The sequence below is a fragment of the Aeromonas sp. S19(2024) genome (genome assembly GCF_041402625.1).
GTDB lineage: Bacteria > Pseudomonadota > Gammaproteobacteria > Enterobacterales > Aeromonadaceae > Aeromonas > Aeromonas caviae.
In genome coordinates this window covers 229783-345125 of the sequence record NZ_JBGLQU010000002.1, presented here as the reverse complement: position 1 = coordinate 345125, position 115343 = coordinate 229783, and the positions used below count along the sequence as shown (strand labels likewise).

97 protein-coding genes, 2 tRNA genes, 2 pseudogenes and 1 other annotated feature (1 of these 102 running past the window's edge) are annotated in these 115343 nt (G+C 62.6%); of the genes and pseudogenes, 55 read left to right on the top strand and 46 right to left on the bottom strand.

Annotation, left to right across the window (positions count from 1 at the left end):
• Positions 1-141 precede the first annotated feature (141 nt).
• A complete protein-coding gene (locus tag ACB037_RS05925; protein ID WP_039039228.1) occupies positions 142-519 on the top strand; it encodes a hypothetical protein in 378 nt (125 codons plus the stop codon).
• A 181-nt stretch (positions 520-700) separates the two neighbouring features.
• The gene (locus ACB037_RS05920) at positions 701-1429 is read left to right on the top strand and encodes an MgtC/SapB family protein (protein WP_371175029.1); all 729 of its coding nucleotides are present in this window, start codon (positions 701-703) and stop codon (positions 1427-1429) included.
• A 78-nt stretch (positions 1430-1507) separates the two neighbouring features.
• On the opposite strand, the gene ACB037_RS05915 is transcribed toward ACB037_RS05920, so the two are convergent.
• The 8 genes from ACB037_RS05915 to grpE all read right to left on the bottom strand — a co-directional run bounded on the left by ACB037_RS05915 (position 1508) and on the right by grpE (position 12274).
• Positions 1508-2518: a substrate-binding domain-containing protein gene (locus ACB037_RS05915; RefSeq protein ID WP_043154725.1), complete on the bottom strand. Its 1011-nt coding sequence runs from the start codon at positions 2516-2518 to the stop codon at positions 1508-1510.
• Positions 2519-2545: 27 nt separating this feature from the next.
• Positions 2546-3961, bottom strand: coding sequence for a glycoside hydrolase family 32 protein (locus ACB037_RS05910; protein ID WP_371175028.1), 1416 nt, complete (start codon positions 3959-3961; stop codon positions 2546-2548).
• The gene (locus ACB037_RS05905) at positions 3961-5325 is read right to left on the bottom strand and encodes a sucrose-specific PTS transporter subunit IIBC (protein ID WP_139736989.1); all 1365 of its coding nucleotides are present in this window, start codon (positions 5323-5325) and stop codon (positions 3961-3963) included. The genes ACB037_RS05910 and ACB037_RS05905 overlap by 1 nt, the downstream gene beginning before the upstream one ends.
• A gap of 83 nt (positions 5326-5408) precedes the next feature.
• Complete coding sequence (locus ACB037_RS05900) at positions 5409-6368, bottom strand: aminoimidazole riboside kinase (protein WP_371175115.1); 960 nt, start codon at positions 6366-6368, stop codon at positions 5409-5411.
• A 111-nt stretch (positions 6369-6479) separates the two neighbouring features.
• A complete protein-coding gene (locus ACB037_RS05895; protein ID WP_103261433.1) occupies positions 6480-7970 on the bottom strand; it encodes a carbohydrate porin in 1491 nt (496 codons plus the stop codon).
• Between the two features lie 265 nt (positions 7971-8235).
• Positions 8236-9372 carry a molecular chaperone DnaJ gene (gene dnaJ, locus ACB037_RS05890; RefSeq protein ID WP_010673647.1) on the bottom strand — a complete coding sequence of 379 codons (1137 nt, stop codon included), beginning with the start codon at positions 9370-9372 and terminating at the stop codon, positions 8236-8238.
• 114 nt (positions 9373-9486) lie between these two features.
• Positions 9487-11415: a molecular chaperone DnaK gene (gene dnaK / locus ACB037_RS05885; protein ID WP_010673646.1), complete on the bottom strand. Its 1929-nt coding sequence runs from the start codon at positions 11413-11415 to the stop codon at positions 9487-9489.
• A gap of 283 nt (positions 11416-11698) precedes the next feature.
• The gene (gene grpE, locus ACB037_RS05880) at positions 11699-12274 is read right to left on the bottom strand and encodes a nucleotide exchange factor GrpE (protein WP_029314044.1); all 576 of its coding nucleotides are present in this window, start codon (positions 12272-12274) and stop codon (positions 11699-11701) included.
• A gap of 263 nt (positions 12275-12537) precedes the next feature.
• Here grpE and nadK point away from each other — a divergent pair, with 263 nt between their 5' ends.
• On the top strand, positions 12538-13422 hold the full coding sequence (gene nadK, locus ACB037_RS05875) for an NAD(+) kinase (RefSeq protein ID WP_010673644.1): 885 nt from the start codon (positions 12538-12540) through the stop codon (positions 13420-13422).
• A gap of 24 nt (positions 13423-13446) precedes the next feature.
• Here the strand turns inward: nadK and ACB037_RS05870 are convergent, their stop codons facing one another.
• Positions 13447-14604: a GGDEF domain-containing protein gene (locus ACB037_RS05870; protein WP_069785327.1), complete on the bottom strand. Its 1158-nt coding sequence runs from the start codon at positions 14602-14604 to the stop codon at positions 13447-13449.
• 305 nt (positions 14605-14909) lie between these two features.
• Between ACB037_RS05870 and recN the strand changes: the two genes are divergently transcribed.
• The 7 genes from recN (at position 14910) to ACB037_RS05835 (ending at position 24524) form a co-directional block, all read left to right on the top strand.
• Positions 14910-16574 carry a DNA repair protein RecN gene (gene recN, locus ACB037_RS05865; RefSeq protein ID WP_041213253.1) on the top strand — a complete coding sequence of 555 codons (1665 nt, stop codon included), beginning with the start codon at positions 14910-14912 and terminating at the stop codon, positions 16572-16574.
• Positions 16575-17045: 471 nt separating this feature from the next.
• Positions 17046-17486 carry a universal stress protein gene (locus tag ACB037_RS05860; protein WP_371175027.1) on the top strand — a complete coding sequence of 147 codons (441 nt, stop codon included), beginning with the start codon at positions 17046-17048 and terminating at the stop codon, positions 17484-17486.
• Positions 17487-17679: 193 nt separating this feature from the next.
• Positions 17680-18843, top strand: a complete 1164-nt coding sequence (locus tag ACB037_RS05855) for an efflux RND transporter periplasmic adaptor subunit (protein WP_216986813.1) — start codon at positions 17680-17682, stop codon at positions 18841-18843.
• A complete protein-coding gene (locus ACB037_RS05850) occupies positions 18840-20858 on the top strand; it encodes a MacB family efflux pump subunit (protein WP_371175026.1) in 2019 nt (672 codons plus the stop codon). The genes ACB037_RS05855 and ACB037_RS05850 overlap by 4 nt, the downstream gene beginning before the upstream one ends.
• Positions 20855-22228, top strand: a complete 1374-nt coding sequence (locus tag ACB037_RS05845; protein WP_371175025.1) for an efflux transporter outer membrane subunit — start codon at positions 20855-20857, stop codon at positions 22226-22228. Before ACB037_RS05850 ends, ACB037_RS05845 begins: the two co-directional genes overlap by 4 nt.
• Before the next feature lie 132 nt (positions 22229-22360).
• Complete coding sequence (locus ACB037_RS05840) at positions 22361-23167, top strand: siderophore-interacting protein (RefSeq protein WP_371175024.1); 807 nt, start codon at positions 22361-22363, stop codon at positions 23165-23167.
• A 250-nt stretch (positions 23168-23417) separates the two neighbouring features.
• A complete protein-coding gene (locus tag ACB037_RS05835; RefSeq protein WP_371175023.1) occupies positions 23418-24524 on the top strand; it encodes a 3-deoxy-7-phosphoheptulonate synthase in 1107 nt (368 codons plus the stop codon).
• Between the two features lie 470 nt (positions 24525-24994).
• Here the strand turns inward: ACB037_RS05835 and ACB037_RS05830 are convergent, their stop codons facing one another.
• Together ACB037_RS05830 and dsdC are read right to left on the bottom strand one after the other, a co-directional pair.
• On the bottom strand, positions 24995-25402 hold the full coding sequence (locus ACB037_RS05830; protein ID WP_010673634.1) for an H-NS family nucleoid-associated regulatory protein: 408 nt from the start codon (positions 25400-25402) through the stop codon (positions 24995-24997).
• 349 nt (positions 25403-25751) lie between these two features.
• The gene (dsdC, locus tag ACB037_RS05825) at positions 25752-26696 is read right to left on the bottom strand and encodes a DNA-binding transcriptional regulator DsdC (protein WP_113736083.1); all 945 of its coding nucleotides are present in this window, start codon (positions 26694-26696) and stop codon (positions 25752-25754) included.
• 217 nt (positions 26697-26913) lie between these two features.
• Here dsdC and dsdA point away from each other — a divergent pair, with 217 nt between their 5' ends.
• Entirely contained in the window at positions 26914-28245 is a 1332-nt protein-coding gene (gene dsdA / locus ACB037_RS05820) for a D-serine ammonia-lyase (RefSeq protein WP_371175022.1), read from the top strand.
• 339 nt (positions 28246-28584) lie between these two features.
• Positions 28585-28761, top strand: coding sequence for a hypothetical protein (locus ACB037_RS05815; protein ID WP_080944224.1), 177 nt, complete (start codon positions 28585-28587; stop codon positions 28759-28761).
• A gap of 66 nt (positions 28762-28827) precedes the next feature.
• On the opposite strand, the gene icd is transcribed toward ACB037_RS05815, so the two are convergent.
• Positions 28828-30081, bottom strand: a complete 1254-nt coding sequence (gene icd, locus ACB037_RS05810; protein ID WP_010673630.1) for an NADP-dependent isocitrate dehydrogenase — start codon at positions 30079-30081, stop codon at positions 28828-28830.
• Between the two features lie 410 nt (positions 30082-30491).
• On the opposite strand from icd, the gene ACB037_RS05805 reads away from it, so the two are divergent.
• Entirely contained in the window at positions 30492-31583 is a 1092-nt protein-coding gene (locus tag ACB037_RS05805; protein WP_042864175.1) for an alpha/beta hydrolase, read from the top strand.
• 84 nt (positions 31584-31667) lie between these two features.
• On the opposite strand, the gene ACB037_RS05800 is transcribed toward ACB037_RS05805, so the two are convergent.
• On the bottom strand, positions 31668-31817 hold the full coding sequence (locus ACB037_RS05800; protein WP_010673628.1) for a hypothetical protein: 150 nt from the start codon (positions 31815-31817) through the stop codon (positions 31668-31670).
• A gap of 558 nt (positions 31818-32375) precedes the next feature.
• Between ACB037_RS05800 and ACB037_RS05795 the strand changes: the two genes are divergently transcribed.
• The 15 genes from ACB037_RS05795 (at position 32376) to ACB037_RS05725 (ending at position 49723) form a co-directional block, all read left to right on the top strand.
• Positions 32376-32669 carry a hypothetical protein gene (locus tag ACB037_RS05795; protein ID WP_053288271.1) on the top strand — a complete coding sequence of 98 codons (294 nt, stop codon included), beginning with the start codon at positions 32376-32378 and terminating at the stop codon, positions 32667-32669.
• 246 nt (positions 32670-32915) lie between these two features.
• Positions 32916-35036, top strand: a complete 2121-nt coding sequence (locus tag ACB037_RS05790; protein WP_371175021.1) for a hypothetical protein — start codon at positions 32916-32918, stop codon at positions 35034-35036.
• Between the two features lie 3 nt (positions 35037-35039).
• Positions 35040-35801, top strand: a complete 762-nt coding sequence (locus tag ACB037_RS05785; RefSeq protein WP_371175020.1) for a DUF3142 domain-containing protein — start codon at positions 35040-35042, stop codon at positions 35799-35801.
• 7 nt (positions 35802-35808) lie between these two features.
• Positions 35809-36003 carry a hypothetical protein gene (locus ACB037_RS05780; protein ID WP_052688017.1) on the top strand — a complete coding sequence of 65 codons (195 nt, stop codon included), beginning with the start codon at positions 35809-35811 and terminating at the stop codon, positions 36001-36003.
• Positions 36000-36467, top strand: a complete 468-nt coding sequence (locus ACB037_RS05775) for a GNAT family N-acetyltransferase (RefSeq protein ID WP_371175019.1) — start codon at positions 36000-36002, stop codon at positions 36465-36467. The genes ACB037_RS05780 and ACB037_RS05775 overlap by 4 nt, the downstream gene beginning before the upstream one ends.
• A gap of 83 nt (positions 36468-36550) precedes the next feature.
• Positions 36551-37459: a pseudouridine synthase gene (locus tag ACB037_RS05770; RefSeq protein ID WP_371175018.1), complete on the top strand. Its 909-nt coding sequence runs from the start codon at positions 36551-36553 to the stop codon at positions 37457-37459.
• 64 nt (positions 37460-37523) lie between these two features.
• The gene (locus tag ACB037_RS05765; RefSeq protein WP_039039255.1) at positions 37524-37991 is read left to right on the top strand and encodes an NUDIX hydrolase; all 468 of its coding nucleotides are present in this window, start codon (positions 37524-37526) and stop codon (positions 37989-37991) included.
• A gap of 158 nt (positions 37992-38149) precedes the next feature.
• Entirely contained in the window at positions 38150-39256 is a 1107-nt protein-coding gene (mnmA, locus tag ACB037_RS05760) for a tRNA 2-thiouridine(34) synthase MnmA (RefSeq protein WP_342040334.1), read from the top strand.
• 103 nt (positions 39257-39359) lie between these two features.
• Positions 39360-39971, top strand: a complete 612-nt coding sequence (gene hflD / locus ACB037_RS05755; RefSeq protein ID WP_010673618.1) for a high frequency lysogenization protein HflD — start codon at positions 39360-39362, stop codon at positions 39969-39971.
• A gap of 30 nt (positions 39972-40001) precedes the next feature.
• Positions 40002-41372 (top strand): adenylosuccinate lyase, encoded by a 1371-nt coding sequence (purB, locus tag ACB037_RS05750; protein ID WP_041214787.1) that lies wholly within the window; start codon positions 40002-40004, stop codon positions 41370-41372.
• A 152-nt stretch (positions 41373-41524) separates the two neighbouring features.
• The gene (locus ACB037_RS05745; protein ID WP_371175017.1) at positions 41525-42655 is read left to right on the top strand and encodes a JmjC domain-containing protein; all 1131 of its coding nucleotides are present in this window, start codon (positions 41525-41527) and stop codon (positions 42653-42655) included.
• Positions 42656-43058: 403 nt separating this feature from the next.
• Entirely contained in the window at positions 43059-44471 is a 1413-nt protein-coding gene (pykF, locus tag ACB037_RS05740; RefSeq protein ID WP_010673615.1) for a pyruvate kinase PykF, read from the top strand.
• A gap of 149 nt (positions 44472-44620) precedes the next feature.
• Complete coding sequence (gene mscK, locus ACB037_RS05735; protein ID WP_052815748.1) at positions 44621-47938, top strand: mechanosensitive channel MscK; 3318 nt, start codon at positions 44621-44623, stop codon at positions 47936-47938.
• A 120-nt stretch (positions 47939-48058) separates the two neighbouring features.
• Positions 48059-48667, top strand: a complete 609-nt coding sequence (locus tag ACB037_RS05730) for a LysE family translocator (protein ID WP_264787533.1) — start codon at positions 48059-48061, stop codon at positions 48665-48667.
• Between the two features lie 57 nt (positions 48668-48724).
• Positions 48725-49723, top strand: a complete 999-nt coding sequence (locus ACB037_RS05725) for a beta-propeller fold lactonase family protein (RefSeq protein ID WP_371175016.1) — start codon at positions 48725-48727, stop codon at positions 49721-49723.
• Positions 49724-49786: 63 nt separating this feature from the next.
• Here ACB037_RS05725 and ACB037_RS05720 read toward each other — a convergent pair whose 3' ends face one another.
• Entirely contained in the window at positions 49787-50527 is a 741-nt protein-coding gene (locus tag ACB037_RS05720) for a dienelactone hydrolase family protein (RefSeq protein ID WP_042864182.1), read from the bottom strand.
• Between the two features lie 145 nt (positions 50528-50672).
• The gene (locus tag ACB037_RS05715) at positions 50673-51911 is read right to left on the bottom strand and encodes a uracil-xanthine permease family protein (protein WP_371175015.1); all 1239 of its coding nucleotides are present in this window, start codon (positions 51909-51911) and stop codon (positions 50673-50675) included.
• A 317-nt stretch (positions 51912-52228) separates the two neighbouring features.
• On the opposite strand from ACB037_RS05715, the gene ACB037_RS05710 reads away from it, so the two are divergent.
• Positions 52229-53467, top strand: coding sequence for a hypothetical protein (locus ACB037_RS05710; protein WP_371175014.1), 1239 nt, complete (start codon positions 52229-52231; stop codon positions 53465-53467).
• 118 nt (positions 53468-53585) lie between these two features.
• On the opposite strand, the gene ACB037_RS05705 is transcribed toward ACB037_RS05710, so the two are convergent.
• Entirely contained in the window at positions 53586-55295 is a 1710-nt protein-coding gene (locus ACB037_RS05705; RefSeq protein ID WP_371175013.1) for an NAD-dependent malic enzyme, read from the bottom strand.
• Positions 55296-55516: 221 nt separating this feature from the next.
• On the opposite strand from ACB037_RS05705, the gene mobA reads away from it, so the two are divergent.
• The 3 genes and pseudogenes from mobA to ACB037_RS05690 all read left to right on the top strand — a co-directional run bounded on the left by mobA (position 55517) and on the right by ACB037_RS05690 (position 58022).
• A complete protein-coding gene (gene mobA, locus ACB037_RS05700) occupies positions 55517-56131 on the top strand; it encodes a molybdenum cofactor guanylyltransferase MobA (protein WP_069651654.1) in 615 nt (204 codons plus the stop codon).
• A pseudogene (gene mobB, locus ACB037_RS05695) lies at positions 56128-56643 on the top strand (molybdopterin-guanine dinucleotide biosynthesis protein B); the annotation flags it as partial. The gene mobA and the pseudogene mobB, both read left to right, overlap by 4 nt.
• Before the next feature lie 299 nt (positions 56644-56942).
• Positions 56943-58022 (top strand): FUSC family protein, encoded by a 1080-nt coding sequence (locus ACB037_RS05690; RefSeq protein WP_323909338.1) that lies wholly within the window; start codon positions 56943-56945, stop codon positions 58020-58022.
• 69 nt (positions 58023-58091) lie between these two features.
• Here the strand turns inward: ACB037_RS05690 and ACB037_RS05685 are convergent, their stop codons facing one another.
• From ACB037_RS05685 to ACB037_RS05650, 8 genes are all read right to left on the bottom strand, one after another.
• Entirely contained in the window at positions 58092-59465 is a 1374-nt protein-coding gene (locus tag ACB037_RS05685) for an HD-GYP domain-containing protein (RefSeq protein WP_139737440.1), read from the bottom strand.
• An 84-nt stretch (positions 59466-59549) separates the two neighbouring features.
• Entirely contained in the window at positions 59550-60107 is a 558-nt protein-coding gene (locus tag ACB037_RS05680; protein ID WP_371175012.1) for a DUF3332 domain-containing protein, read from the bottom strand.
• A 144-nt stretch (positions 60108-60251) separates the two neighbouring features.
• A complete protein-coding gene (locus ACB037_RS05675) occupies positions 60252-61547 on the bottom strand; it encodes a PAS domain-containing methyl-accepting chemotaxis protein (protein ID WP_128297429.1) in 1296 nt (431 codons plus the stop codon).
• 200 nt (positions 61548-61747) lie between these two features.
• Positions 61748-62212 carry a GNAT family N-acetyltransferase gene (locus ACB037_RS05670; protein ID WP_180906966.1) on the bottom strand — a complete coding sequence of 155 codons (465 nt, stop codon included), beginning with the start codon at positions 62210-62212 and terminating at the stop codon, positions 61748-61750.
• Positions 62213-62272: 60 nt separating this feature from the next.
• Positions 62273-62728 carry a DoxX family protein gene (locus ACB037_RS05665; protein ID WP_041213281.1) on the bottom strand — a complete coding sequence of 152 codons (456 nt, stop codon included), beginning with the start codon at positions 62726-62728 and terminating at the stop codon, positions 62273-62275.
• Complete coding sequence (locus ACB037_RS05660; protein ID WP_043156460.1) at positions 62725-63477, bottom strand: DNA-binding domain-containing protein; 753 nt, start codon at positions 63475-63477, stop codon at positions 62725-62727. The genes ACB037_RS05665 and ACB037_RS05660 overlap by 4 nt, the downstream gene beginning before the upstream one ends.
• Complete coding sequence (locus tag ACB037_RS05655; protein WP_043156463.1) at positions 63470-64312, bottom strand: DUF692 domain-containing protein; 843 nt, start codon at positions 64310-64312, stop codon at positions 63470-63472. Before ACB037_RS05655 ends, ACB037_RS05660 begins: the two co-directional genes overlap by 8 nt.
• A 59-nt stretch (positions 64313-64371) precedes the next feature.
• On the bottom strand, positions 64372-64635 hold the full coding sequence (locus ACB037_RS05650) for a DUF2282 domain-containing protein (RefSeq protein ID WP_010673595.1): 264 nt from the start codon (positions 64633-64635) through the stop codon (positions 64372-64374).
• A gap of 298 nt (positions 64636-64933) precedes the next feature.
• Between ACB037_RS05650 and ACB037_RS05645 the strand changes: the two genes are divergently transcribed.
• Positions 64934-66958 (top strand): BCCT family transporter, encoded by a 2025-nt coding sequence (locus ACB037_RS05645; RefSeq protein WP_371175011.1) that lies wholly within the window; start codon positions 64934-64936, stop codon positions 66956-66958.
• 160 nt (positions 66959-67118) lie between these two features.
• Here ACB037_RS05645 and ACB037_RS05640 read toward each other — a convergent pair whose 3' ends face one another.
• Positions 67119-67457, bottom strand: a complete 339-nt coding sequence (locus ACB037_RS05640; protein ID WP_371175114.1) for a hypothetical protein — start codon at positions 67455-67457, stop codon at positions 67119-67121.
• A gap of 533 nt (positions 67458-67990) precedes the next feature.
• On the opposite strand from ACB037_RS05640, the gene ACB037_RS05635 reads away from it, so the two are divergent.
• Positions 67991-70462 (top strand): TIR domain-containing protein, encoded by a 2472-nt coding sequence (locus ACB037_RS05635; RefSeq protein ID WP_371175010.1) that lies wholly within the window; start codon positions 67991-67993, stop codon positions 70460-70462.
• 94 nt (positions 70463-70556) lie between these two features.
• On the opposite strand, the pseudogene ACB037_RS05630 reads toward ACB037_RS05635, so the two are convergent.
• The 6 genes and pseudogenes from ACB037_RS05630 to ACB037_RS05605 all read right to left on the bottom strand — a co-directional run.
• Positions 70557-70739 (bottom strand): annotated as a pseudogene (locus ACB037_RS05630) (ABC transporter ATP-binding protein); the annotation flags it as partial.
• Positions 70736-71137 (bottom strand): DUF4440 domain-containing protein, encoded by a 402-nt coding sequence (locus tag ACB037_RS05625; protein WP_371175009.1) that lies wholly within the window; start codon positions 71135-71137, stop codon positions 70736-70738. The pseudogene ACB037_RS05630 and the gene ACB037_RS05625, both read right to left, overlap by 4 nt.
• A 125-nt stretch (positions 71138-71262) precedes the next feature.
• A complete protein-coding gene (gene thrC / locus ACB037_RS05620) occupies positions 71263-72537 on the bottom strand; it encodes a threonine synthase (protein ID WP_039039359.1) in 1275 nt (424 codons plus the stop codon).
• Positions 72534-73514 (bottom strand): homoserine kinase, encoded by a 981-nt coding sequence (thrB, locus tag ACB037_RS05615; protein ID WP_010673589.1) that lies wholly within the window; start codon positions 73512-73514, stop codon positions 72534-72536. The genes thrC and thrB overlap by 4 nt, the downstream gene beginning before the upstream one ends.
• A 13-nt stretch (positions 73515-73527) precedes the next feature.
• Positions 73528-75987: a bifunctional aspartate kinase/homoserine dehydrogenase I gene (thrA, locus tag ACB037_RS05610; protein WP_346199469.1), complete on the bottom strand. Its 2460-nt coding sequence runs from the start codon at positions 75985-75987 to the stop codon at positions 73528-73530.
• Between the two features lie 57 nt (positions 75988-76044).
• Positions 76045-76179, bottom strand: a sequence feature (Thr leader region).
• A 68-nt stretch (positions 76180-76247) separates the two neighbouring features.
• Complete coding sequence (locus ACB037_RS05605; protein WP_371175008.1) at positions 76248-76955, bottom strand: tRNA/rRNA methyltransferase; 708 nt, start codon at positions 76953-76955, stop codon at positions 76248-76250.
• A gap of 195 nt (positions 76956-77150) precedes the next feature.
• On the opposite strand from ACB037_RS05605, the gene aceK reads away from it, so the two are divergent.
• Positions 77151-78878, top strand: a complete 1728-nt coding sequence (gene aceK / locus ACB037_RS05600) for a bifunctional isocitrate dehydrogenase kinase/phosphatase (RefSeq protein ID WP_104454506.1) — start codon at positions 77151-77153, stop codon at positions 78876-78878.
• Positions 78879-78980: 102 nt separating this feature from the next.
• Here the strand turns inward: aceK and ACB037_RS05595 are convergent, their stop codons facing one another.
• The gene (locus ACB037_RS05595) at positions 78981-79370 is read right to left on the bottom strand and encodes an META domain-containing protein (protein WP_371175007.1); all 390 of its coding nucleotides are present in this window, start codon (positions 79368-79370) and stop codon (positions 78981-78983) included.
• A gap of 166 nt (positions 79371-79536) precedes the next feature.
• Here ACB037_RS05595 and ACB037_RS05590 point away from each other — a divergent pair, with 166 nt between their 5' ends.
• Positions 79537-80013: a hypothetical protein gene (locus ACB037_RS05590; RefSeq protein WP_039039355.1), complete on the top strand. Its 477-nt coding sequence runs from the start codon at positions 79537-79539 to the stop codon at positions 80011-80013.
• 3 nt (positions 80014-80016) lie between these two features.
• On the opposite strand, the gene ACB037_RS05585 is transcribed toward ACB037_RS05590, so the two are convergent.
• Positions 80017-80496, bottom strand: coding sequence for a putative 4-hydroxy-4-methyl-2-oxoglutarate aldolase (locus tag ACB037_RS05585; protein ID WP_039039382.1), 480 nt, complete (start codon positions 80494-80496; stop codon positions 80017-80019).
• Positions 80497-80603: 107 nt separating this feature from the next.
• Positions 80604-81002: a DUF3293 domain-containing protein gene (locus tag ACB037_RS05580; RefSeq protein ID WP_371175006.1), complete on the bottom strand. Its 399-nt coding sequence runs from the start codon at positions 81000-81002 to the stop codon at positions 80604-80606.
• A 385-nt stretch (positions 81003-81387) separates the two neighbouring features.
• Between ACB037_RS05580 and arcA the strand changes: the two genes are divergently transcribed.
• The gene (gene arcA, locus ACB037_RS05575) at positions 81388-82107 is read left to right on the top strand and encodes a two-component system response regulator ArcA (RefSeq protein ID WP_010673581.1); all 720 of its coding nucleotides are present in this window, start codon (positions 81388-81390) and stop codon (positions 82105-82107) included.
• 147 nt (positions 82108-82254) lie between these two features.
• On the opposite strand, the gene ACB037_RS05570 is transcribed toward arcA, so the two are convergent.
• Positions 82255-82329, bottom strand: a tRNA-Gly gene (locus ACB037_RS05570).
• A gap of 94 nt (positions 82330-82423) precedes the next feature.
• Positions 82424-82497 (bottom strand) — tRNA-Gly (locus ACB037_RS05565).
• A 201-nt stretch (positions 82498-82698) separates the two neighbouring features.
• On the opposite strand from ACB037_RS05565, the gene cydD reads away from it, so the two are divergent.
• The 4 genes from cydD (at position 82699) to ACB037_RS05545 (ending at position 87086) form a co-directional block, all read left to right on the top strand.
• Positions 82699-84474: a cysteine/glutathione ABC transporter permease/ATP-binding protein CydD gene (gene cydD / locus ACB037_RS05560; RefSeq protein WP_104451711.1), complete on the top strand. Its 1776-nt coding sequence runs from the start codon at positions 82699-82701 to the stop codon at positions 84472-84474.
• A complete protein-coding gene (gene cydC / locus ACB037_RS05555; protein ID WP_371175005.1) occupies positions 84467-86212 on the top strand; it encodes a cysteine/glutathione ABC transporter ATP-binding protein/permease CydC in 1746 nt (581 codons plus the stop codon). The genes cydD and cydC overlap by 8 nt, the downstream gene beginning before the upstream one ends.
• A gap of 107 nt (positions 86213-86319) precedes the next feature.
• The gene (gene rcsF / locus ACB037_RS05550) at positions 86320-86691 is read left to right on the top strand and encodes an Rcs stress response system protein RcsF (RefSeq protein WP_010673578.1); all 372 of its coding nucleotides are present in this window, start codon (positions 86320-86322) and stop codon (positions 86689-86691) included.
• An 8-nt stretch (positions 86692-86699) separates the two neighbouring features.
• Positions 86700-87086, top strand: a complete 387-nt coding sequence (locus ACB037_RS05545; RefSeq protein WP_309563439.1) for a DUF488 family protein — start codon at positions 86700-86702, stop codon at positions 87084-87086.
• A 70-nt stretch (positions 87087-87156) separates the two neighbouring features.
• Here ACB037_RS05545 and ACB037_RS05540 read toward each other — a convergent pair whose 3' ends face one another.
• Positions 87157-88152: an NAD-dependent epimerase/dehydratase family protein gene (locus tag ACB037_RS05540; protein WP_371175004.1), complete on the bottom strand. Its 996-nt coding sequence runs from the start codon at positions 88150-88152 to the stop codon at positions 87157-87159.
• A gap of 296 nt (positions 88153-88448) precedes the next feature.
• Between ACB037_RS05540 and tsaA the strand changes: the two genes are divergently transcribed.
• A complete protein-coding gene (gene tsaA / locus ACB037_RS05535; RefSeq protein WP_371175003.1) occupies positions 88449-89153 on the top strand; it encodes a tRNA (N6-threonylcarbamoyladenosine(37)-N6)-methyltransferase TrmO in 705 nt (234 codons plus the stop codon).
• Positions 89154-89223: 70 nt separating this feature from the next.
• Here the strand turns inward: tsaA and ACB037_RS05530 are convergent, their stop codons facing one another.
• Genes ACB037_RS05530 through ACB037_RS05520 form a run of 3 tightly spaced genes read right to left on the bottom strand, consistent with a single transcriptional unit; the run spans position 89224 to position 92410 of the window.
• Entirely contained in the window at positions 89224-90345 is a 1122-nt protein-coding gene (locus tag ACB037_RS05530; RefSeq protein ID WP_039039348.1) for a beta-ketoacyl-ACP synthase III, read from the bottom strand.
• Positions 90346-90400: 55 nt separating this feature from the next.
• Complete coding sequence (locus ACB037_RS05525; RefSeq protein WP_043155833.1) at positions 90401-91564, bottom strand: VWA domain-containing protein; 1164 nt, start codon at positions 91562-91564, stop codon at positions 90401-90403.
• A gap of 3 nt (positions 91565-91567) precedes the next feature.
• Positions 91568-92410, bottom strand: coding sequence for a MoxR family ATPase (locus ACB037_RS05520; protein WP_151028674.1), 843 nt, complete (start codon positions 92408-92410; stop codon positions 91568-91570).
• Positions 92411-92573: 163 nt separating this feature from the next.
• Between ACB037_RS05520 and cysK the strand changes: the two genes are divergently transcribed.
• The 5 genes from cysK to ACB037_RS05495 all read left to right on the top strand — a co-directional run bounded on the left by cysK (position 92574) and on the right by ACB037_RS05495 (position 97368).
• Positions 92574-93542, top strand: a complete 969-nt coding sequence (gene cysK / locus ACB037_RS05515; RefSeq protein WP_010673571.1) for a cysteine synthase A — start codon at positions 92574-92576, stop codon at positions 93540-93542.
• A gap of 443 nt (positions 93543-93985) precedes the next feature.
• Positions 93986-94243 (top strand): HPr family phosphocarrier protein, encoded by a 258-nt coding sequence (locus tag ACB037_RS05510; RefSeq protein ID WP_005303128.1) that lies wholly within the window; start codon positions 93986-93988, stop codon positions 94241-94243.
• A 44-nt stretch (positions 94244-94287) separates the two neighbouring features.
• The gene (ptsI, locus tag ACB037_RS05505; RefSeq protein WP_041213301.1) at positions 94288-96015 is read left to right on the top strand and encodes a phosphoenolpyruvate-protein phosphotransferase PtsI; all 1728 of its coding nucleotides are present in this window, start codon (positions 94288-94290) and stop codon (positions 96013-96015) included.
• A gap of 43 nt (positions 96016-96058) precedes the next feature.
• Positions 96059-96568 carry a PTS glucose transporter subunit IIA gene (gene crr / locus ACB037_RS05500; RefSeq protein ID WP_010673569.1) on the top strand — a complete coding sequence of 170 codons (510 nt, stop codon included), beginning with the start codon at positions 96059-96061 and terminating at the stop codon, positions 96566-96568.
• Between the two features lie 254 nt (positions 96569-96822).
• On the top strand, positions 96823-97368 hold the full coding sequence (locus tag ACB037_RS05495; RefSeq protein ID WP_236274372.1) for a cytochrome b: 546 nt from the start codon (positions 96823-96825) through the stop codon (positions 97366-97368).
• 81 nt (positions 97369-97449) lie between these two features.
• Here the strand turns inward: ACB037_RS05495 and ACB037_RS05490 are convergent, their stop codons facing one another.
• The 3 genes from ACB037_RS05490 to ACB037_RS05480 form a co-directional block, all read right to left on the bottom strand.
• The gene (locus ACB037_RS05490; protein ID WP_371175002.1) at positions 97450-101205 is read right to left on the bottom strand and encodes an AAA family ATPase; all 3756 of its coding nucleotides are present in this window, start codon (positions 101203-101205) and stop codon (positions 97450-97452) included.
• A complete protein-coding gene (locus ACB037_RS05485; protein WP_371175001.1) occupies positions 101202-102428 on the bottom strand; it encodes an exonuclease SbcCD subunit D C-terminal domain-containing protein in 1227 nt (408 codons plus the stop codon). Before ACB037_RS05485 ends, ACB037_RS05490 begins: the two co-directional genes overlap by 4 nt.
• 111 nt (positions 102429-102539) lie before the next feature.
• The gene (locus ACB037_RS05480) at positions 102540-102968 is read right to left on the bottom strand and encodes a GNAT family N-acetyltransferase (RefSeq protein ID WP_010673565.1); all 429 of its coding nucleotides are present in this window, start codon (positions 102966-102968) and stop codon (positions 102540-102542) included.
• Between the two features lie 179 nt (positions 102969-103147).
• Between ACB037_RS05480 and rdgC the strand changes: the two genes are divergently transcribed.
• The gene (rdgC, locus tag ACB037_RS05475; RefSeq protein WP_010673564.1) at positions 103148-104059 is read left to right on the top strand and encodes a recombination-associated protein RdgC; all 912 of its coding nucleotides are present in this window, start codon (positions 103148-103150) and stop codon (positions 104057-104059) included.
• Between the two features lie 153 nt (positions 104060-104212).
• Here the strand turns inward: rdgC and ACB037_RS05470 are convergent, their stop codons facing one another.
• Positions 104213-104830, bottom strand: coding sequence for a GDSL-type esterase/lipase family protein (locus tag ACB037_RS05470; protein ID WP_371175000.1), 618 nt, complete (start codon positions 104828-104830; stop codon positions 104213-104215).
• Between the two features lie 112 nt (positions 104831-104942).
• On the opposite strand from ACB037_RS05470, the gene ggt reads away from it, so the two are divergent.
• Complete coding sequence (gene ggt / locus ACB037_RS05465) at positions 104943-106724, top strand: gamma-glutamyltransferase (protein ID WP_143237860.1); 1782 nt, start codon at positions 104943-104945, stop codon at positions 106722-106724.
• 374 nt (positions 106725-107098) lie between these two features.
• Entirely contained in the window at positions 107099-108730 is a 1632-nt protein-coding gene (gene ybaL, locus ACB037_RS05460; protein ID WP_043155825.1) for a YbaL family putative K(+) efflux transporter, read from the top strand.
• 98 nt (positions 108731-108828) lie between these two features.
• Here ybaL and ACB037_RS05455 read toward each other — a convergent pair whose 3' ends face one another.
• Positions 108829-110130 (bottom strand): sigma 54-interacting transcriptional regulator, encoded by a 1302-nt coding sequence (locus ACB037_RS05455; RefSeq protein ID WP_371174999.1) that lies wholly within the window; start codon positions 110128-110130, stop codon positions 108829-108831.
• Positions 110131-110476: 346 nt separating this feature from the next.
• Here ACB037_RS05455 and ACB037_RS05450 point away from each other — a divergent pair, with 346 nt between their 5' ends.
• The 5 genes from ACB037_RS05450 to ACB037_RS05430 all read left to right on the top strand — a co-directional run bounded on the left by ACB037_RS05450 (position 110477) and on the right by ACB037_RS05430 (position 114862).
• The gene (locus ACB037_RS05450; RefSeq protein WP_234888028.1) at positions 110477-111055 is read left to right on the top strand and encodes a hypothetical protein; all 579 of its coding nucleotides are present in this window, start codon (positions 110477-110479) and stop codon (positions 111053-111055) included.
• A gap of 187 nt (positions 111056-111242) precedes the next feature.
• Positions 111243-112202, top strand: coding sequence for a hypothetical protein (locus ACB037_RS05445; protein ID WP_081331937.1), 960 nt, complete (start codon positions 111243-111245; stop codon positions 112200-112202).
• A 52-nt stretch (positions 112203-112254) separates the two neighbouring features.
• Positions 112255-112932, top strand: coding sequence for a C39 family peptidase (locus ACB037_RS05440; protein ID WP_371174998.1), 678 nt, complete (start codon positions 112255-112257; stop codon positions 112930-112932).
• Positions 112933-112939: 7 nt separating this feature from the next.
• Positions 112940-113599, top strand: a complete 660-nt coding sequence (locus ACB037_RS05435; RefSeq protein WP_010673556.1) for a hypothetical protein — start codon at positions 112940-112942, stop codon at positions 113597-113599.
• Positions 113600-113662: 63 nt separating this feature from the next.
• Positions 113663-114862: a transporter gene (locus ACB037_RS05430; protein WP_041213311.1), complete on the top strand. Its 1200-nt coding sequence runs from the start codon at positions 113663-113665 to the stop codon at positions 114860-114862.
• Between the two features lie 100 nt (positions 114863-114962).
• Here ACB037_RS05430 and ACB037_RS05425 read toward each other — a convergent pair whose 3' ends face one another.
• Positions 114963-115343, bottom strand: the final stretch of a protein-coding gene (locus tag ACB037_RS05425; protein ID WP_045523899.1) for an FAD-binding oxidoreductase. The gene runs 897 nt beyond the window's last position; 381 of the gene's 1278 nt are visible here — the last part of the coding sequence; the start codon falls outside the window, past its right edge; it ends in the stop codon at positions 114963-114965.

Sequence of the window (115343 nt, the reverse complement as noted above, 5' to 3'; positions counted from 1 at the left end):
AGGTTATTCTCTGCCGCGACTCGCCACCCTGCGAGAAGTGGATCCCTCTTTTCCCCGCTTTTCACACTTGACGTCAGGTGACGCGGACTCATCCCCCGACACCTTGCCTGCATAGTTTCTGCTTCCCAAAAGGAGGCTGCTATGCGCTTGATTTCAAACAACCCTGTCGCTGACAAATCCCCTTCCCTGCTGAGCAGACTGGGACGGGGCCTGCGACCACTCTGGCAACGTGGCAGACGGCGTCAGCACCTCTATCGGCTGCACATCCGCTGCGAAGACAGAGCCGACATGGAGCAGGTGCTGGCCGCGGTGAGCCACACCCTGCAACCGGCCGGACTCAGTCCTCTGCAGTCCATGCAGCCCGGGCGCGGTGAAGGCCGCGTGCTGGTGCTGAGCCTCTACTGCACGCCGCCCCAGCGCCGCTATCTGGTGCAGTTCATCCACCAGGTCGGGGCTGTCCACCCGGTACGCTGGGAACTGCGCCCCCGCGCCGGGGACGACGCCACCACCAGCCATTGACCCTCGAATGAGGCGGGTCCTTCCCGGGCAACCGTGAAGGGCCTGTACCCTGTTCTGCGCCATCCCGCTCCGTCAGGAGGCGGGTCGCGCCCTTGCATTCACCACGATGTCGACCTTGCCCCCCGTCTCTCACGCAACCCGGGGGCGAAGGCTGGTCGGCATCCCCAGAAGGAGACCCTTCATGAGAATGTGGCAACAACTCGATTTTCTCGCCCTGCTCGACACCCTGTCCAGCCTGCTGCTCGCCTTCGTGCTGGGCTGCCTGGTCGGCCTGGAGCGCCAGTACCGCCAGCGCACCGCCGGCCTTCGCACCAACGTGCTGGTCGCCGTGGGGGCGGCCCTGTTCGTCAACCTGGCCCAGCGCATCTATGACCTGCATGGCGGCAGTTACGGGGTCGTCCACGTGGTGGCCTACATCGTCTCCGGCATCGGTTTTCTCGGCGCTGGCGTCATCATGCGGGAATCCGGCAACATCCGGGGCATCAACACAGCGGCCACCCTGTGGGGTGTGGCTGCGGTCGGGGCCGCCTGCGGCGCCGGGTTCGCCCTGGAGGCCATCCTCGGCGCCCTCTTCGTGCTGGCCGCCAACACTCTGCTGCGCCCCCTGGTCAACCAGATAAACCGTGACCCGGTGGACAACATGGACACCGAAGTGACCTATCACGTGACCGCTCTCATCGGCCGCGCTCACCAGAAGGAGGTGCTGCCCTGGCTCGAGCAGATGCTGGAGCAGGCCCACTACCCCCTGAGCGAGCTCGACATCACCCCCTTCGGCGATCAGGATCTCGAGATCTCGGCGGTGCTGCTCGCCACCGCCATCGATGGCACCAAGCTCGATGCCCTGATGAACACGCTCGGGGAGCACCCTCACATCAAGCAGATCTTCTGGCGGGCCAGCATCACCGATTGACGCCCTCATACCAGACGCAGCACAAAAAGCCCCGCCGGATCCGGCGGGGCTTTTTCACAGGAAAGGGAAGCCGTGTGCCTAACGGCGGCTGCGCCAGCGCACCCTGGGGTTGATGACCTGGGCGGTCTGGGCTGGGGGATTGCCCGCGATGAGTTGCTGCATCATCTCGAAGGCGGCCCGGGCCAGGGCCGGGCAATCCTGGGCCACGGAATCGATGCGCATGGGGATGCAGTCGAGCAGATCGTGATCGTCGAACGTACACAGGCGCATGCCGGTCTCCATCAGTTCCGCCTCGTTGAGGTAGCGCAGCACCCCCTCCAGCAGGGTGAAAGAGGCGGTAAAAAGCCCCTTCGGCGGCGCCCCGAGTTCGTCCACCAGCTCAGACATCAGCTGATAACCCGAGCTCGGCTGGTAGTCACGGTGGCGGACCCGGTCTGAAGTGGCCTCCAGCCCGGCCCGGTGCAATCCGAGCTCGTAACCCGCCAGCCGGTGGCGGCTGGGGGAGAGATCCAGCAGACCTCCGAAGTAGTAGATCTCCTCCCCGCAATCCTGGGTCATGTCCTGCACCAGCTCGGCGGTGGCCTTGCAGGCGTCCGAGATCACCATGGGCAGGCGCGACTCACCGATGTGGCGGTCGAGCTGCACCACCGGCAAGCGGTCGTGGATGCGGGCATAGATGTCGTCACTGTGGCCGCTGGAGGCGACGATGAGGCCATCCACCTGACGGCTGATGAGGTTGTCCACCACCCGCTGCTCCAGGGTGGGATCATCCTCGGAGCAGGCGATGAGCAGCTGGATCCCCGCCTCCCGACAGCGGGCCTCCAGGGCACGGGCGATGCTGGCGAAGCCGAAGTTGGTGAGGTCGGGGATGACCAGCCCCCAAGTGTAGCTGCGCACCTCCCGCAGGGAGCGGGCGTGGATGCTCGGCTGATAGTGGCACTCGTCCGCCACCGCCTGGATCCGCTTGCGGGTATCGTCGGCGATGCGGTATTCCGCACTCTTGCCGTTGAGCACCAGACTGGCGGTGGCCTTGGAGACCCCCGCAAGCGTGGCTATCTGGGCAATCGTGATCCGTTTCTTCTTCTCCACCTGACCTCCCGGCACACTGAGACCGGGCTATTGTACTAGGCAGGTCGCCAGCGGCCAGTGATCGAGGCAAATTTTGCTGCCATCACCGTCACAACGTGCGGAAAGTACTGGGTTTTCGCCGGGGAAGTAACGGGTCGACAAGCTCTGGCGCCCGCCATCGACGAAGCACTCCAGGCTGGAGCGGTCACACAAGACGGTGATCTTGCCCCCAAGCCAGGGGGCGCTTCGCTCCTCCCACTCCCCGCTCTGCCAGTTCTGGCGCCGCAGGACAAGACGCCCCGGCTGCCACACCAGCTCGACCACGGCCCCGAACCCGAGGCGCCCTTCACCGCACAGCGCCAGATCGAGCCAGGCCGAGTCGATGGCCAGGGCAGGCAGCTCGCCCGGCGCCCCCTCGAAGCGGGTCTGCTCCCCTTTCAGGGCGCCCAGCTCAGCCACCGGCCGCTGGCAGAGCCACTCATCCTGCCAGAACAGCTCCCGCGGGCAGCTCATCTGGTGGATCCAGCCGTGCTCGAGAGTGGGCTGGCTCATCTCGTTCTCCTCCGGCAAGCCCAGCCAGCCGAACAGCAGGCGCCGCCCCTGGCTGTCCTGGGTAGTCTGGGGGGCATAGAACTCGAATCCCCTGTCCAGCTCGTGGAAAGCCCCGTGGGCGAAGTGCATCCCGTCGAAGTCACCCGCCAGCCAGCCGCACTGGTAGAGGTTGCGATAATCCTCTCCCTGCGGGGCAATCCCCTGCGGGCAGCTGATCAGCACATGGCGATCTCCCAGGGGGAAGAGGTCCGGACACTCCCACATGTAGCCAAACTCCCCGAGACCGCCGCGCCCGCTGCCGGCGATGGGGCCCACCAGCGTCCAGGCATCCAGGGTATCACCGCGATAGAGCAGCACCTCACCCCGATCGTCCAGGGTGCGGGCCCCCAGCACCATCAGCCACTGCCGACCGTCGTGCCACACCTTGGGGTCGCGCACATGGCCGCTGTAGCCTGCGGGCAGGTCCAGCACGGGTCCCAGCTTGGCAAAGCCCCCCTCACCGTCGGCGCGGGCCAGACACTGGTAGGCGGTGCGGCTGCCGTCCGGGTATTTGACGTTGCCGGTGTAGATAAGGGTCAGACTCCCCTGCTCGTCGCTCACCGCCGAGCCCGAATAGCAGCCGTGGCTCTCATAGGCCTCGGTGGGCAGCAGCGCCACCGGCTCGTGCTGCCAGTGCAGCAGATCGGTGGAGGTGACATGCCCCCAGCCCTTGTTGCGGTGCTCGCAACCGAGCGGGTTCCACTGGTAGAAAAGATGGTAGCGCCCGTCGTGCTCGATGAAGCCGTTGGGATCGTTGAGCAGCCCCACCGGGGCTGCCAGATGCCAGCGGGGCCGATGGGAATCGGCCGCCGCCTTGAGCTGTCCGGCCAGCAGGGACCGGACAACCTGGTTCAGGAGATGGCTTTCCTTCATCACTCCACCTTGTACTTGAGCAGGTAGGAGGCGGCGAAAGCGGCGCCAAAGGCGATCACCAGACCGATGACGTAGTGGATGAGGCTCATGGGCTGGACGATGGCCATGCCCGGGATACCGGTCAGGCCCACCGCCGTCATGCCGACCTTGGCCGCCACCACGTAGGCGCCGCCGCAGGCCCCGCCGAACAGACCGGCCAAGAAGGGCTTGATGTAGCGCAGGTTGACCCCGAAGATCGCCGCCTCGGTGATGCCGAGCAGGCAGGACATGGCCGCCGGCACCGTGATGGCCTTGATCTTCACATCGCGGGTCTTGAAGTAGACCGCGAGGCAAGCCCCACCCTGGGCCACGTTGGCCATGGCCCAGATGGGCAGCAGGAAGTTGACGCCGATGGCAGGGTTGGCCAGCAGCCCCGCCTCGATGGCGTGGAAGCTGTGGTGGATGCCGGTGATGACGATAAGGGAATAAGTCCCGCCAAACACCAGACCCGCCAGCCAGCCTGCCTGCTCATAGAGGGCGCTCAGACCGAACGAGATGCCGTCCCCCAGCACCCGCCCGGCGGGGCCGATGAAAAGCAGCGCCACGAAGCCGGTGATGATGACGGTCAAAAACGGGGTGAGGATGAGATCCAGGGCGTCAGGGATGCGCTTGCGCAGCTGCTTCTCCAGGTGGGACATGAACCAGACCGCCAGGAGCACCGGGAAGACAGTGCCCTGATAGCCTATCATGGCGACATCCAGGCCGAAGAAGTCCATGGTCTTGAAGCCCCCGGCAACGCCCCAGGCGTTGGTCAGGGCCGGGTGGGTAAGAATGCCGCCCAGCGTCGCCCCGAGGTACGGATTGCCGCCAAATTCCCGCGCCGCCGTAAAACCGATGAGGATCGGCAGGATGATGAAGGCTGCCGAGCTGAACATGTCGAGCATGACGAACAGGGCGCTGTCGGCGTTGACCCAGCCGTAGGTGCGCACCATGCCGAGCAGCCCCATCAGCAGGCCGGAGGCGACGATGGCCGGAATGATGGGCACGAAGATGTTGGAGAGGGTCCGCGCCAGACGCTGGGCCACGTTGAGCTTGGCCGTCGCCATGTCGGTCAGCTCCGCCTTGCTGGCGGTGCCGGTCCCGGTCAGGGTGACGAACTCCGCATAGACCTTGTTGACCAGGCCGGTGCCGAAAATGACCTGGATCTGGCCGGCGTTGCTGAAGCACCCCTTGACCCCCTCCAGCTTGTCGATGGCGGCCTTGTTCACCTTGCTGTCGTCCGCCAGCACCAGCCGCAGCCGGGTGGCGCAGTGGGCGGCGCTGACGATGTTCTCCCTGCCCCCGAGCAGGGGCACCAGATCCTGGGCTATCGCACTGATATTCATATTCTTCCTCTTATGACCCGCCACGCTGGCGGGCCCTTGTCACATGAGAGTAGGGGCTGTCGAGCCGGGCTTCTAGCCGCAGATCAACAGCCGTCTGCGCCTGATCGCAAAAATTCATCCAGCCGGGTGCGGGTGGGCAGTGCCGTCATCGCCCCCTTGGCGGTGGTGGCGAGCGCGCCGCAGCCGTGGGCCTGAGCCAGAATGGCGGGCAGCTCGGCCAGCGTCGGCTGCGAGGTCCGTTCGGCCAAGGCCGCCAGCAGCCCGGCGACGAAGGCATCCCCCGCCCCCGTGGTATCGAGTGGCGTCACCTTGGGCCCCACCCACTCCAGCAACTCGCCACCCAGACGGGCCACCACGCCCCCCGCTCCCCGGGTCACCAGCACCAGTGCCGGGCCTGAAAGAGTGGCAAGCCCCGCCGCCAGATCGTCCAGACCGCTCAGCAGTTGCAGCTCCTCCACCGAGAGCTTGACCACGTCTGCAAGGGCCATGGCCTCGCGCACCACGGGCAGCATCTCGGCAGGGTTGCCCCACACCTCTGGCCTCAGGTTGGGGTCGAAGCAGACCCGCCCCCCGACGGCACGGATGGTCGCCATGGCTTGCAGACAACTGCTGCGCACCGGCTCGTTGGCGAGCGCAATGGAGCAGGTCAGCAGCCACTGCCCGGCCTGGAAGACCGGCAGATCGGCATGGCTCAGGAACTGATCGGCACTGGGGCGCACCATGAAGGTGAAGCTGCGCTCCCCCGCCTCATCGAGATCCACCAGTACCGTGCTGGTGCGATGGGCCGGATCCAGGATCAGGTGGCGAATGTCGACCCCCTCCCTGGCCAGGGTCTCCCCCATGAAGCGGCCGAAGGGATCCGCGCCGACCCGGCCAATGAAAGCCGACTCCCCGCCGAGCCGAGCAACGCCCACCGCCACGTTGGCCGGTGCGCCACCCGGACACTTGAGGTAGTGCTGCTCCCCTTCCGGGATCAAGTCCACTACCGCATCCCCCATTACCCACACACGATTCGTCACCTTGTTGCTACTCCACTGCTGCACAGGATTTGCCGGGGTCAGCCCCGGGTTCTGGGTCCGCATTATCAGCTAAACCGTTTTAGCTAACCAACAGATCCCGGGGCCGCCTGCCATTTTTGTGATCGGGATAACGAACTAGAACCAGGTTTCCATCTGCACGCCAAAGTTCCACTCGCCCCCGGCGGTGAAGTTGCTCTGGCCCATGGCATCGGAGCTGGCGTAGTTGTCGAGCTCGGAGGACCAGTCCATCCAGGTGGCGAACACCCGAAGCTCGGGCCGCTCGAAGAAGCCGGCGGTCTGCGCCTTGAAGGTCGGCGCGAAGGTGAGCTTGGTGAAATCGCCGCTCACCGCCTGACGACCCTTGTAGCCCTTGGGATCGAGGTCCATGTACTGCCAGGTCGCCTCGTAGACCAGCTCGACGTTCTGGCTCAGCACCTGGGCCAGGCGGCCATTGAGGGTCACCCAGCGGTACTCGTCCCCTTTCACGTAACGATCCTGGCTGTGCTCGGCCAGCAGGGCCGGGGCCACACGCCAGCGGGGCGCAAGATCGGTGGCGCCAAACACGGCGACCCGCACCGCATCGGCATCCGGCAGCAGCTCGCTGTCGGAGCCCAGCCCCTTGAGCTCGGCACCCAGACCGTGGCCATACAGCACCGCCGCCTTGGAGAAACCGGGGTTGATGCCAAAGAAGCTGTCGGCGTGGTAGGCCACCAGGGTGTGGGCCCCCTTGTTCGCCGCTTCGCTGCCCGTGCCGCCGTCGTTGATGCGCGCCTCGTTATCCTTGGCGGAGAGGCCGTTCAGCATCCACTGCCAGTTGCCAACGCGGTTGTTCATGGTGAGGATGTAGCTCTCGATGTCGGAGAGACCGCTCGCGCTGATGTCGCCGTAGTCGCGCCCGTAGAGGGAGAAGTTCGCCTTCCAGCTGTCGGCCAGCTGCACGTCGTAGACGCCGCCGCCGGTACCGGCCAGGAAGACCACGTCCGAGTCGAGCCAGTGGATGTCGAAGTTGTCCCGGTCAAAGCGCTTGCCCGCCCAGAGCACCGAGTGCTGGAAAGGACCGCTGAAGCTCGCCAGATCGCCGATTTCGGCAAACACCTGGCGGGTATTGAGGCTGGAATCGCTGGCGGTCCAGTCGTTGCTGGTCTCCACCCCGTCCGCCAGCATCAGCTTGTAGCGGGCCCAGCTGCCATCGTCGAAGGTCTGGGTCTTCAGCAGGTTGGCCTCCATGTAGGTGTCATCCTCGTTGCCAAGGCGACCCACGGCGCCGCCCACCGAGCCGGCCGGGGTGATGTAGGGGCCGCCGCGGCCACCATTGCCGTTGCCGTTCACCAGCAGGCCCGAGCGGGCATAGCCGTGGAACTCGAAGCCCTGGGCCCCGGCGGTCTGCTTGTCCACCTTCTCGCTCTGGGCCTTGGCCACCACGGCCGTCTCGCGGGCTTCGTTTGCCTTGCTCTGGGCCTCATCGGCCCGCGCTTCGGCAGCGGTGGCGCGCGCCTCGGCTGCCTGCACCCGCGCCTCCAGCGCCGCCAGACGAGCCTCGATACCACCATCCGCCGCCCACAGCGGGCTGCTCATTCCCAATCCCAGCGCCACGGCCAGCGCCAACTTGCTCTTGAACATCGTCATCGTCCTCACCTGTCTTCTGTCGCCCGTCCGGGCTCTGTTGTTGTTGACGAGCCGAGGATAGCTAAACCGCTTTAGCTGACTCAATATGCCAGCTAAACCGTTTCAGCAGGAGTGTGAGCGGGATAACATTTGTACAGGAGGAATTGGTGGAAGTTGTGAGGAGGATCCCTCATCGGGATCCACTCAATAAGGGGGGATCCAGGCCAGATGGCGGGCAAAAAAAAAGCCGGCACATCCGTGCCGGCTTGGGTAACGCGGGTCGCGTTTATTTGGTCAGGTCGTCGAAGAAGCGTTTCACCCCTTCGAAGAAGCCTTCGGATTTCGGCTTGTGAGTCTTGGCAGCGGCGCCGCTGAAGGAGTCGTCCAGCTGGCGCAGCAGATCTTTCTGGGTCTCGGTCAGCTTGACCGGAGTCTCGATCACCACCTTGCACATCAGATCCCCCACCTGGCCGGAGCGCACGGACTTGACGCCCTTGCCCCGCAGGCGGAACAGCTTGCCGGTCTGGGTCTCCGGGGTCACCTTGAGCTTGACCCGGCCATCCAGGGTCGGCACTTCAATCTCGCCGCCGAGCGCTGCGGTGGTGAAGCTGATGGGCACTTCGCAGTAGAGGTCGTTGCCGTCACGGACGAAGATCTCGTGCTCGCGCACGTGAACCTGTACGTACAGATCCCCCGCCGATGCGCCGGTTTCCCCCGCTTCCCCTTCGCCGGAGAGACGGATGCGATCCCCGGTATCGACCCCGGCCGGGATCTTGACCGACAGGGTCTTGGTCTTCTGGTAGCGCCCTTCCCCATGGCACTTGCGGCACGGATCCTTGATGATCTTGCCGCGACCGTGACAGTGGGGGCAGGGCTGCTGCACCGCGAAGAAGCCCTGGCGCATCTGCACCTGGCCGGAGCCGTGGCAGGTGGGGCAGGTCTGGGCCTGGCTGCCGGTATGGGCACCGGAGCCGTTGCACACTTCGCAGTGGACCTGGGTCGGGATCTTGATCTCCTTGGAGACCCCACGCACCGCCTCTTCCAGCGTCAGCTCCATGTTGTAGCGCAGATCGGCGCCACGGGCTGGGCCGCGACGACCGCCCCCGCGACCACCGAAGATGTCGCCAAACACGTCGCCGAAGATGTCGCCGAAATCGGCACCACCGCCAAAGCCGCCGTGGCCGCCACCCTGGCTCGGATCCACCCCGGCATGACCGTACTGGTCATAACGGGCACGCAGGTTCTCGTCGGTCAGGACCTCGTAGGCTTCCTTGACCTCTTTGAACTTCTCTTCAGCCCCGGCATCACCCTGGTTGCGATCCGGGTGATACTTCATGGCCAGACGCTTGTACGCCTTCTTGATCTCGCGCTCGTCGGCACCTTTCGACACCCCGAGCACTTCGTAGAAATCGCGCTTCGACATACTCATCCTGTTGCTATATCAGCAGTTACGCAGACGGGCGTTGGTTACCCAACGCCCGTGAATTCATGGACTCAAGTCGATGGGCGAAGCGGACTTCGCCCATCCGGGTCGGGCTTACTTCTTGTCGTCTTTCACTTCTTCGAACTCGGCGTCGACCACGTCGTCGTCAGCCTTGGCAGAAGAGGAGGACTGACCGGCGTCAGCACCGGCGGCGCCTTGCGCCTGAGCCTGCTGCTGGGCAATTTCCATCAGCTTCTGGGACGCTTCCAGCAGCGCTTGCTGCTTGGCTTCGATGGCAGCCTTGTCGTCACCCTTGATGGCGGATTCCAGCTCGCTCAGGGCAGTCTCGATCTTGGTCTTCTCGTCGGCAGGCAGGGCTTCACCGGCTTCGGTGACCTGCTTGCGCACGGAGTGGACCAGACCGTCAGCCTGGTTGCGGGCCTGCACCAGCTCTTCGAACTTCTTGTCCTCGGCCGCGTTGGCTTCGGCTTCGCGTACCATGCGTTCGATCTCGTCATCAGACAGACCGGAAGAGGCCTGGATGGTGATCTTCTGCTCCTTGTTGGTCTCCTTGTCTTTCGCGGAGACGTGCAGGATGCCGTTGGCGTCGATGTCGAAGGTCACTTCGATCTGCGGCAGACCACGCGGTGCCGGACGGATGCCTTCCAGGTTGAACTGGCCCAGGGACTTGTTGTCGCTGGCGCGCTTGCGCTCACCCTGCAGCACGTGAATGGTCACGGCAGACTGGTTGTCTTCGGCGGTGGAGAACACCTGGGACTTCTTGGTCGGAATGGTGGTGTTCTTCTCGATGAGCGCGGTCATCACGCTGCCCATGGTTTCGATCCCCAGGGAGAGCGGGGTCACGTCCAGCAGCAGTACGTCGGTCTTGTCACCGGACAGTACGGCACCCTGGATGGCAGCACCCATGGCCACGGCTTCGTCCGGGTTGACGTCTTTGCGCGGCTCTTTGCCGAAGAAGTCGGCCACGGTCTTCTGAACCAGCGGCATACGGGTCTGACCGCCCACCAGGATGACGTCGTCGATCTCGCCAACCGCCAGACCGGAGTCTTTCAGGGCGACACGAACCGGCTCCAGGGAGTCTTTCACCATGTCTTCCACCAGGGATTCCAGCTTGGCGCGGGTCACCTTGATGTTCATGTGCTTCGGACCGGTGGCATCCGCTGTGATGTACGGCAGGTTCACGTCGGTCTGCTGGGCAGAAGAGAGCTCGATCTTGGCTTTTTCGGCGGCATCTTTCAGACGCTGCAGAGCCAGCTGGTCGTTGCGCAGGTCGATGCCCTGCTCGCGCTTGAACTCGTCAACCAAGTAGTTGATGACGCGGTTGTCGAAGTCTTCACCACCCAGGTGGGTGTTACCGTTGGTTGCCAGCACTTCGAAAGTGGTTTCCCCTTCGACTTCGTCGATCTCGATGATGGAGATATCGAAGGTACCGCCACCCAGGTCGTATACGGCAACCTTGCGCTCACCCTTGACCTTGTTGACGCCGTAGGCGAAAGCCGCGGCAGTCGGTTCGTTGATGATGCGTTTTACATCCAGACCGGCGATGCGACCGGCATCCTTGGTGGCCTGACGCTGGGCGTCGTTGAAGTAGGCCGGTACGGTGATGACGGCTTCGGTCACCGGCTCGCCCAGGTAGTCCTCGGCGGTCTTCTTCATCTTTTTCAGCACTTCGGCAGAGATCTGCGGCGGTGCCATCTTCTTGCCTTTCACTTCAACCCAGGCGTCACCGTTGTCGGCCTTGGCGATGGCGTACGGCATGATTTTCAGGTCACGTTGTACTTCGTCATCTTCGAAACGACGGCCGATCAGACGCTTGATGGCGAACAGCGTGTTCTTCGGGTTGGTGATGGCTTGGCGCTTGGCCGGCTGACCAACCAGGATTTCGCCGTCATCGGCATAGGCAATGATGGACGGAGTAGTACGGTCGCCTTCCGCGTTCTCGATCACGCGAGCATGGTCGCCATCCAGAATAGCGACGCAGGAGTTGGTAGTACCCAGGTCAATACCGATGATTTTACCCATTTGACGAATCTCCAAATACTTTGAATAAACTGGCGAGGGGCTCGCCTTGATACGTTAACGGCTAGGTGGGGCCTGCCACTGTGGCTTTCAAGCTCCCGGCATCAAATTTTTTGTGCCGCCGTGGCCTTGCAACCTATATGGGGTCTCAAGTCGGCGCTTCAAGTCCGGCCCTGAAAAAACCTGCATACAGGCCACCTGACAGCCAAATGACGCCAGACACGTCTTTTGGCGCCACATCCAACAAAAAGCCCGCCAAGCGGCGGGCTTGGTGAGAACAGCGCGATCAGTCAGCGGACTTGGAGACCATCACCATGGCCGGGCGGATGACGCGGCCATTGAGCTCGTAGCCCTTCTGCATCACGGCGATCACGGTGTTCGGCGCCACGTCGGCACTGGGCACCATGCTCATGGCCTGGTGGGCATTGGGGTCGAACGGCTGGTTGGTCGGGTCCAGCGCCACCAGGCCGAACTTGGCCACGCCGCTCTGCATGGATTTCAGGGTCAGCTCGACCCCTTCAATCATCGGCTTGAGGGTGTCGTTTTCCTTGTCCGCCAGCTCGATGGCGCGCTCCAGGTTGTCCAGCACCGGCAAGAGCTCTGCGGCGAACTTCTCCAGTGCAAACTTGTGGGCTTTCTCCACGTCCTGAGCGGCACGGCGACGCAGGTTCTCCATCTCGGCGACGGCGCGGATGGCGCGCTCGCGCTCTTCCAGGGAAGCCTGCTGGGCCGCCTCCAGCTGGGCCTCCAGCTCGGCGATGCGGGCCTGCTCGGCTGTCACTTCACTGTCTACATCGGTCGGCTCGACTGGCTGGGCTTCCACTTGCTCCATCGCTTCAACCTTTTGTTCTTCGTGGCTCATGACATCTCCAATATTCAGGGGTTGCGTGTGAGGGTGGCTGGCGTTCAGACAAGCGACACGCGCCAGCAGACCCTGTGTTGGCGCTATTATGGGGACACAGCCCCGGCTTTCAAGGGGAAAAGGGCAGATCGGGCACAATGGCGCCCATCCGCGTGCCAGGCAGCCCCTTTTCGGGGTCGATTGCACCAACCGCCACGGAGGCAGACAAATCCCCGGCAAAGCGCGGTATACTCCCCCCAAGACTCTCCCAGACCCGATAACCTATGGATTCTCCGTTCAAAACCGTTGCCCTCATCGGCAAGCCCCATCACGAGGGGGCCAACCAGACCCTGACCGGCCTGTATCAGTACCTGACCAGCCGTGGCTTTCGCGTGCTGCTGGAGAGCCGGGTGGCCCATACCCTGGGGCTGCTCGGGGAGAACGTGATGGATCTGGTGCAGCTCGGCGAGCAGGCGGATCTCGCCATCGTCGTCGGCGGTGACGGCAACATGCTGGGGGCCGCCCGGGTGCTGTCACGGTTCGATGTGGCGGTGATCGGGGTGAACCGGGGCAACCTCGGCTTCCTGACCGATCTCTCGCCCCAGGATTATCTGCTGCCCCTGGAGCAGGTGCTCTCGGGTCACTTCAAGAGCGAGCATCGCTTCCTGCTGGAGGCCGCCGTCTATCGCCACGGGGAGCGCAAGTCGAGCAACCTCGCGGTCAACGAGGCGGTGCTTCACCCGGGCAAGATCGCCCACATGATCGAGTTCGAGGTCTACATCGACGGCAGCTTCATGTACAGCCAGCGCTCGGACGGCATCATTGTGGCGACACCCACCGGCTCCACCGCCTACTCCCTGTCGGCAGGGGGCGCCATTCTCACCCCCAAACTCAACGCCATCACGCTGGTGCCCATGTTCCCGCATACCCTGAGCAGCCGCCCCATCGTGCTGGATGCGGACAGCGAAGTGCGGCTGCTGGTCTCGCCGGACAACCAGGACGACGCCATGCAGGTGAGCTGCGACGGCCAGGTCACCCTGGCGGTCCACCCGGGAGACGAGATCCTCATCAAGAAGAGCAGCCACAAGCTTCATCTGGTGCATCCGCTGGATTACAGCTACTTCCACGTGCTGCGCAACAAGCTCGGTTGGGGCAGCAAGCTCTTCTAGCCAGGCACCACCGGTGGCGAGGGTCTACCCCTCGCTGCTTTCGACCAGCCGAGGCAGTGCCGGCTCGAATGCCAGATGCACCCCGTTTCGCCCCGCTTCCTTCACCCGGTACATGGCAGCATCGGCTTTGGTCAGCATCAGTGCCAGGTCAGCCTCGGCACTGGCGCACACGACCCCCATGCTCACCGTGACCCCCTCGCACGGCAGGCAGGCCCCCTGCCGGGAGCCCGTCTCTATCTGGCGGCGGATCCGGTCACAGATGTCGTGGGCCATCTGGCCGCTCACGCCTCCCATGATGATGGCGAACTCCTCGCCACCGATGCGCCCCACCAGATCATCCTTGCGTACCTCGGCCACCAGCACCCCGGCCACATAGCGAATGACCTCATCCCCGCAGCCGTGACCAAACTGGTCGTTGACCCGCTTGAAGTGATCGATGTCCAGGACCACCACGCAGCGCGTCTGGCCAGGCGTAGCCCCCTCTCCCTGCCTGAAGAGGCCGCGCCGATTAAGCACCCCGGTGAGGGGATCCCGCTCCGAGAGCGCCAGCAATGCCTCCTCCGTCTCCACATAGGCCACCAGAGGCAGCAGCAACACCGAGCCGATGGTCAGCACCATGTGCATGAAGAAGATGAGATCGAGCCAACCTCCGCCCCCCATCCGCCCTTCGACTCCCAGCAAGAGCAGCCCCCCCTGGCTCAGCAGGATGGTGAAATGCAGCAGGTAAATGAGCGCCACCGCATGGAGCACCCGCTTCTGTTGCCGGCCGAGAGAGACGATGAGGCAGGCGCACCACAGGTACAACATCGACTCCATCAGAGCCAGCACAATGCGCACGGGGGCGAGGCTGGACAACCCCAGATAGAGCAGCAGCAACACCGCCACGCCTCCCCCCACGGCACGGGGATGCCATGCGCGCTCGTAAAGCGCACAAAAACCGGCGAGCAACAGCAGGATGCTCATGAGCGAGACCAGGCCGCCGACCCGGATGCCCAGCGCCGGATGGCCGCCCAACACCCCCAGACTGAGCAGCAGGATGGAGAGGGAGAAGAGAAAAGCGGAGAGGGACCAGTACAGAAAGTTGCCTCGACCCGGCTTCAGGGAGTGGATGAACAGCATGATCAGCCCCGACATCAGGTTGATTGCCAGGGAGATCAGCAGCAGGGTCGGGGTATGGATCATCGTGACGCATCCTTGCGAAGAGGTCTGTGCACAGCCCAGGCTCAACCAGGACTGTTTCGAGTGTGTCTCAACCAGCTACTCACCACAAGAGAGCCCCTCAAGGTGGCTTCTCGCATCGCCTCAGCCCATGCCAGGTACGCAGGTTGATTTGCAGGCCATCTGATCGGCGTCACACCCATGCCGCGGCCTTGACATCCTTGCCCTCCCCCTGTTTCGCAAAAATCCTCCCTGCCCACTTTACTGTATATAAGACCAGTATATACTGGATGCATACACAGTAATGTTGACCCATACAGGATGAGACCATGCTGACCCAGCTGACCGTCAACAACTTCGCCATCGTCAAGTTTCTCGAGCTCGATCTGCAACCGGGGATGACCTGCATCACCGGGGAGACCGGGGCGGGCAAATCCATCGCCATCGATGCTCTGGGGCTGTGCCTGGGGGAGCGCGCCGAAGCCAGCATGGTGCGCCCGGGCAGCGACAAGACCGAGGTGAGTGCCCGCTTCCTGCTGGAGGGTAATCCTGCCGCCCGGGCCTGGCTCGCCACCAACGAGCTTGAAAATGACGGTGAGTGCATCGTCCGGCGGGTACTGTCTGCCGAGGGGCGCTCTCGCAGCTATATCAACGGGGTTCCCGTCCCCCTCGCCCAGCTCAGGAACCTGGGTCAACTGCTGGTCAATGTCCACGGTCAGCACGCTCACCAGATGCTGCTCAAACCCGATTACCAGCTCGCCCTGCTGGACGGCTACGCCGGTCATCATCTGCTCCTCGACGATGTTCGCCGTCACTACCAGCAGTGGCGCCAGTTGCAAAACGAGCTCAACCGGCTCAAGGCCGAGCAGCAGCAGCGGGAAGCCCGCCGTCAACTCATCGAATACCAGGTGCAGGAGCTGGATGAATTTGCCCTTCAGCCGGGAGAGTTTGAAGAGATTGAAGAGGAGCATCAGCGGCTCGCCAATGGCACCGAGCTGATGCAGGAGTGCGGGTATTGCCTCGATCTGCTCTATGACAATGAAGAGACCACCATCGCCGGTCTGCTGCAGACGGCCGTGGACAGGGCCGAGACCCTGGTCGGCATGGACAGCCGGCTTGGCAACGTGCTCGGCATGCTCAACGAAGCGCTGATCGGCGTACAGGAGAGCCACAGCGAGCTGCGCAGCTATCTCGACCGGCTGGAACTGGATCCAGAGCGCTTCAACGAGCTGGAGAGCCGCCTCTCCAAGGCCATCAACCTGGCACGCAAGCACCATGTCAAACCGGCGGAGCTGGCCCACTACCATCAGGAGCTGGCCGCCGATCTGGCCCGCCTCAACTCCGACGAAGAACGCCTCGAGGGGATGGAGGACGAGCTGGCCTCGGCCCGCCAGGCCTTCGTGCAGGCCGCCGAGGCCCTGAGCCAGAGCCGCCAGCGCTATGCCGAGGAGCTGGGCGCGAAGGTAAGCGCCAGCATGCACGAACTGGCGATGCCCGATGGCCGCTTCGCCATCGAGGTGCGACCCGATGCCCAGAGCAGCCTCTCGCCCCTTGGCATCGATCGGGTGGAGTTCATGGTCACCACCAACCCGGGTCAGCCCATCCAACCCCTTGGCAAGGTTGCTTCCGGCGGCGAGCTGTCGCGTATCAGCCTCGCCATCGTGGTGATCAGTGCTCGCAAGATCTCCACCCCGACCCTTATCTTCGACGAAGTGGATGTGGGGATCAGCGGCCCGACCGCCGCCGTGGTGGGCCGCCTGTTGCGCCAGCTCGGCGAATCCACCCAGGTGATGGTGGTCACCCACCTGCCCCAGGTGGCAGGCAAGGGTCACCAGCACATGGTGGTGAGCAAACACACCGACGGCAAGACAACGGAAACCCAGATGCAGGCGCTCACCCCGGGCGCCCGGCTCAACGAACTGGCCCGCCTGCTGGGGGGCGATCAGATCACCGACAACACCCTGGCCAATGCCCGTGAGTTGCTCGCAAGCTGACCACGGGGCGGGCGGGACATCCTCCCGTCCATGTCGGCCCTTTCAGATTGACCGAGTCATCATCGCGGTGGCCAGTTGAAGCCTCTTGCCGACGGCGCCGGCCTGGTTGACCGATGCCGTGAGCCGCAAGAAAGAACGAGGGGCTGCCCTGGCTAATCCGCGGCACATGTCTTGATGCTCAGTCTGAGCCTGTCAGCCTGGTCATCACCAAGTCGGGTTTCCATCGCCATGGTCAGGACGCCACTCATCTTCGTTGCACTCATTCACATATTGAACGGACCCACTCCTTCATTTTCCATTCAACTCAGTCTGTTATGATGATGTAAACGGACTCGGTACCTTCAGTTGCCATCGACAGAAGGTGACGCTTGATGCAAACACACCGGGTTCGTTTGAGCTGACATTTCGCGGGAAGGGAGGATGGGAGCGCGCTTCCGCCGTCTGACCCGCACCTGCCAAGGAGAACTGCTTATGAGCCCGACCAATATTGTGCTGTTGCTGGAAGGCAAGGATTACGAGCAGGAGACACTGGCCAAGGCGAGCCGTCTGGCACAAGGGCTGGGCGCCAACCTGACCTTGTTGCACCTGACCCACAGCAGCAAGACCCGTCGCAATAGTCTGTCCCTGTCACAAGAGGAGCGCAGCGCCCAGGGCACCCTGGATGCCAAGGCGATCATCAGTGAACTCATCACCCAGCTGTCTCATCCGGTGGATTACCAGTGCCTAGTGGTGGATGACGTGGTGCCGGATCTCCAGCGCTGGCTGACCGCCCACCCCGCCGATCTCTTGCTTGTTGGCAGCCGTCATCACTGGATGGAGGGCTCGCTGGCCCGTCTGCTCCTCTACAAACTGCCCCTCGATATCCAGATCTGCCACGAGCCTCACGCCGCCTTGCTCAAAGCCGTCAGTTGATGCCACAAGACCCGCTCCCTGAGCGGGTCTTCTTGTTTCTGACGCCCGCCGTCATCCTCCCCCAGCTTGACCTCCTCCACTGCGTCAACGCCAGAACCACACGATTTCTTACACATTGCTCGCTTCTTTTTGAGGGCCATTTGCTGCACGATATGGCCCTTGCACGCCTTCGCTCGTTTCGTTCAGGTGATAAATGAAAGCTCTTCGAAAACCCGGCAAGCTCGCCCTGCTCGCCCTTGTGCTGATCCCTCTCGTCACCTGGCTGGCCTGGCCAGGCAACACACCTGACCCGGTACTGACCGCAACGGTAACCCGCCAGGATGTGGAGCAGACGGTGCTCGCCAGTGGCGTACTGCAGGCAATCGAGCAGGTGGATGTGGGGGCCCAGGTCTCGGGTCAGGTCACCTATCTCGCGGTGGAAGCGGGTCAACAGGTCAAACAAGGAGAGCTGCTGGCGGAGATCGATCCCCTGATCGCCCAGAACAACCTCAAGACCGCCGAAGCTGAGCTGGCCAGCCGCCGCGCCCAGCTCAAGATCAAGCAGGCACAGCTCAAACAGAACGAGCTTGCCTGGCGCCGCCAGCAGCAGATGTTTCGGCAGGAAGCGAGCTCTCGTGCGGATCTGGAGAGCGCCGAAGCCCAGCTTGCCGTCACCCGGGCCGAGCTGCAAAGCGCCCAGGCCGACATCGACAACGCCATCATCAAGGTGGAGCGCGCCAAGACGGAGCTCGGCTACAACCGCATTCAGGCCCCCATGGATGGTACCGTCGTCTCCATCGTCACCCGGCAGGGGCAGACCCTGGCCGCCAGCCAGACGGTACCGACCCTGCTCAAGCTCGCCAATCTCGACACCATGACGGTCAAGGCCCAGATCTCCGAAGCGGACGTCACCCGTGTCAAGGCGGGCATGCCGGTCTATTTCACCCTGATAGGGGATCCGGATACTCGCTACCACGGTACCCTGCGCACGGTCGAGCTGGCCCCCACCAACATCAATGAGCAGACGGCCAGCACCACAGCCACCAGCAATGCGGCCATCTACTACTATGCCCTGTTCGATGTGCCCAACCCCGGCCATCAGTTGAGGGTCGCCATGACGACCCAGGTCACCATCGTGCTCGGCGAGCGCAAGCAGGTACTGGCCATTCCCCAGACCGCCCTCGGCAAGAAGACTGGCGACAACGAGTACGAGGTCAGCCTGCTCAAGGAGGGGGACCAGAGAGAGACCCGCCGCATCAAGACCGGCATGAAGGATGACATCAAGATTGAGGTGGTGAGCGGCCTGACCGAGCATGAGAAGGTGATCCTGGAGCAGGGCAAGCCGGCCCTGCACGATGAAGGGGAGATGGAGCCGTGAGCGAGCCCCTGATCCGTCTCAAGGGCATCGAGCGGCGCTACCAGAGCGGAGAGCACGAAGTGACCGTGCTGCACCCGCTGGATCTCGCCATCGATGCCGGGGAGATGGTGGCCATCGTCGGCGCCTCCGGCTCCGGCAAATCGACCCTGATGAACCTGCTGGGCTGCCTCGATCGCCCGAGCGGCGGCCAGTATCTGTTTCGCGGCCAGGACACCGCGACCCTGGATGCCCTCTCCCTGGCACGGCTGCGCTGCCACCACTTCGGCTTCATCTTCCAGCGCTATCACCTGCTGCCCCATCTGGATGCGGCCGCCAACGTGGAGATCCCCGCCATCTATGCCGGCACTGCCCGCCTTGATCGCCAGGCCCGTGCCCGCACCTTGCTGACCCGCCTGGGACTGCAGGATCGCAGCCACCACAGACCAGGCCAGCTCTCCGGCGGTCAGCAGCAGCGGGTCAGTATTGCCCGGGCGCTCGCCAACGGCGGCGAGGTGATCCTGGCGGACGAACCCACCGGCGCTCTCGACAGCCAAAGCGGCAAGGAGGTGATGGCCATCCTCAAGGAGCTGCACGCCCAGGGCCACACCATCATTCTGGTGACCCACGACATGGCGGTGGCAAGCCATGCGGATCGCATCATCACCCTGCGTGACGGGCGGGTGGTGGAGGACAGCAGCCATCGGGCGGCCGATGACAACGCAGCCTCCCCATCCGGGACGCCGGCCCACCCGCAGCCAGGTGATGGCAGCCAGCTGGCTCCTCCCCCTGTCGGGCAAGATGCACAGGGAACAGGCGCCGCCGTCCGCACCGCAAGCCGGGGCTGGGATCGCTACCGGGAGGCGGGGCGCATGGCCCTGCACGCCATGCTGGCCCATCGCATGCGCACCTTCCTCACCATGCTCGGCATCATCATCGGCATCGCCGCCGTGGTCAGCGTGGTGGCGCTGGGTCAGGGGGCGCGCGCCAAGGTGATCGACGACATCAACGCCATGGGCACCAACACCATCGACATCTTCCCCGGCAAGGACTGGGGAGACGAGAAGGCCGCCAGCATCCAGACCCTGAACGAGCGGGATCTCGACGCGCTGCTCGGCCAGCCCTATCTGGAGGGGGCCAGCCCCCAGATAGCGACGTCGGGCCAGCTTCGCTATCGCAACAAGACCAGCAGCGGCAGCGTGATCGGGGTCGGCAACGACTTTTTCCGGGTCAAGGGGATGACGCTCACCCAGGGGCGCCTGCTTGATGAGCGGGACATTCGAAACCGGACGGCAGTCGCCGTGGTGGATGGCAAGACCATAGAGAGCCTGCTCGGCAAGGTGGACCCGGTCGGCCAGGTGGTGCTGGTCGGCACCCTGCCGGTGCGCATCGTGGGGGTGGTCACCCAGGAGACCGGCTTTGGCCGCAGCAGCCAGTCGGTCAATGTCTGGCTCCCCTACAGCGCCGTCATGAGCCGTCTCCTCTCCCAGCAGCACTTCACCCAGATCACCATCCGGGTCAAAGACGGCGTCCAGCCCGCCCTGGCCGAGCAGGCGGCAGTCGCCCTGCTCACCCAGCGCCACGGCGTGAAGGACTTCTTCACCTTCAGCAGCGACAGCATCGTCAAATCGGTGGAGAAGACCACCGCCACCCTGACACTGCTGGTCTCCGCCATCGCGGTGATCTCCCTCATCGTCGGCGGCGTCGGAGTGATGAACATCATGCTGGTCTCGGTGGTGGAGCGCACCCGGGAGATAGGGATCCGCATCGCCGTCGGCGCCCGCCAGTCCGACATACTGCAACAGTTCCTCATCGAGGCGGTGATGGTCAGCCTGCTGGGGGGGCTGCTCGGTATCGGCCTCGCCCTGCTCATCGGCGCTCTCTTCTCCCTGCTCGTGGAAAGCTTCCAGATGCGCTTCTCGCTCTTCTCCATCCTGATGGCCTTCGGGTGCTCCTCCCTCATCGGGATCCTGTTTGGTTACCTGCCCGCCCGCAATGCGGCCAGGCTCGATCCGGTGGAGGCACTGGCGAGGGAATGACGATGCACAACCTATCAAGGCTCGGGCTAAGCCTGATGCTCACCGCCAGCCTCGGTGCCTGCAGCCAGCAGAGCACCTATCACAGACCCGATCTCGACGTGGCGCCAGCATGGCAGCAGGAGAGCCGGGGTCTCACCGCGCAGCAGGCTGGCCCCTGGTGGCAGGGATTCCAGGATCCTGCGCTCGATCGCCTGGTCGAGGCGGTGCTGGCCGCCAACCCGGATATGCGGGTGGCCGGGCTCAAGCTCAAGAATGCCCTGCTCGGCGCCGATCTGGCTGACACCAACCTCACCCCCTCGGTCAGCGCCAATCTCGGGGCCAGCGGCACCAAGAACATGAAAGATGGCAGCGCCAGCAGCAACCTGGGCCCTTCCCTCAACCTCAGCTACGAGGTGGATCTCTGGGGCAGACTGGCCGCGGCAAGGGATCAGGCAAGCTGGGAAGCACAGGCCAGCGAACAGGATCTGGCCGCCACCCGGTTGCTGCTCATCGGCAAGACCCTGGAGCAATACTGGCAACTGGCCTACCTCGGTTCAGCCATTACCCTGGGCACCCAGCAACTGGCCAATCTGGAGCGCATTGAACGCCTGACCCGCGCCAAATACGAGGCGGGCGCCGTGACCCGACTCGATCTGGTACAGGCCAGCCAGCAGAAGGCGGGCAAACAGGCGGAGCTCGCCACCCTCACCCAGAAGCGGGCACAGGCGGGCAATGCTCTTCGCCTGCTGCTGGGCCGCAGCAGCGGGCCGCTCGCTGACGCTCCCGACGCCCTGATCATGGGCCCGATCCCGTCCGTGGCGGCAGGCATCCCCGCCGATGTACTGGCCCGGCGGCCCGATGTGCGCGCCGCCGAACTCAGGCTGCGCAAGACCCTTGCGAGGGGAGACGAGATCCGCACCGGCTTTTATCCCACCCTGAGTCTGACCGGCGGTGCCAGCACCACCTCGGATACCCTGACCCAGGTGCTGCAAAATCCGGTCGGCGCCCTGGGCGCCACGCTGGCGCTCCCTTTCCTCGAGTACAACAAGACCCGGCTCTCCATCGCCAGCGCCGACATCGACTACCAGATTGCCGAAACCGAGTTTCGCAAGCAGCTCTATACCGCGCTGCTGGAAGTGGAGGATGGCCTGGCCGCCCGTCAGCAAGGGGATCAGCGGCTGCGCTATCTGGAGCAGCAGAGGGCCTATGCCCGGGAGGCCGAGAGGCTGGCAGGCGCCCGTTTCCTGGCCGGAGCCACCGGGGTGCAACCCTGGCTGGATGAGCAGAACCGCCTGTGGGATGCCGAGCTCGCTCTGCTGGCACAGCAGCAGGCCCAGCTCAACAACATGGCAGGCATCTATCGGGCACTGGGGGGAAGCGATCGAACCTGATCCAGGCAGAGAGTGTGGTATCGCGATGGACGTCCAGAGGAGGTCAATCGCGACCCATTCTGCCCACAAACCAATTGATAATAGTTTTCATTTCATCAAGAATGGGCGCCATCATCAGCCAGGAGTATGCCCATGTCTCAACCCGCCCCGGCCAATCGCCCCCGCCTGCTCACCGTCAAGCATGTTCAGGATGTGAGCCCGCACCTGCGCCGAATCTGCCTGACCAGCCCCGAGCTTGTGGACTACCCCTTCAGCTGTGGCGGTGCTCATGTCAAGATCATGCTGCCCCGACCGGGTCAGCGCGAGATAGTGTTGCCCACCCCCACCGACAAGGGGCCTCGCTGGCTCGATCCCGCCCAGAAACCCGTCATTCGCACCTTCACCATACGCGCGTTTCGCCGGGAGGCGCTGGAGCTCGACATCGACTTCGCCCTGCACGGCGAGGCCGGCCCCGCCAGTCGTTTCGCCCTGCACGCCAAACCGGGTGACAGGCTCGCCATCTCGGGTCCGGGCGGTCCCGACCCCATGCTGCAAATGGCCGAGCACTATTACATGGCGGGGGATCTCACCGCCCTGCCCGCCATCAGCGCCATGGTGGAGGTGATGCCGTCCCATGCCCGCGGCCATATCGCCCTGCTGGTCCCCCATCAGGACGACGTGCAGGATCTGTCGCTGCCGGCCGGCGTCGACCTGCGCTGGTTCGTGGGCAACCCGGAACAGGCAGCGACCCTGGTGGCGTATTTCACCGCCCAGCCCATGGTCGCCGAGGGGAGCTATTTCTGGTTTGGCGGGGAAGAGAGTCTGGTCGTGCCGCTGCGCCGCCACGTCAGACGCACCCTGGATGCCGAGCGCCAGCGGGTCTACGCAGTTCCCTACTGGCGCAGCGGCAAGGATGAAGACGCCTACCACCAGGACAGGCACGCCGTGATGGACAGCTGACCCCCTCTTTATCTTGTGACTGGCGGGCTTCTTCCCTCGGGGAGCGGCCTGCTTTTGCTGCGGTTCCCCCGCCATCGTTCCCTCTCCCCCCATCTTCGCCTGGCGATTTCATTGCGCTTGCATTTGAGACAAACACCAAGATAATGACAATCATTCTCAACAACGGCGATGAGCCGTGAACCTGTCTGCTCCCAACAGGATGGCGCATACGGGTTCCCCATCGCACACATGCACAGCAAGGTAACTCCAGATGGCAGTTTTGAATTCGGTCATGCGCGCCTTCGCCATAGAGGCGCTCCCCACCCCTGCCGAGCTGCTGGCGCAGCACCCCTGTCCGGCCGACATGGCCCGGCACATCGACAGCCAGCGCCATCAGGCACGCCGGATCCTGGCAGGTGAAGACGATCGCCTGCTGGTCGTGATTGGCCCCTGCTCCATCCATGATCCCGTCGCGGCCCTGGACTATGCCGGACGGCTGGCACGACTCGCCACCGCCTATGAAGACCGCCTTCAGATAGTCATGCGCGCCTATTTTGAAAAGCCGCGCACCACGGTGGGCTGGAAGGGGCTGGTCTTCGATCCGCACCTGGACGGCAGCAACGACATCAATCGGGGATTGCATCTGGCACGCCAGGTGCTGCTCGACATCAATGGACTGGGGCTCGCCACCGCCACCGAATTCCTCGACACCACCAGCTTTCTCTATCTCGCCGATCTCGTCAGCTGGGGCGCCATCGGGGCACGCACCACGGAGTCTCAGGTCCACCGGCAATTGGCCTCCGCACTGCCCTGCCCCGTGGGATTCAAGAACGGTACGGACGGCAATATCCGGGTCGCCATCGATGCCATCCAGGCCAGTACCGCCTCCCATCTCTTCACCGCCCCCGGCAGCCAGGGCGGCATGGTAGTGATCAAGAGCGAAGGCAATCCCGACGGCCATATCATTCTGCGTGGCGGCACCCTGCCCAACTACCACCAGAGCGATGTGGCGGAGGCAGCAGACCGCCTCACCCGCCAGGGACTCCCCCCTCGCCTGATGGTGGATTGCAGCCATGGCAACAGCCAGAAGCTGCACACGAACCAGCTGAAGGTCGCCAAAGAGCTCTGTCGCCAGCTGAGCGAAGGGAGCCAAGCCATCGCCGCCGTCATGGTCGAGAGCTTCTTGCTGGGAGGAAACCAGAAACCGGCTCCTCTGGGTGAGCTGCAATACGGCCTGTCAGTGACCGATGCCTGCCTCTGCTGGGAAGAGAGTGAACACCTGCTTGCCATGCTGGCAGAGGCGGTCAAGGCCCGTCGCCGCACCCGGAGAAAATACGCACACGCCGTTCAGTCTGAACTCGGTCAACCTGTCATCTAGCATTCGGTTTATTTGTTTGCCACCAATCGGTGTCTGCCTCATCCGCACATTGTCCGGCATCGTGCGGATATATCGCAGAAGAGCGGTGTCAAACAGACCATAAATAGAGGGGATAAATTAATAGGCGGTGGGCGTCATGCATCAGCATGAAAAAGAGACGGGCCGCTCAGGCGTACTGATGAGGATCCACCGCCGCTATTTCATTCTGTCACAGCAGGTATCCATGTTCGTTTCTCACAAGGGACGAAGAAACACGGGCTGTATGAGTCCTCAGTGCGTATAAGTGGCGAGGTGGCGTGGAAGATGATGCGCCACCTTTATTGGGCACATGATGGTTATGGCTATTCCAGACGAGGCTCTCCAATTAACCGGAGTAACCTGCGCAATTGGGTTTTACTGCGACATCATCTGAACCCTGAAAATAATAATGCCGCCCTGCAGGCGGCATTATCGAGAATCGGATCCGGCGATCAGATCAGGAAATCGTTCAGATCCTTGCCCAGCGCAACTTGCTCGGCGATGGCCTTGGGCATACGACCCTGACCGGTCCAGGTCTTCTCCTGACCGTCTTCCTGGTATTTGTATTTCGCAGGACGGGGAGCACGCTTGCTCTTGGTGGTGCCCGCCGCAGCCGGAGCCGCCACGCTGCCGATCAGCTCACGGGGATCGATACCAGCCTGTTGCAGCATTTCGGTGAATTCATTCAGTTTGCGCTGACGCTCTTCCTGTTCGGCGCGTTCCTGTTCAACGGACTCGGCACGCTCGTTATATACCAGGTCAAACTTTTCTTTCGCTTCTTGCAGTTGCTCAAACGGCAGTTCACGAATGGCAGCGCGCAAGCTGCGAATGTTCAGCAGAACCTTCAGAAACTCGTTCATTACTTCCTCACAGAATTATTTTTGTATGTCACAGGGATAACACGATTTGAGAATAGCATGCCCATTGGATAACAACATAATGTTTTTATACCATCCGGCAGCGCTCTGACACCATATGGACATTATTCACCGTGGTTAATTCCCTGCCTGATACTTATTGGGAATACCCTCACGGACTTTATTTTCTATTTTCCCCGGTTAATCTCTGGTTCACCTCATCCGTTGCACACGCTGTTATCTCTTACCCGCTTTGATCTGCGCCAGGTCATTTAGCAGCAGTGTCGGCCCTTATTGTACAAATAGTGCGCTCCTGGCCATGACCTTCGCGGACAATAAACCAGGTCCCGTTTCAGGATGCCCCTTGCGCCTGATCCTGTATCCAGCGGATGAATGCCTGGATCTTGGGACACTGGCGATGAGGGAGGGTCGCCAGGTAATAACGCGGCTCGCAGCGCACCGCCATATCCGGGAAGGGCATCACCAGCGCTCCGCTCGCCAGCGCCTGGCTTGCCAGTTGCCTGCGCCCCATGGCGACACCGGCGTGGTGGGTGGCGGCAAGGATCGCCAGATCCGCTCGATCAAATCCCATGTGTGACGCGCAGGCCTCCAGGGAGAGATGCCAGTGGCTCCCCCAGGTGCGCCACTCGTCGCTGTCGGTGTCCAGGCCCCAGGCCTGCCTGTCATGGAGCAGGCGGCACTGCTGCAGATTCCCCACCTCCCCCATCAGACCGTGGTCGCTGGCGTATTGCGGGCTGCACACCGGCACCATGAATTCATCCATCAGGGGGTGAATGGCCAGGCCCGTCGGGGTTCTGGCGTCGAAGTTGAGGGTCAGATCGATGCCGTAGCCGTGCAGGTTTATGTGCTCGTTGCCCGTCAGCAGGTTGAGCTCTATGTGAGGATGCAGACGGGAAAAATCGGCGAGCCTTGGCACCAGCCAGCACTGGGCGATGGAGGGGCGCGAGTGCAGCGTCAGGGAGCCCGACAGCGCCTGCTCCCTGATTTCCAGCACCTCCTGATTGATGAACTCCAGGGAGGAGGTGAGCGCCCAGAAAATGCGCTGCCCCTCCGTGGTCAAGGCCACCTTGCGGTGAAAGCGCTGGAACAGCAAAAACCCGAGCGCCTCTTCCAAGGCCGAGATGCGGTGGCTCACCGCGCTTGGGCTCAAGGAAAGCTCGTCGGCGGCGAGCGCAAAGGAGCCGTGGCGGGCCGCCGCCTCGAAGGTGTGGAGCCTGGCGAGCTGATGGCTGCTGAGCAGCTTGCTCCTCACCCCTGGGTGCTCATCGCGTTGCATGGTTGGGCCTCCCTCTCTTTTATCTGGCGGATGATACCAGAAGGGCGAGGTTTGCATTCACCAGGAAGACTCAAGTCACCCGTATTCGAAGACACTTCAGGGTAGGTGACCATTTGCATCAACTGGGCTCATCCAAGCCACGCGTTTTATCATTTGTCACGGCAACACTGGCGCCGTTCAATGGGATGATTCCGTCACCACTCCACGCGAGGCTTTCATGACACACACCGACATTGCCGGGCTCATCACCCGCTTTCCCCTGCTCGAACCGCTGATCGCCCTCACCCCTGTGACCTGGTTCAATCCGGGTGCCACCTCCCTCGCGGAAGGATTGCCCCATGTGGGGCTCACCCGGCACGATGTGGCCACCGCCTCCGCCCGGCTCGCCCGCTTCGCCCCCTACCTGTGCGAGGCCTTCCCCGAAACCCGCGCCAGCCACGGCATCATCGAGTCCGGGATCGCCGCCATCCCGACCCTGCAGGGGACCCTCGATGCGCGCTACGGTGTCGAACTCACCGGCAGGTTGCTGCTCAAACAAGACAGCCATCTGCCCATCTCCGGCTCCATCAAGGCGCGCGGCGGCATCCACGAGGTGCTGGCCCATGCCGAACATCTGGCCATCCAGGCTGGGCTGCTGCGCGAGACGGATGACTATCGCACGCTATTTTCGGACGAGTTCCGCCACTTCTTCGGCCAGTACAGCATCGCGGTGGGGTCGACCGGCAACCTCGGCCTCTCCATCGGCATCATGAGCGCCCGCCTCGGCTTTCGCGTCACCGTCCACATGTCCGCCGATGCGCGGGAGTGGAAGAAGCGCAAGTTGCGCGAACATGGCGCCATCGTGGTGGAATATGCCGACGATTACGGGGTGGCGGTGGAGCAGGGACGCAAGGAAGCCGCGCGCGATCCCAACTGCTTCTTCATCGATGACGAGCACTCCCGCACCCTGTTCCTCGGCTATGCGGTGGCGGGCGAGCGGGTGAAAAAGCAGTTCGACGAGATGGGCATCAGGGTGGACGCCGACCATCCGCTCTTCGTCTACCTGCCTTGCGGCGTCGGCGGTGGCCCCGGCGGGGTGGCCTTTGGTCTCAAGCTGGCGTTTGGGGACAACGTGCACTGCTTCTTCGCCGAACCTACCCACTCCCCCTGCATGCTGCTCGGGGTCCACACCGGGTTGCACGATGCCATTGCGGTGCAAGACCTTGGCATCGACAACCTCACCGCCGCCGACGGCCTCGCGGTGGGACGCGCCTCCGGTTTTGTCGGCCGTGCCATGGAACGCCTGCTTGCGGGCTTCTACACCCTGAGCGATCAGGAGATGTACGACCTGCTGGGGCTCCTGGCCCGGGATGAAGAGATCCGGCTCGAGCCCTCGGCACTGGCGGGCATGGCAGGCCCCTGGCGAGTGGCCACCAACCTTGAGTGGCAGAGTGGGCAGGGACTGGATGCTGCCAAGATGGCCGGGGCCACCCACCTGGTGTGGGCCACCGGCGGCGGCATGGTGCCCGCCGAGGAGATGGAAAAATACCTGGCCTGCGCCCGGATCTGATCTTTTTTTCGCCCCCGTGACCCGCCGACCTGGCGGGTTTTTCTGCTGCGAGATCAGCAAGATGGCACCTCAGTCCTCGCCACCATGACACAGACGGCCAGACTGCTGGACAGCCTGATTTGTCATCCAGCCCCACTGACTGGTTATTTTGTGATACGATAGAGACCGTTTTTTGACATCTGCGCCCCGTTGTCCCCTTTTTCCGGTGAGATAACCACCGGTTCCGGCGACCAACACCTGCCGGGCGCAGCACAACATGTGCCCAGTTCGAATCGCTCCTGCGCGACCTTGACGCCAGGAGCACTCCCCTCTGGGCACCTTAGATAAGGAGATCGGGCGATGAAACAATATCAAAGCTGGTTGGGACAATATCTGATGAGCCGCCGTGACGGAGACCACGCCATGGCATCCGAGCTCGCCAACTCCATCTGCGAATTCTGGCAGGCCCGTGGAGATGAGGCCGAGACCAGCAAATGGCAGCAGATCTACGAGCAGCACGTGGAAAAAACCACCTGACGACCTGCTCTCCTCCATAAAAAAACCGGCGCTCATGGCGCCGGTTTTGCATTTCAACGACCCGGATCACATCTGGTCGATCATGTCCTGGGCGAACTGGGAGCAGGAACGCAGGGTGGCTCCTTCCATCAGACGCTCGAAGTCATAGGTGACGGTCTTGTTGGCGATGGCCGCTTCCATCCCCTTGACGATGAGGTCAGCCGCCTCGGTCCAGCCCAGGTGGCGCAGCATCATCTCGGCAGAGAGGATGAGGGAGCCCGGGTTGACCTTGTCCTGGCCAGCGTATTTCGGCGCGGTGCCGTGGGTGGCTTCGAACAGGGCAACGCCATCGCCGATGTTGGCGCCCGGCGCGATGCCGATGCCGCCGACCTGGGCCGCCAGCGCGTCGGAGATGTAGTCGCCGTTGAGGTTCATACAGGCAATGACGTCATACTCGGCCGGACGCAGCAGGATCTGTTGCAGGAAGGCATCGGCGATGACGTCCTTGACGACGATGGTCTTGCCGGTCTTCGGGTTCTTGAAGGAGCACCAGGGGCCGCCGTCGATGAGCTGGGCATCGTACTCTTTCTGGGCCAGGGCATAGCCCCAATCCTTGAAGGCACCCTCGGTGAACTTCATGATGTTGCCCTTGTGCACCAGGGTCACGGAGTCGCGATCGTTGTCGATGGCGTACTCGATGGCGGCACGGACCAGACGCTCGGTACCGGCCTTGGACATGGGCTTGATGCCGATGCCGCAGGACTCGGGGAAGCGAATTTTCTTCACGCCCATCTCGTTTTGCAGGAAAGCAATCACCTTCTTGGCTTCATCGCTGTCCGCCTTCCACTCGATGCCAGCGTAGATGTCTTCGGCGTTCTCGCGGAAGATCACCATGTCGGTCAGCTCGGGGTGCTTGACCGGGCTCGGGGTCCCTTCGTAGTAACGGACCGGGCGCAGGCAGACGTAGAGATCCAGCTCCTGGCGCAGGGCCACGTTGAGGGAGCGAATACCGCCGCCGACCGGGGTGGTCAGCGGGCCCTTGATGGCCACGCAGTATTCACGAATGAAATCCAGGGTTTCGGCCGGCAGCCAGGCACCTTCGCCATAGACATGAGTCGATTTCTCGCCGGTATAGATCTCCATCCAGGCGATCTTGCGCTCGCCTTTGTAGGCTTTCTCGACCGCAGCATTCACCACATTCAACATGGCCGGGGTCACGTCCACACCGATACCATCCCCTTCGATAAACGGAATGATGGGATTGTGGGGAACCTGCAGCTTGCCGCTGGCATCGACTGTGATTTTCTGGCCCTGGGTCGGGATAACTACTTTGCTTTCCATCGGCATCTCCTAACTTCCGTTTGTTATCAATCTGATCGTTGCGCGCGGCCATCTTAAGCCCATCCATTTGCATAATCAAATAGCGGGCGTGCATGTCAGACCATAGTCGGGGAGTGGATCACAGTGCGCCTGAGGATCCCCTCCTCCCTCGCTGCCCTCTGGTCCTGACGAGGCGCAGGCCCCGTCCATCCGGGCCTCTTCCTCTAGTGATGACAGCGTCTTCCTGCCCTCGCCGCCCCGAAGGCGCCACTCCCCCAAATCCCGTTCGCCTTTACATCGTCGTAACCCCTTTGGCGAGGCAAGGCGCGCCGGGGGACAGGCAGCCGGATCCGGACTAGGCTCTTTGCCAGTGATCGGGGCGCCCGGGGCGTGGCCGATCATGAAGAGAGCACGACAACAAGGAGAACACCATGTTTATCGTCACCAACCGGATGGTCAACGAGCAGGGCAAGACCCCCAGCGAGATCTTTGGCGAAAAACCCGCAGAGGGCCCCAACGAACTGCGCCTCGCCGAGGCCCGGCGTCAGGGCAAGCAGTGGCAGCTGGACCTGCTGCCGGATCAGATCACCGCCGAGATGGCCGCCAGCGTCGGCCTTGACCCCGACCTCCCCCACCCGGCCAGCGCCTATGTGGCGCGCAAGCTGCTGGAGCGCTGCGCCGGGACCGGCAGCACGGCCAAGCAGAAGCTCAAGACCGGCAAACACCTGCTGCTGTTCGTACACGGCTTCAACAACGATCTTGACGATGTGCTGGAGCGGGCCGCGGGGCTCGAGGCCCGGTACGGCGTCGAGGTGCTCTGCTTCAGCTGGCCCGCCAATGGCGGCGGCGCCCGGGGCGTGCTGAGCTACAAGAGCGACAAGCGCGATGCCCTGGCCTCGGCCGGTGCCCTTGACCGGGTGCTGGAGAAGATGAAGGGGCTGCTCGACGAGTTCAACGGCCAGTATGTGACGCAACTGGAAGAGAAAGCCCAGAAGAAGTTCGCCGACAACGGCGAGGCCTGGGATCGCTACTTCGCCAAGGAGGTGAACAAGCGCTGCCCCTTCACCATCAACCTGCTGCTGCACAGCATGGGCAACTACCTGTTCAAGCACCTGCTGGGCAGCACCACCTACCACGCCAACCAGCTGCTGTTCGACAACATCATCATGGCCGCCGCCGACACCAACAACGAGCTTCACGCCCAGTGGGTCGATCGCATCCAGTGTCGCAACCGCCTCTACATCACCATCAATGAGCGCGATGGTGCCCTGATGGCATCGCGCATGAAGATGGGGGAGCAGCAAAAGGCGAGGCTCGGCCACTACACCCGGCGGCTGGACGCCAGAACGGCCACCTACGTGGACGTGACCAATCAGCCCCATGTGGGGGACTCTCACGCCTACTTCGAAGGGGATGCCCTCGCCAACGAGAAGGTGCTGCGCTTCTTCCACACCGTCTTCAACGGCGGCACCGGCGAGCGCGCGGAGCTGTTCGATGCGGCCCAGAACCTCTATCGCCTCTAGCCACTGCGCAAAAAAACCACCGCCCCGAACAGGGCGGTGGTTTTTCATTATGCGCTCACTCGGTGGCCACAAGGCCGCCAGGGGCTAGTGTTCTGCCGCTTCCGGCTGGGGCGCTTCGCTGCGCTCCCGTTGCAGTTCATCGACCCTGGCCTGCCATCTGTCCTGGGCCTGTTTTTGCCCCTGGGACTCGAACTCCTGGCGCATGGTGTCGATTTTTTGGTCAAGTTTTTCCATCAGGATGTCTCCTTACATCTCGGGTTACACACTGGCTGACGGCACTGTTTGGCCAACCTGCTCACCCGATTGGACACCAGGTTTTCCCCAATTGTCCAACAAAATAAACGATTGATTATGCAAAAACCAATCTAGAAAATGGGTTAAAGATCCTTATGAAGCCCCATCAACCCCCCTGAAAACGCCTGATAAAAACACTACTTTTACTATTTATATCAATATATTGACATTTATCATTCGCTCAATGACGCCCTTGAGATCGGCATGACGAGTGTATGCACATTTTTTTTCACAAAAACTCCCCGATCTCCAGGTTTTGCGACCGGAAAGTCCCCCTTGTCCATCCAAAAATGCGATGGGTTATGACACAACCCATCTCTTTAATGGATAGATAATCCCCAACCCCGGCCCTGCGGCTTGCCAACCCGACCACCAGCAGGTTCGCTTGTTACCCATCCGGGCATATCCCGCCCCACTCCCGCCCCGATAAAATGAAGCCGCACCACGCCTGCTGAGCGGGTTGTTGCCGCCCTCATCCCCTCTCGTCGGAGTCATGACATGGATCTCTTCTGGTGGTTTGCCCTGCCCGTCGCCGCAGGCACCTTCTATGGGTGCTATTTCTGGAACCAGCGCCATGCCCAGCCCGACTGGCTGCGCCTGCCCACCCGCGCCGACTACCTGCACCAGCATCCCGAGTGCGCCACCGACGATGAACATGGGGCGCGCTGCTGCGCCTGCGGCTCCGACAAGGTGCTGGGCCACCCCCAGACCGGCTGGCCTGATCATCGCTTTCGCCACACCTGCCTCGCCTGCGGCAAGGCGCTCTTTCGCACCGAAGAGCCCCCTATATAAGCATCCACATTCGCCCTTTTTGTATGGCGATGTATGGCGATGGCAGATGCTGACACCCGCGAAGCAGCAAAGAGCACATGCTCGGGACAGGGAGACGGCGCAGGCGTCCTGACAGAGAGAGCGCCGATCAGGTCAGAATTGGTTGTCGTTTGTGACCCTCTTTCGTACTATTGCCCGCCACTGCGAACCCCCTTTTCCGGCCCGGGCGTCACGCACGGCGCGGGCCCACAAACGGATAGCGATCCCATGACATCTCTGACCCACTGCTCGGTGCTGGCGATGACGCTGGTTGCACTGCCCGCCCTCGCCTCCGGTGACGGTGACGGGTGCGGCTTCTGGCTCACCGACTGCCCTCTCCCCACCTATCCACTCTATCTCAACGAGAACGACACCCGGGGCAACCTGCTGATGCTGCTGGGGGATGCCCAGCATCACCCCCTGCCCTTCACCCTGCCGGCAGATCCGCTGAACGAGCGCAGCCAGCCGCTGTTCTACCTCACCCGCCTCCCCCAGCCGGAGGAGGTGGAGGACCCGGCGCTGCGCGAGCAGCTCGGCAGCCGGCTGGCCGCCTACGACCCGTCCCTCCCACCGCTGCTCGAGCACTACGCGGGCCACGACTCCCTCTACGGCCACGCCATCTCCAACTCCCTCTCCTCGGTCAGCGCGTTTCTGGACGCCCTCGAGCAGAGCGAGGTGCCCGACCCGGAGCGCGCGTCGCTGCTGCGAAGCCGTCTGCTGATCCTGGGGCAGCAGGAGAGCCCGGCCCCCGCTACCGAAATGAGCGGTGCTGCCCTGGAGTGGCAGGGGTATCTGCAGTCCGCCCGGCACTTCTACGAGAGCCGCTTCGAGGAGGCCCGCGCAGGCTTTGCCGCCTTGCAGCAGGCCAAGGCCCCCTGGGTGGCCGAAAGCGCGACCTACATGGTGATGCGCACGGAGATCAACCTCGCGATGAAGGAGGCGAAGGACGAATACGGCGATCAGGACGTGACCAGGAGCGACAAGGAGGCCCTTCGCCGCGCCATGGCCCAGGGTCAGGCCTATCTGGCGGCCTACCCGCAAGGGCGCTACGCCAGCTCGACCAGAGGACTGTTCAGACGCATCCAGTGGATGGCCGGTGATCTCGGCGCCCTGCGGGATGCCTATGACGAGGCCATGGCAACCCGCCAGCCCTTGCCGGCGCTGGAGGCCCTGGTCAACGAGATCGATCTCACCCTGCTCAGTGGCGATGCCTATCGCCATCAGGCGGCCTATCAGGACTCGGCCCAGCCGGCGCTGCTGTTCGTCAATGCCCTGCGGGGTCTCAGACCGACCTATGAGCAGCCGCGGGACTGGCAAGATGCCCAGCTGGACGACGCCATCGCGCACCTGCAAAAAACCGGTCACCAGGCGCAGGCGGCCTATCTCAAGGCCTACGCCCTCTTTTTGGACAAGCAGTTCGAGCAGGTGCTGGCCCTGCCCTCTCCGGGGCAGGAGGACGCCACCCTGGCATTCAGCCACCAGATGCTGCGCATCTGGGCCTGGCAGGGCATGAAGGCCTTCGACAAGGCCGAGCAGGCCCTGATGGCGCTGGTGGCCTCCCCCCTGGGTCAGGCCCAGCAGGCGTTCGTGGAGAACGTGCTGGCGGATCACTGGGTGCGCACCGGCAACACGGCCGCCATCTTCCAGCCGGGCAGCCCCATCACCCAGCTGCGCATCCGCGCGGCCGTGCTCAAGCAGGAGGCCGAACCCGCCCTGTTGCGCCAGCAAGCCAGTCAGGGCCCGAGCGCGGCGGAGCGGCAGATTGCGCTCCATACCCTGCTGGTGCGGGATCTCATCGCCAACGACCCGGCCACCTTCTTGCAGGATGTGGCCCTCATCCCCGCCGATTACAAGGAGGCGACCCCTCCCGCCGACGCGCCCTGGGAGCCCGTGCCCAACGGGGATGTGCGCCTCTCGGCGTTCCAGTGGGGTGGAGAGGGGACGCCCCAGGGCTACCACTGCCGGGATCTGGCCCAGACCCTTGGCACTCTGGTGCAGCGCCCCGACGATGGTCATGCCCTCAACTGCTTCGGGGAGTACCTGCGCAGCCGGGATCCCCATATCGACCTGTGGCAGGATCGCGAGATGATCTGGGGGCTGGCGCAAGACGAGCGTCCCACGTTCCCGAGTCGCCTCGCCCTCTATCAGGCCGTGATGGCCAACCCCAAGGCGGAGCCCGAAGACAAGAGCTATGCCCTCTATCGCGCCATCCAGTGCTATGCCCCCTCCGGCTACAACAGCTGCGACAGCCAGGAGATCCCCAAACGCACCCGGCAGGCCTGGTTCAACACCCTCAAGCAGCGCTATGGCAACTCGGTGTGGGCCAGATCCCTCAAATACTACTGGTGAGCCATGAGCAGACCCCCTGAACGCGCCCTGCTGGCGCTGCTGCTGACGGCCCTGGCCACCCCCCTTGAGGCCAGTGTCGATGCCAGCGCCTATCACGGGTTCTGGCTCTGGTCCGCCACCCGCCACCAGCCGGTACTGGAACAGGCCAGCACCCTCTATCTGCATCAGGGGGAGATCCTGGACAGGCCCGGCGGCTCCCGCTTCGTCAAGCTGGGGCGGGTTCCCTCCCCCCTCAAGGCCGGGCAGGTCTGGCTGGTGGTGCGTGTCAACGCCCTCCCCCTCTCCCCCGCCCACGAGCAGGTGCTGGTGCGCCTCTACGAGGGGTGGCGCGCGGCCGGGGCCAGGGTGGCGGGCATCCAGATCGACTTCGATGCGGCGACCCGCCAGCTCGATCACTATGGCAACGCCCTGCAACAACTGCGGCGTGCCCTGCCTCCCGGGTGCAAGCTCAGCGTGACGGGGCTGCTCGACTGGGCGAAAACGGGGGACGTGGCAGAGCTCAATCGCCTGCCCGTGGACGAGCTGGTGATCCAGACCTATCAGGGCACGCGCACGGTGCCGGGCTATCAGGCCTATCTGCCCGCCATGGCGCACCTGACCATCCCGTTCAAGGTAGGGCTGGTGCAGGATGGGGAGTGGGATCCCGCCTGGCAGACAACACTGGCCGCCTCCCCCCATTACCGGGGCGAGGTGGTCTTCCTGCTCAACCGCCCGGCGCCGATCCCGGGGACCAGTCCCCCTGTTCCCCGGCATGACGCCCACTGAGACGCGGGTGAACCCCATCGGGACACAGGGGCAAGGGCGTGCCCACGGCAAGCAGCAGTGGCAGACCCTGATCCGGCTGGTGGCATCCACACCGGGCGAGATGCCGTGCGAGAGGAACGCCGTCCGGGCCACCACATCGGTCAAGCCCGCCATCGTGCTGCGCGGCGCGCGGCGTCACAAACAGGGAGAGAAACAAGGATGACGTTTGTCGAGATGAACCCCGCCCACCTGCCGCTGGCCCTGCTGCTGGAGGCCGATCCCGCCGCGTCGCGCATCGCCGCCTACCTGCCCGGGGCCTGGGGCTTTGCCGCCCTGGCGGACAACGAGGTCGTGGGGGCCTGCGTGGCGGGCCTGGTGGGGGAGCAAACCGCCGAGATCTTCAACATCGCCGTTGCCCCCAACCGCCAGCAGCAGGGCATCGGCTCCGGCCTGCTGCGCTTCGTGCTGGAGAACCTGGCCGGGAAGGGGATAGGCCGCGTCGAGCTCGGTACCGGCAGCTTCGGCCACCAGCTCACCTATTACCAGCGCCACGGCTTTCGCGTCCATGCCGTCGTGAAGGATCACTTCCTCATCCACTATCCCGAGCCCCTGATGGAGCACGGCATCCAGCACAAGGACATGCTGCGTCTCTCCCTCGCACTGACGCCGGACACCGCCACCCCCTGACCAGAGAGGGTGAGCCCCGCTCTCCCCCTGATGGCTGCCCCCTGTGGTACACTCCGCCATCCCCTGTTTTTGGTAGGCATGCGATGAAATCAGCCCGTCCCCGTCTCTCCCTCTCTGCCCGCCCTGACGCAGGCCGCACGGCCAGCGGGCCCACCACGGTGCGCCCATCCCAACGCCGGGAGGCCCGGCACGCAGGGAGAGTCAACGAGCGCAAACCGGCCCCCGCCCCGGCGGATCGCAAGCTGCTGCTCCTGAACAAGCCCTACATGGTGCTCTGCCAGTTCACCGACGAGGCGGGCCGCGAGACCCTCAAGGATTACATCAAAGAGCCCGGCATCTATGCCGCGGGCAGGCTGGATCGAGACAGCGAAGGGCTCTTGCTGCTCACCAACGATGGCAAGCTGCAGGCACGCCTCACCCAGCCGGGAGAGAAGACCCCCAAGACCTACTGGGTGCAGGTGGAAGGAGTGCCGAGCGAGGAGCAACTGGCCGCCCTTCGCGCCGGTGTGGAACTCAACGACGGCATGACCCTGCCCGCCGGGGCGCGCATCATGGATGACCCTGCCGTGTGGCCACGCAATCCGCCCATACGCGAGCGCAGGGAGATCCCCACCTGCTGGCTCGAGATAACAATCGTGGAGGGGCGCAACCGCCAGGTGCGGCGCATGACCGCCCACATCGGCCACCCCACCTTGCGCCTCATCCGCTACGCCATCGGGGAGTGGACCCTCGATGGTCTGGCGCCGGGAGAGAGCCGCGCCCTGCCCGCCCCCGAGCTGGCAACCGCGCCACGACCAGCCGCCACGCAAGGCAAACCACGGGCATCCGCCGCAGCCGGGGGCACTGGCCGCAGCGCCCCCCGCACCGCCCGGCCAACAGATCAGGAGCCACCCCAGGGGCGGGAGCGCCGCGGGGCAGACCCGCGCCCCGGCAATCGCAGCGGCGGGCGCACCACCGCCCGCCGTCCGGCTCGCACCAAGCCCTCTGAATGAAGGCGACAGCGGATCTGCATCGAGCGCCCCTGCCGGGGCACAGCCAACAAGACAAGGAGTCCTTATGAGCGATCACCCACCGCTGCCCACCCGCCTCACCGTGGCCGCCCTGGTGCACTGGCAGGGGCGTTTCTTGCTGGTGGAAGAGGAGATTGCGGGCCAGCGCCGCTTCAACCAGCCCGCCGGCCACGTGGAGCCGGGAGAAGATCTCATCCAGGCGGCCTGCCGCGAGCTGAAGGAGGAGACCGGACTCACCGCCGCGCCCACCGGCTGGCTCGGGGTCTACCTCTTCAAACCGGCGGACAGCGAGGCCACCTTTGTGCGCACCGCCGTCATCTTCGACCTTGAAAAGTCGCCCGGTCAGCACCATCCAGAGGATCCCGACGGTGACGTACTGGCCTGTCACTGGCTCAGCCTGGAGGAGATTGCCGAGTGCAAGCCCGCCCTGCGAAGCCCCCTGGTGTGGCAGTGTATCCAGGACTATCTGGCAGGCACCCGCCTGCCGCTGTCGGCACTCAAGGCCTTCATCTAAGCGCCATTTGACGCTCTTTTTGACGCGATGGGGCCGAGACAAGAAAAACGATTTCCTGCCACCGGGCTCCCAAGGGGAACGGCGGCAGGGAGATGTGACCGGGGGCGCAAAACTCTGGTAGAATACGCCCCGTTTAAACGAACTGGTAACTTCGACTAATGACAGACAACAGCCAAATCAAGGTGATCGTCGGCATGTCCGGCGGCGTGGATTCTTCCGTCTCGGCCTACCTGCTCCAGCAGCAGGGCTATCAGGTCGAAGGCTTGTTCATGAAGAACTGGGAAGAAGACGACACGGACGAGTACTGCTCTGCCGCCCAGGATTTGGCTGATGCCAAGGCCGTCTGCGACAAGCTGGGGATGAAACTCCACACCATCAACTTCGCCGCCGAATACTGGGACAACGTGTTCGAGCACTTCCTGGAAGAGTACAAGGCGGGTCGCACCCCGAACCCGGACATCCTGTGCAACAAGGAGATCAAGTTCAAGGCGTTCCTGGAATTCGCCGCCGAAGAGCTGGGGGCCACCTACATCGCCACCGGCCACTATGTGCGCCGTGACGACAGCACCGGCCGCCCTCGCCTGCTGCGCGGTCTGGATACCAACAAGGATCAGAGCTACTTCCTCTATACCCTGAGCGAAGCCCAGGTGGGTCAGAGCCTGTTCCCGGTCGGGGATCTGGAAAAACCCGAGGTGCGCCGCATCGCCGAGCAGCTGGATCTCATCACCGCCAAGAAGAAAGACTCCACCGGCATCTGCTTCATCGGCGAGCGCAAGTTCAAGGACTTCCTGGCCAAGTTCCTGCCCGCCCAACCCGGTAAAATCGAGACCGTGGATGGCAAGGTGATCGGCGAGCATCAGGGGCTGATGTACCACACCCTGGGCCAGCGCAAGGGGCTCGGTATCGGTGGTCGCAAAGATGCCACCGAAGAGGCCTGGTACGTGGTGGACAAAGAGGTGGAGCGCAACACCCTCGTGGTGGCACAAGGGGAACACCCCCGTCTCTACTCCGACGGCCTGGTCGCGAGCCAGCTGCACTGGGTGGATCGCACCCCCATTCGCGCGCCGCGCCGCTGCACCGTCAAGACCCGCTATCGTCAGGAAGACATCCCCTGCCTGATCCAGCCCATCGACGATGAGACCATCCGGGTCATCTTCGACGAGAAGCAGGCTGCGGTGACCCCGGGCCAGTCCGCCGTCTTCTACGACGGGGAAGTGTGTCTGGGCGGCGGCATCATAGAACAGCGTTTCAGCCATCCGGTTTGAGCCAATAGCAGAAGGCAGCCTACGTGAGCGATACATTCCAAGGCCGGATCATGACCTGCTGCGGGCATCTGCCAGTGAATGAACAGAACAGGGCCATGAAGATATGAGCGACAAATTCCAAGACAGAACCATGGCCTTCGCAGGCATCTGCCAGGCCGCCTATCTGGTGCAGAAAGTGGCCCGTGACGGCTCCTGCGACGAAGCCTCCCTGCGCGAGAGCCTGCAAAGCATTCTGGTCACCAACCCCACGCAGCCGCTGGAAGTGTTCGGCAGCCACCTGGCCATTCGCGACGGCTATCGCGCCCTGGTGGAACAGCTGGGGGCAGACGGCAGCCAGAAGAATGCCGAGCTGACCCGCTACGTGGTGAGCCTGATCGCGCTGGAGCGCAAGCTCGCCAAGCGCAAGGACATCCTCAACATGCTGGGGGAGCGGATCAGCCAGATCGGCCGCCAGCAACAGCATTTCGATCTGCTCGACGAGCAGATCCTGGCCAACATGGCGAGCATCTACAGCGACCTTATCAGCCCCATCGGGCCGCGCATCCAGGTGGCGGGCACCCCGCTCTTCCTGCAGCAGCCCCTGGTGCAGCACAAGGTGCGCGCCCTGCTGCTCGCAGGCATCCGCGCCGTGGTGCTGTGGCGCCAGCTCGGCGGCAGCCGTACCCAGATCATCTTCGCCCGCAAGAAGATGGTGGAACTGGCCAAACGATTTTAACCCCCACACCAATCATCAGGAGTTCACCCCATGGAGCTGTCCGCGCTGACTGCCGTTTCCCCGATTGACGGTCGTTATGGCGACAAGGCCGATGCCCTGCGCCCTATCTTCTCCGAATTCGGTCTGCTGCGTTTTCGCGTCGAAGTCGAGGTGCGCTGGTTGCAAAAACTGGCCAGCCACGCCGGGATCCCGGAAGTCCCTGCCCTGAGCGAGGCAGCCAATGCCGTGCTTGACGGCATCGTCAGCAACTTCAACGAGCAGGATGCCGCCCGCATCAAACAGATCGAGCGCACCACCAACCATGATGTGAAAGCGGTGGAGTACTTCCTGAAAGAGAAGGTGGAAGTGAACCCGGAGCTGGCCGCCGTCAGCGAATTCATTCACTTCGCCTGCACCTCGGAAGACATCAACAACAACTCCCACGGCCTGATGCTGAAGACCGCCCGGGAAGAGGTGATCAAGCCTTATTGCGAAAAGCTCATCGGTGAGATCAAGCGCCTGGCCGTCGAGTACCGCGACATGCCGCTGCTCTCCCGTACCCACGGTCAGCCGGCGACCCCGAGCACCATGGGCAAGGAGATGGCCAACGTCGCCTACCGTCTGGAGCGCCAGCTCAAGCAGATCATGGCGGTGGAGCTGCTGGGCAAGATCAACGGTGCCGTGGGCAACTACAACGCTCACATCAGCGCCTACCCGGATGTGGACTGGCACCAGTTCTCCGAGGAGTTCGTCACCTCCCTGGGCCTGACCTGGAACCCCTACACCACCCAGATCGAGCCCCACGACTACATCGCCGAGCTGTTCGACGCCCTGGCCCGCTTCAACACCATCCTGATCGACTTTGACCGTGACGTCTGGGGTTACATCTCCCTGGGTCACTTCAAGCAGCGCACCATCGCCGGCGAAATCGGCTCCTCCACCATGCCCCACAAGGTCAACCCCATCGACTTCGAGAACTCCGAAGGCAACCTGGGTCTGGCCAACGCCGTGTTCCAGCACCTGGCGAGCAAACTGCCCATCTCCCGCTGGCAGCGTGATCTCACCGACTCGACCGTGCTGCGCAACCTGGGTGTGGCGGTGGGTTACTCCCTGATTGCCTATCAGGCGACCCTGAAGGGCATCTCCAAGCTGGAAGCCAACGCGGACGCCATGGCCGCCGATCTGGACGCCAACTGGGAAGTGCTGGCGGAACCCATCCAGACCGTGATGCGCCGCTACGGCATCGAGAAGCCCTACGAGAAGCTCAAAGAGCTGACCCGTGGTCGCCGCGTCGACGCCGAAGGGATGCGCACCTTCATCGACACCCTGGAGTTGCCGGAAGCGGTCAAGGTCGAGCTGAAGAAGCTGACCCCGGCCAACTACATCGGCGACGCCCAGCGTCTGGTCGATCTGCTGAAATAAGTGATGTAACCGAACCGGCGGGGGCTCTGTCATGACGGCAGGGCCCCCGTTGATTTTGGCCCATTTGATATGATCACCCTCTATCGGGCCATTTCAGAGCCCTTGCCCAAGCCCGCCTTGGGCAAGCCCTCTCACAAGATACGAGAAGCACCATGTACCAACTCAATCTGGATATCGCTCACTTCCTCGAGCACTACTGGCAGAAGCGCCCGCTCCTCATCAAGGGCGGTTTCACCGACTTTCAGGATCCCATCAGCCCGGACGAACTGGCGGGTCTGGCCATGGAGGAGGTGATCGAATCGCGCCTGGTCACCCGCTTCAACAACAAGTGGGAGGCGGCCCACGGCCCCTTCGAATCCTACGATCACCTGGGGGAAGAGAACTGGACCGTGCTGGTGCAGGCGTGCAACCACTGGGTACCCGAGGTGCACGAGCTGGCGGTGCCCTTCCAGTTCATCCCGGGCTGGCGCTTTGACGATGTGATGGTGAGCTTCTCCACCCCTCACGGCGGTGTCGGCCCCCACATCGACAACTACGACGTCTTCATCACCCAGGGTCAGGGCAAGCGTCACTGGCGGGTCGGCGATGCCAAGCCCTTGAACGAGTTCGCCGCCCACGCGGCCCTGCTGCACTGCGAGCCGTTCGAGGCGATCATCGACGTCATCATGGAGCCGGGCGACATCCTCTACATCCCGCCCGGATTCCCCCACGAGGGCTACGCCATCGAGCCCTCCCTGAACTTCTCGGTGGGTTTCCGCGCACCGGACGCCAAGGCCCTTGTCTCCTCCTTTGCCGATCACCTGATCGACAACGAGATCCGCACCGAACGTTACGGCGACCCGGACCTCCAGCCCCGCGCCCGCCACGGGGAAATCCAGCCCCATGAGCTGCACCGCCTGCGGGAGCTGATGCAACAGGCCCTCGACGACGAGACCCTGTTCAAGGAGTGGTTCGGCACCATGATCTCCGAGGCCAAGCACGATCTGGACGTCAATCCGGTGGAGCCGGACTACAGCGCCGACGAGGTGGCCGACCTGCTGAGTCAGGGGGAGCCCGCCATCAAGGTGCCGGGGTTGCGCAGCGTCTGGTTCAGCGGCGAGAGCCGCACCTGCTACATCGACGGCGAAGCCTGGACCCTGCCGAGCGAGGATCCGGCCGCCATCGTGCTCCTGTGCGACAAGGACATCATCACCCAGGACGCGCTGGTGGAACTGGCCGATCAGGCGGGCTTCCTGCAACTGCTGACCCGGCTGGTCAACCGCGGCTACTGGTTCTTCGGCTGATCCAGAGGGCTGCCGCCCCTCCCGGCGTGCCGGGAGGGGCGGCGTTTTTTCCGCTGTAGGCCTACCGGCTCCTGCCTTGCGTTGCTTCGCCCTGACGCCGCGGGAGGGAGTGACTACACTGGATGACGGCCAACGGCATCGGACCGGATCGCCGCCGTAATGGGGCCCTGTTGTTTGTCATTTAACAACATGGGATCGGGCAGGATGCGGGGCCAGAAATGGGAACCAAATGGCCTCAGTTGCGGAAAATCAATTATTTTAGCCCCTAAAATGAGCTGTGAGCGAAAACGTTATCTTTCAAATTGAGGCCGTTTTCGCTCAAAACGTTGTTTCTGGATCATAAAAAGTATCCAAAAACTGGTGTATATTGCACGGCGGAAATTCCTTAACCATGAAGACTGACATGAAAAAGACCAAAATCGTCTGCACCATCGGTCCCAAGACCGAATCCAAAGAAATGCTGGGCAAGATGCTGGATGCCGGCATGAACGTCATGCGCCTGAACTTCTCCCACGGCGACTACGCCGAACACGGTGGTCGCATCAGCAACCTGCGCGCTGTCATGGCCGAAACCGGCAAGCACGCAGCCATCCTGCTGGACACCAAGGGTCCGGAAATCCGCACCATCAAGCTCGAAGGCGGCAACGACGTCTCCCTGGTCGCCGGCCAGACCTTCACCTTCACCACCGACCAGACCGTGGTGGGCAACAAAGACAAAGTCGCCGTCACCTATGCCGGCTTTGCCAGCGACCTGCGCGTCGGCAACCGCATCCTGGTTGACGACGGCCTGATTGGCCTGGACGTCATCGAAATCACCGAGCGCGAAGTGATCTGTAAAGTGCTCAACAACGGTGACCTGGGCGAGAACAAGGGTATCAACCTGCCGGGCGTCTCCATCAAGCTGCCGGCCCTGGCCGAGAAAGATAAGCGCGACCTCATCTTCGGTTGCGAGCAAGGTGTTGATTTCGTTGCTGCCTCCTTCATTCGCAAGAAAGAAGACGTGCTGGAAATCCGTGAGCACCTGAAAGCCCACGGCGGCGAGAACATCCAGATCATCTCCAAGATCGAAAACCAGGAAGGCCTGGACAACTTCGACGAGATCCTGGCTGTCTCCGACGGCATCATGGTTGCCCGTGGCGACATGGGTGTCGAGATCCCGGTAGAAGAAGTGATCTTCGCCCAGAAGATGATCATCGAGAAGTGCAACAAAGCCCGCAAAGTGGTCATCACCGCGACCCAGATGCTGGACTCCATGATCAAGAACCCGCGTCCGACCCGCGCCGAAGCTGGCGACGTGGCCAACGCCATCCTGGACGGTACCGACGCAGTCATGCTGTCCGGTGAGTCCGCCAAGGGCAAGTACCCGCTGGAAGCCGTGACCATCATGGCCACCATCTGCGAGCGTACCGATGCCGTGATGCCGTCCAACCTGTCTGCTGCCAACGACAGCAACAAGCTGCGCATCACCGAAGCGGTCTGCAAAGGCGCGGTAGAGACCTCCGAGAAGCTGGACGCCCCGCTGATCGTGGTTGCCACCGAAGGCGGCAAGTCTGCCAAGGCCATCCGCAAGTACTTCCCGAAAGCCTGGATCCTGGCCATCACCACCAACAAGAAGACCGCTGCCCAGCTGGTGCTGACCAAGGGTGTGGTTGCTCACGTGGTTGACTCCATCGCCTCCACCGACGACTTCTATCGCATCGGCAAAGAAGCCGCGCTGGAAATCGGCATGGGCGTGAAGGGTGACGTGGTTGTCATGGTCTCCGGTGCCCTGGTACCGAGCGGTACCACCAACACCGCTTCCGTTCACGTACTGTAATCAGTCCTGAACCGATGAAAGCGGCGCCTGCGGGCGCCGTTTTTTTTTATCTCTCCCCCTGCTGCCCCTCTTGCGCCGGTGCTAGAATCCACGCGGATTTTACCCTGGTGGAAAATCCCCCGAACATCGCATAATCACCCGGACGCTTTATGCTCTCAACACGCTTCAAAAGAGCCTCGGCCACCCTGCTGCCGCTGCTCTGTTTACTCATCACCTTCTGGACCCCGAGCACCCTGGCGCAGGATCTGCCCCAGCGCGCCACCGTGCAGCGGGCGCTCGACGCCCTCGGCAAATCGGACACCCCCACGGCCAGCCAGCAGGCGGACCAGAAGTTCCTGACTGACACCCTCTCCCTCCTCGACAGCATCGACAAGGAGAAGAGCAAGGCCAAAACCCAGAGCGAACGCCTGCGCACCCTGCCGGCAGAGCTCAAGGAGATCGGCGCCAAGCTCGACGCCCTGACCCAGGGCAAGAGCCCGGAGCAGCTCAAGAGCGAATACGCCACCATGAGCCTGGCGGAGCTCGATGCCCGCCAACCCGAGATCATGGCCAACATGCAGGCGGCCCAGGAGGCCCTTGGCACCATCGGCAGCCAGATCACCAACCTGCAGACCCTGCCGGAGCGGGCCCAGGCCAGCATGAGCCGCGCCTATCAGCGCAGCCAGGAGATCCGCACCCGCCTCAACGCCGGGGACGGGGTGAGCAGCGCCGAGAAAATGAAGCTTAATGCCGAGCTGGCCCTGCTGGATCTGCAACTGGCCAACCTGCAAAAGGAGCTGGACAACCGCACCAGCATGCAGGATCTGGTGGTCAAGCAACGGGACTACCAGAGTGCCCGTCTCGCCAGTGAAGAGCAGAAACTGCAGGCATTGCAGGAGCAGAGCAGCGCCAAGCGCCTGGGGGACACCGAGAAGACCGCCGAAGAGACCGGCGAACTGGTGGCCGCCGAAGACAACCCCCTGGTGCAAAAAGAGCAGGAGCTCAACTACCAGCTCAGCCAGCAACTCATCAGCTCCACCAACAGCCTCAACACCCTGGCCCAGAAGAACCTGCAGGCGAAGAGCATGCTGGAGCGCGGCACCCAGACCGAGCGCAACCTCAACGAACAGGTGCAGATGCTCAAGGGCAACCTGCTGCTCTCGCGCATCCTCTATCAGCTCTACCAGCAACTGGAAGCGGCCCCCTCCACCCTGGTGAAGAACCTGGAGGAGCAGATCGCCGACCTGCACCTGGCCCAGTTCGAACTGAGCCAGCAGCGTGACCAGCTGTTCCAGAAGAACCAGTATCTGGACAACCTCATCGCCAGCAGCGGCGAGACGGTGAGCGACGAAGACAGGGCCAGCCTTGCCAAGCTCATCGACACCCGCATCGGCCTGCTGGATCAGCTCAACCGCCAGATGGATGCCCAGCTCACCAACGCCATCAGCCTGCAACTGACCCAGCAGCAGCTGACCCGGGTCTATGCCTCCATCGAGTTCACCCTGCAACAGCACATCTTCTGGGTGAGCAGCAACAAGCCCATCGACGCCAAGTGGTTCATCACCTGGCCGGCCCAGGCCTTCAAGCAGGCCTCCGACTGGGTGCTGAAACCGGACTGGAGCGGCTGGGGCGACATGCTGCTGGCGGTCTCTCTGCTGGCACTGCCCCTGCTGCTGGTGGGGGGCCTGCTGCTGTGGAAGCGCGGCACCCTGCTCGAGCGCCAGAAGAAGATCGTCAAGGATCTGGGACGTTTTCGTCAGGACAGCCAGTGGCACACCCCCCGTGCCCTGTTGTTCACCGTGCTGCAACGCCTGCCGGGCACCCTCTTCATCCTGGCCGCCGGCCTGCTGCTCGCCTATTGCGGTCTGCTGAGCCCGAAACTCATCTTCCAGATCACCCTGAACCTGGCCCTCGGCTACCTGGTGTTCAGCGTCTACCTGTCGGTGATGCGACCGGGGGGCATCGGCGAGACCCACTTCCGCATGCCACGGGACGAGCTGCAGGCCAAGCGCAACAGCATGCGCTACCTCTGGCTGCCCCTGCTGCCCCTCATCATGCTGTCGACCAAGGCGGTGGTGGAACCCTCCTCCCTTGGCAACGACGTCATCGGCCAGGGCATGACCATGCTGCTGCTGGGGCTGACCGCCTACCTGGTGCTGCCCATCTCCCGCGCCCGCATCAAGGGCGAGGCGAGCATGTTGCAGACCCTGACCGCCGTCGCCCTGGCGCTGGCGCCGGTGGCCCTGATGGTGCTGGCAGCCCTCGGCTACTACTACACGGCCCTGAAACTCACCGGCAGGCTCATCGAGTCCTTCTACCTCATCATCATCTGGGGTCTGGTCTATCGCACCGCCCTGCGCGGTCTTGAGCTGGCGGCCCGCCGTCTGGCCTATCGCCGCGCGGTCGCCAAGCGGGAACACAAGACCCAGGAGGATGCGGAAGGGGGCGAAGCCATCGAAGAGCAGCCCATGGATCTGGAAGAGGTCAGCCAGCAGTCCCTGCGTCTGACCCGCATCATGCTGCTGCTGGTGTTCGGCGTCGCCTTCTACTGGCTCTGGTCTGATCTGGTGGCGGTCTTCACCTACCTCGACAGCGTGGTGCTGTGGCACAAGAGCGAGGGGACCGGGGCCAACGCCGTGCTCTATCCCATCAGCCTGAGCGACGTGCTGACCGGCCTGTTCGTGTTTGGTGCGGCTCTGTCGCTGGCCCGCAACCTGCCGGGCCTGCTGGAGGTGCTGGTGCTCTCCAAGCTGCGTCTTGCCCAGGGCACGGCCTATGCCTTCACCACCATGCTCAACTACGCCCTGATCGGGGTGGGCAGCCTGACGGCGCTGGCCATGCTCGGGGTCCAGTGGGAGAAGCTGCAGTGGCTGGCCGCCGGTCTCTCGGTCGGTATCGGTTTCGGCATGCAGCAGATCGTCTCCAACTTCATCTCAGGCATCATCATCCTGTTCGAGCGCCCGGTGCGGATCGGCGACACCGTCACCATCGGCACCATCTCGGGCACGGTCAACAAGATCAGGATCCGCTCCACCACCCTCACCGACTTCGACCGCAAGGAGGTGATCATCCCGAACCAGCAGCTGATGATAGAGCGGCTCATCAACTGGTCCCTGTCCGACACCGTCACCCGGGTCATCGCCCGGGTCGGAGTGGCCTATGGCTCGGATCTGGATCTGACCCGCAAGCTGTTGATGCAGGCCGCCATGGAGAACAGCCGGGTGCTGAAAGACCCGGCCCCCATCGTCTACTTCCTCACCTTCGGACCCAGCACCCTGGATCACGAGCTGCGCTTCTTCGTGAGCGAGCTGGGGGATCGCAACCCGGCCATCGACGAGCTGAACCGCCGCATCGACGTGCTGTTCCGCGAGCATGGCATCGAGATCGCGTTCAACCAGATGGACGTCTACATCAAGAACATGCAGGGAGACGAACAGAAGGTGGAATCCCGCCCGGCGCTGCCGCCGGCGGGGAACCAGCCCGTCTGATCCCGCCCGCTTCACAGGCCCCGTCACGGGGCCTGTTTTTTTCTGCCCGCCCCCCGCCTTGGAAAGCACAGATCGCCCCCAATATAGGGAAGACAACGGACTGTCTGCACGAGGAACCCAATGGACTCGCTCTACGCCGTGGTGCTCTTTGCCATCTCGGCATCGGTCACCCCCGGCCCCAACAACATCATGGTGATGAGCGCCGGCGCCAGCGTCGGGATACGCAAGAGCCTGCCCCTGCTCATGGGGATCTGCGTCGGCTTCACCCTGATGCTGTTGCTGGTGGGGCTGGGCTTTGGCCAGCTCTTTACCCGCTTCCCCGAACTCCACTTGTTCATCAAGTGCGCGGGCACCCTCTATCTGCTCTATCTTGCCTGGCTCATCGCCCGTCCGACGGACGGGATGGCTGACAGCAACGGGACCCGCCCGTTCGGCTTTTTCAAGGGTGCCCTGTTCCAGTGGGTCAATGCCAAGGCCTGGGTGGTCGCCACCGGCGCCATCGCCGCCTTCACCAGCGCGGGGAGCGACCCCTTTGAGCAGCACCTCGTCATCGCCCTGACCTTCTTCATCGTCTCTTTCCCCTGCGTCGGACTCTGGCTCCTGTGCGGTTCCCTGCTCAAGCGCTGGCTGGCAAACGATCTTGCCCGTCGCCGCTTCAACCAGGTAATGGCAGCCCTGCTGGTACTGTCAGTGGTGCCCGTCATTCGCGAGATCCTGATCCCCGCCTGAGAGGCCGGGACTCCCCTTTCCCTTGACCCGACGGATGGCCGTCGCAAAGGAGATGCAATGCAACAAGTGGTCTATGTGGCCAACCCGGTGAGCGGGTTGATCCATGTGTTTCGCCTCGAAGCAGGCACCCTCGCCCCGCTGCAGGAAGTGCAGACCGGCGGCGAGGTGCAGCCCCTGGTCATCAGCCCGGACCGGCGCTGGCTCCATGCAGGGGTGCGCCCCGATTGTCGGGTGCTGAGCTTCCCCATCACCGCCGATGGGCGGCTCGGGGCCCCGACCTCGGCGCCGCTGCTCGGCAGCGCCTCCCACACCTGCACCGATGGGAGCGGCCGCCTCTTCTTTGCCGCCTCCTACGCCTTCAACCACGTCACCGTCTCCCGCCAGGATCAGGCGGGGCGGATGCAGCCCCCTCACCAGCGTCTCGACCACCTGATGGCGGCCCACTCGGTCACCTGGCTTGCGGGGCAAAACGGGGAGCAGGAGCTGCTGGTGGCCTGCCTGAAGGAGGACAGGGTGCGCCGCTTTGCCCTGGTGGACGAGAAGCTGGTTCCCCATCCCTTGGGGGACATTCACACCGCCCCCGGCGCCGGGCCCCGCCATCTGGCCCTGCACCCGGACAACGGCGATCTCTATTGCCTCAACGAACTCGATGCCACCCTCAATCGCTACCACAGGGAGGCGGACGGACAGATAGTGGCGCGCGAGAGCCTGGACATGCTGCCCCCAGGCTATGAAGGGGAGCGCTGGGGCGCCGACCTGCACCTGACCCCGGATGGACGTTTTCTCTACACCAGCGAACGGGCCAGCAGCCTGCTCACCCTGTTCGGCGTCTCCCCCCAAGATGGCGCCCTCACCCCCCTCGGCCACTTCCCGACCGAGGCCTGTCCTCGGGGCTTTGCCATCGACCACAGCGGCCACTGGCTCATCGCGACCGGGCAGCAATCCCACGAGGTGGCGCTGCATGCCATCGACCCCGAAAGCGGTCTGCTCACCCCGGGCCCACGGAGCGAGGTGGGCAAGGGGGCCATGTGGGTGAGGGTGCTCGCCCTCCCCTGAGATGGCGAAAAACGGGCATAAAAAAAGCCATGGCACTGCCATGGCCTGCGTGAACCGGCCCCCTCAGGAGCCGGTCACCTCCTTCAGGAAACCGGTGAAACGCTGCCAGGACTTGGCATCGGCATCGGCGCGGTAGTTGTCCGAGCCAAAGACGCTGAACGCGTGGGGAGCACCGCTGTAGCTGGTCGCCTCGTGCTTCACCCCGGCGCTCTCCAGCTCGGCCACCAGCGCCGCAAACTGACCCAGAGAGACCGCCTCGTCGGCGCTGCCGTGCTGGACAAGCAACTCTCCCTTCACCTCTTTGTAGTCCTGCCCGGCCGGGGTCTCCAGCCCGCCGTGTACGCTCACCACCCCCTTGAGATCCGCCCCGCTGCGGGCCAGCTCCAGCACGGCGGCGCCGCCGAAGCAGTAACCGAGGGCCACCGCATTGTCGAGCCGCCCCCCCTGCCTGCCCGCCTCCGCCAATCCCCCTTGCAGCAGGGTGCGCATCCTGGTCCTGTCCTGATAAAGGGCCCCGGTGAGGCGCTTCTTGTCTTCCACCGTGCTCGGCCTGACCCCGGCACCGAACAAATCTACGGCAAAGACACTGTAGCCTAGGGCCACCAGCATCTCGGCCCGCTTGATCTCGTAACCGTTGAGCCCGTCCCAGTCGTGCACCAGCACCACCAGAGGGGCCTGCTTGTCGGCACCCGCCAGGTAATAGCCCTCGAACGGCTTACCTTCGACCTCGTAGCGCACCGCACCGGCCTCGGCCGCGCCGCTCCCCATCAGCCCCAGCAGGGCCAGGATCCATGCCCTCTTCATCCTTTCGTCCTCTCCCGTCAATGGTGCTCCTGAGTGTAGCCGCTTGACATGGGGAGGCCGGGTTCAGTGGTAGGCAGGCAAAAAAAGAGAGGCCACCCAAAGGTGGCCTCTTTTTCATCAACTCAACGTACAGCAAGCCAGGCGCTTAATCCTTGGCGCTCTCCATGGCACCCGTTTCGGAGTGCTGGGGCAGGATGAGGTTCAGCAGGATCGCCGCCACCGAGGCCAGCCCCACGCCCGCCAGGGCGAAGTCACCGATCTTCATCTCCAGGGCGCCGACACCCACGGTCAGGGTCACCGCCACGATGGCGATGTTGCGGGACAGCCCCAGATCCACCTTGGACTCCACCAGGGTCTTGAGACCGATGGCGGCGATGGATCCGAACAGCAGCAGCATGATGCCGCCCATCACCGGCATGGGGATGGAGGTGAGCAGGGCGTTGAACTTGCCGAAGAAGGCCAGAATGATGGCGAACACCGCGGCCCAGGTCATGGTGACCGGGTTGAAGTTGCGGGTGATCATCACGGCGCCGGTCACTTCCGCATAGGTGGTGACGGGGGGACCACCGATGAAACCGGCGAAGCAGACGCCGATGCCGTCACCGGCCAGGGTGCGGTGCAGGCCGGGATCCTTGGTGTAGTCCTTGCCAGTCACGCCGCCGATGGCCAGCACGCCGCCGATGTGCTCGATGCAGGGGGCGATGGCCACCGGCAGCATGAAGAGGGCCGCGGCCCAGTTGATCTCCGGGGTCTCGAAGTGGGGCAGCGCCAGCCAGGGGGCGTTGACGATGCCGTCGAAACTCACCTGGCCCATCAGCACGGCAGAGACATAACCGGCGATGACACCGCACAGGATGGGGATGAGCTTGATCCAGCCCTTGCAGAACACGGCGGCAATCAGGGTGACCGCCAGCGAGATCCCCGCCAGGGTCAGCGCCGTGGTGGCAGGCACCACCTGCTCACCGCCGGCACGGCCCATGGCCATGTTGCAGGCTACCTGGGCCACCGACAGGCCGATCACCATGATGACGGGACCGATGACCACGGGGGGCAGCAGCTTGTGCACGAAGCCCATGCCACGAGCGCGGATGATGGCCGCCAGGATGAAATACATGAAGCCCGCGGCAAACAGACCGAACATGGTGGAGGGCAGGCCCCAGGTCTGGGTGGCATAGATGATGGGGGCGATGAAGGCGAAGCTGGAGCCGAGGAAGATCGGCACCTGACGACGGGTGCAGAGCTGGAACAGAAGGGTGCCTACACCGGCGCCAAGCAGGGCCATGGAGGGGTTCAGACCGGTGAGCAGGGGCACCAGCACCATGGCACCGAAGGCGACAAACAGAATTTGCAGCCCGGCGACGCTTTGCTTGACCAAGGAAAACATGGGTATCCTTAATTTTTTGATAACTGACAGGGATATTTGACACTTTTCAGTCATCACAAGACGTTTTCAAGGCAGCCAACGGACCAAACGGCGTCATTTGTTGCCTTTTACTGCTTGGGGAGGGCATGAAACTGGCTTTTTAGGCGGGATTCGCTGCTACAAGCATCGAGGAAGCGATTTTACGCACTTTTATGGCCAACGCCAATCGTTTTTCCGGCGAGTTGACATGACAAGGCTTTCAACTGGTCGACGCAGATACCACCCCAACCCCCTCTCTATACTCGAAGGCGTGACCCCACACCGACAAGGAGTTCCCCATGTCACTGCCCTCGTTCAAACCCAGCCAGCGCCGACTGCTGCTGGGTTCGGCCATCGCCCTGGCCTTGTTCGCCACCCCGCTGAGCTATGACTTCGACCACCACCAGTGGCAGGCAAACCAGGCCCATGCCAAGTCCTGCTTCATCGCCGGTACCCGCATCCTGATGGCCGATGGCTGCGAACGCCCCATCGAGACCCTGCGGATCGGCGATCGGGTGCGGGACAGGCACGGGCAGAGCAACCGCATCCAGGCCATCGAGCGGGTGGCGCTGGGGGGGCGCAGGCTCTACGGGCTCAATCATCTGCCCCCCTTCTTTACCGCCGAGCACCCCTTCCTCACCACCCGGGGCTGGGCGGCCATCGCACCGGCCATGACCCGCACCGAAAACCCGGCCCTCGCCGTGCTGCCGCTCTTTACCGGCATGCACCTGCTGGGTTGGTCAGAGGGGGGCAGCGCGGGCAACCTGGCGCTGGCGCCGCACCCTGTCGAACTGCCGGTGGCCTCCCTCTTCTGGGTTGATGCCCCGCCCGCCACGGCGCTGTTCAACCTGATCCTAGATGGCAGCCACAGCTATGTGGCCAATGGGCTGATCGTGCACAACAAAGGGGGGGATGGCGGCGGCAACAGTGGTAGCGGAGGCGGCAACAGCGGCGGTGGGGGCAGCAACAGCGGCGGCGGAGGCAGCAACAGCGGCGGCGGTAGCAACAGCGGAGGCAGCAACAGCGGCGGTGGGGGCAATAGTAGCCACAGTGGAAACAATAGCGGAAATGGAGGCGATAGTAGCCATAACGGAAACAATGGCGGGGACGACAGCGGCCACGGCGGCGATGACCGTGGTCAGGGCGAACATGCCGGTGGTGACCAGCACGCTGGCGGCGATCGCCACGGCGGTGGCGACAAACATGCAGGCGGGGAGCGTCATGCCGGTGGCCGGGTGGACGACAACGGTGTGGACGCCGTCGATGCCAATGGCAACAAGCTTCGAGGCGATGGCAGCGTGGACGACAACGGCGTGGACGACAACGGCGTGGACGCCGTCGATGCCAATGGCAACAAGCTTCGAGGCGATGGCAGCGTGGATGACAACGGCGTGGACGCCGTCGACGCCAATGGCAACAAGCTTCGAGGCGATGGCAGCGTGGATGACAACGGTGTGGACGCCGTCAACGCCAATGGCAACAAGCTTCGGGGCGATGGCAGCGTCGATGACCGCCTGGTGCCCCCGCCCGCTCAATAGGTGGCAGCGTCCTGCCCCGCACACACAGCAGGGCGGAAAAAAGAGAGGGTGGCCTGGGCCACCCTCTCTTGTTTATGCGGCATCGTCATGCCCGCGACACATGCGGGCAGGACGCACCTCAGACCCGGCGATAGGGCAGGTAGACCGGCTCCCACATATGGCTCAGGATGTGCTCTTGCAGATCCTGACCGATGAGCGGATGGGAGGGATCCCGGCGCACGATATCCTTGAGCACCGCGGTCGCCACGTGCACCGAGATGTTGCGCAGCTCGCTGATCCTCGGGAAGACGGTGCCCCGGGCGAGATCCGCCTCGCTCACGCACTCCGCGAGCGCAAAGGCGGCGGTGGTGAAGATGTCCGGGCTTATTTCGCGGATCTGGCTGACGATGGCCGCCAGCCCCACGCCGGGGAAGATGAAGACGTTGTTGCCCTGACCGATGCGATAATCCTGCCCCTCATGGTGCACATCCTTGAACGGGCTGCCGGTGGCGACGATGGCGCGCCCCTGGCTCCAGCGGAAGATGTCTTCCGGCAGGGCCTCGCAGTTGGCGGTGGGGTTGGAGAGGGGGAACACCATGGGGCGCTCGCAGTGGGTCAGCATCAGCTGGATGTGCTCCTCCTGGAAGGCGCCACCGGCGCCGCTGGTGCCGAGCAGCACTGTGATGGGCACGTGGCGCAGCACCTCGGTCAGCCCCGCCTTGCCCTGCAGATCCCACTGGGCCAGCAAGAGGCCCGGCTTGGCGTAGCGGCGCTTGTACTCATCCAGCCCCTCGCGGTTGTCACACACCAGCCCCTGGGTATCCAGGATGTAGATGCGATCCCGCGCCGCCTGCGGGTCAAGCCCCTCGCGGATCATCCCCGCGCAGATCTGATCCGCCACCCCGACCCCGCCAGCCCCGGCCCCGTAGACCAGGTAGTGCTGCTGGCCCAGGGTTTCCCCCTTGGATTTGACGGCCCCTATGATGCCCGCCAGCACCACGGCCCCGGTACCCTGGATGTCGTCGTTGAACGACGGCAGCGCCTGCTGATAGCGGGCCAGGTTGTTGAAGGCGTTGGACTTGCTGAAGTCCTCCCACTGCAACACGGCGTTGGGGAAGTGGCGCTTGACCCCTGCCACGAACTTGTCGATGAAGTCGTCGTACTCCTTGCCGCGAATGCGCCTGTGGGGCTGACCCAGGTACATGGGGTCATCCAGCAGCGCCTGGTTGTCGGTGCCCACGTCCAGCGCGATGGGCAGGCAGCAGGCGGGGTGGATGCCCGCCCCCAGGGTATAGAGGGCGAGCTTGCCGATGGGAATGCCCATGCCCCCCACCCCCTGATCGCCGATGCCGAGGATCCCCTGGCTGTCGGTCACGACGATGATGCGCACCGCCTTGGCATCCATGTGGCGGGCGAGAGAGCCCATGTCATCGACGTTCTTCGGGGTGATGTAGAGGCCGCGCGGCTTCTGGAAGCGGTGGCTGAACTCCTGGCACGCCTTGCCCACGGTCGGGGTGTAGATGTAGGGAGTCATCTCCTCCACGTGGCGGGACAGGAGGGCGTAGAACAGGGTTTCGTTGCGATCCTGCAGGGCTCGCAGGTTCTGGTACTTCTCGATGTCGCTGCAGGCGCTCAGGAAGGCCTCATAGACCCGCTCCAGCTGGGCTTCGAAGGTCTGCACCTGAGGCGGCAAGAGGCCATCGAGCTCAAAATCGGCCCGCTCCTGTTCGGTGAAGGCGGTACCCTTGTTGAGGTTGCGATCGTTGAGCAGATTGGTGCCCGTCAGCGCAACGGGGCGAAAATCGTGACCCTGTGCATCTTTCCACAGCAGATATTGTCCGGTAGCCATAGTCATTCTCTTTGATTTACATGAAGTTGCCATCAGGCAGGAGAGCAAGACTCAGAATGCTGGGGATCATATGACGTTTGCCGATCCGGTTTTGTGAGCTTGGACAAACCCTGCGGCCAAAGGCGCCTTTGCCGGGGCAGCCGAAGGTTGCTCACGCGCCCGCCTTGGCGCAAGATCCCGACACGCCCCTGTGGGCATCCCTTTGCGAGCAACGGAGCACCATGACCCCTTCCTCTTCCCCCGCTTTTCTCGTCAGCGGCGTCATCCTCGCGGGCGGTCGCGCCACCCGCATGGGGGGCGATGACAAGGGCTGGGTGCCCCTCGCGGGCACTCCCCTGATCGAACACGTGCTGACCCGCCTGCGCCCCCAGGTGAACGAGGTGCTGATCAACGCCAACCGCAGCCAGGCTCGCTACCGGCAGCTTGCCCCCGTCATCGGAGATGCGCAGGCCGACTTCCAGGGGCCGCTGGCCGGCATGCTGGCGGGGCTGACGGCGGCCCGTCACGACTGGGTGCTGTTCGTCCCCTGTGACGGCCCCGCCCTGCCCCTTGATCTGATGACCCGCTTTCGCGCCGCCATCACCCCGGACACCGATCTGGTGGTGGCCCACGACGGGGAGCACCTCCAGCCCGTGGTCGCCCTGCTGCGCCGCGCCCTGCGCCCCTCCCTGAGCCAGGCGCTGGCGGACGGGGAGCGCAAGACCGGGGCCTGGTTTGCCCGCCACAGAATGGCGGTAGTGCCCTTTGCCGATCTGCCCGACGCCTTCGTCAACCTCAACAGCCCGGCCGAACTCGCCGCCTGGGAGGCGAGGCTGCGGGAAGGGGGCGCGCCATGAGCCCCCTGCCCCTGCTCGGCTTCGTCGCCTGGAGCGGCACCGGCAAGACCACCCTGCTGGAGCGCCTCATCCCGCGCCTGGTGGCACGCGGTCTGCGCCTCGGGGTGCTCAAGCACACCCATCACGCCTTTGACATGGACCAGCCCGGCAAGGACAGCCACCGCCTGCGCCAGGCGGGCGCCACCCAGGTGATGGCGGCCTCCGACCGGCGCCACGCCCTGATCCGGGAGACCCCGGAGGGGGAGCCCCCCTTCGAGGCGCTGCTGGCCCGCTTCGATGCGAGCGCCCTGGATCTGCTGTTGGTCGAGGGGTTCAAGCACAGGCGCTTTCCCAAGGTGGAGCTGTATCGCGCCGCCATCGGCCGGCCCCTGCTCTTCCCCGATGATCCTGACATCGTCGCCCTCGTGAGCGACGCCCCCCAGGCCACGACCCTGCCCCGGTTCCCCTTCGAGGATCTGGAGGCCATCGCCGACTTCATCTGCGCCCGGTTGCCCACGCACGAACCCCGTCAGGCCCCGCCGCCCCTTCGCCTCTGCGCCCGGCTGCTGGCGGCCCTGCCCCCATCGGCAGAGCAGGGCGTTGTGCCCGGCTTGCTCAGTCAGGACGAGGCGGGCACCCTGCTGGTGCGCCCGGTGGATGGGGGCCACGACAGTGCCAACTGCCGCATCGAACGGGCGCCGGGTAACGTGGCCCTTCCCCCCGGCGAGCGGGTCATGGTGCGCCTGTATGAACCGGGGAAACGACGCAGGTCAAGGCGAATCCCGTCCCTCTTGCTATCCTCACCACCCTGACCCGAGATAAGAGAACGCCCTTGCGCCTCAATGCCCCGCTCTCCCGCTTCGATCTGCTCATCTATGGCCGCTACCGCCTGGTCCACGGCCTGCGCATCGCCCTGGCCTTCACCCTCACCTTCCTGCTGACCCGGGAGCTCAAGCTGCCGGAGAGCACCTGGCCCCTCATCACCCTGGTGGTGGTGATGGGCCCCATCTCGTTCTGGGGCAACGTGCTGTCGCGCGCCCTGCAACGGGTGGTGGGCACCGTCTTTGGCGCCGCCTGCGGGGTGGTGGCCCTCTATCTGGAGCTCTACTCCCTGCCCCTGATGCTGGCCTGGTGCTGCGCCATCATGTTCCTGTGCGGCTACCTGGCGCTCGGCAAGCGCCCCTATGTGGGGCTGCTCATCGGCATCACCCTGGGGGTCATCGTCGGCGGGGTGCCCGGGGACATCGAGACCGCGCTCTGGCGCAGCGGCGACGTCATCCTGGGGTCGGTGCTGGCCCTGCTGTTTTGCAGCATCTACCCCCAGCGGGCCTATACCCACTGGCGTCTGCAGATGCACGACACCCTGCAGCAGGCCGGGCGGCTCTACCACACCCACCTCTCCCCCAACGTGCTGGAGCGCCCCAAGCTCACCCGAAGCCATGCCCGCCTGCTCGCCAAGATAGTCAGCCTGCGCCCCCTGCTGGCCCCGGCGGTCAAGGAGACCCGCCTTGGCAGCCCGCTGTTCGAGGCGACCCAGACCACCCTTCGCAACAGCGTCTGCACCCTGGAGATGCTGGCCAACACCTATTGGCGGGATCGCCAGAGCCACTTCCTGATGCAGAGCCACCCGGGGCTTCGCGCCTGCCAGCAGGCGACGGAGTCAGTGCTCACCGAACTCGCCCTCATGCTCAAGAGCGGTGATACCATGGCGGCCGACCAGGCCATCGGCCGCCTGCAAGAGGCCGCCGCCCGGCTCGATGGGGAAGCAAGCCAGGCGCCAGGCCAGGGACACGACCCCACCCTTGGCGGCTACCTCTGGCTCAATCTCCATCTCATCGAGCAGCTCGCCCACCTCCATCGCCTGCTGGGGCTGGTGCTGCAACCCTATGCCAAGCCCTCGGCCCGCCCCTGATCACGCCGCCTGCAACCACCCACAAAAAAGCCCCGCCGATGCGGGGCTTGCTTGTCTCGGGCTCGCGCCTTAACTTGCACGAGCCAGGGGCTGCTCCGGAGTGAGGTAGAGGGAGAAGTCCTCTATCCCCGCCTTCAGGGCGGCAAAGCAGTCGGGGTCGATGGCCGTGCCCAGGTTTTCCGCCATCATCTCCAGGGCCCGCGGCACCGGGATGGCATCCCGATAGGGGCGCTTGGCGGTGATGGCATCGAAGATGTCGGCGGTGGTGATGATGCGCGTCTCCAGGGTGATCGCCTCCCCCTTGAGCCCCTTGGGGTAGCCCTTGCCGTCGAGTCGCTCATGGTGGGCGCCAGCCACCTGGGCCAGCTCCTCGAAGGCGCCGATGCGGCTCAGGATCTCCTCGGTGTAGGCGGCATGCATCTGCACCGCCGCCCACTCCTGCTCGTCAAGCTTGCCCGGCTTGTCGAGGATGGCGTTGCTCACCCCGAGCTTGCCCACATCGTGAAGCAGGGCACCCCGCTTGAGCCAGCGTCGCCGCGCCTCGGACATCCCCATCTGGGCGGCGAGGATGTCGGTATAGAGCGCCACCCTGCCGCTGTGCCCCGCGGTATAGGGGCTCTTGGAGTCCACCACCTGGCCGAAGGCCGCCGCTATCTCGTCCAGATAATCCTCATCCAGCGCCACTTCCCCCTGCCCCGCCGGGTGGGCGAAGACCCGCTCCGCCAACGCGGGATCCGCCAGTCCTTGCCAGAAGGCGTCGTCGGCCAGCGCCTCGAAGGCCTTGACCAGGGCGGGATCAAACCAGTTGCCGCTGCGCTCGCGCAGCTCCCTCATCGCCGCGTCCGGCCCGGCGGCGGCGTGAAACACGTCAACCACCTGACAGAGCAGGGCGATGCGAGAGAAGAGCGGGATGGCCTCTCCCGCCAGTTGTTGCGGCCGCCCTTTGCCGCTCCAGTGCTCATCCAGAGAGAGGATCCCCTGGGCCACCTCGTCGCTGAAACGCAACTGGCGGGCGATGTCCGCCCCCCGGTGGCAGCGGGTCAGGATCAGCTCGTTGGCTATCTGATCCCCGTTGCGAAAGATGTGGAACAGGCTGCGAAAACGGCCCAGCAGATCCGCCTGCAAGCCGGTGTGGCCCAGCACGAAGTTGACCACCTCGGAGAGGGAGCCATCCACCAGCTTGAAATCGCGCTTGAAGTGAAGATCGTCGGTGAGATAGAGCTCGCAGATGCGGGCGGCATTGCTGCTGCACCCCAGATCCTTGAGCAACAGGGTGTAGTAGAGGTCGTGGCGCTGCCGGGCATCCAGTCCCAGTTGCTCCCCCAGACGAGAGCCTATCCAGCAGCAGCGGATGCAGTGGCCTCTCGGCTGCCCTTCCGTCATGTCCAGGGCATGGCTGAGAGAACCAATCAGCTCTGCCAAACGCAATCCATTTACCGTCATAGCCCACTCCCTCTACATCGGGGCGTACTTGCCCGCAGGCATGTATAGCATTTGTCGGGAGTAAAGGATCAGGGGTGCGACAAATTATACCTGCCCCGCTCCCCGACTTGCCGCCGCATCGCGCTGCTCGCGGCTCAGGGTCGAGACCAGTCTGTCGTCCAGATAGAGATCCAGTCGCTCCCCGCGCATCTCTCCCCGCATCAGGCTGCGCTGACCGTCGATGTAGTGGATCTCCATCTGGGCGGTGCGCTCGTCCGGGTAGCTCACCTGTACCTCGCGCACCCCTTGGGGCAGCAGGGCCAGCGGCACCTGGTTGAGGGCAGGATCCAGGTGCTGGTTCACCTTGATGATCGCATCGCTCTTCTGATCCACCAGGGCGGGCGACTTGCCGGTAATGGGGTTCTTGCCGGACCAGAATTCGATGGTGTTGAACACGAAGAGATCCGCCGTGGCCGCCAGGCCATAGACGGGGGAGAGCAGCACGAAGACACCGGCACGACCGTAGCGGTTGTCCACCACGCTGAGGTTGCCCTTGGTCACCATGGAGGAGAGGCCCATCTGGCCCATGCAACCACCGAGCCCCAGGCTCGCCCCCACTCCCAGCAGCAGGGCCAGTGCCCTGCCTCTCTGTCGTACTGCCATTGTTGTCTACCTGCTCAATAAAAAGGAGGCGGCAGCCTAAACAAGGGGGCCGGGCGGCACAATGACGAAGGGGGGCGTCATACAGCCAGGGTTCAGCCTGGCCGTCCGATCGCTCACTCTGTTGGCAATCTTGCGGTCAGCCCCTCAGATGGAGAGGGCCGACACCGTCTGGGAGACCCTGTCCGCCTCCTGGTGGATCTCGCTCATCAGCTTGTCCACTCCGGCGATCTGCTGCTTGCCGAGTTCGGCGCTGCCCGCCACCCCGGCCATGTCGTCGGTCACCCTGGCGGTCAGCTCGCGGTTCTTCTGCACCACCCTGGCGATCTCGTCGGTAGAGAGCGACGTGCGGGCGGCCAGCTGGCGCACCTCGTCCGCCACCACCGCAAACCCGCGCCCCTGCTCACCCGCCCGCGCCGCCTCGATGGCGGCGTTCAGGGCCAGCAGATTGGTCTGATCGGCGATGGCGCTGATGGTCGAGACGATGGCCTCGATGCTTCTGGACTGCTCGTTGAGCTGGCCGATGAGGGCGATGGCCTCATCCACCTGGGAGGCGATGAGGGAAGAGGTCTGCACCACGGCGCGCAGCAAGCCCGCCCCCTCCTCTGCGCTGTGCAGGGTCTCCTGGGCGGTGCTGTGGGCCAGGCGGGCGGCCTCCCGGGTCGCGTGGTTCTGCTCGATGCGCGCGGTGATGTCGCTGGCGAACTTCACCACCCGCACCACCTTGCCGCTACCATCCCGGATGGGGTTGTAGGTCGCCTCCAGCCAGACGGCCTGCCCCCGGCTGTTGTGGCGCATGAAGAGGCCGGATTTGAACTGACCCCGGGCCAGTTCTTCCCAGAAACGGGGCTGCTCGCGCAGAAAGGCCTCGTCACAGAAGATCCTGTGGTGCCTGCCCGCGATCTCACTCAGGGTGTAACCCATGACGCTCAGGAAGTTGGCATTGGCATGGATAATGTCGCCGTTCGGGGTGAACTCGATCATGGCCCGGGAGCGGTCCAGTGCCTCGGTCAGCGCCTCGAGCCGCCCAAGCCGCTGGTGCTGTTCGGTGACGTCGCTGGCAATCTTGAGTACCCGAGTCACCCGGCCCTGGTGCTTCACCGGGAAATAGGTCGCCTCCAGCCAGCGCGTCTCCCCCTGCCGGTTCACGCGCTCGAAGGTGCCTGACTGCACCTCTCCCTGGGCCAGGCGGCGCCAGAACTGGCGATAGTCACCGGACTCCCCCCAGGCCCTCGGACAGAGCTGGCTGTGGGGCTGCCCAATCAGTTCGGCGGCACCATATCCCATCAGGGCCAGGAAAGGAGTGCTCGCCTCCTGGATGATCCCCTCCGGGCTGAAGATGACGGTGGCGGCGCCCGCCTTGATCGCCTCTATGATGCCCTGCTCCTCGTCGAGCCGGGTCTGGCATGCCTGCAACTGCGCTTTGAGCTTCTGATTGAACATGACACTTCTTCCTCGTTGACCATCCCCATGGGCACCACGGCCTCACCCACAGAGGGTATCGGCACCGCCAGCGCCGACATAAGTGGTCGGACGACAGAAACGAATGGGGCGCGCAGTGTATAGAAAAGCGGCGATGCCGCCAAGGGCTCCCAATACGCAGCCCTTGTGAAAGAGGATCAGCCCGGCGGTGAAAAAGGCGGCTAACGAGCGGGAACGCACTCGAGGCAGGCGGGATTGCCGGCAAAGCCGAACCGTTCGTAGATAGCGCGCCCATCACTGCTGGCATGGAGCCACAGCTTGCCCAGTTGCTGCTCGCGGGCATACTCCACCATGGCCACCAGCAGGGCGTTCGCCATTCCCCGTCTGCGCCAGGCCGGCCGGGTGTAGATGTTGAGCAGGTACCCTTCCCGCCCCGCCAGATTGCCCGGGTAGGGCGGGCGCACGAAGAGTGCCAGGGTGGCGCACGCCACCACCTCGCCCTCCTCCTCCACCACCCAGCTACGGGCGCTGCCCTCTTCCTGCGCCTGAATGAAGTAGGCCTGCGTCGCCTCCATGAGGACCGGATCCTCATCGGGCCGGGCAAGTTCCCCCACCTCGCAAAAGAGCGCCATGCGCAGTGTCGTCAGGGCAGGAATATCGGCCGCCAGGGCCTCGCGTACCTTCATCTCTTCTCCTTTACATTCCTTTCCCGCCCGTCAGTCAGGCAGGGCTCGTGTGCGGCCACCTTACGCCGGAGGCGAGCGACGGGCAAGGCGCCAGCTGTCGAGCCCCAGGGGGCCCGCCCCCCACACGGCCAGGGTCAGCAGCATCCAGCCCCACAACTGGTGATCGTGAAAGCCTCCCGCCCAGAGGGCTGGGTAGGAGATGACCGCCATGGCGTTGAAGCCAAACAGCAGCAAGGCGACCGGACGGGTGAAGAGGCCCGCCAGCAGGAAGAGGGGCAGCAACAGCTCGGTCGCCGTGCCCGCATAGGCCGCCCACTGCCAGGGCAGCAGGGGCACCTGATATTCGAACTCGAACAGATAGAGGGTGCTGTCCCAGGCCGTTAACTTGAGCCAGCCGGATCGCAGAAAAATGGTGGCGACCCAGAGCCTGGCAAGCAGCAACAGGCCACCGCTGCACCAGGGCAAGATGCGTTCAACAAGGGGGCCAAGGGGCCTGGCAAGGGTTTGCGTTGTCATGGGGCAAGCTCCAGATCGACCAGCAGGTCGAGGGTGATGAGGGGGGCCAGGTGTTCGGCCATGGCGGGATCATGAGCCAGCAGGCTGGCCAGCGGCCTGCCCTGCAGGCAGCCTTGCAGCAGACGCCAGGCGGCGGCATCCAGGGGAATGGGGTCGACCCGGTATCCGGGGCGTTTCTTGAGTGCCAGGGAGCAGACAGCATCCAGTTCCCTGACCGTCTCACCGCCGTGCAGGGCCATCTGCCAGAGCGCCAGCACCGGATGGGGGCTCTCCAGGAGCTGCAGATCGCAGGCAGGATGCAGCACCAGCCGCTCCCAGTGCTCAGGGGTCATGGCGGCAAGCCGCTCGGCGGGCCAGCGCCGCGTCTCTGGCGCAAGCAGCGAGACCCGCTCCAGCCCCCACTCGAAGCGGGCCAGATCCCCGAGCCAGGGCAACGCGGCCGTGGTGGGCAAGCGTACCAACCAGTCGCCAAAGCCCTCCCCGTAGTCCATGACGCTCCCCTCCTCCAGAGGAGCCGCCAGCACGAACCCTCGTGCCGCCGCCTCAAAGAAGGTCTCGCCAACCATGGCGCGTACCGCGGGGTAGCTGCTGGCGAGCACCTCGGTGAGGCCGAGGATGAAGTTGTTGCGATAGATCTGCAACAGGGCGTCGGGGGCAAAGCGTCCCGGCTGGATGTGCCCGAGGATGGCATCATCCTGGCCGAGCAGACCGCTCGCAAAAGCGCGTTGCAGGGAAGCAAGCTCAGACATGGGCGGCCTCCCTGGATGTTTGCTGCGCCGCGCTCAGGATCTCGCTGGCACGCTGCGCCTCTCCCAGCAGCACCGGCAACGGGGGGATCGCCAGATCCCATTCAATCAGGGTGGGGATGGCGCGCTGCTGGCAAACCTGCTCGTAGAGCGCCCAGACGGGCTCGGCCACCGGGGTGCTGTGGGTGTCGATATAGAGGGGCCCCTGAGACAGGTGCTTCTCGGTAAAACCGGCCAGGTGAATTTCGCCGACCGTGTCGAGGTCGATAGTCGCCAGATAGTCGTCCACCTCCAGGCCGTGATTGACCGCGCTCACATGGAGGTTGTTGAGATCGAGCAGGACGCCGCAGCCACTGCGCCCAGCCAGCTCGGCCAGAAACTCGGCCTCCCCCATCTCCCCCGCCAGTTGCAGGTAGGAGGAGGGATTCTCGACAAGCAGTTGTCTGCCCAGTGTCTGCTGCACCCGATCTATCTTGTCGCTCATGTGCAAAAGAGCGGCCCGGGTGTAGGGCATGGGCAGCAGATCGTTGAAATAGCGCCCGCCGATGCTGCCCCAGCTCAGGTGCTCCGACACCCGCACCGGCGAGATGGCCGCCACCAGGGCTGCCAGCTGGCGCAGGTGCCCGGCATCGAGAGGATCGGCGGAGCCCAGCGACATGCCGACTCCGTGCAGGCTCACGGGGTAGTGCCTCGCAAGCTCCGCCAGCACCTCGAAGCCCTGGCTGTGGCGCTCGAAGTAGTTTTCGCTGTGTACCTCAAGCCAGCCCACTCCGGGCAGGGTGTGGCGGATCTCGTCGTAGTGCGGGGGGCGTAAACCGATACCGATCAAGGGGTTCATGGCTGGGCTCTCAATAGATAGGGCCATGATGTGGCGGGCGCCACACCATGGCATGCGGCTTACTTGGGTTGCAGGGACCCGCCAGCGAGCTTCTCGCACAGCCCCTTGGGCACCACCACGAAGGCATCCCCCTGGGCATCCATCTTGGCGGTGCCGGCGCAGGATCCGCCCTTGGTGGCGCAATCGTTCTTGCCCGCCTTGACCACGCCGTAGCACTTCTCCTTGTCATCCGCAGCCATGGCCGGCGCGGCGATGAACTGGGCACCCAGGGCCAGCAGACCCGTCATGGCAGAGGCGATGGCAGTACTTTTTTTCACGTTCATGTCTCTATTCCTTGTTGTCGAGAGTGATGTCTCCGGCGCATCTCATCCGGCTACGTTCAATAGAACCGGACGAGGGGGGAAAAGATTTCCCAAAAAACGGCACTAACTCGCTATTAACAAACAAGAAAGCAGTAACCATCTGATTTAAAGACATAAAATACGATTAAAAAAACAGGGCGACGAGTGCCTCCCCCATGGTGTTCATGGCCGTTGACCCCGTCACTCGCCGTCCACCCCTTGTCTGCTTTGCACCCGAGGGGCCTATAGTGTCTTGAGTCCTTCCACCCAAAGGTGTCCCATGAACGCTCCCCGTCCCCCCAGATGCACCCTGTCGCTGCCCATCTTCATCCCGGGTCTGCTCTTTATCCTGGCGCTGCTGGCCATCTGCTCCCTGGCCCCGGAGGCCGCCGCCCGCTTCTTTGGCAGCGGCCAGAGCTGGATAGCCCAGCACTTCAGCTGGTTCTATGTGCTGGTGGTCGGCATGTTCCTGATCCTGCTGCTGGTGATCGCCTTCAGCCACTTTGGCAACATTCGCCTCGGGCCGGACGATGCCCGCCCGGAGTTCAGCTTCACCTCCTGGCTCGCCATGCTGTTCGCCGCCGGCATGGGGATAGGGCTCATGTATTTCGGGGTGGGCGAGCCCATGAGTCACTTCGTCTCCCCGCCCCAGGCGACGCCCCTGACCCAGGTGGCCGCCCGCGAGGCCATGGTCACCACCTTCTTCCACTGGGGCTTTCACGCCTGGGCCATCTACGCCATCGTCGGCCTGGTGCTGGCCTACTTCGGCTTTCGCTACAACCTGCCCCTGACCATCCGCTCCGGCCTCTATCCCATCGTCAAGGAGAAGATCCACGGGCCGCTCGGCCACGCGGTGGACGTCTTCGCCCTGGTGGGCACCATCTTCGGCATCGCCACCACCCTGGGCTATGGCGTGATGCAACTCTCGGCGGGGATCACCCGCCTCACCGGCATGGACACCTCGGGGGAGCTGTTTCGCTTCGGCCTCATCGGGGTCGTTATCACCCTCGCCGGCATCTCGGCGGTCACCGGTCTCGACAAGGGGGTGAAGCGCCTCTCCGAGCTCAACCTCTTTCTCGCCATCGTGCTCCTGCTGTTCGTGCTGGTGGCCGGCCCCACCCAGTACCTGCTGGGAGCCCTCTCGGAGAACATTGGCAACTATGTCTCCTCTATAAGCCAGCTCACCTTCCGCACCTTCACCTACAGCGAGACCCGCCAGGCGGGCTGGTTCGGCAACTGGACCCTGCTCTACTGGGCCTGGTGGATCTCCTGGTCCCCCTTCGTCGGCCTCTTCATCGCCCGCATCTCCCGCGGACGCACCCTGCGCGAATTCATCCTCGGCGTCCTGTTCGTGCCCACCGCCTTCAACCTGCTCTGGATGACGGTGTTCGGCAACGCCGCCATCTGGGCCAGCCAGCATGAGGGGGGCACAAGCCTCATCGACTCGGTCGGCAACATCGACACCCTGCTATTCAACTTCTTTGACCTCTTGCCGGGAGCGGACATCACCTCGGCACTCGCGGTGATCCTCATCAGCGTCTTCTTCGTCACCTCCGCCGACTCGGGAGCCTTCGTCATCGACAACATCGCTACCCAGGGCAAGGAGGGCTCACCGATCTGGCAGCGCCTGTTCTGGGCTCTGCTGCTCGGGGTCACCGCGGGTACCCTGATGAGCACAGGGGGGCTGGCGGCACTCCAGTCCATGACCCTCATCGCCGCCCTGCCGTTTGCCTTCATCATGGTGCTGCTCTGCCTCGGACTCTGCCGCGGCCTTGTCGCAGACAAGGAGCACTCGGCCAGGCGCCTCTCCCCCGCCACTGACTTCTGGAACGGCAAGCAGTGGCGCACCCGGATGGATCACCTGCTGCGCCCCTCCACCGAGCAGGAGGCCCGCGCCTTTGTGGACAAGGTCGCCCTGCCCGCCCTGACGGCCCTGAGTCAGGAGTTCGCTGCCCGGGGCATCACCAGCCGGGTCGAAGAGGATGGGCCGGATCAGTGCCATCTGCTGGTGCCCCAGCAGGGTCGCCGGGACTTCTGCTACGGGGTGCGCATCGAGGCCCGCCCCGCCCCCGCCTTCAACCCCCTGGAGGCAGCCCACAACCACGATCCCGAGGCCCGCATCTTCGAGCCCATCACCTATTTTGCCGATGGCCGTGCCGGTTACGACATCCAGTACCTGACCCGGGACGAGCTGAGTGCCGACGTCTTGCGCCAGTACGAGCGCTATCTGGTGCTGAGCCAGGACGAGGGGCAGGATCTGCTGAGCAGCGCCCCCGAACATACCCAGCCAACCCAGGGAGAGTGATGACCAGGCAGGGATCAAGTCAGCTCCCCGCCCAGAGCTTATCGCAGGGCACACTGGCGGCGAGGGCTGTCCCCACCACCCATCACAACAGAGAAAGGGGCCCCAGGGCCCCTTTCTCGTCACTGCCTCAACCTGCGTTGATTTCAGAGCCTCAACCGGCTCAGGCGGTTTTCACGCACTTCTGGATAAAGCTGTTCTTGGCCGCCCCGGCGAGCTTCTTGTCCGTCGCCGCCTTCTCGCACTGGGTCGCCTTGTCGGCGGCTGCGTCCGTCTTCAGGCACTTTTGCACGAAGCTGTTCTTGGCCGCGCCAGCCAGCTTCTTGTCGGCGGCTGCTTTCTCGCACTGGCTTGCCTTGGCACTGGCAGAGGCATCTTTGACGCACTTGCCCACAAAGCTGGTCTTGGCGGCGCCCGCCAGCTTCTTCACCGCCGCCTGGGCCTCGCACTCTTGCTGCGCGCCAGAGGTCGCGCTCCGGGCTACCCCCATTCCCATGCCCATGACCGTCACACACAGACTCAACACCATCAGGATCCGCTTCATATGACCAACTCCCATCGTTCTATCCATTGTGGTTGGCCCCCACTCACGCGGGCCAAACGAGGCACCCTCGCCTCGCTGCACTATAGTCCCCCCGCCCCGTGACAACAAAATGCCCCTTCCATGCCGACAACCCCCTCCTGCCCCCGCTCCGGTCACCCAGCGCCTTCGCTTCAATTGTTGAGCTGGCGCAAAAAACGCAGATCTTCCTGATAGTTGCGTCACTTTCTGACTGGTTTGCGTATGAGGCTTGAGGATATGCTGGTCATTCGGCGCCTACAGCACCATCCGGGCCCCGCCCGCTGGTTGTTGAAGGAGCGCATTGGAAGCTGTAATCCAGGGGCGGTAGCGTGGATTTACTGTTCTTAGCAATTATTACATTCCCATAGCTATGATATTAAAAACACTTAGCATGTAACAATTGTTGGTGGCAGTAATTATCAAGACTTTTACAAAAAATATTAGCAAAATAATTTAATTAAATAAGGTTTTTTATGCGCGTATTTATATCCCACTCAAGTATAGATAAAGAATCACATGTCAGGCCAATCGTAAACTGGCTTGGAAAAGACAATGTAATTTATGATGAGTTTTCTTTTGAAGAGGGAGAAAAAAACCTTGACGAAATAATAAACGGACTAAATGAATCAGATATTTTTCTATTATTGATTTCTGAAAACTCACTAAATTCAAAATGGGTTAGAAAAGAAATAACAGAGGCATCACAATTAGAACAAATAGGTATCATCAATAAAATCCTCCCAATAATAATAGATAAAGACATCACTTACGATGATCCAAGAATCCCTAAATGGATGAGTGAAAGCTATAATTTACAGTACGTTGGAAGTAGTAAGATAATTGCTAGAAGAGTAACAAATAAAATCAATGATCTAATATGGAATAGATACCCTAAAATTAAAGCCTTACACGATATATATGTAGGTAGAAACGAAGAAATTAATGATTTCGAAAAGAGGATTTTTGATTTCAAGCGCATAAAACCTATTGCTATTTTTTGTTCTGGTATAAATGGTGTCGGTCGAAGAAGTTTTCTCCATAAAGCATCTCTTAAAACTAAAATAATTAACTCTCCTCATCGACCACCATCTATAACTCTTAATAGAGATGATTCTATTGAAGACTTTATTATAAAACTGAATGAACTTGGTTTCATAGACCTCGAAGACCAAATTCATTCACTTTCCATCAAGGATATTGAATCAAAAATCAACCTAGTATGTGACATTGTAAAATCGGCATCTGATGCTCGCGAACGTATATGGATTGTCGATGAAGGGTGTTTGGTCAACTATAAAAGAGAAGTCAGCTCATGGTTTCAGCTAATTTTATCTAAATTGGAGAGTTTAAACACTACTTTCTTTATCGCCTCCTTATATGCCGTCCACCCGAGGAACAGACCAAGAAATGACCTTATTCATTTTATTGACTTGTATGAACTTAGCGAAGATGAACGACAATGGTTATTTGTTCAGCTATTAGAAACGACAGGTGATTCCTTATCACATGATAAAATACTAGCTGTCCTAAGCTTAGTATCTGGTATACCAGAACATGTAAGGTACGCACACAGAATAATATCTGAAACATCACGATATAAGTTTGATGACAAACTTTATCTTATTAATGACTACACTAGAGAGAAAGCATCATTAATATTGAAAGAATATCATGACAACACCGAGGCTCTTGATTTAATAAGATTGATTGCGCAATTCGACATGATATCGACATCATTCTTATCTCAAGTCGTAGACATTAGAAAATTTAATGATCTGATCGATGACTTTAGTGCGAGAAACATAATTGAGTTCATGGGGCTAGATAATGAAATAATAAAGATGAATGACCTTATTAGAACTTACATGGTAAGGAATAGATTGCACATAAGAGATGAATATGCCAATGCAATAGCATCTTATGTAGAGAGAATTGTTAATGAAGATGATCTACTACATCTTGACTCGACAAAATATACTTATGCCATAAAGGAAATATTAAAGTCAGGAGGTAAGATAGACACAAAATACATAATTCCATCCCATTATTTGAAATGCATGAAGGATATTTACCACAATCATGGCGACATGGCTCAAGTGATAAAGCTAGCATATACTGCACTTCAGAAAAAAGATTTTATGCTACCAGAGATAGTACAAGACATTAGATATTACCTATGTCTTGCTCTAGCAAGAAGTAAAGATAAAAAAATGCTTTCAGAAGTTCAAGAGATTCATGGGGATGAGCATGATTTTCTCTTAGGGTTCTATTACAGAAGAGTAGGAAAATATAGTGATGCACTGCGAGTCCTTTTAAAAATACAGGACGCACCATATGTAGGCGCTAGAGCAAAAAGAGAGTTGGTACAAGTTTACCTCTATTTGGAAGAGTATGATGACGCACTTATGCTTGCGGAAAGAAATTATCAAGACAACATTTTCAATCAATTTCATATCCAAGCATATTTCAACTGCTTAATATATTCAAAGCATGCTCACAGTAAGAAAGAAACCCTTTCAAAACTGATTGATGAATTCTCAGAAATTGATTCAGAGCAAGCGAGAGAAATGGGTATAATCAGTCAATCTTTATTTCTTGCAAAAATTGAAAGCAAGTTCTCTGACGCATTAAGATTAATAAAAACCTGCAAGATGAAATTTCCAAAGAGTCACTATCCACTTTTAACTTGGTGCGATATTGGTCTAATGTGTAATAATATAGAAGAGATGAACATTGCAGTTGCGGAACTGGAAAAGCTGGGTAAAAACAATGTATCATCTCGCACATTGAATAAGTATAAAGCGTATACACTAGCACTTGATGGATATGTAGATAAAGCAATAAAAATAATTAGTGCAGATATAAACTCATTCCCTGATAAATCAAGAGAAAGATGGATACAGAAGCTACACGAAATATCTAGACCAAATGCTTCAGTCAAATGAATTTAGGTTATTATTAATAATTTACCCTCATAGACTACAAACAGATGGTGCTATAATGCACCATCTTTTTTATTTCCCCTAACCTGTTTTTCTCCTAATTATTAACCTCCCCTTTCAACCAAAACTCCCTTTCAATTCCCACCCCGGCCACAAAGTCAAGATCGTGGGAAACCAGCAGCAAGGTGCCCAGGTAGTCGGCCAGCACCTGAATAAGCAGTTGGCGCGAAGCGTGATCCAGACGGTTGTCCGGCTTATCCAGCAGCAGTCTGTCACTTATAAGATTACATCCAACAATGTCGTCCCATAGGAGTTATCTATGGTGCAACGCCACTGCCCGCCGGGCTCTTTGCGAAACACATAGGTGGCGCGGCGAGTCTCGTCCACCAGGCCACCTTGCTCGTCCGGGTAGCGCAGCCGGGTCTCCATGATCACCAGGGCGTTGTCGGCCCCCTCGATCACTTCCATGGCGCCCTGGGTCACCTCAAGCTGACCGTCAAAGTAATCGGAGATGGCACTGAAGGCGCGGCGGATGGCGGGAATGCCGCGCACCACCATGCCGGGTTTGACCACCAGGGCGGCGTCTTCGGCGTAGAAGGCCATCAGGGCGTCGAAGTCGCCCCGGGAGATGGCGGCGTCACAGGTCTCGATCAGGGTGCGCAGGGGATGCGGGCTCATGCCGTGCTCCTTGTTTCAGGGGGATCTGGGCGGGCTACCCGCCCTATACCGGACATCAATACCGGACATAAAAAAATCCCCCGCTTTCGTGAAAAAGCGGGGGATCGTCAGCGTCTCATGACGGCTTAACCGAGCAGGAAGGCCTTGAGGCGGCCAAAGTCTGCGGGCAGATCGTGAGACAGGAGCGGCAGCGCGGCGTGCTTGGCGAGCGGGCCCGGCAGCGGCACATCCAGATTCAGGATCTCGTCTACCGACTCCTTGAACTTGGCCGGATGGGCGGTGCAGAGGAACACACCGACCTCGTCTTGCCCAAGCTGCTCGTTCAGCAGATCCCAGGCAATCGCCCCGTGGGGCTCGCACAGGTAATCCAGCTGATGCAGGCGCTGCAACGCATCCCGGGTCTGGGCATCATCACGCATCCCTGAGCCCAAGGTTTCCAGCGCCCAGCCCTTGCGACGGCACAGCTCTTCCACCCGCGGCCAGTTGTTGGGGCGGCTTACGTCCATGGCGTTCGACAGGGTCGCGACCGTCTGGTGCGGCTCCCACTGGCCGGTTTTCAGGTAGCGCGGCACGGTGTCGTTGGCGTTGGTGGCGGCGATAAAGCGCTTCACCGGCAGCCCCAGCGCCTTGGCGATGAGCCCCGCGGTGAGGTTGCCAAAGTTGCCGGACGGCACGCTGATGACCGCCTTGGCCCGTTGGGCTTTCGGCAACTGGGCCACGGCTTCGAAGTAGTAGCAGACCTGGGCCAGCAGGCGGCTGATGTTGATGGAGTTGGCGGAGTTGAGGCCGATGGCGGTCTTGAGCCCTTCATCGTCGAAGGCATCCTTGACCAGCGCCTGACAGGCATCGAAGTCACCGTCGATGGCGAGGGTGCGGATATTGCCGCCTAAGGTGCAGAAGAGCGCCTCCTGCAAGGGGCTTATCTTGCCCTTAGGGTAGAGGATCACCACTTCAATCCCCTCCAGGCCGTAGAAGGCGTGGGCCACGGCGGCGCCGGTGTCGCCGGAGGTGGCGGTGAGAATGGTGATCTTGTCATTGGTTCTGAACGCAGCCAGACACTGGGCCATAAAGCGGCCGCCGAAATCCTTGAACGCCAGGGTCGGGCCGTGGAACAGCTCGAGGGCATAGGTGCCATCTTTGAGCTTCACCAGGGGCGCCGGGAAGGTGAAAGCGGCGTCGATAAGCTCGCTCACCTTGGCAGCCGGTACTTCATCACCCAGCAGGTGGCTCAGGATGCGGGCCGAGCGCTCGGCCAGCGGCAGATCCAGCAGGGCATCCACGTCGGCCAGCGGCTCCAGGGTCTCTGGGAAGAACAGCCCCTGCTCGCGGCCCAGACCCTGACGCACCGCCTGGGCGAAGCTCACCTGTTCACTCTTGTCCTTGATGTTGTAAAGATTCATAGCTCGCTTCCTGTTACCCGTGCCCCGGCCATGTCCAGTTTGCAGACCCGGGCAAATCCATCTTCATTGCGCACGAAGTGCGCTTCCATCCACTCTTTCATGCGTTCGGCCTGGGCCAGATCCTTCATCACCACGAACACGGTGGGACCGGACCCCGAGATGCCGGTGGCCAGCGCCCCGTTCTGGGCCCCCTGGGCCCGCACCTCGTTGAAGCCTTCAATCAGGGCCGCGCGATAAGGCTCGGCGATCACGTCTTTCAGGACGCTGGCGGCCAGCCCTTCCTGGCGGCTGTAGCTGGCATGCACAAAGGCAGCCAGCCGGCGGCCATAGGTGAGGCAGTCCTGGCGGCGATACTGGGCCGGCAGGATGGCACGGGCGGCGGCGGTGGAGACCACGGTGCCCGGGTAGCAGACCACCCAGTACCACTCGTCAAACACCGGGATGCCCTGGCTGATGACGCCCCCCTCCTCCAGCACCAGTTGCATGCCGCCCAGATAACAGGGCGCCACATTGTCGTAATGGACGGAACCGGAGATCTTCCCTTCCATCTCCCCCATCAGCAGCAGCAGGTCGTGTTCATTCAGGGGCGCGCCGTGGAAGGCGTTGAGGCCTTCGAGTGCCGCCACCACGCTGCAGGCGCTCGATCCCAGACCCGAGCCCACCGGCAGGTTCTTCTCCAGCACCATTTCCAGTGGCTTGAGACCCAGGCCGCGCTTCTCAAGCGCCTCGCCATAGGCGACCCAGCAGTCGTGGAGGATGTTCTTTTTCGGGTCGTCCGGCAACTTGTGGGCGTAACGGCCCACGGAAGAGAGAGCGAAAGGCACCTCTGCCGATTTGACCTGGACGCGGTCACCCAGCAGGGAGCCATCCACGGGGGCGAGCGCCGCCCCCAGGACGTCAAAGCCCACACTCAGGTTGGCGCTGGAGGCCGGGGCGTAGGCCACCACGCTGCCGCCGATTTCCACATTCGGGTTCATCTCTGAACTCATGTTACAGCTCCTGCTTCCAGTTCTGGGTGCGCAGCACATCGGCGAAGACACCGGCGGCGGTCACTTCGGTCCCTGCGCCATAGCCGCGCAGTACCAGGGGGATGGGCTGGTAATAGGTGGAGAAGAAGGCGAGCGCGTTCTCCCCGTCTTTGACCTTGAACAGGGGCTCGTCGCCACCCACCGCCTTGATGGCCACCTTGCACTTGCCACCCTCGATGGAGCCGACGTAACGCAGCACCTTGCCTTCACGCTGGGCCGCCGCGAACTGGTCGCGGAACCAGCCGTCGGCCTCGGGCAGGCGGGCCATGAAGGCTTCCACGTCGCCGCTCACGTCAAAGCCCGGCGGCAGTGCCTGCTCCACCTCCACATCGGAGAGCTCCAGCGCCATGCCGGCCTCGCGGGCCAGGATCAGGAGCTTGCGAGCCACGTCCATGCCGTTGAGATCGTCGCGGGGATCCGGCTCGGTGAAGCCGTTGCCGCGGGCGATCTGGGTCGCCTCAGAGAAGGCCATCCCCTCGTCCAGCTTGCCGAAGATGAAGGAGAGCGACCCGGACAGGATGCCGTCGAAGGCGCGCAGCTTGTCACCGGCCTTGATGAGGTTTTGCAGGTTCTCGATGACCGGCAGGCCCGCGCCCACGTTGGTCTCGTACAGGAACTTGCGGCGGGTCTGGCGGGCGGTGCGACGCAGCGCCTTGTAGTAATCCAGCGACCCGGTGTTGGCCTTCTTGTTCGGGGTGACCACGTGGAAACCGGCCCCGAGGAAATCGGCGTACTGGACGGCCACGGCTTCGCTCGAGGTGCAGTCGACGATCACCGGGTTGATGAGGTGGCTCTCTTCCACCAGCTTCTTCACCGCCTCCAGGCTGAAACTGCCCTGGGCTTCCACCAGCTGTTCACGCCAGTTGGCGAGGACCAGGCCATCCTTGTTGACCGCCATCTGACGACTGTTGGCGATGCCGACCACCCGCAGGCCGGTGCCCTGCTCGGCCAGTACCGGCTGCTGGCGGGCAATCTGATCCACCAGGGCCGCACCGACGCCGCCCACCCCGACCACGAAGAGATCGATGAACTGCTGACTGCCAAAGAAGTTCTGGTGGCACGCCTTGATGGCTTCCGCCACCTTGCCGGAGCGCACGACCGCGGAGATGGAGCGCTCGCTCGACCCTTGCGCGATGGCGACGATGTTGATGGAGGCCTGGGCCAGGGAGGTGAAGAAGCGCGCCGCCATCCCCTTGGAGGTGCGCATGCCGTCACCGATGAGGGAGATGATGGCCAGATCGGTCATGATCTCGAGCGGGTCCAGCAACTGGTTCTTGAATTCCAGCTCGAACTCGCGCTCCAGCACCTTGCGGGTCTTGTCGCTGTCGTAGCTGTGGATACAGAAGCTGACGCTGTACTCGGAGGATGACTGGGTGATCAGCACGATGCTGACCCCGGCGCGGGAGACGGCGGAGAAGATCCGGCCCGCCATGCCCACCATGCCCTTCATGCCGGGGCCGGAGACGTTGAACATGCACATGCCGGAGAGATCCGAGATGGCCTTCACCTTGAGATCGTCATCCCCCTGCTCGACGCCGATAAGCGTCCCCGGCCCCTGCGGATTGAAGCTGTTCTTGATGAGGCAGGGAATGTGGAACTGGGCCACGGGGGCGATGGTCTTCGGGTGCAGCACCTTGGCACCGAAGTAGGAGAGCTCCATCGCCTCTTTATAGGAGAGGGTTTTGAGCAGGTAGGCATCCGGTACCAGGCGCGGGTCGCAGTTGTAGCAGCCCTCCACGTCGGTCCAGATCTCGCAGCACTCGGCATCGACGCAGGCGGCCAAGACGGCGGCGGAATAGTCGGAGCCGTTGCGGCCCAGCAGCACGGTCTCGCCCTTGTCGCTGCCACCGGTGAAGCCCGGCATCAGGTAGAGACAATCAGAGCGCAGGCCCTTGGCGGCGAAGCGCACCCGGGAGGCTTCGATGTCCACATGGGCTTCGAGGTAGCCGCCATCGGTGACCAGCAACTGCTCGGGCACGATGAGATCCAGCTCGAGGCCGCGCACCCGCAAGAGCTCGTGCATGAAGGCGATGGAGAGGTTCTCGCCACGGCTCAGGATGCGTGCCTGGACGTTGTCCGGGCACAGCCCCAGCAGACGAATGCCCTGCATCAGCCGCTCGACCTGATCCAGTTCGCTGGTCAAACGAGCCTGCAGCGCCTTGTCATCCAGCGCAGGATAGGCGGCTTTGAGCCCCGCCAGCAGGCGGGAGAAGATGCCGTTGATCTCGAACAGGGTACTGCTTGCATCCATGCCGCGACTGGTCTGTTCCACCAGGGCGACCAGGTGATTGGTCACCTTGGCCGGTGCCGACAGCACCAGGGCCACCTGGGATTGGCCATGGGTATTCACCGCGATATCGGCAACCCGCAAGAAACGCTCTGCGTCGGCCAGTGACGACCCGCCAAATTTCAACACTCTCATCGCTATCTCCCTGTATTCCCTGCAAATTGATCTGCTAATTGGTCTAAAAACAATCCAACAAAAAAGGCCCGTACTGGGTGGGTACGGGCCTTTTTCTGATTTCTGTGCTTGTTCGTCAGCGCATCAACCGGCCCCAGTGCCACCTGTGGTGGTACCGGTAATAATGGTGGTGGTGATGACGTTGGTGAATAGCTGCATGACGAACACTCTTGAACGAATCTGGTTGTTAGCAATACCGCGCCCGGCGAGGGGCTGTCAACCTAAACCTCCTTGCCAAACTTGCGGGCAAGGTCTTTGCAGAGCAGATGGAGCATATTGAGATCCCGCTGCGGCAGCATGGGCACTCGGTCCATCACCCATTGATGCAGTTTTTCATCCTGAGAAACTCCGAGTTCACCAAGCAATTCTGCTGTTTTTGATTTCAGCACGCGAACCTGCCCGGCACTCTCGAAATTTTCTGCTACGTCCTGCTCGTCGCTCACTTTCTGGTCATCGAGCAGCGGACTCAGCTCATAGGCATACAGCATGATCGCCTGACCCAGGTTCAGGGACGGGTATGAGACCTTGAGAGGCAGGTAGCTGATGAGATCCACCAGGGCGAGCTGTTCGTTGGAGAGTCCGGACTCCTCGCAGCCAAACACGATGGCCACCTTCCCGAGGGAGGGCTTGGCCCTGATCTGGTCGCGAATGTCCGCCGGGGTGAGGTAGTGCTGGTAGCGGCCGCGCTGCCGGGCGGTGGTGGCGACCACCAGATCCATGTCCGCCAAGGCCTCTTCCAGGGTGTCGAAGGCTTGCGCATCCGTCAGGATCTCCTGCGCCCCGTGGGCAACCCAGCTCGCCTCCTCCTCTTCGTGCACCCGGCTCCCCACCAGTCGCATGGCGTCGAAGCCCATGGTCTTCATGGCGCGGGCAGCAGCCCCCACGTTGGCGGCACGGGCGGGCGACACCAGCACAAAATAGAGTTTCATCGGGTTCTCTCCAGGATGGGGCCGACGCCGCGAACTGCGGCGAACCGTCGGCAAAACAGGGGCGCAATCTACCGTTTATCCCGAAATATTGCCACTTGAACAGATGTTTGGATGTTGCCATAGTGGCCTTGGACGCGAGTCCGCCGCCTCAGGGCACTGACGCCATGGGCCCGACAGATCACAAGGAAGAGAGAGATGCAGCAGCCATTGGAGCAGGCGGTCGCCGAGACGATCCTGCAACGTTTTGAGTCGTTTTACAGCCGCTTTCTCGAGATAACCCAGGGCAGCAAGAGCCGTTTCGAGAACAGCGACTGGCTGGGGGTGCAGCTCGCCGGTCGAGAGCGCATCCGCCTCTATGATCACCATGTCGGCGCCACCACGGCGCAGATCAAACAGATGATGGGGGAGCAGCTGCCGACCCAGGCCCTGCTCAAGCAGGTGAAAGGCGCCTTCAGCGATCTCCTGCCCCGCTGCGAGAACTTCGAGGTGGCGGAGTCCTTCTTCAATTCCGTCTATCGCCGCATCTTCCGCCATCGCAACATCCGCGACGAGAACCTTTATATCCACCCCTTCGTGAGCCGGGGCGACAAGCCTGATCTGGGATCCCTGCTGCGTATCTATCGCACCGATCTCTCCCACCTGCCCCAGACCCTGAGCCAGCTGCTCGGAGATTACAGCTTCACCCTCCCTTTCGAAGACAAGCAGCGGGACATCATGGACATCCACCGCCATCTGGCAGAGAGCGGCCCGGCCATCCTGCACGAGGAGCCCTTCGCCATCGAGCTGCTCAGGGAGGTGTTCTATCGCAACAAGGGAGCCTACCTGGTGGGGCTCATCCGGGTGAAGGGAGAAGTCTATCCCTTCATCCTGCCCCTGCTCAGCACCGGTCAGAGCATCTATGTGGACACCGTCATCTTCGAGCCGGAGCTGGCCTCCATCGTGTTCGGCTTCGCCCGCGCCTACTTCATGGTTTATGCCCCGGTACCGGCGCTCTTTGTGGCCTTCCTTCGCCAGATCATGCCCCGCAAACCGGACTATGAAATATACAACGCCATCGGCTGCCAGAAACACGGCAAGACCGAGCTCTATCGTCACTACCAGCAGCACCTGGCCCAGAGCCGGGAGCAGTTCGTCATCGCGCCCGGCATCAAGGGGATGGTGATGAGCGTGTTCACCCTCCCCTCCTACGATGTGGTGTTCAAGGTGATAAAAGACGAGTTCACCCCGCCCAAGGAGGTGAGCCACGAGCAGGTGAAGGAGAAATACCGGCTGGTAAAACAGCACGATAGAGTGGGCCGCATGGCAGATACCCAGGAGTTCACCAACTTCGAGTTTCCCCTCGATCGCATCTCGCCGGAGCTGTTGGCCGAGCTCAAGGCGGTGGCGCCCTCTGCGCTTACCCTCACCGCCGACAAGCTGGTGATCAAACACCTCTACACCGAGCGCAAGATGATCCCGCTCAACCTCTATCTGGATCAGGCGGACGAACAGCAGACCCGCCTCGCCCTGGAGGAGTACGGCAACGCCATCCGCCAGCTAGCGGCGGCCAACATCTTCCCCGGCGACATGCTGTTCAAGAACTTCGGGGTGACTCGCCACGGCCGGGTGGTCTTCTATGACTACGACGAGATCTGCTACATGACGGAGTGCAACTTCCGCCAGATCCCGCCGCCGCGCTACCCGGAGGACGAGTGGAGCGCCGAACCCTGGTATTCGGTGGCACCCAACGACATCTTCCCGGAGGAGTTCGCCACCTTCCTGCTGCAAAAACCCCAGGTGCGGGAGATCATGATGCAGTTGCACAAGGAGCTCTTCGACGCCAACTACTGGAAGATGCTGCAGAGCAACATCAAGGAGGGGATGTTCGAGGATGTCTATCCCTACCGGCGCAAGAAGCGGTTTCGCTTCCAGCGAGGGGGATGACCCGACATCAGGCACAAAAAGGGACGCCATTGCGTCCCTTTTAACATTCTTCTGCACGCTGGCGCAGGGTTCGCCTGCGACAGCCTTTGACGAGATTCCGGCTTATTTCACGGCGTCAAAGGTCAGCAAGGTGGCCTTGTCGGCATCCTTGAGTACTAGCTGTTTGCCGCTGATCTGGAAGCTCGCCACCTTCTCCAGGGTCTGCAGGTAGTTCATCTCCTTGCCGGCCAGATCCCCCGCACACATCATGCGCGTCGAACCCATGGCGCCCAGCGTCAACACGCCGTCACCCTGCTCTGTGATGCCGCCAAAGTAGCGGTTGCAGCCGCCCTTGCCCGCCACCTTGTCACCGGCGACCTGCAGGGTGAAGGTATCACCGCTCGCCCCTTGCAGTTGCCAGGTCGATGCCTGCAATTGTGCCAGCGTGGAACCCGTAGTAATGGTGCAGCCTCCCAGTGCCAGAGCGGCCAGCAGGATCAGTTTGTTGTTCATCAGTTCACCTCGTGATGGAGCGTGTCGTAACGACACGGAGTGAGGGGCCTGTGTACCATGACTGCAGCGTCAATCAAAACTCTTTTATTGTGATCTGGGTTCCCTTTACTCCCCGCTGGCATGTGCCATGCTTGTAGTCCTGTTCGGACCCAGGGAGGGGAAACGAATGGTCAAGTCTCTCGTCATCGCCATGGCATCCAGCCTCGTCTTTTCGGCTCAGGCCGCCGACTGGAGTTTTCTCCAGACCGAATCGGACAACCCGCTCTACGTCAAAAGCTATTCCGGCGTACTGCTCGGCAACCAGAGCCATCTTGGCGACAACTTCGACCTCTGGCTCATTAATACCGGCTATCAATACCCGCTTCAGGATGACATCAGCCTCTACATGGAGGCCGGCCCCGCCATCGGCCCCCAAAGTGGGCAGGCCGGGTTCAATATCAGCTCTGGGGTGCGCTATCGCCTCTCCCCGTCACTCAACATCGGCAGCCAGCTCAAGCAACTGGAGGTGAGCAAGGCCAGCACCCTGGTTGAGCTCAACAGCAGCCTGCTGGTGACCCCCTCCCTGGCCATCACCGCCAATTACGGACTCAGTGCCTTCAGCACGGAACACTTTCTCACTCTGGGAGTGGGCTTCAACTTCTGAGGTTCAGAGGAGCCTGGCGCCGCTCACCAGCACACCGTTGAGGTCGGCGTAGACATAGTCGCCGGGCGCTATGGTCACACCGGCAAAAGAGACCACGGTGTCCAGCGTGCCCAGGCCCCGTTTTTCGGTCTTGACCGGGCAGGGGGCCAGGGCCTTGACCCCCAGCGCCAGGGTCGCCAGCGTCCCTACATCCCGCACGGCACCATTGATGAGGATCCCCTCCCACCCCTGCTCCACCGCCTTGATGGCCAGCTGATCCCCGAGCAGCGCCCGACGCAGGGAGCCGCCCCCGTCGATCACCATCACCTTGCCATGGCCGGGACGATTGACCAGCTCACGCACCAGGCTGTTGTCTTCAAAGCAGGAGAGGGTCACGGCCTCGCCGTAAAACAGCGCCTTGCCGCCATAGTCGTGAAACAGGGGGTCAGCGATCCTAAGGGCATCGCCATGTTCATCGCAAAGGTCGGGCAGCAGGTCCAGCATGATCATCATCCTTCCATGGAGTGAAATATGTCCGCTCATTCTTTCATCATGTCGGGGCGCTGACAATCCACCGGCCGGGTGCCCTGTCCGGATGGCGGGGGGCCATGTCAGCCCGAAGGCCTGAACCGCCAGCGGGACGCAAGCGCCCCCAGATGACAGGGCGTCCCTTCCAGCAACACGGGCACCAGCCAGAGCTCTCCTTCACGCACCCAATAGAGGGCATTCTGGCCAAATCGGGCGGCCAGCCGGGTCGCCTCTGGCTGCGAAAGCGGCAACAGCAGAGACGCCTCCTGCCAGCGCTCATCCTCATCGCTCCCCCAGACCTCTCCCATGACGAGACACTCGCCCACTTGCCGGACAAGGGCTCGCTGGCGACGGGTATTGCGACGCAGCCCCACCCACCGGCTGGCCGGGTTCCAGGCCGTGACAATGGCATAGGCTGGGCAGCTGGGAGGCGCAAAGGGGGCGATGAAGCACACTTTTCTGTAGTTTTCCCACAAAGTCATGTCAACCACATGTTACATCCCATTACATTTATTAAGGGCGAAAAAGCGGGTCAGCCCAAGTATGATGCAGCGAACTCGGGGATTGACTTATATCAAAGCTGAGTTAAAAAGTTGCTATCTGACGGCAAAGAGTGTTGTTATGCGCCTGTTAACTGATAAAATGCAGCAACTTTTGTAATGGACTACCTCTCCGGGCTTCTCTTGTTCAGACTTGTTGAGAGCCCATGTACGGCACAGGGATGCTTGCCGACATAGTTACCAAATTCGCGATGATTCGACCTGATATTCATACCCAGGATGACGTAATAAATTTTCAGGACCGGTCGGATAACGCCAAAGAGTGTTAAAATTTCGATAATTAACTGATAAGAATCTGGGAATACTCATGCAAACACCACATATTCTGATCGTCGAAGACGAGCTGGTCACCCGCAACACCCTCAAGAGCATCTTCGAAGCCGAAGGCTACATCGTGCTCGAAGCCAACAACGGTGACGAGATGCACCAGGCCCTGACCAGCCACACCATCAACCTGGTGATCATGGACATCAACCTGCCGGGCAAGAACGGCCTGCTGCTGGCGCGCGAGTTGCGTGAAGATGACAACATCGCCCTGATGTTCCTGACCGGTCGCGACAACGAAGTGGACAAGATCCTGGGGCTGGAGATCGGCGCAGATGACTACATCACCAAGCCGTTCAATCCCCGTGAACTGACCATCCGTGCCCGCAACCTGCTGAGCCGCACCATGAACGTGGCCGCCGGTGGCGAAGAGAAGAAGCTGGTGGAACGTTATCTGTTCAATGGCTGGGCCCTGGACATCAACAGCCGCGCCCTGGTCAGCCCGGCTGGCGACATGTTCAAGCTGCCCCGCTCCGAGTTCCGCGCCATGCTGCATTTCTGCGAGAACCCGGGCCAGATCCAGACCCGTGCCGAGCTGCTCAAGAAGATGACGGGCCGCGAACTCAAGCCCCACGACCGCACCGTGGACGTGACCATCCGCCGTATTCGCAAGCACTTCGAGAGCGTGGGCGACACCCCGGAGATCATCGCCACCATCCATGGCGAAGGCTATCGCTTCTGCGGCGAGCTGGAGCAGGAGTAATCCTCCCCACTCCCGAGTTGAAAAGGCGCCCTGTGGCGCCTTTTCCATGTCTGCGCCTTTCAGCTTGGCCGCTCTGGCACTCTCGCCGGCATCAAAAAACAGACAACAAAAAGCCCACTCGCAGGAGTGGGCTTTTTGTGTGAAGACTGGAGCGGGCAGCGGGAATCGAACCCGCATCATCAGCTTGGAAGGCTGAGGTAATAGCCATTATACGATGCCCGCTAGGCATCAAAACTTGCTCGGTGTGATGGGGAATCCCCACGACAGACAGCCATCTGGCTGATATGGACAACGGCGCGTGCCGCTATCTGGAATGTGGAGCGGGTGATGGGAATCGAACCCACGTATGCAGCTTGGGAAGCTACCGTTCTACCATTGAACTACACCCGCGTCAGTGGCCTCTACTATATGCATTTTGCCGCCGAGCGCAATCACCGACCTCGCATTTTTTGCCATAAATCAAGCTGTTCGGCCAACTAATGAGCATGAAGCCGATTTTTCACACAATGATGTTCCTCCGCCCGGTTCTGCAAGGTTGCCAAGCCGTGGGGGCGACGATAGTCTTGCGCCACTCGTTTGAGGAGGGTGGTAATGGACAAGAACAGACAGAAACATCTCTATGGCTGGTTGCGCAAACAATCGGGCCATGGTCGGCGCTGGATCGGCATCTCCATCGCCTTCGGGCTGGGTCAGGGCGTCCTGATGGTGATGCAGGCCTGGTTGCTGGCGAGCCTGCTTCACGGTTTCATCATCGAAGGCTCCACGCCGGAGCACTCCGCCCCCCTCTTCATCAGTCTGTTGCTGGTGACCCTGACCAAGGCGGCCCTGGCCTATGGCCGCGAGGTGGCGAGTTTCAAGGCGGGCAGTGCGGTGCGCCAGGCCATCCGCGAGCTGGTGCTCACCCGCCTCGCCAGGCTCGGCCCCGCCTATATCCAGCGTCGTCCCGCCGGTAGCTGGGCCAGCCTGCTGCTCGAGCAGATCGAAGAGATGCAGGACTTCTTCTCCCGCTATCTGCCCCAGATGGCCATCGCCGTCTTTATTCCCCTGGTGATCCTGGTCTCCGTGTTCCCGGTCAACTGGGCGGCGGGCCTCATTCTGCTCGGCACGGCCCCCCTCATTCCTCTCTTCATGATCCTGGTGGGGGTGGGTGCCGCCGATGCCAACCGCCGCAACTTCCAGTCGCTGGCGCGCCTCTCAGGCCACTTCCTCGATCGCCTGAAGGGACTGCGCACCCTGCAGCTTTTCATGCGTACCCGGGCGGAAGGGGAGGCCATCCGCGATGCATCGGAAGATTTTCGCGAGCGCACCATGGAGGTACTGCGCCTCGCCTTCCTGAGCACGGCCGTGCTGGAGTTCTTCGCAGCCATCGCGGTGGCCCTGGTGGCCGTCTACTTCGGTTTCTCCTACATCGATCACCTCAACTTTGGCAGCTATGGCGTCAAGGTCACCCTCTTTACCGGCCTGTTCGTGCTCTTCCTCGCCCCCGAGTTCTACGCGCCGCTGCGGGAACTCGGTGCCCACTATCACGCCAAGGCACAGGCCATTGGCGCCGCCGAACAACTGCTGGAATTTCTCGAGGCCGACGTGAGCGAACCCGCCTCCGGGACGCTCCCCTTCCATGCGGATGGCCCCGTCAAGGTAGAAGCCCGCAGCCTGGAAGTGCTGAGCGCTGAGGGCAAGGTGCTGGTCGGTCCCCTCGATTTCACGCTGGAAGCCGGCACGCGCACCGCCCTGGTCGGCATCAGCGGCGCGGGCAAGAGCTCCCTGGTCAATGCCCTGCTCGGTTTTGCCCCCTATCGCGGTTCCCTGTGCGTCAACGGAGTGGAACTTCGTACCCTGGACATCAGCCAGTGGCGCCAGCAGCTAGGCTGGCTCTCCCAGAATCCCCAACTCTTCCACAGCTCCCTGCGGGACAACCTGCTTCTGGCCAGACCATCCGCCAGCGACGCCGAGCTGGAATCCGCGCTCAAGCGCGCCCAGGCCTGGGAGTTCGTCAACGAGAAAGGGCTGGACTATCGGGTCGGGGATCAGGCGGGCGGTCTCTCCGTCGGCCAGGCCCAGCGCATCGCCCTTGCCCGTACCCTGCTCAAGACGACCCAGATGATGGTGCTGGATGAACCCACTGCCAGCCTGGATCGCCATTCTGAGCGAGCCGTCATGAGCGCCCTCGAACAGGCCGCACAAGGTCAGACCCTGCTGATGATCACCCACCGCCTCGATCAGCTCAGCCAGATGGACAACATCCTGGTGCTGGCGCACGGCAAGCTGGTGGAGCAGGGACGTTTTGCCGCACTCGGCGAGGCCCAGGGCCCCTTCGCCCGCCTCCTGTCGCAATCCCAAGGTTTCGGAGACTCTCTCGATGACTGATCTATTGCCGTTCCTGCGCCTTTATCGCCAGCACTGGCTCAGCCTCTCCATCGGCCTGCTGCTGGCCCTGGTCACCCTGGTGGCCGGCATGGGCCTGCTCTCCCTCTCCGGCTGGTTCCTCTCCGCCGCCGCCGTCGCCGGGCTGACGGTCGCCACCCGAGACACCTTCAACTACATGACCCCTGCGGGGGGCGTGCGTTTCTTCTCCATCGTGCGCACCGCCAGTCGCTGGGGCGAGCGGGTCGTGAGCCACGACGCCACCTTCCGGGTGCTGACCCGGCTGCGGGTCTGGTTCTGGCAAAAGCTCTCCCCTCTCTCCCCCGGCTCCCTTGCCGGTTTTCGCCAGGCTGACCTGCTCAACCGTCTGGTGGCCGACATCGACGCCATGGATCACGTCTATCTGCGCCTCATCACCCCCATTGGGGCGGCGCTGCTGAGCTGCGCCGGGCTGGTCTTCTTCCTCTCCTTCTTCGATGGTCGCCTAGCGCTGACGCTGGGAGCCATTCTGCTCTTTGGCATGCTGGCCTTGCCCCTGGTCTTCTATTTTGCCGGGCGCGCGCCGGGCCGCCAGCTCATCGCCGAGAAGTCCAACCTGCGTACCCGCATGGTGGACTATCTGGACGGCCAAGCCGAACTGCAGATGTTCGCCGCCGCTCCCGAGGCGCTCACCGGATTGCAGCAGGCGGAGCAGGCCCTGATCCGGGCCCAGGCCCGCATGGCCCGTGTCAGCGGCCTGGCCGCCTTCTCGGTGCAGTTGCTGAGCGGCTGGACTCTGACCCTGATGCTCTGGCTGGCCGGTCACGGCGTCGGTGGCAGTGCCCCTGACCCCATCACGGCACTCATGGTGTTCGCTACCCTGGCGAGCTTCGAGGCGCTGCTGCCGCTGGCCGGTGCCTTCCAGCACCTCTCCACCAGCCTCACCTCCGCCCGCCGTCTCAACGAGATCCTGCAAGAGGCCAAGGCACCGGAGTGGGGCGCACAGCAAGCCCCCGCTGCCCGGGGTGCCGTGCACATAAGCGACCTGCATTTCACCTATCCAGGCCAGGATGCTCCCGTGCTGCAAGGGTGCACCCTGCAACTGCATGCCGGGGAGAAGCTGGCGCTGCTGGGGCAGACCGGCTGTGGCAAGTCCACCCTGATGGGGTTGCTGACCCGGGAGTGGACGGCCCTATCGGGGGAGATCCTGCTCGATGGCAAGCCCCTCACCGATTACAGCGAAGAGGCGCTGCGCGCCTCCTGCTCCGTGGTGAGCCAGCGGGTCCACCTGTTTGCCGATACCCTGCGTGGCAACCTCACCCTGGCCGCCCCCGGAGCCAGCGACGAACGGCTCATCGAGGTACTCACCCAGGTGGGGCTCGGAACTCTGCTCCACGATGAGGGTGAGCAGGCCGAACAGGGACTGGATGCCTGGCTCGGGGATGGCGGGCGTCCGCTCTCCGGCGGAGAGCGCCGCCGCATCGGCATCGCCCGCGCCCTGCTCCACGATGCACCGCTCTGGCTGCTGGACGAGCCCACCGAAGGGCTCGATACCCAGACCGAACGGGAGATCATGGATCTGCTGCTGACCCTGGGGGCGGATCGCACCCTGCTGCTCATCTCCCACCGCCTGCTGGGGCTGGAACGGATGGACAGGGTAGCCCTGATGGAAGAGGGTCGCATCCGTCTGTGTGCCCCCCACCAGGAGCTGCTGGAAGATGATCACTACCGCAGCCTGCACCGGCGACTGGCCCCCGCCTGATCCGGGGTCGTCTCGCTACAATCCATTGATATGGCTAAAAATGGGGCTGGTCGCCATCGGCGACTGCCCCCTATAATGGCCCACTCGCCACCCAACAAGATGCCGATATGAAACGCCTGATCCTGATGATGCCCCTGATTGCCTCCGGTTGCGCCGACTTCGCCTTCAACAGCAATCTGGACAAGGAAAACTTCGACGAGTACTTCAAGCCGGGGAGCGTGCGGATCTACGAGCAGAGCGAGCTCGCCGACCTCAACTACCTCTATCTCGGCACCGTCGAGGGGGAATCCTGCCAGAGCGATGCCAATCAGGCGGTGCCCAATGCCGGTGAAGCCCGCACCCTGGCCCGCCGCCGCGTGGCGGACATGGGGGGCAACGGCGTCAGCTTCGACAAGTGCGCTGAGTTCAGCGACGTGCCCGGCTGCCTGAAGCAGGTGATCTGCTACGGTCAGGCGCTGAAAGTGGCCGAAGAGAAGTAAGTCCTGCCATGGCGATCGCCATCGTGCGACTAGGCAGCCCCCGCCTCGAGGATGAGGGGCTTCGCATCGGCACCGTGCGTCGCCCCCCTCGCGGCGTGCCCAAAGCGGCGTTCGCCAGCCAGGATTGGTACGACGTCTGGTTCCCCAATCTGGCCCCCAGCGCCGAGACCATGAAACTCGGTCAGACTGCCGACACCCCGGCCCGGTGGACCGCCTTCTGCAAGCAGTACAAGGCCGAGATGGCCGTCCCGGCCGCGAGGCACGATCTGGCTCTGCTGGCCGCCCTCTCCCACACCACCCATTTCTCGGTGGGGTGCTACTGCGAACAGGAGTCCCGCTGCCATCGCAGTGTGCTGAGGGCCCTGCTGGCCGAGGCGGGGGCATTGCTGCGCTGAGCCCCGTCATGGATGAACACTCCACATGAGAAGAGGGCACCCTGGGGTGCCCTCTTCTTTATGATGTCAGCTAGTACGCATTCGATGACAGGGGAAGCGCCCCCCGTCGTCGCAGGGCCTGTTCCTCATCAGGGGTCATGCCTGGCAGCGGCCCCCGGGGGTTGCTGGCAAGCCATACCACCAGATCGTCAACCGTCTCCTCCAGGGGGCGAAAGTTCAGCCCATGGACGATGGCGGCCTCGGCGCTGATGGTGCCATACCCTGCATACTCGGGCAGCTCGTTTGGCAGCAGCGTGGGATAGCTTTGCCAGGGCGCCACCCCTGCCGCCATCAGGTCACGCCAGGGAGCCCACTCGAGCTGCAAGGGGGTCACTGGCGTCAGCCGGGCAGCGAGGCGCTCCACCCAGTCGTTCAGTGCGATGCCGGGCTTGATCAGGTTGAAGCACCCAGCGAGTCGCTGCTCGGCAGCCCGCAGCACGAACTCGGCGCAGTCGCGCACATCCAGGTATTGCAGCCTGTCCTCCCCCAGCCCCGGCAAGAGCCAGGGCCCGCCCCGCTGCACCCGCCTCACCCACCAGGCAAGACGAGCTGTCGGGTCAAAGGGGCCGCAGAGCACGCCGGGGCGCAGGGTGCACAGGCGATCTCCCCAGCGGGCGCGATACACCGACTCGCACAGCACCTTGAGGGGGCCGTAGTCGGTGGGCGCTCCTGCCATCTCGTGCAGGGGGGCCGACTCATCCATGCCGGGTTGGGAAAAATCGCGATAGACACTGATGGTAGAGATGAAGATGAGCCGATCGCAGCGCCCCAGCAGGGCGTCAGAGAGTCCTTCAGCCTGTTCGGGGCGATAGCAGCAGGTGTCGATGACCAGATCCCAGTGCCGCCCCTCGCCCCGCAAGGGGGCCAGGTCCCCGTCTCTGTCCCCGTGAAGCTGGGTCAGCTCCCGCCAATCCGGGTGCTGGCGGTGGCCGCGATTGAACAGCGTCACCTCGTGCCCCCAATCCAGGGCCAGCGTGGTCAGGTGGCGACCCAGAAAGCCAGTGCCGCCGATAATCAACAATTTCATCCCTGTCTCTCCTCTATGGCGCCCTCTCCTTGTAGCCCCTCCACGGGCAGCCGAAACGGCCATGGCCTGGCATGGTGAGCACACGTCCCAGGCATATCGTCATGGTGCGGGCAGCAGATTCCTTGTCCGCTCCCCCGCCACCCCTTTTGCCGCCCCACCCTACGCAAGTTGGCACCAGGACACAGCCCCCGGGCACCGGGTCTGCGATCGGGATCACAGGGGCTGCGTCCTAGTACTCCCCCTGCGTTTTCGGCGTGCCTGTGCTACATTGCCCGGGTTTTCAGCCAGGATCCGCCATGAAGTTCGATATCGATACCCTAGGGATCATCCGCTCTCCCTACAAGGAGAAGTTCGCCATACCCCGCCAGCCCGGCCTGGTCAGCGCGGCTCGCGCCCGCCTCGAACTGCTTCCTCCCTATGATCAGCCCGATACGCTGCGCGGCATCGAGCAATTCTCCCATCTCTGGATCAGCTTCGTGTTTCACCAGACCATGGATCAGGGCTGGCACCCGACGGTGCGCCCGCCGCGCCTCGGCGGCAACGAGCGGGTCGGGGTCTTTGCCACCCGCTCCACCTTCCGCCCCAACCCCCTTGGCCTCTCCGTGGTCGAGCTGCACGGGGTGGGACGTGAGCGCGGCAAACTCTGGCTCGAGCTGGGCGCCGTGGACTTGCTCGACGGCACCCCCGTCGTCGACATCAAGCCCTATGTCCCCTATGCCGACAGCCTGCCCCACGCCCGTGGCGGTTTCGCCCCCGATGCCCCCACCCCGCCGCTGGCGGTGAGCTTCAGCGCCCAGGCCGAGCAGCAGCTCGCCCCCTGGCTCAAGGCCCACCCGGAGCTGCGTGAACTGGTGAGGGAGGTGCTGGCTCAGGATCCCCGCCCTGCTTACAAGAAGGGCAAGCCGGATGACAAGGTGTACGGTGTCAGATTGTTCGATGTGAACGTGCGATTTCAGATAAAAGAACCGCAATGTCAGGTGCTTACCATCGAACCCGCTTGAAAAGAGCCTCTCTGGCAGCATGAAAAAAGCCACCCTCCCGGGTGGCTTTTTTATGGGCAAAACAGGGTGCTCAGCGCCGCTGCAGCAGCAGGCTGCCGATGGAGTAACCGGCCCCAAAGGAGCAGAGCACCCCGCGAGCCCCGCTCGGCAGATCCTGGTTGAAGAGGTGGAAGGCGATGATGGAACCCGCCGAGCTGGTGTTGCCGTAGCGGTCGAGGATGACAGGCGCCTCCTGCTGGCTGGCGTCATGGCCCAGCAACTTGCGACCGATGAACTGGTTCATGGTCAGATTCGCCTGATGGAGCCAGAGCCGGCTCAAGCCATCGGCCGCCCATCCCTGCTCCGCCAGCTGGGAGGCTATCTGATCGCACACCAGGGGCAGCACCTCCTTGAACACCTTGCGCCCCTGCTGGCGGAACAGCTTGTCGTCGCCGTAGCGGGTGCGCGGGCTGAGCCGGTTCAGGAAGCCGAAGTTGTTGCGGATGTTGTTGGAGTACTGGGTCACCAGCTTGCTGGCCACCAGTTGCCAGGGGTTGGCCACCTGGCAATCGGCCTCCCGCTCCAGCAGCACGGCGGTACAGGCGTCGCCGAAGATGAAGTGACTGTCCCGATCGCGGAAGTTGAGGTGACCCGAGCAGATCTCCGGATTGACCACCAGCGCCAGCCGGGCGGTGCCTGCCGCCAGCATGTCTGCGGCGGTCTTGATCCCGAAGGTGGCGGAAGAGCAGGCCACGTTCATGTCGAACGCCAGGCCGCTGGCGCCGAGATAGTGCTGCAATTCGATGGCCAGCGCCGGGTAGGGGCGCGGCATGTTGGAGGCGGCGACGATGACAAGATCGATCTCCCCCGGTTCACGACCGGCGGCGATCAGCGCCTGCTCGGCGGCCGCCACCGCCATCTCCACCATGATGGAGGGCTGATCGTCCGGGCGCTCCGCCATGAGCGGTTGCATGATGTCGGGATCCAGCACCCCCTCGCTGCTCACCAGATAGCGGCTCTTGATGCCGGAGGCCTTCTCGATGAACTCGCAGCTCGAGTGCTGCTTGGCAGGCAGCTGCCCTGCATCGATGGCGGAGGCGTTCTCCTCGTTGTAGAGATCCACGTACTGGTTGAAGGCCGCCACCAGCGCTTCATTGCTGACGGCAAAGGGAGGGGTATAGAGGCCTGAGCCACTGATTACGATAGAGGTCATCTTTGCTCCTGGCCGGGTGCAATCCCGGCTTGTCTGTTTTTTAGGGTTCAGAGGGTCACAGCTGGTCGATGGCCGCAGCCAGACCCGCCAGGGTCAGCGGGTGCATCCGCCCGCCGATCAATTCGTTCATCAACTTGATGGAGGGATGCCACAGCCACTCCTGCCTTGGCAGCGGATTGACCCACACCATCTTGGGGAAATGTTGTTGCAGGCGCCCGAGCCACACCTGGCCGGGCTCCTCGTTCCAGTACTCTACGCTGCCACCTGGCCAGGTGATTTCATAGGGGCCCATCTTCGCATCCCCCACCACCATCACCCTGTAGTCGCTGCCGTAGGTGCGCAGCAGCCGCAGGGTATCGAACCGATCATCAAGGCGCCTGGCATTGTCCTGCCAGACGAAGTCGTAGAGGCAGTTGTGAAAATAGAAGAACACCAGGTGCTTGAACTCGTGGCGCAGGGCCGAAAAGAGGCGCTGCACCTCGGCCACATGGGCATCCATGGAGCCCCCTACGTCGAAGAAGACCAGCAGTTTGACCCCGTTGTGGCGCTCGGGCCGCAGCTTCACATCGAGCCAGCCTTGCCTGGCCGAGCTTTGGATGGTGTCGTCGAGATCCAGCTCGTCGGGATTGCCCCGGCGCACCCAGCGTCTGAGCTTGCGCAGGGCGAGCTGGATGGCGCGCTGCCCCAGGGGCGAGTCGTCACTGAAGTTGCGAAAGTGGCGCGCTTCCCACACCTTGGTCGCCCGCCCGTGCTGACCCTCTCCCCCCATGCGGATCCCTTCCGGGTGATAGCCGCCGTGACCGAACGGGCTGCTGCCCCCGGTGCCGACCCACTTGTTGCCGCCGGCGTGACGCTCCTTCTGCTCGTTCAAGCGCTGGTTGAGGGTCGCCAGCAGCTTGTCCAGCCCGCCAAGGGATTGGAGCAACGCCTTCTCCTCCGGGCTTAACAGTCGCTCGAACTCCTTGCGCAGCCAGTCGTCAGGCAGGCTCTCCGGCAACAGGGGGATGACGGCCAACTCTTCGTAATACTCGGCGAAGGCGCGATCGAAGCGATCCAGGTGCGCCTCGTCTTTCACCAGCAGGCAGCGAGCCAGAAGATAAAACTCATCCATATCGAGGCTGGCAAGCCCGGCCGCCAAGGCCCCATGGAGATCCAGCAATTCGCGCAGGCTGCAGGGGAGCTTGTGACGGCGCAGATGGGTAAAAAAGTCGATCAGCATGGGTCAGCTGCCGCGTCTGGCCAGAAAAGCGAGCTTCTCAAACAGATGCAGGTCCTGCTCGGTCTTGAGCAGGGCGCCGTAGAGGGCAGGCACCAGTTTGCCCGGCTCACGGGTGCGCAGGGCTTCGGGGGCGATGTCGTCGGCCAACAACAGCCGGATCCAGTCCAGCAGCTCGGAGGTGGACGGCTTCTTGCGCAGCCCCTCTACCGCACGCAGCTCAAAGAAGAGCGTCATCGCCTCGTCGAGCAGCCGATCCTTGAGGTTTGGGTAGTGGAGCTTGACGATGGCCTGCATCTCGGCCTTGTCGGGGAAGCGGATGTAGTGGAAGAAACAGCGGCGCAGGAAGGCGTCCGGCAGCTCTTTTTCGTTGTTGGAGGTGATGATGACCACGGGTCGCTGGCGCGCCTTCACGCGCTCGCCGGTCTCGTAAACATCGAACTCCATCCGATCCAGCTCCAGCAGCAGATCGTTGGGAAACTCGATGTCCGCCTTGTCGATTTCATCGATGAGCAGCACTGGCCGCCGCTCTGCGCTGAAGGCCTGCCACAGCTTGCCCCGGCGGATGTAGTGGCCAATCTCCCCTACCCTGGGGTCACCGAGCTGGGAGTCTCGCAGCCGGGCGACGGCATCGTATTCGTAGAGCCCCTGCTGGGCCTTGGTGGTGGACTTGATGTGCCAGCTGATGAGCTCGGCGCCCAGGGATTCGGCTACCGCCTCCGCCAGCACTGTCTTGCCCGTACCGGGTTCACCCTTGATGAGCAGCGGCTTCTCCAGCACGATGGCGGCATCGACGGCCATCTTCAGTGCCTGTGATGCGAGATAGCGGTCGCTTCCTGCAAATCCCATGAGATCCCTTCCATTGGATGCCCAGGCAGCGGGAGCCCCCTCGGCAAGAGAGAATAAGTTCTATATGTTGTAATAACATATTGTTATAACGATTCGTCACTTCTCATTCAGAAACCACAGGGTAATCTTGTTTCATCGCCTTAACAAACACAGGGATAGCACCATGAGCAAAATTTTTGAGGACAACAGCCAGACCATAGGCAACACCCCGCTTGTTCGTCTCAACCGTGTTACCAAGGGCCGCGTGCTGGCCAAGATCGAGAGCCGCAACCCGAGCTTCAGCGTCAAGTGCCGGATCGGTGCCAACCTCATCTGGGATGCCGAGAAACGCGGCGTGCTGACCAAGGGCAAGGAGATCATCGAGCCCACCAGCGGCAACACGGGCATTGCCCTGGCATTCGTGGCTGCGGCCCGCGGCTATCCCATCACCCTGACCATGCCGGCCACCATGAGCCTGGAGCGCCGCAAGCTGCTCAAGGCCCTGGGTGCCAACCTGGTGCTGACCGAAGGTCCCCTCGGCATGAAGGGCGCCATTGCCAAGGCCAACGAGATCCTCGAATCCGAGCCGGGCAAGTACGTGCTGCTGCAACAGTTTGAAAACCCGGCCAACCCGGAAATCCACGAGCAGACCACTGGACCCGAGATCTGGGACGCCACCGATGGCGAGGTGGATGTGTTCGTGGCGGGCGTCGGTACCGGCGGCACCATCACCGGGGTCTCCCGCTACATCAAGAAGACCAAAGGCAAGGCCATCGTCTCCGTGGCGGTCGAGCCCAGCGAATCCCCCGTCATCAGCCAGAAACTGGCGGGTGAAGAGATAAAGCCCGGTCCCCACAAGATCCAGGGCATCGGCGCCGGCTTCATCCCGGGCAACCTGGATTTGAGCCTGCTGGACCGCGTCGAGCAGGTGAGCAGTGACGAAGCCATCGAGATGGCCCGCCGCCTGATGGAAGAGGAAGGGATCCTGGCCGGTATCAGCTCCGGCGCTGCCGTGGTCGCTGCCAACCGTCTGGCCGAGCAGCCGGAGTTCGAAGGGAAAACGATTGTCGTCATCCTGCCGAGCGCCGCCGAGCGTTACCTCTCCAGCGCCCTCTTCGCCGGTGTGTTCAGCGAGCAGGAATTGCAGCAGTAGTTGATCAGCCAACACCAAAACGACGGCGCTCCTCGGAGCGCCGTTTTCATTATGCGCTAAACTCTCTAGCCACCAGTGCCACTCGGCCCCTTATTTTTTGGGGTAAAATAACAAACTTGGATATGACAAAAAAAGCAGACATTCTGTGATAAATCTCATATCCTGTGCGGCGTCACGAGGTGTTTGCTGGCAAGGTATCACAAGGTAACAAAGTGTTATTTTTCGTTATAAAATAATTTCAGGCCAGTCCTGACGCGGCTTGCAGCCTGATAGCGAAAAAATACCTGGCCATGACGCCGAATACTGCACAGAAAATTGACCTGGATTAAACCATTGCAGGTCTGATTTCGTTACTTTACAACATATCCATACTGACACGGTGAGACAGGAAGCCTCATTGGCGACCATCTCTCCAAACAATATCAATAATATGGGGTGAAACCATGTACGAGAAGTCTGTTGTTATTACTGCTGAAAACGGCCTGCACACCCGTCCTGCAGCTCAGTTCGTGAAAGAAGCCAAAGAATTCCAAAGCGAGATCACTGTGGTCTCCGGCGGCAAATCCGCCAGCGCCAAGAGCCTGTTCAAGCTCCAGACCCTGGGTCTGACCAAAGGCACCAACGTGACCATCCAGGCTGACGGCCCGGACGCTCAGAAAGCCGTTGAGAAGCTGGTTGCCCTGATGGACGAGCTGGAGTAATCCAGCTTTATTCCTCCCCCACAGTCGTTTTAATAGGAAGGATTATGATATCTGGCATTCTTGCGTCCCCCGGTATCGCATTCGGCAAGGCGCTTCTTCTGAAAGAAGATGAAATCGTTATCAATCAGGGCAAGATTCCCGCCGAACAGATTGATGCCGAGATCAACCGCTTCCTCGAAGCCCGCACCAAGTCAGCCGCACAGCTGGAAGCCATCAAAGAGATGGCCGGTCGCACCTTCGGTGAAGAAAAAGAGGCCATCTTCGAAGGCCACATCATGCTGCTCGAAGATGAAGAGCTGGAAGGGGATATCAGATCCTTCATCAAAGAACACAAGGCCTCTGCCGACAGAGCCGTTCACGAGGTGATCGAACAGTACGCCAAGATGATGGCCGATCTGGATGACCCCTATCTGCGTGAGCGCGCCACCGACTTCCGTGACATCGGCACCCGTCTGGTCAAGAACGTACTGGGCATCGCCGTTGTCAACCTGAGCACCATCGACGAAGAGGTCATCCTGGTCGCCAAAGACCTGACCCCGTCTGAAACCGCTCAGATCAACCTGAAATACGTGCTGGGCTTCGTCACCGACATCGGTGGCCGTACCTCCCACACCTCCATCATGGCCCGCTCCCTGGAGCTGCCGGCCGTTGTGGGCACCAACGACATCACCGAGCGCGTCAAGAACGGTGACATGCTGGTGCTGGATGCGATCAACAACCAGGTCATCATCAACCCGACCGCCGACCAGTTGAACGAAGCCAAGAAGTTCCAGGCCCAGTTCCAGGCCGAGAAGGACGAGCTGGCCAAGCTCAAAGACCTGCCTGCCATCACTCTGGATGGCCACCAGGTCGAAGTGTGCGCCAACATCGGGACCGTCAAGGATACCGAAGGCGCCATCCGCAACGGCGCCGAAGGCGTGGGTCTGTACCGTACCGAGTTCCTGTTCATGGACCGTGACGCGCTGCCGACCGAAGACGAGCAGTTCAAGGCTTACAAAGAAGTGGCCGAAGCCATGCCGGATCAACCGATCATCGTCCGTACCATGGACATCGGCGGCGACAAAGAACTGCCCTACATGAATTTCCCGAAAGAGATGAATCCCTTCCTGGGCTGGCGTGCCGTGCGTATCTTCTTCGATCGCACCGACATCATGCACGCCCAGCTGCGGGCCATCCTGCGTGCGTCTGCCTTCGGCAAACTGCGCATCATGTTCCCGATGATCATCTCCGTCGAAGAGTTCCGCAGCCTGAAGGCTACCGTGGAGACGCTGAAAGCCGAACTGCGTGCCGAAGGCAAAGCCTTTGATGAATCCATCGAAGTGGGTATCATGATCGAGACCCCGGCCGCGGCCGTGATGGCTCATCATCTGGCCAAGGAAGTGGATTTCTTCAGTATCGGTACCAACGACCTGACCCAGTACACCCTGGCTGTCGACCGTGGTAACGAGATGATTTCCGCCATGTACAACCCGCTGTCACCCTCCGTCCTGACCCTGATCAAGATGGTGATCGACGCTTCCCATGACAATGGCAAGTGGACCGGTATGTGCGGTGAACTGGCTGGTGACGAACGCGCCACCCTGCTGCTGCTGGGTATGGGTCTGGATGAGTTCTCCATGAGCGCCATCTCTGTACCGCGTATCAAGAAGCTTATCCGCAACACCAACTTCGAAGATGTGAAGGCCATGGCCGACCAGGCGCTGAGCTTTGCCACCGCCGCCGAAATCGAAGCGTGCGTAGATAACTTTATTAAGCAGAAGGCAGTCTGCTAAGATCGGCTGCAAACAGCGACAATCATCTCTAGGAGCTTTTACTATGGGTCTGTTCGACAAACTGAAGAAACTGGTTTCCGACGACAGTTCTGACACTGGCGGCATCGAAATCTTTGCTCCGCTGTCCGGCGAAATCGTCCCCATCGAAGATGTGCCTGACGTCGTCTTCGCCGAGAAGATCGTCGGCGACGGCATCGCCATCAAGCCGGCCGGCAACAAGATGGTTGCTCCGTGCGACGGCACCATCGGCAAAATCTTCGAGACCAACCACGCGTTCTCTCTGGAGTCCGACTCTGGTATCGAGCTGTTCGTTCACTTCGGTATCGACACCGTCGAGCTGAAGGGTGAAGGTTTCACCCGTATCGCTCAGGAAGGTCAACAGGTCAAGCGCGGTGACACCATCATCGAGTTCGATCTGGCCGTTCTGGAAGCCAAAGCCAAGTCTACCCTGACACCTGTGGTCATCTCCAACATGGACGAGATCAAAGAGCTGGTGAAGATGACTGGCGCCGTGACCGTGGGCGAAACCCCGGTGATCCGCATCAAGAAATAATGCGCCCTGGCCTGACGCCAGCGACCGCCAAAAACCGAAGCCTGGTGCTTCGGTTTTTTTTTGCCCCTTCCATCTCCCGATACTCCATGGGCTCCCGCACAGGTCAGCATGACGGCAAACAGGCAGAAATGTTATCGAGATCAACACGGGCATAAGCAAGCCGAGTACCCTCAAGAGGGATACCTGCGGGTCCTTTGGCTCGATATGAGACGGGATGAAAAGAGATAAACCGCTTAAGTGGCGAGGAGACAACGATGCTGAGAAATACCGAACAACGTTATGGCAGCCTGAGCATAGGGCTGCACTGGTTGACCCTGCTGCTGATGATCGCCGTCTATGCGCTGATGGAGTTCAGGGATATCTTCCCCAAAGGGTCGGCTGGCCGCGACCTGATGAAGGAGTTTCACTTCATGGTGGGTCTGCTGATCCTGGCGCTGGTGGTCGTGCGCCTGCTGGTGCGCGTGGGTAGCCCTTCACCGCGTATCGTGCCCGAGCTCTCCCCCCTGATGCTCACGCTGGCCAAGCTCGCCCACCTGGCGCTCTATGGCTTCCTGATCCTCACCCCACTGCTGGGCTGGCTGCTGCTGAGTGCGGGCGGCAAGCCCATCCCCTTCTTCGGCCTGGAGCTCCCCGCCCTCATCGCCCCCGACGACGGCCTGAAGGGCACCATCAAGGAGTTGCACGAGACGCTGGCCAACATTGGCTATGCCCTGATTGCCCTGCACGCGGCGGCAGCCATCTACCACCACCATGTGCTCAAGGACAACACCCTGACCAATATGCTGCCCGAGCGCAAATAACCAGCGACGGGTTGCACGCCAACAAAAAGGCCCCTGTGACAGGGGCCTTTTTATTCATGGAGGGTCATGGGCGACACGTCGTCAGCCGGGCAACACTACCCGGCTTTCGCCGCCGCCGAGGGCCTCCACCCGCACCTGCACGCCGATCCGCTCCACCAGGGTCTGCACGTGGGAGATGACCCCGATCTGGCGACCGGCCGCCTGCAGGGAGTCGAGACTGGAGAGCGCCAGATCCAGACTGTCCGGATCGAGCGTGCCGAAGCCCTCGTCGATGAACAGCGATTCGACCTGGGTCTGGCGCGACGACAGGCTGGAGAGGGCCAGCGCCAGCGCCAGCGACACCAGGAAGCTTTCACCGCCGGAGAGGGAATCCACCGAGCGCACCTCATCCCCCATGTCGAGATCCACCACCTGCAGCGCCAGATCGGTGCCGGGCACCCGCTCCAGCCGATAGCGGGGGGAGAGCTCGGCGAGCTGGGCGTTGGCCTCCAGCAGCAGCCGCTCCAGGGTGAGGCTCTGGGCGAAGGTGCGCAGCTTGGCGCCGCTGGCCGAACCGATGAGATCACAGAGGCGCTGCCAGTGATCCGCCACCGCCTGCTGGGCGGCCAGCTCCTCCTGCAAGGTACCCGCCTTGAGGGCCGCCGCCTCCGCCTGTGCCAGCGTGCTCTTGCACTGGAACAGCTGCTCGTCGAGGGTGCGGCAGTGCGCCTCCAGCGCCGTCAGCCGGCTGTCGAGTTCCTGCGGCGCCAACGCGGCCAGCTCCGGGTGATGCTCGCGGTAACGATCCCGCTTGCTCTCCTCCAGCGCCAGCGCCCGCTGCCGCTCGGTCAAACGGGTGCGCGCCTCGGCACGGGCATCTTCCAGCGCCTGCAAGGCGGCGCGGCGCCCCTTGAGCTCATCCGGGCTCATGGCCAGCAGGCAGCGCAGGTCATATTCGGCGATGCCGAGACTGCTGGCGTGGGCAGCCCAGCGCCCCAGCACCTCCCGCCGCCGCCGACTGCTCACCTGTTTCTCCTGCTCCAGATGGCTGAGACGGGTCTTGAGCTCGGTCTGGCGCTCGCGCAGGGTGCGGGCCGCCCCCTGCATCGTCTCCAGCTCGCTGGCCAGTTGCTGCAGCCGCTGCTGCCAGCGGCTCTCGACCAGGGCAATCTCCTCCCCCCCCAGACAGGCAGAACGGCTTGTGACCAGCCCCTGCCGTTGCTGTTCATGCTCCTTGTAGTCGCGCTCGAGCTTGTGCAGCAGCTCACGCTGAGTCTGCAGACGCGCCTCCTGAGCACTCAGGGCCGGGGTGAGGCTGGCAATCTCGCCGGTCAGCCGCTCCCACTCGCTCTGGCCGTGCAGCCAGGCCTCGCAGGCCCGCTGCCACTCGCGCCACTGCTGGCTGCCCAGCCACTGACGCCAGGGCTGGCCTCCCATCTGCTCGTCGAGCCGGCTGCCCCCCTGCTCAATGCGCTGGCGCAGGGTCGTTTCTTGCTCGCCCATCCCCTTCACCTCCCCTTCCAGAGCGATGCGCTGGCGGTCGGCCTCCTGCCACTGCTGCTCGAACTGCTGGTGCTGACTGGCCAGCTGGCTCAATTGCTGGCGCACGGCCTGCAACTGCTGCTGGCCCTGCTGGGCCTCGCTCAATTGCTGCTGGCTGCGAGCCAGCCCCAGCTCCAGACTCTGGCCGCGGCCGAGCAGGGTACTCATCAATTCGTTCCACTCGATTGGGCTCTGACGCAGCGGCAACGGATGGCCCAGCAGCTCGGCACCGCCCAGCTGCTGCCAGCGCTGGGTCAGCTGTTCGGCACGCGTCTCCAGCTCAGGTAGATGTTGCTGACGCACCGCCAGCTGGCGGGCCAGCTCCTGGCGCTCGCTCTCGCACTGAATGTATTGGTGATTGAGCCGATCCCACTCAAGCTCCAGGCTGCGGACACGCTCCGCCAGTTGCCCCAGAATGCCCGCCACCTGTGGCTGGCTCTGGTGATAGGGGTGCTCCTCGGCGCCGCAGAGCGGGCAAGGTTCACCGTCGCGCAGGATGTGGCGATGCTGCTCGAAACTGGCGATGGCGCGGGACTGCTCCAGCGCGTGACGCGCCTCATCCCGTTGCAGGGCGAGCCGCTCGCGGGCCGGCGTCAGCTCGTCGCCGAGGATCGCCAGCTTGCCGAGCGCCTGCTCCAGCTGGGCGATCTCCTGCTGCAGGCGACCATGCTGCTCACCGTGATTGCGGCCATAGTCAGCCAGCTCCAGCAACTGGCGCAGCTGGCCCAGCTGCTCGGTCTGCCCTTGCCACTGCTCCTGCGCCTTGGCCAGGCGCCCCTCCCACTGCTGCTCCTGCAGCTCGTGCTGCTGTTGCAGCAGCCGCGCCTGCTCGCGCTGCCAGTAGTCGCGCTCCTGCTGCCCCTGCTCCAGCTGGTGTTGCAGTTGCCTGAGGGCGCGCAGCTTGTGTTCGCGCAGGGTAAGAAGCTGCTGCAGCCTGTCGGCATCCTCGGCCCAATCCTGCATGGCGGTGAGCAGGGGCTGCCACTGGCGGGCCACCGGCGCCAGCTCCTTGTGATCCTCAAGCCAGGCACCCCACTGCTGGTGCTGGGCCTTGAGCTGCTCCACCTGCTGGCGCTGCTGGCGCCAGCCTTGCTCCAGGGTGAGCTGCACCTCCCGCTCCTGCGCCCCCTCCTGCTGGATCTTCTGCAGTTGCTGCTGCTTTTCCCGAATGCGGGTGTCGAGCTCCTGCGCCCGTTTGAGTTCAGGCTGCAGGGCGCCCCACTCGCGCTCGGCGGCGATCTTCTCCGCCAGTAGCTGTTGTTCGCTGAGGGCGCTCTGCTGGGTCTGCTCCTCCAGCTTGCCAAGTTCGGGACCAAGCTCGGCCAGCGCCTTCTCCTGCTGCTGCACCTCCAGGGTGAGGCGGGCCAGCTCGTCGTGATCGGCGCGGGCCACCTGGGCCTGCTCGGCGCGGGCGAACTCCTCCCGCTCGGGGGCGGCCGCACCGTGGGCCGCCTCGGCTGCGGCAAGGGCCGCCTCTCCCTCCTGACAGGCCTGCAACTGGGCGGCGATGCGGCCGTTGAGATCGCGCAAGTCCTGCATCAGCTGCTGTTGCTGCTGCTCGTGTTTGAGGCTGGTGGCGAGGCTGACCTGCTGGCTCACCCACTGCTCGCGGGTCGCCTCGTCCATCAGCGCCACGTCGCCGAGCCGCTGGCGGATGGCGGCCAGTTTCTGCTGCTCCTCCCGCGCCCGCTCATGGGTCTGGACCGAAATGGCGGAGTAGAGCTCGGTGCCGGTCATCCGTTCGAGCAGGGCCGAACGCTCGTCGGCGCTCGACTTGAGGAAGGCGGCAAACTCCCCCTGCGGCAGGATGACGGCGCGGCGAAACTGCTCCCAGGAGAGTCCCACCAGCTCGTCGATGCGATCCTGCAGCTCCCGCTTGCTGCCACTGAACACCTGGCCCGACGCCACGTCGGTCAGGCTGCGCTCCTGGGCCTGAAAGCGCCCCTCGGCGCGATTGCGGGCACGGCGTACCGCCCAGCGGGCCAGCCAGATGCGGCCGTCACAGCCGCGAAACTGCACCTCGGCAAAACCGCTGGCGTGGCCGCGGCTGAGGATGCCGCGCACATCGTTGGCCTTGAGCTTCTCCTCGTCATCCATGCGGCCCACTTCGGCGACGTTCTTGCGATTGGCGATAAAGCGCGGCATCTCGTCGTAGAGTGCCAGACAGATGGCATCGAGCAGGGTACTCTTGCCCGCGCCGGTATTGCCGGTGATGGCAAACAGGCCGGCGGCCCCCAGGGCGCCACCGGCAAAATCGATGGTGAATTGACCGGTCAGGCTGGCCAGATTCTCCCCTGACAGCGACAAGATTTTCATTGGCTGGACTCCTTCACCTGCTCCAGGATCTCTTCAAACGACGCCACCAGCTCGGCCTCCGGCTCCCCGTCGAACTGACGCTGATAGCAGAGGCGAAACACCTCGGTGGGGGAGAGCTCATCGAGCCGGCGCTGGCTGGCACCGTCCGCCAGCCCCTGGCCCGAGCCCTGATAACTGGTCGTGATGCGGGCAAGGCGCACCGGCTTGTCGCCGATGGCGGCCAGTACGCGCTCGCGGATACGGGCCTCGGGTTTGGGCAGCAGCAGCCGTACCTCGAGGAAGGGCTGCGCCTGCTGCGGGCAAGCGGGCAGCGCCAGCGCCTCGATGGCCTGGAGCGCCTCGTCAAGGCCGCTCTGGGGCAGGCGGATCATCTCCACCGCGCGGGGCACCGGGATCCGCTCAAGGCGGGCCAGCTTGCCCCCCTCAAACGTCACCTCCAGCACCTGATGGTTGTAATTCGCCTCGGCCAGCGAGAGCGGCAGCGGCGAGCCGCTGTAGTGCACTCCCTCGGCCGGACTCTGGGCCAGGTGCAGGTGACCCAGCGCCGTGTAGTCGGCGGCGGCAAACAGCTCGGCAGGCAGGGCATGCTGGTTGCCGCCGAGCACCCGCCGCTCGGAAAGCTCGGAAAGCTGACCCGCCGCCAGATAGGCGTGGCCCATGGCGATGAGGGCCTGATCCGGATGGCAGCGCGCACGCCCCTCGCTCAGCACCGCCTCATAGACCTGGCGTACCCCTTCGATGAGTCTGTCCTGCCCTTCACTGATCCCGTCGGGGCGCAGATCGCTGCTGCGCAGAAACGGCACGGCGGCGCACCAGGCGGCCACCTCGCCGTTCTTGCCTCGCAGCGGCACCAGCAGACGCTCGGTCTCGAGGCGCCCCTCGTCGTCCCGGCTGATGCTGCCCACCAGATGGAGGTCGAAGGCGCGCAGCAGCTCGTGGGGGGCATCCAGCTTGGAGGGGGAGTCGTGGTTGCCGCCGATGAGTACCATCTCCAGTGCCGGGTGCTCGGCGCGCAGCCGTGCCAGAAAGCGGTAGAGCTGCTGCCAGGCGCTGGCGGGAGGGTTGGCGGTGTCGAACAGATCGCCCGCCACCAGCAAGGCGTCGATGTCGCGGGTCTTGATGGTGTCGGCCAGCCAGTCGAGGAAGGCGTCGTGTTCGAAGCGGCGGTCGTGGCCGTGAAGCTGATGACCGAGGTGCCAGTCGGCGGTGTGCAGGATCTTCATGGGAAAACGGCTCGATAAGGAGAAGAGAGCGGGGGCGAAGGCGCCCCGAGATGGAGACAAGATGAGGATGGTGCCCCCCGTTTTCAACCGGGGCAGCCCCAGACGTCAGATTCAGACGGCTTGGTAATGCATCTGGTACTGAAGATGGCCGGTGAGGGGATCGGGCACCTCCCCCCCGATTTCAAAGCCGTGGCGGCGGTAGAAACGCACCGCTGGCTCGTTCTCCACGAAGACCCGGGTATGCAGCTCGGCACATCTGGATCTGGCTTCCTGCAACAGGGCGTGCCCCACCCCCCGCCCCTGCCTATCGGGGCGCACGAAGAGTGCAGCCAGGTAATCATCCACCAGTGCCATGAAGCCGAGCAGGTCCCCTCGCTCCTCGAACACCCAGATGCGGGCGTGATCGAGGTAGCGGGTACGCAGCTCCTCCTGAGCCTGCCACCAGCAGGAGGCATCGACGAAATCGTGGGCCTGCAGGGAGGCCAGGAGCCAGATTTCGACGATCTCTTCCATGTCTTCCGGCCGACTCTGTCTCAACATGGTCGCCTCCTTGTCAGCAATGTGAACACTCGCAGTCTAGGGGAGTTGGGCCCGCTCCCGGGGGATCAAGGTGGGGCCCTGTGAGGTCGATCGCCCTTTATTTAGCGAGAATGATTGGCTGATCACAAAGCGCCTCTCTAGTACAATGCCCGCCGGACAATCTAGAGACCGAGGACGCCATGTGGTTTAAAAACCTGCAGATTTACCGCTTTACCCGCCCCTTCGACCTGACCGTTGAGCAGCTGGAAACCCAGCTGGAAGCCTGCGCCTTCACCCCGTGCGGCAGCCAGGACATCTCCCGGTTCGGGTGGGTCAAGCCCCTTGGCAAATTCGGCTCCACCCTGACCCACGCCGCCTCTGGCCACATCCTGCTGTGCGCTCGCAAGGAAGAGAAGATGCTGCCCGGCACCGTGGTCAAGGAGATGCTGGCGGAGAAGGTAGAGGCCATTGAATTCGAGCAGGGCCGCGCTCTCAAGAAGAAAGAGAAGGAGGCGCTGAAAGAGGAGATCATGCACACCCTGTTGCCCCGCGCCTTCAGCCGCACCAGCCAGACCTTCGCCTGGATAAACCCTGCCGACAACCTGATGGTGGTGGATGCAGGCTCCGCCAAGAAGGCGGACGATCTGCTGGCGCTCTTGCGCAAATCCATCGGCTCCCTGCCGGTAGTGCCGGTGGCCCTCAAGAACCCGCCCGAGATCACCATGACCGAGTGGCTCAACGAGGGCAACCTGCCCGCCGCCTTCACCCTGGAGGACGAAGCCGAGCTGCGCAGCGCCATGGAGCACGGCGGCATCATCCGCTGCAAGCAGCAGGATCTGATGAGCGAGGAGATCAAGAATCACCTGGCCAACGACAAGCTGGTGACCAAGCTGGCCCTCAACTGGGGCGAAACCCTGAGCTTCGTGCTGGGGGATGATCTCTCCATCAAGCGCCTCAAGTTCAGCGAAGAGCTGCGCGAGCAGAACGACGACGTCACCAGTGAAGATCCCGCCGCCCGCCTGGACGCCGACTTCGCCCTGGTCACCGCCGAGCTCTCCCAGTTCATCCCGGCCCTGTTTGCTGCCCTGGGCGGTGAAGAGCAGTCCATCTAAGCTAATTGGCTCAGCCTGATTGCAAAAAACCGCCTTCACGGCGGTTTTTTCATCGCCACAGGCTGGTCCCCTCCGGGGTAGCGCCGCCGCGCAATACCCTGACCCCATTGATTGCGGCAGCATGGCGCACTGCCCCGGCAGCATGGCACCTCGCTAGAGTGCCCCCCTTTCCTGCAACAGTCGATGAAGTCGCTGCGCCAGGGTGCGGTAACCCTCGGCATTGAAATGCACCGTATCGGACTTCAGGGCCGGGTCTCGCAGCAACTCGCCGATGCTGTCGTTGTCCAGCACCAGCCCGTACTGCTCTGCCAGCTCCTCGTAGAGGGGAGCGCCATCGGCAAACAGGGATTTTCGGGGCACCCCGACAAGCAGGATCTGGGCCCCGCTCCCCTGCACCGCCTCTATCATGGCGGCGAGACTGGCCTTGAGGGCCGCCTCCCCGCTGCCACGCAGGATGTCGTTGCCCCCCTCCAGCAGGATGACCAGAGCGGGTCTGTGCCGGGCCAGCAACCCGGGCAGGCGGGCCCTACCGGCCTGGCTCAGCTCTCCGGACACCCCGCCATTGACCACGGGATGGCCGCTCAGGTTCGCCAGCACGCTGGGGTAGCTTTGGGACGGGCTCACCCCGCGCCCCTCGGTCAGACTGTCCCCGAAGGCGAGCAGGGTCTCCCCCTGGGCCAGCGGTCTGAAGGTCGGCTCCCCGCAGGCCGTCAGCAACAGGCAGAGCAGCCCCGCCATGCAAGGTTTCGCCAGAGTCCCCCGGTGTGTCATGAGCGCCTCCTTGATAGTTTTGTAACCATATGAGTATTAAGACAAACTTTTAATCAAGCTCCAAGTGTGACACATTTCGGCAGGTGAACAAGAAACCGACAAGGAGCCTGTCATGTCCCTCAAACCCCTCGGCCTGCTGGTCGCCCTCGGCCTGCTTGGCGGCTGCGCCTCCCAGGATGGCTTTCACTATGTCCCTCCTCCCCAGACCCTGATCGCCCCGGAGGCGGCCAGCGGCTGGATTGACAAACCGGGCTGGCAGGGCCGTGACTTCATGGTGGCGGCGGCCAACCCGCTGGCGGTGGACGCGGGCTACCAGATCATCAAGGCGGGGGGCAGCGCCGTCGATGCAGCCATCGCCGTCCAGCTGGTGCTGACTCTGGTGGAGCCTCAATCCTCGGGCATCGGCGGCGGCTCCCTCATGCTGGTGTGGGACGGCAAGCAGGTGGCGGCGGTGGATGGCCGGGAGACAGCCCCCGCCGCTGCCACCGATCAGCTCTTCATGAAGGAGGGCAAACCCATGGCCTTCTATGAGGGGGTGGTGGGCGGGCGCTCCGTCGGCGCCCCCGGCACGGTGCGAGCCCTGGCCCTGGCCCACGAGCGCTATGGCAAGCTGCCCTGGGCCACGCTGTTCGAACCCGCCATCACCCTCGCGGAGCAAGGGTTCGTGATAAGCCCCCGCCTCGCCACCCTGCTGGCAAAAGATCCCTATCTGGCCGGGGATCCGGACGCCCGTGCCTACTTCTATCAGGCGGACGGCACTCCCAAGACGGCAGGTACCCGGCTCACCAACCCGGCCCTGGCCAGGGTGCTGCGTACCCTGGCCAGCGACGGCCCCGACGCCTTCTATCGCGGCCCGCTGGCCGAGGCCATGGTGGCCAAGGTGCACGCCCACCCGACCAACCCCGGGGTGCTGAGCGCCGCTGATCTCGCCAGCTACCAGGCCAAGCTGCGGGACGGGCTCTGCTTTGACTATCGCCAGAGCGAGATCTGCGGCTTCCCGACCCCCTCCTCCGGCACCCTGGCCCTCGGCCAGATCTTCGGCATGCTGGAGAGCCGGGACATGGCCGCCCTCAAACCGGTACAGGGGGAGCAGGGTCAACTGGCCGCCTCCAGCGAGGCCATTCACCTCTACAGCGAGGCGGCACGCCTCGCCTTCGCCGATCGCAACCAGTATGTGGCCGACGGCGACGTCGTCGACGTGCCGGTGACAGGTCTGCTGGACAAGGGCTATCTGGCGCAGCGGGGGCACCTTATCGGCAACCGCTCCATGGGCGTCGCCCAGCCCGGCAACCCGCCACGGGCGCTGGCCAGGGGCCGGGACGCCACCCCGGAGCTGCCCTCCACCAGCCACATCTCCATCGTGGACAAGAGCGGCATGGCGGTGGCCATGACCAGCTCCATCGAAGATGGCTTCGGCTCGCGGCTGATGGTCAACGGCTACCTGCTGAACAACCAGCTCACCGACTTCTCCTTCACCTCGGTGGACGCCGCCGGCCTGCCGGTGGCCAACCGGGTGGAGCCCGGCAAGCGCCCCCGCTCCTCCATGTCGCCCCTGCTGGTGTTTGACAAGGCAAGCGGCGAGCTGGAGATGAGCCTGGGATCCCCGGGAGGCTCGGCCATCATCAACTACGTGGGCAAGGCGCTGCTCGGCACCCAGGATTGGGGGCTCGACCTGCAGCAGGCCATCAACCTGCCCAATTTCGGCAGTCGCAACGGCCCCACCGAGCTGGAGCAGGGGCGCACACCCGACGCCGTGGTACAGGGGCTCAAGGCCAGAGGGCACGAGGTCCTGCTTAACGAGCAGACCTCCGGGCTGCAGGGCGTCCAGCGCCATGCCGGCGGCTGGCTGGGGGCCGCAGACCCCAGACGTGAGGGGGTCGCCAGGGGGGAGTGATGCCCCTTCAGCACCCTCGTTCACCATGGAGGAGGCCAGCCTCCTCCATGCCGTGTGCTCATAGGTGTTCTCCCTTGCCTCCCGATATCATCATCGATTGATTATTCCTGCCAATTTTTCTTTAACTGCACACTCTTTTCACCCAATCGCAATGCATTAAAGACGCTTTTCATTAAAACCAACGCAGAAACTGGAACAGTGTTGCTCATGGCATATAAATGCATTATTTTTCAATAGAAACGGCATCTGTTGCCCTCAAGATTTCCCCTTGATACGGCCAACTTCTGTCTCTTTCGCCCCCTGCTCATTGACAGCTGCCCTCTTCGCCTTCGGGTGATCTGGTAGCCCCTGACTGCCATTAGCGAGGTGACGACATGGACCACTCACTCCCCCTTATCACTACCCTGGTAGGCGGCCTCGTGCTGGCCTACCTCTTCGGCATGCTGGCAAGCCGCCTGCGCATCTCCCCCATGGTGGGCTACCTCGCGGCTGGCGTGGTATGCGGCCCCTTTACGCCGGGCTATGTCGCCGATCTGCGGCTCGCCCCCGAGCTGGCCGAAATCGGCGTCATCCTGCTGATGTTTGGTGTCGGCCTGCACTTTTCCGTGAAAGACCTGCTGTCGGTGAAACACATCGCCATCCCGGGAGCCATCGTCCAGATAACCCTTGCGACCCTGCTCGGCCTTGGCCTCTCCCAACTGCTCGACTGGACCGTGACCGCCGGCCTGGTGTTTGGCCTGGCCCTCTCCACCGCCAGTACCGTGGTGCTGCTGCGCGCCCTGGAGAGCCGCGGCCAGCTCGACACCAACGAGGGACGCATCGCCATCGGCTGGCTCATCGTGGAGGATCTGGTGATGGTGCTGGCCCTGGTACTGCTCCCCATCCTCGCCAACCTGCAGCAGGGGGGCGAGGCACTGACCCCGGCCCAAGTGATGGCGGATATCGGCCTGACCCTGGCCAAGGTGGCTGCCTTCATCGCCCTGATGGTCATCGGCGGGCGACGCCTCATCCCCTGGCTGCTGGCCCGCACCGCCGCCACCGGCTCCCGCGAGCTGTTCACCCTGGCCGTCCTCTCCTGCTCCCTTGGCATCGCTTTTGGCGCCGTCAAGCTGTTTGGCGTCTCCTTTGCCCTCGGCGCCTTCTTCGCCGGCGTCGTGATGAACAGCTCCCATCTGAGCCACAAGGCGGCCAACGACACCCTGCCCCTGCAGGACGCCTTCGCCGTGCTCTTCTTCGTCTCCGTGGGCATGCTGTTCGACCCCGTCATCCTGCTGCGCGAGCCCCTGGCCGTGCTGGCCACCCTGTTCGTCATCGTGATCGGCAAATCGGTGGCCGCCTTCGCCATCGTGCGGCTCTTTGGCCACAGCCAGCGCACGGCGCTGACCATCTCCGCCAGCCTGGCCCAGGTGGGGGAGTTCTCCTTCATCCTGATGGGTCTCGGGGTCATGCTCGAGCTGGTCCCCGGGGTCGCCCGGGATCTGGTGCTGGTCGGCGCCTGTTTCTCCATCGTGCTCAATCCGCTGGTCTTCAACCAGGTGGAGCGCTGGCTGAGGCGCCATCCCGAACCACGCACCGATGGGTCACCTCACCTCTGCCCCTTGCAGGGCCATGTGGTGGTAGTGGGCGCCGACGAGATAGGCCAGCACCTCATTCGGCAGTTGCATGAACAAGGCAGGGAGATGGTGGTGATCGACACCGACGAGCGACTGCTGGCCCCCTGGCGCGCCATGGGAATCACCTGTCTGGCGGGCCATCCCATCCAGCAGGATCTGCTGACGGCGGCGCTGCCCAACGCCAGCTGGCTGCTGATCACCCTGGATGACAGCCTGCTGGCCGGTGAGATAGCCATCAGGGCGCAGGAATACGGCGCCCTGATGCGCATCGCCGCCTGTGCCCACCAGCACGAGGAGGTGCATCATCTGCGCGTGCGCGGCGTGCATCAGGTGGTCAAGAGCGAGGAGGAGGCTGCGCGGCGACTCTGTCACCTCGCCATGGAGATGGCCTGAAGCTCATCGGAAGTAACGAGTCCCCACGACGGGGCCAGACAAGAAGCCCGGGCCTGCTGCCCGGGCTTTTTGCATGACGGGGCGATACTGCCGTCCCCTCACAGCAGATCGTGCTTGTCCAGCAGGCGATAGAGGGTGGCCCGGGAGATATCGAGCGTGCGGGCCACCTCCTCGAGCTGATCGGGGAAGCGGGCCAGCGTCCGTTGCAAGGCCTGACGCTCCGCCGCTTCGCGCACCGCCTTGAGCGAGCCGTCGAGCAGCAGGCTGTCCATGTTGGTCAGCTCCATGTCATCGGCTTCGATGAAGGGGCCGCTGCACATGACCACTGCCCGCTGAACCCGGTTGCGCAGCTCCCTCACATTCCCCGGCCAGCCATAGGACTGCATGGCCTGGCGCGCCTTGCGGGTGAAGCTGAGCACCCGCCCGCCCCGCACTTCCGCCAGAATGTCATCGGCAAGGAGCTGGATGTCTTCCGCCCGCTCACACAAGGCCGGGGTGCGCAGGCGCACCACGTTGAGCCGGTAGTAGAGATCCATGCGAAAGCCGCCGCTGGCCACCGCCTGCTCCACATCGATATTGGTGGCCGCGATGATCCGCACATCCACACGACGCGTCAGGTGGCTGCCCACCGCCTCTATGCACTGCTCCTGCAAGAAGCGCAGCAGGGTTGCCTGATCCTCCAGTGGCAACTCCCCTATCTCGTCGAGAAACAGGGTGCCGCCATCGGCGGCCTCTATCTTGCCTATCTTGTGGTGCTGTGCCCCGGTGAAGGCCCCCTTGACGTGGCCGAACAGCTCGGACTGGATGAGCTGATGGGGCATGGCCCCGCAATTGACCGCCACGAAAGGGCTCTCCTCCCCGAACGTGCTGTAGTGCAGCTCCCGGGCCACCAGCTCCTTGCCCGTGCCGCTCGGTCCCGTCACCAGTACGGGCAGGCGGCAATGCTGCAACCGCACGATCTGGTCGCGCAACTGGCGGATGGGGGCGCTCTCCCCCTGGATGAAACGAAGCTGGGGTTGCAGTCGGGGGCGGTGTCGCCGGATGAGGCGCGCCATCCCCAGGGCATGTCCCAGGCTGTGGGAGAGCCTGTCTCTGTCCAGGGGAAAGGTGTGAAAATCATGAAAACAGGCTGCCAGCAAATTGCGAAGGGCTTCGCTGGCGAGACAGTCCCGCTGGATGAGGCCGATCCACAAGGCGCCGGAGTGCTGCGCAATCAGGTTGTAGAGGGCTTCGTGCTGCTGATGCTCGATCACCACCAGCACCAGGGGATAGTCCTTTTCCTGCAGTTTATTCTCTGCCACCACCAGGGAGCTTGCCTGCTCCACCTGCCACTCGCCTTGTTCCAGCAGGCTTTCCAGTACGGCACATGAATTGATGAGCAACAATGCCGTTTCTGTCATAGGGACAACTCCTTGTTATCGCCACTGCACGAAGGAGTCTGACGACTTGTCCAGATAACTCCCTTTATCATCAAATGGCGCCATTTAATATGGCCAGACGATGATAACTATAAACCATCCCGCCTTTAGATTGATGGCACCACAATATTGAGACAGCCAAATTATCCGTGAGAAAAAATAAATCCATTGATAAATAAGTGCTTACTTCACGACATAATATGTCGCTCTCAATATTGAGACGTAAAAACAATTATATCAAATAAAAAACAACTAAAAATCATATGGTTGTAAATTGGCATGGTCGTTGCTCTCTCCAATAAGCCCTCCTGGCATATGGAGACAGAACATGAAAATATATATTGCATTGGCAGCATTTCCTTTTCTGGCATTTGCCCCCCCCTCAATGGCGCAAAACCGGGTCGATCTCGGTGCTCAGGCATTGAGCAATATTCGTGGTTCCATGGGCGTCAATATGGTTGCCGGCAATAACAACCAACAAGGCAATCTTGCCGCCATCGCCATTTCGGGTCCGGCCGTCATTCAATTTGGTCAGCTGAATCAATCCACCACCAATCTGAACGGCAGCCAGAGCGTCGCCATCCTGGGCTCGGCCCTGAGCCAGAACCGGGGACTGGTCGGCATCAATCAGGGGGCGGGTGAGGGCAACCAGCAACTGAACGCCTTCGCCCTGTCCCTCGATGACAGCGGCCTGGGTGTCGTGACCGACATCAATCTCAGCTCCAGCGTCGCGAAGACCCCAGGGGGAAAGCCCCCCGCCAACACCACTACCAGCATCTATCTGGATGACACCGCCCTCACGGGCAGCAAGGGGGTCATTCAGGTGAACCAGGTCACGGGACAGGGAAACCAGTCAGTCAACATGGTTTCCCTGCCCCTGGCTGGCGCAGTAACGGCATCCCCATGATGCCGCAGGGATAGGAAGCCAGGCCCGGGGGTATCAGCCGATGGGCATATCTTCCGCTGAAAGTTCAATGGAGAGACTCATTATGCGTGGACTTATTTATAGCTCATTAGCCGCCGCGGTCATCATGGCCATGTCGGGCACTGCATCCGCCGATTACCGCGGTGACAGAGATGAGACAGGGGCAACCTTGACCAAGAAGGTCAAGGCAGAAGTCGATGTGGAATACGAAGGCAGGGTCAATGTCGGCGGCTACATCAACGTCAACAAACTCGGCATGGCCGTCGTGGACAACCAGCAGTCCAGTTCCATGATAGGCACCGCCAATACAAGAACGGAGAACACGAGCAAGATCGACGGCTCGTTCAAGGGTGCATCCGGTAACATCGGCGCCAACGTCGCAGCCGGTGACTCCAACGTACAGGGCAACAGCGCTTCCCTGGCCGCCTATGACGAGGTCGATGCCGAGTTCATCATGGGTCGTGGTCAACAACAACATGGCGCCCCTGGCGGATCGTCGGATGCCGAGGTCTTCTCCACCCAGAGCGCCAGCAACAACTGGACGACCAATCACGGCCATCAGAACAAGGCCGGTGTGGGCGATGGGGCCTTCAAGGATGCCGCAGGCAACATCGGGGTCAACGTGACCTCGGGCTCGGGTAACGTCCAGGCCAACAACATGGCAGCGTCCGTGTCCACCGGCAACATGGCCGTGGCCACCGTGGCCAACAGCCAGAGCGTCTCCAAGAACATGACCGAAAACCAAAGCCTGAGTGCAACCAAGACGGTTGACAAGGCGGGTGTGTTCCTCGGTCTCAAGGCTTGGGGCGATTACGAGGGGGGCGGTACCGGTCATGATGTCAAGAAAGGACATGACCACGACAATGACAACGACAGGTACGGCAACAACAACCCGAAAGATGATGGCAAGTTCGAGTTCAAGGAAGAGGGTGACATCAAGCTCAGTGGGTACGCCGTCGGGTATATTCCCGTGGTCAACACCTACACCAGCCGCGAAACCTTCAACCGGGCAACCATCGATGGCGGCGCCTTCAACGGTGCCGTGGGCAACATCGGGGTGAACGTCTCCTCGGGGACCAACAACCTGCAAGCGAACAATCTCTCGCTGGCCGCAGGGTTTGCCAAGTAAGACGATGCGAGGGGGCCCAGTGCCCCCTTTTTCCCTGACACTGGAGGTCTGAATGCGCTGGCTGTTGCTGTTGCTGTGCTGTCCTGCCGTCTGGGCGGGCTCGGTGCCACTGGGAGAGCATCTTCCGGCGCTGGGGGATCTCAACAAACCGGTGCAGAGCATTCTGGAGCGCCGGTACGCCAACATCGAGCGCCAACATACGGATTTCAGCTGCGGGGCCGCCGCCGTCGCCACCATCTTGCGCTACGCCTACGGCCATGCAACCAATGAACGCTGGGTCATGGATGGCATGCTTGCCATGGCAGACCCGGAGCAGGTCAAGCACTACGGCTTCTCCATGCTCGACATGAAGCAGTACCTGCAAATACTCGGCATGCGGGTCAGAGGGTATCGACTGGGCGATGAAAAACTGCGCCAGGTGAGGGTGCCCACCATCGTCCTGCTCAACATTCGCGGCTATCAGCACTTTGCCGTGCTGCGGGCCATCGATCGCCACGATCGCGTCTATCTGGCAGACCCGGCCCTCGGCAACCGGGTGATCACGTTCAAGGAGTTCAAGGAGAGCTGGAACGGCATCCTCCTCGCCGTCATCGGCGCGGGCTATCGTCCCGATGCCCCCCTTGCCAACCCCTCTCCCCCGCTCTCTGTCAGAGGCAAGGATGGGCTCTTCGCCCCGGTCAATGAAACATCCCTGCTGGAATTCGGTTTTCAGCACAAAGAGCTAATGTGAGGTCATCATGAATACCCGACCCGCCCTATGCCTCCTCTGCAGCCTGGGTGGCATCGCCTCTCCGCTGCTGGCAGCACCGGACCCGCTGGCCCATCTGTCAGACCACTTTGCGCCCGAACTGGCGGACGGGGAGCTGGCCCACCTGCGCGGCCGCTATGTCAGCAGCCATGGCATCAGCTACTTCGGCATCGAGTTCATCTCGTCACTGACCACGGCCCAGGCCCAACAGACGGCGGCCATGAACCTGGCGCTGAGCATTGTGCAAAACAAACCCAAGCTGGATGTGCGCGTCAAGGATGAGGTCAAGCCCGCGGCCACGCCCGCCAAGGAGGCCCAGGTGCAGGGGGCCGGGCTGGTGCAGGTCGTTCAACTGGAGGGGAGCGGCAACAGCTCGGTCAACCAGACCGGTATTGAACTGACCACCCCGACCATGACGGGACACCTGGTTCAGGCGGGCAGCTACGAGCACCAGGGCGATCTTGGCACCGCCACTTATCGGGTCTCGGGGAATTATGCCGGCTTGCAACTACACTCTTCCGACGGCCGGGTCCTGCTGGAGCAGAGCCTGCGCGGTACCGACTTCAGCCGGGGGCTGCTGCAGTTCAACAAGGTCAGGGGGGACGGTTTGCAGACGCTCAATCAAACCCGCATCTGGTTTTCGCGCTGAGAGCAGGTGAGTTCCCGGGGCTGAACTATAAGAAAGGATGATAAACAACAAGGACGTATCCCGATGAAACAGTCTCGCATGCTGTTGATTGCCCTCGCCCCCTTCGCCTGCTGGGGGGCCACGGCCGAGGAGGAGGCCCTGCAACAACAGCTGGATCTCCTGCGCCAGCAACTGATCCAGCAAAACCAGGCCCTCCATCAGCTCCAGGCTCGCCTGGAGGCCGTCAAGGCCGCCGGTGCCACGACGGCAACCGCCGGGGTCGGAGCCGGGGCCGCCGTCGCCTCCACCCAGCAGGACGCCTCACGGCGCACGCCGGAGGTCGGCCGCAGTACCGAAGACCTGATGATCGAACAGCACAATGTGTTCGACCGCGCCCTGACCGTCGATGTGGGCCTCTCCTATCAGCACTACAACCGCAAGGATCTCGCCCTGCGCGGCTTCCTCGCCCTGGACGCCATCTTCCTTGGCGAAATCAACCTGGATCGGGTGCGCTCCGATCAGTGGACGGCGGATGTCATCACCCGCTACACCCTCAACGATCGCTGGCAACTGGAGCTGGCCCTCCCCTACATGTTCCGCAACACCAACTACCAGAGCACCGGCAAGGAGAACTCCAGCCGCGACTTCGAGGAGCAGAGCGTCAGCGATGGCGGTCTGGGGGATCTCAGCCTCGCCATCTACTACAGGGTCATGGCCGAGAGCGAGGATTGGCCGGATCTGGTGTGGAACTTCCGGGCCAAGGCGCCGACCGGCAAGGATCCTTACGGCATCGAGATCAACACCTCGGAATCGGGCAACCTGGTGACCCCCAAGGAGCTCGCCACCGGCAACGGGCTCTGGCAGCTCTCCACCGGCTTCTCCCTGGTCAAGACCATGGATCCCGCCATCCTGTTTGCCAGCCTCAACTATGGTCACAGCCTCAAGCAGGACTTTGACGATATCTCCTACCAGCCCGGCAACCAGCCCGGCAGCATCCAGCTGGGGGACTGGTATGAATATGGCCTGGGGGTCGCATTCGCCCTCAACGAACGCTTCAGCCTCTCCTTCAACATCAACCAGCGCGTCACCATGGAGTCCGAGCAGGGGTCCGAAGGCTTTGCCATGGAGAAGGTCACCGGCTCCGATGCCAACGCCGCCAGCTTTGGCATGGGGTCGACCTGGGCCATCACCGACAACCTCTCCATGGCGGTCAACTGGTCTGCCGGGCTCACCACGGACGCACCGGACTACACCATCGGGATCCGCTTCCCCTACCGCTTCTAGCCCCGTCAGGGCCCCGGCAGGTTGACGACAAAAAAACGAGGGAGGCATAACGCCTCCCTCTTCTTGTTGCCGCCAGCCTGCCTGGCGGGCCACCTTGTCATCACACCCCCAGGCGATCGCGCAGGGTGTACCAGGCGGCGCCGGCGGCGGTGAAGGGGATGCGCAGCAGGCGGCCACCCGGGAAGGGGTAGTGCGGCAGCCTGGCGAACGCATCGAAGCGCTCCGCCTGACCGCTCAGCACCTCGGAGAGCAGCTTGCCCGCCAGATGGGTACAGGTGACGCCGTGGCCGCTGTAGCCCTGCATGTAGTAGATGTTGTGACCGATGCGGCCAAACTGCGGCAGGCGCGACAGGGTGAGCAGGAAGTTGCCGGTCCAGGTGTACTCCACCTTGACGTCTTTGAGCTGGGGGAAAGTCTTGAGCATCTTGGGGATGATCAGCCGCTCGATGTCCGCCGGATCCCGCGCGCCATAGACCACGCC

Coding starts and splice junctions, on each gene's coding strand:
- ACB037_RS05925 (WP_039039228.1), top strand. CDS start 142: ATGCGCTTGATTTCAAACAACCCTGTCGCTGACAAATCCCCTTCCCTG.
- ACB037_RS05920 (WP_371175029.1), top strand. CDS start 701: ATGAGAATGTGGCAACAACTCGATTTTCTCGCCCTGCTCGACACCCTG.
- ACB037_RS05910 (WP_371175028.1), bottom strand. CDS start 3,961: ATGAAGGAAAGCCATCTCCTGAACCAGGTTGTCCGGTCCCTGCTGGCC.
- ACB037_RS05905 (WP_139736989.1), bottom strand. CDS start 5,325: ATGAATATCAGTGCGATAGCCCAGGATCTGGTGCCCCTGCTCGGGGGC.
- ACB037_RS05895 (WP_103261433.1), bottom strand. CDS start 7,970: ATGACGATGTTCAAGAGCAAGTTGGCGCTGGCCGTGGCGCTGGGATTG.
- dnaJ (WP_010673647.1), bottom strand. CDS start 9,372: ATGTCGAAGCGCGATTTCTACGAAGTGCTCGGGGTGTCGAAAGGTGCC.
- dnaK (WP_010673646.1), bottom strand. CDS start 11,415: ATGGGTAAAATCATCGGTATTGACCTGGGTACTACCAACTCCTGCGTC.
- grpE (WP_029314044.1), bottom strand. CDS start 12,274: ATGAGCCACGAAGAACAAAAGGTTGAAGCGATGGAGCAAGTGGAAGCC.
- nadK (WP_010673644.1), top strand. CDS start 12,538: ATGGATTCTCCGTTCAAAACCGTTGCCCTCATCGGCAAGCCCCATCAC.
- ACB037_RS05870 (WP_069785327.1), bottom strand. CDS start 14,604: ATGATCCATACCCCGACCCTGCTGCTGATCTCCCTGGCAATCAACCTG.
- recN (WP_041213253.1), top strand. CDS start 14,910: ATGCTGACCCAGCTGACCGTCAACAACTTCGCCATCGTCAAGTTTCTC.
- ACB037_RS05860 (WP_371175027.1), top strand. CDS start 17,046: ATGAGCCCGACCAATATTGTGCTGTTGCTGGAAGGCAAGGATTACGAG.
- ACB037_RS05855 (WP_216986813.1), top strand. CDS start 17,680: ATGAAAGCTCTTCGAAAACCCGGCAAGCTCGCCCTGCTCGCCCTTGTG.
- ACB037_RS05845 (WP_371175025.1), top strand. CDS start 20,855: ATGACGATGCACAACCTATCAAGGCTCGGGCTAAGCCTGATGCTCACC.
- ACB037_RS05840 (WP_371175024.1), top strand. CDS start 22,361: ATGTCTCAACCCGCCCCGGCCAATCGCCCCCGCCTGCTCACCGTCAAG.
- ACB037_RS05835 (WP_371175023.1), top strand. CDS start 23,418: ATGGCAGTTTTGAATTCGGTCATGCGCGCCTTCGCCATAGAGGCGCTC.
- ACB037_RS05830 (WP_010673634.1), bottom strand. CDS start 25,402: ATGAACGAGTTTCTGAAGGTTCTGCTGAACATTCGCAGCTTGCGCGCT.
- dsdC (WP_113736083.1), bottom strand. CDS start 26,696: ATGCAACGCGATGAGCACCCAGGGGTGAGGAGCAAGCTGCTCAGCAGC.
- dsdA (WP_371175022.1), top strand. CDS start 26,914: ATGACACACACCGACATTGCCGGGCTCATCACCCGCTTTCCCCTGCTC.
- ACB037_RS05815 (WP_080944224.1), top strand. CDS start 28,585: ATGAAACAATATCAAAGCTGGTTGGGACAATATCTGATGAGCCGCCGT.
- icd (WP_010673630.1), bottom strand. CDS start 30,081: ATGGAAAGCAAAGTAGTTATCCCGACCCAGGGCCAGAAAATCACAGTC.
- ACB037_RS05805 (WP_042864175.1), top strand. CDS start 30,492: ATGTTTATCGTCACCAACCGGATGGTCAACGAGCAGGGCAAGACCCCC.
- ACB037_RS05800 (WP_010673628.1), bottom strand. CDS start 31,817: ATGGAAAAACTTGACCAAAAAATCGACACCATGCGCCAGGAGTTCGAG.
- ACB037_RS05795 (WP_053288271.1), top strand. CDS start 32,376: ATGGATCTCTTCTGGTGGTTTGCCCTGCCCGTCGCCGCAGGCACCTTC.
- ACB037_RS05790 (WP_371175021.1), top strand. CDS start 32,916: ATGACATCTCTGACCCACTGCTCGGTGCTGGCGATGACGCTGGTTGCA.
- ACB037_RS05785 (WP_371175020.1), top strand. CDS start 35,040: ATGAGCAGACCCCCTGAACGCGCCCTGCTGGCGCTGCTGCTGACGGCC.
- ACB037_RS05775 (WP_371175019.1), top strand. CDS start 36,000: ATGACGTTTGTCGAGATGAACCCCGCCCACCTGCCGCTGGCCCTGCTG.
- ACB037_RS05770 (WP_371175018.1), top strand. CDS start 36,551: ATGAAATCAGCCCGTCCCCGTCTCTCCCTCTCTGCCCGCCCTGACGCA.
- ACB037_RS05765 (WP_039039255.1), top strand. CDS start 37,524: ATGAGCGATCACCCACCGCTGCCCACCCGCCTCACCGTGGCCGCCCTG.
- mnmA (WP_342040334.1), top strand. CDS start 38,150: ATGACAGACAACAGCCAAATCAAGGTGATCGTCGGCATGTCCGGCGGC.
- hflD (WP_010673618.1), top strand. CDS start 39,360: ATGAGCGACAAATTCCAAGACAGAACCATGGCCTTCGCAGGCATCTGC.
- purB (WP_041214787.1), top strand. CDS start 40,002: ATGGAGCTGTCCGCGCTGACTGCCGTTTCCCCGATTGACGGTCGTTAT.
- ACB037_RS05745 (WP_371175017.1), top strand. CDS start 41,525: ATGTACCAACTCAATCTGGATATCGCTCACTTCCTCGAGCACTACTGG.
- pykF (WP_010673615.1), top strand. CDS start 43,059: ATGAAAAAGACCAAAATCGTCTGCACCATCGGTCCCAAGACCGAATCC.
- mscK (WP_052815748.1), top strand. CDS start 44,621: ATGCTCTCAACACGCTTCAAAAGAGCCTCGGCCACCCTGCTGCCGCTG.
- ACB037_RS05730 (WP_264787533.1), top strand. CDS start 48,059: ATGGACTCGCTCTACGCCGTGGTGCTCTTTGCCATCTCGGCATCGGTC.
- ACB037_RS05725 (WP_371175016.1), top strand. CDS start 48,725: ATGCAACAAGTGGTCTATGTGGCCAACCCGGTGAGCGGGTTGATCCAT.
- ACB037_RS05720 (WP_042864182.1), bottom strand. CDS start 50,527: ATGAAGAGGGCATGGATCCTGGCCCTGCTGGGGCTGATGGGGAGCGGC.
- ACB037_RS05715 (WP_371175015.1), bottom strand. CDS start 51,911: ATGTTTTCCTTGGTCAAGCAAAGCGTCGCCGGGCTGCAAATTCTGTTT.
- ACB037_RS05710 (WP_371175014.1), top strand. CDS start 52,229: ATGTCACTGCCCTCGTTCAAACCCAGCCAGCGCCGACTGCTGCTGGGT.
- ACB037_RS05705 (WP_371175013.1), bottom strand. CDS start 55,295: ATGGCTACCGGACAATATCTGCTGTGGAAAGATGCACAGGGTCACGAT.
- mobA (WP_069651654.1), top strand. CDS start 55,517: ATGACCCCTTCCTCTTCCCCCGCTTTTCTCGTCAGCGGCGTCATCCTC.
- ACB037_RS05685 (WP_139737440.1), bottom strand. CDS start 59,465: ATGACGGTAAATGGATTGCGTTTGGCAGAGCTGATTGGTTCTCTCAGC.
- ACB037_RS05680 (WP_371175012.1), bottom strand. CDS start 60,107: ATGGCAGTACGACAGAGAGGCAGGGCACTGGCCCTGCTGCTGGGAGTG.
- ACB037_RS05675 (WP_128297429.1), bottom strand. CDS start 61,547: ATGTTCAATCAGAAGCTCAAAGCGCAGTTGCAGGCATGCCAGACCCGG.
- ACB037_RS05670 (WP_180906966.1), bottom strand. CDS start 62,212: ATGAAGGTACGCGAGGCCCTGGCGGCCGATATTCCTGCCCTGACGACA.
- ACB037_RS05665 (WP_041213281.1), bottom strand. CDS start 62,728: ATGACAACGCAAACCCTTGCCAGGCCCCTTGGCCCCCTTGTTGAACGC.
- ACB037_RS05660 (WP_043156460.1), bottom strand. CDS start 63,477: ATGTCTGAGCTTGCTTCCCTGCAACGCGCTTTTGCGAGCGGTCTGCTC.
- ACB037_RS05655 (WP_043156463.1), bottom strand. CDS start 64,312: ATGAACCCCTTGATCGGTATCGGTTTACGCCCCCCGCACTACGACGAG.
- ACB037_RS05650 (WP_010673595.1), bottom strand. CDS start 64,635: ATGAACGTGAAAAAAAGTACTGCCATCGCCTCTGCCATGACGGGTCTG.
- ACB037_RS05645 (WP_371175011.1), top strand. CDS start 64,934: ATGAACGCTCCCCGTCCCCCCAGATGCACCCTGTCGCTGCCCATCTTC.
- ACB037_RS05640 (WP_371175114.1), bottom strand. CDS start 67,457: ATGGGCATGGGAATGGGGGTAGCCCGGAGCGCGACCTCTGGCGCGCAG.
- ACB037_RS05635 (WP_371175010.1), top strand. CDS start 67,991: ATGCGCGTATTTATATCCCACTCAAGTATAGATAAAGAATCACATGTC.
- ACB037_RS05625 (WP_371175009.1), bottom strand. CDS start 71,137: ATGAGCCCGCATCCCCTGCGCACCCTGATCGAGACCTGTGACGCCGCC.
- thrC (WP_039039359.1), bottom strand. CDS start 72,537: ATGAATCTTTACAACATCAAGGACAAGAGTGAACAGGTGAGCTTCGCC.
- thrB (WP_010673589.1), bottom strand. CDS start 73,514: ATGAACCCGAATGTGGAAATCGGCGGCAGCGTGGTGGCCTACGCCCCG.
- thrA (WP_346199469.1), bottom strand. CDS start 75,987: ATGAGAGTGTTGAAATTTGGCGGGTCGTCACTGGCCGACGCAGAGCGT.
- ACB037_RS05605 (WP_371175008.1), bottom strand. CDS start 76,955: ATGAAACTCTATTTTGTGCTGGTGTCGCCCGCCCGTGCCGCCAACGTG.
- aceK (WP_104454506.1), top strand. CDS start 77,151: ATGCAGCAGCCATTGGAGCAGGCGGTCGCCGAGACGATCCTGCAACGT.
- ACB037_RS05595 (WP_371175007.1), bottom strand. CDS start 79,370: ATGAACAACAAACTGATCCTGCTGGCCGCTCTGGCACTGGGAGGCTGC.
- ACB037_RS05590 (WP_039039355.1), top strand. CDS start 79,537: ATGGTCAAGTCTCTCGTCATCGCCATGGCATCCAGCCTCGTCTTTTCG.
- ACB037_RS05585 (WP_039039382.1), bottom strand. CDS start 80,496: ATGCTGGACCTGCTGCCCGACCTTTGCGATGAACATGGCGATGCCCTT.
- ACB037_RS05580 (WP_371175006.1), bottom strand. CDS start 81,002: ATGACTTTGTGGGAAAACTACAGAAAAGTGTGCTTCATCGCCCCCTTT.
- arcA (WP_010673581.1), top strand. CDS start 81,388: ATGCAAACACCACATATTCTGATCGTCGAAGACGAGCTGGTCACCCGC.
- cydD (WP_104451711.1), top strand. CDS start 82,699: ATGGACAAGAACAGACAGAAACATCTCTATGGCTGGTTGCGCAAACAA.
- cydC (WP_371175005.1), top strand. CDS start 84,467: ATGACTGATCTATTGCCGTTCCTGCGCCTTTATCGCCAGCACTGGCTC.
- rcsF (WP_010673578.1), top strand. CDS start 86,320: ATGAAACGCCTGATCCTGATGATGCCCCTGATTGCCTCCGGTTGCGCC.
- ACB037_RS05545 (WP_309563439.1), top strand. CDS start 86,700: ATGGCGATCGCCATCGTGCGACTAGGCAGCCCCCGCCTCGAGGATGAG.
- ACB037_RS05540 (WP_371175004.1), bottom strand. CDS start 88,152: ATGAAATTGTTGATTATCGGCGGCACTGGCTTTCTGGGTCGCCACCTG.
- tsaA (WP_371175003.1), top strand. CDS start 88,449: ATGAAGTTCGATATCGATACCCTAGGGATCATCCGCTCTCCCTACAAG.
- ACB037_RS05530 (WP_039039348.1), bottom strand. CDS start 90,345: ATGACCTCTATCGTAATCAGTGGCTCAGGCCTCTATACCCCTCCCTTT.
- ACB037_RS05525 (WP_043155833.1), bottom strand. CDS start 91,564: ATGCTGATCGACTTTTTTACCCATCTGCGCCGTCACAAGCTCCCCTGC.
- ACB037_RS05520 (WP_151028674.1), bottom strand. CDS start 92,410: ATGGGATTTGCAGGAAGCGACCGCTATCTCGCATCACAGGCACTGAAG.
- cysK (WP_010673571.1), top strand. CDS start 92,574: ATGAGCAAAATTTTTGAGGACAACAGCCAGACCATAGGCAACACCCCG.
- ACB037_RS05510 (WP_005303128.1), top strand. CDS start 93,986: ATGTACGAGAAGTCTGTTGTTATTACTGCTGAAAACGGCCTGCACACC.
- ptsI (WP_041213301.1), top strand. CDS start 94,288: ATGATATCTGGCATTCTTGCGTCCCCCGGTATCGCATTCGGCAAGGCG.
- crr (WP_010673569.1), top strand. CDS start 96,059: ATGGGTCTGTTCGACAAACTGAAGAAACTGGTTTCCGACGACAGTTCT.
- ACB037_RS05495 (WP_236274372.1), top strand. CDS start 96,823: ATGCTGAGAAATACCGAACAACGTTATGGCAGCCTGAGCATAGGGCTG.
- ACB037_RS05490 (WP_371175002.1), bottom strand. CDS start 101,205: ATGAAAATCTTGTCGCTGTCAGGGGAGAATCTGGCCAGCCTGACCGGT.
- ACB037_RS05485 (WP_371175001.1), bottom strand. CDS start 102,428: ATGAAGATCCTGCACACCGCCGACTGGCACCTCGGTCATCAGCTTCAC.
- ACB037_RS05480 (WP_010673565.1), bottom strand. CDS start 102,968: ATGTTGAGACAGAGTCGGCCGGAAGACATGGAAGAGATCGTCGAAATC.
- rdgC (WP_010673564.1), top strand. CDS start 103,148: ATGTGGTTTAAAAACCTGCAGATTTACCGCTTTACCCGCCCCTTCGAC.
- ACB037_RS05470 (WP_371175000.1), bottom strand. CDS start 104,830: ATGACACACCGGGGGACTCTGGCGAAACCTTGCATGGCGGGGCTGCTC.
- ggt (WP_143237860.1), top strand. CDS start 104,943: ATGTCCCTCAAACCCCTCGGCCTGCTGGTCGCCCTCGGCCTGCTTGGC.
- ybaL (WP_043155825.1), top strand. CDS start 107,099: ATGGACCACTCACTCCCCCTTATCACTACCCTGGTAGGCGGCCTCGTG.
- ACB037_RS05455 (WP_371174999.1), bottom strand. CDS start 110,130: ATGACAGAAACGGCATTGTTGCTCATCAATTCATGTGCCGTACTGGAA.
- ACB037_RS05450 (WP_234888028.1), top strand. CDS start 110,477: ATGAAAATATATATTGCATTGGCAGCATTTCCTTTTCTGGCATTTGCC.
- ACB037_RS05440 (WP_371174998.1), top strand. CDS start 112,255: ATGCGCTGGCTGTTGCTGTTGCTGTGCTGTCCTGCCGTCTGGGCGGGC.
- ACB037_RS05435 (WP_010673556.1), top strand. CDS start 112,940: ATGAATACCCGACCCGCCCTATGCCTCCTCTGCAGCCTGGGTGGCATC.
- ACB037_RS05430 (WP_041213311.1), top strand. CDS start 113,663: ATGAAACAGTCTCGCATGCTGTTGATTGCCCTCGCCCCCTTCGCCTGC.